99 protein-coding genes, 4 tRNA genes and 1 other annotated feature (1 of these 104 running past the window's edge) are annotated in these 115,343 nt (G+C 35.0%); of the genes, 72 read left to right on the forward strand and 31 right to left on the reverse strand.

Going from position 1 to position 115,343, the window contains the following annotated elements; genetic code table 11:
• The first annotated feature begins 352 nt into the window (after window positions 1-352).
• Complete coding sequence (locus HOY35_RS09575) at window positions 353-1,975, forward strand: ABC-F family ATP-binding cassette domain-containing protein (RefSeq protein ID WP_172213094.1); 1,623 nt, start codon at window positions 353-355, stop codon at window positions 1,973-1,975.
• A 19-nt stretch (window positions 1,976-1,994) separates the two neighbouring features.
• Window positions 1,995-2,552, forward strand: coding sequence for a GNAT family N-acetyltransferase (locus HOY35_RS09580; protein ID WP_172213096.1), 558 nt, complete (start codon window positions 1,995-1,997; stop codon window positions 2,550-2,552).
• Window positions 2,553-2,610: 58 nt separating this feature from the next.
• On the opposite strand, the gene addA is transcribed toward HOY35_RS09580, so the two are convergent.
• Window positions 2,611-6,504 (reverse strand): helicase-exonuclease AddAB subunit AddA, encoded by a 3,894-nt coding sequence (gene addA, locus HOY35_RS09585; RefSeq protein ID WP_172213098.1) that lies wholly within the window; start codon window positions 6,502-6,504, stop codon window positions 2,611-2,613.
• A 46-nt stretch (window positions 6,505-6,550) separates the two neighbouring features.
• A complete protein-coding gene (locus tag HOY35_RS09590) occupies window positions 6,551-9,874 on the reverse strand; it encodes a PD-(D/E)XK nuclease family protein (protein ID WP_172213100.1) in 3,324 nt (1,107 codons plus the stop codon).
• 437 nt (window positions 9,875-10,311) lie between these two features.
• Between HOY35_RS09590 and dnaA the strand changes: the two genes are divergently transcribed.
• The 5 genes from dnaA (at window position 10,312) to HOY35_RS09615 (ending at window position 15,632) form a co-directional block, all read left to right on the forward strand.
• Window positions 10,312-11,685 (forward strand): chromosomal replication initiator protein DnaA, encoded by a 1,374-nt coding sequence (gene dnaA / locus HOY35_RS09595; RefSeq protein WP_172213102.1) that lies wholly within the window; start codon window positions 10,312-10,314, stop codon window positions 11,683-11,685.
• A gap of 249 nt (window positions 11,686-11,934) precedes the next feature.
• Window positions 11,935-12,008: transfer RNA gene (locus HOY35_RS09600), tRNA-Arg, on the forward strand.
• Window positions 12,009-12,131: 123 nt separating this feature from the next.
• Window positions 12,132-13,286 (forward strand): DNA polymerase III subunit beta, encoded by a 1,155-nt coding sequence (gene dnaN / locus HOY35_RS09605; RefSeq protein WP_172213103.1) that lies wholly within the window; start codon window positions 12,132-12,134, stop codon window positions 13,284-13,286.
• 125 nt (window positions 13,287-13,411) lie between these two features.
• Entirely contained in the window at window positions 13,412-14,311 is a 900-nt protein-coding gene (locus tag HOY35_RS09610; RefSeq protein WP_172213105.1) for an ABC transporter ATP-binding protein, read from the forward strand.
• Complete coding sequence (locus tag HOY35_RS09615) at window positions 14,304-15,632, forward strand: ABC transporter permease (protein ID WP_172213107.1); 1,329 nt, start codon at window positions 14,304-14,306, stop codon at window positions 15,630-15,632. Before HOY35_RS09610 ends, HOY35_RS09615 begins: the two co-directional genes overlap by 8 nt.
• 69 nt (window positions 15,633-15,701) lie before the next feature.
• Here HOY35_RS09615 and HOY35_RS09620 read toward each other — a convergent pair whose 3' ends face one another.
• The 4 genes from HOY35_RS09620 to truA all read right to left on the reverse strand — a co-directional run bounded on the left by HOY35_RS09620 (window position 15,702) and on the right by truA (window position 19,179).
• The gene (locus HOY35_RS09620) at window positions 15,702-17,003 is read right to left on the reverse strand and encodes an MATE family efflux transporter (RefSeq protein WP_172213109.1); all 1,302 of its coding nucleotides are present in this window, start codon (window positions 17,001-17,003) and stop codon (window positions 15,702-15,704) included.
• Window positions 17,004-17,041: 38 nt separating this feature from the next.
• Window positions 17,042-17,587 carry a helix-turn-helix domain-containing protein gene (locus HOY35_RS09625; protein WP_172213334.1) on the reverse strand — a complete coding sequence of 182 codons (546 nt, stop codon included), beginning with the start codon at window positions 17,585-17,587 and terminating at the stop codon, window positions 17,042-17,044.
• 96 nt (window positions 17,588-17,683) lie between these two features.
• The gene (locus HOY35_RS09630; protein WP_172213110.1) at window positions 17,684-18,433 is read right to left on the reverse strand and encodes a bifunctional hydroxymethylpyrimidine kinase/phosphomethylpyrimidine kinase; all 750 of its coding nucleotides are present in this window, start codon (window positions 18,431-18,433) and stop codon (window positions 17,684-17,686) included.
• Window positions 18,430-19,179 carry a tRNA pseudouridine(38-40) synthase TruA gene (gene truA / locus HOY35_RS09635; protein ID WP_172213112.1) on the reverse strand — a complete coding sequence of 250 codons (750 nt, stop codon included), beginning with the start codon at window positions 19,177-19,179 and terminating at the stop codon, window positions 18,430-18,432. Before truA ends, HOY35_RS09630 begins: the two co-directional genes overlap by 4 nt.
• A 220-nt stretch (window positions 19,180-19,399) precedes the next feature.
• Here truA and gtfA point away from each other — a divergent pair, with 220 nt between their 5' ends.
• The 14 genes from gtfA (at window position 19,400) to HOY35_RS09705 (ending at window position 35,906) form a co-directional block, all read left to right on the forward strand.
• A complete protein-coding gene (gene gtfA / locus HOY35_RS09640; protein ID WP_172213114.1) occupies window positions 19,400-20,842 on the forward strand; it encodes a sucrose phosphorylase in 1,443 nt (480 codons plus the stop codon).
• 216 nt (window positions 20,843-21,058) lie between these two features.
• Entirely contained in the window at window positions 21,059-23,245 is a 2,187-nt protein-coding gene (locus tag HOY35_RS09645; RefSeq protein WP_172213116.1) for a UvrD-helicase domain-containing protein, read from the forward strand.
• A gap of 152 nt (window positions 23,246-23,397) precedes the next feature.
• On the forward strand, window positions 23,398-23,886 hold the full coding sequence (locus tag HOY35_RS09650) for a QueT transporter family protein (RefSeq protein ID WP_172213118.1): 489 nt from the start codon (window positions 23,398-23,400) through the stop codon (window positions 23,884-23,886).
• An 87-nt stretch (window positions 23,887-23,973) separates the two neighbouring features.
• Window positions 23,974-24,059 (forward strand) — tRNA-Leu (locus HOY35_RS09655).
• Between the two features lie 498 nt (window positions 24,060-24,557).
• Window positions 24,558-25,529 (forward strand): LacI family DNA-binding transcriptional regulator, encoded by a 972-nt coding sequence (locus tag HOY35_RS09660; RefSeq protein ID WP_172213120.1) that lies wholly within the window; start codon window positions 24,558-24,560, stop codon window positions 25,527-25,529.
• 142 nt (window positions 25,530-25,671) lie between these two features.
• Window positions 25,672-26,994 carry a sugar ABC transporter substrate-binding protein gene (locus HOY35_RS09665; RefSeq protein WP_172213122.1) on the forward strand — a complete coding sequence of 441 codons (1,323 nt, stop codon included), beginning with the start codon at window positions 25,672-25,674 and terminating at the stop codon, window positions 26,992-26,994.
• A 241-nt stretch (window positions 26,995-27,235) separates the two neighbouring features.
• Window positions 27,236-28,111, forward strand: a complete 876-nt coding sequence (locus tag HOY35_RS09670; RefSeq protein ID WP_172213124.1) for a carbohydrate ABC transporter permease — start codon at window positions 27,236-27,238, stop codon at window positions 28,109-28,111.
• A 3-nt stretch (window positions 28,112-28,114) separates the two neighbouring features.
• Window positions 28,115-28,963 carry a carbohydrate ABC transporter permease gene (locus HOY35_RS09675; protein WP_172213126.1) on the forward strand — a complete coding sequence of 283 codons (849 nt, stop codon included), beginning with the start codon at window positions 28,115-28,117 and terminating at the stop codon, window positions 28,961-28,963.
• Window positions 28,964-28,999: 36 nt separating this feature from the next.
• Window positions 29,000-30,472 (forward strand): glycoside hydrolase family 32 protein, encoded by a 1,473-nt coding sequence (locus tag HOY35_RS09680; RefSeq protein ID WP_172213127.1) that lies wholly within the window; start codon window positions 29,000-29,002, stop codon window positions 30,470-30,472.
• Between the two features lie 350 nt (window positions 30,473-30,822).
• The gene (locus HOY35_RS09685; protein WP_172213129.1) at window positions 30,823-31,314 is read left to right on the forward strand and encodes a PTS glucose transporter subunit IIA; all 492 of its coding nucleotides are present in this window, start codon (window positions 30,823-30,825) and stop codon (window positions 31,312-31,314) included.
• Window positions 31,315-31,460: 146 nt separating this feature from the next.
• Window positions 31,461-32,525, forward strand: a complete 1,065-nt coding sequence (locus tag HOY35_RS09690) for a DUF871 domain-containing protein (RefSeq protein ID WP_172213336.1) — start codon at window positions 31,461-31,463, stop codon at window positions 32,523-32,525.
• A gap of 1 nt (window position 32,526) precedes the next feature.
• The gene (gene murQ, locus HOY35_RS09695; RefSeq protein WP_172213131.1) at window positions 32,527-33,414 is read left to right on the forward strand and encodes an N-acetylmuramic acid 6-phosphate etherase; all 888 of its coding nucleotides are present in this window, start codon (window positions 32,527-32,529) and stop codon (window positions 33,412-33,414) included.
• A 22-nt stretch (window positions 33,415-33,436) separates the two neighbouring features.
• On the forward strand, window positions 33,437-34,867 hold the full coding sequence (locus HOY35_RS09700) for a PTS transporter subunit EIIC (RefSeq protein WP_172213133.1): 1,431 nt from the start codon (window positions 33,437-33,439) through the stop codon (window positions 34,865-34,867).
• Window positions 34,868-35,045: 178 nt separating this feature from the next.
• Window positions 35,046-35,906 (forward strand): MurR/RpiR family transcriptional regulator, encoded by an 861-nt coding sequence (locus HOY35_RS09705; RefSeq protein ID WP_172213135.1) that lies wholly within the window; start codon window positions 35,046-35,048, stop codon window positions 35,904-35,906.
• 59 nt (window positions 35,907-35,965) lie between these two features.
• Here the strand turns inward: HOY35_RS09705 and HOY35_RS09710 are convergent, their stop codons facing one another.
• Window positions 35,966-37,723 carry a glycerophosphodiester phosphodiesterase gene (locus HOY35_RS09710; RefSeq protein WP_172213137.1) on the reverse strand — a complete coding sequence of 586 codons (1,758 nt, stop codon included), beginning with the start codon at window positions 37,721-37,723 and terminating at the stop codon, window positions 35,966-35,968.
• Between the two features lie 197 nt (window positions 37,724-37,920).
• The gene (nox, locus tag HOY35_RS09715; protein ID WP_172213139.1) at window positions 37,921-39,252 is read right to left on the reverse strand and encodes a H2O-forming NADH oxidase; all 1,332 of its coding nucleotides are present in this window, start codon (window positions 39,250-39,252) and stop codon (window positions 37,921-37,923) included.
• Window positions 39,253-39,576: 324 nt separating this feature from the next.
• Between nox and HOY35_RS09720 the strand changes: the two genes are divergently transcribed.
• Both HOY35_RS09720 and HOY35_RS09725 read left to right on the forward strand, forming a co-directional pair.
• A complete protein-coding gene (locus tag HOY35_RS09720; RefSeq protein ID WP_172213141.1) occupies window positions 39,577-39,855 on the forward strand; it encodes an autorepressor SdpR family transcription factor in 279 nt (92 codons plus the stop codon).
• Entirely contained in the window at window positions 39,842-40,387 is a 546-nt protein-coding gene (locus HOY35_RS09725) for a DUF1648 domain-containing protein (RefSeq protein WP_172213143.1), read from the forward strand. Before HOY35_RS09720 ends, HOY35_RS09725 begins: the two co-directional genes overlap by 14 nt.
• 24 nt (window positions 40,388-40,411) lie before the next feature.
• Here the strand turns inward: HOY35_RS09725 and HOY35_RS09730 are convergent, their stop codons facing one another.
• Entirely contained in the window at window positions 40,412-41,068 is a 657-nt protein-coding gene (locus HOY35_RS09730; protein WP_172213145.1) for a metal-dependent transcriptional regulator, read from the reverse strand.
• A 149-nt stretch (window positions 41,069-41,217) separates the two neighbouring features.
• Window positions 41,218-41,297: a sequence feature (ribosomal protein L21 leader region), on the forward strand.
• A gap of 16 nt (window positions 41,298-41,313) precedes the next feature.
• Here HOY35_RS09730 and rplU point away from each other — a divergent pair.
• The 5 genes from rplU to HOY35_RS09755 all read left to right on the forward strand — a co-directional run bounded on the left by rplU (window position 41,314) and on the right by HOY35_RS09755 (window position 43,450).
• Complete coding sequence (rplU, locus tag HOY35_RS09735) at window positions 41,314-41,628, forward strand: 50S ribosomal protein L21 (RefSeq protein WP_172213147.1); 315 nt, start codon at window positions 41,314-41,316, stop codon at window positions 41,626-41,628.
• A 2-nt stretch (window positions 41,629-41,630) separates the two neighbouring features.
• Window positions 41,631-41,987, forward strand: a complete 357-nt coding sequence (locus HOY35_RS09740; protein WP_172213149.1) for a ribosomal-processing cysteine protease Prp — start codon at window positions 41,631-41,633, stop codon at window positions 41,985-41,987.
• Window positions 41,987-42,271 (forward strand): 50S ribosomal protein L27, encoded by a 285-nt coding sequence (gene rpmA / locus HOY35_RS09745; RefSeq protein WP_172213151.1) that lies wholly within the window; start codon window positions 41,987-41,989, stop codon window positions 42,269-42,271. The genes HOY35_RS09740 and rpmA overlap by 1 nt, the downstream gene beginning before the upstream one ends.
• A gap of 228 nt (window positions 42,272-42,499) precedes the next feature.
• Entirely contained in the window at window positions 42,500-42,973 is a 474-nt protein-coding gene (locus tag HOY35_RS09750; protein WP_172213153.1) for a MarR family winged helix-turn-helix transcriptional regulator, read from the forward strand.
• Window positions 42,974-42,988: 15 nt separating this feature from the next.
• Window positions 42,989-43,450, forward strand: a complete 462-nt coding sequence (locus tag HOY35_RS09755; RefSeq protein WP_172213155.1) for a hypothetical protein — start codon at window positions 42,989-42,991, stop codon at window positions 43,448-43,450.
• A 51-nt stretch (window positions 43,451-43,501) separates the two neighbouring features.
• Here HOY35_RS09755 and HOY35_RS09760 read toward each other — a convergent pair whose 3' ends face one another.
• The 3 genes from HOY35_RS09760 to HOY35_RS09770 form a co-directional block, all read right to left on the reverse strand.
• Window positions 43,502-44,149, reverse strand: coding sequence for a DUF998 domain-containing protein (locus HOY35_RS09760; RefSeq protein WP_172213157.1), 648 nt, complete (start codon window positions 44,147-44,149; stop codon window positions 43,502-43,504).
• 454 nt (window positions 44,150-44,603) lie between these two features.
• Window positions 44,604-46,280 (reverse strand): ribonuclease J, encoded by a 1,677-nt coding sequence (locus tag HOY35_RS09765; RefSeq protein ID WP_172213159.1) that lies wholly within the window; start codon window positions 46,278-46,280, stop codon window positions 44,604-44,606.
• Window positions 46,280-46,492 carry a DNA-directed RNA polymerase subunit epsilon gene (locus tag HOY35_RS09770; protein WP_172213161.1) on the reverse strand — a complete coding sequence of 71 codons (213 nt, stop codon included), beginning with the start codon at window positions 46,490-46,492 and terminating at the stop codon, window positions 46,280-46,282. The genes HOY35_RS09765 and HOY35_RS09770 overlap by 1 nt, the downstream gene beginning before the upstream one ends.
• 125 nt (window positions 46,493-46,617) lie before the next feature.
• On the opposite strand from HOY35_RS09770, the gene tsaB reads away from it, so the two are divergent.
• From tsaB to HOY35_RS09800, 6 genes are all read left to right on the forward strand, one after another.
• Window positions 46,618-47,325, forward strand: coding sequence for a tRNA (adenosine(37)-N6)-threonylcarbamoyltransferase complex dimerization subunit type 1 TsaB (tsaB, locus tag HOY35_RS09775; protein WP_172213162.1), 708 nt, complete (start codon window positions 46,618-46,620; stop codon window positions 47,323-47,325).
• Window positions 47,288-47,830, forward strand: a complete 543-nt coding sequence (gene rimI / locus HOY35_RS09780) for a ribosomal protein S18-alanine N-acetyltransferase (protein ID WP_172213164.1) — start codon at window positions 47,288-47,290, stop codon at window positions 47,828-47,830. The genes tsaB and rimI (HOY35_RS09780) overlap by 38 nt, the downstream gene beginning before the upstream one ends.
• 7 nt (window positions 47,831-47,837) lie before the next feature.
• Window positions 47,838-48,281 (forward strand): ribosomal protein S18-alanine N-acetyltransferase, encoded by a 444-nt coding sequence (gene rimI, locus HOY35_RS09785; RefSeq protein WP_172213166.1) that lies wholly within the window; start codon window positions 47,838-47,840, stop codon window positions 48,279-48,281.
• Entirely contained in the window at window positions 48,262-49,257 is a 996-nt protein-coding gene (tsaD, locus tag HOY35_RS09790; RefSeq protein ID WP_172213168.1) for a tRNA (adenosine(37)-N6)-threonylcarbamoyltransferase complex transferase subunit TsaD, read from the forward strand. The genes rimI (HOY35_RS09785) and tsaD overlap by 20 nt, the downstream gene beginning before the upstream one ends.
• A 1-nt stretch (window position 49,258) precedes the next feature.
• Window positions 49,259-50,320, forward strand: a complete 1,062-nt coding sequence (gene queG, locus HOY35_RS09795; protein WP_172213170.1) for a tRNA epoxyqueuosine(34) reductase QueG — start codon at window positions 49,259-49,261, stop codon at window positions 50,318-50,320.
• Window positions 50,321-50,394: 74 nt separating this feature from the next.
• Window positions 50,395-50,467: transfer RNA gene (locus HOY35_RS09800), tRNA-Thr, on the forward strand.
• A 336-nt stretch (window positions 50,468-50,803) separates the two neighbouring features.
• Here the strand turns inward: HOY35_RS09800 and HOY35_RS09805 are convergent.
• Window positions 50,804-51,259: an Lrp/AsnC family transcriptional regulator gene (locus HOY35_RS09805; RefSeq protein ID WP_172213172.1), complete on the reverse strand. Its 456-nt coding sequence runs from the start codon at window positions 51,257-51,259 to the stop codon at window positions 50,804-50,806.
• Between the two features lie 251 nt (window positions 51,260-51,510).
• On the opposite strand from HOY35_RS09805, the gene HOY35_RS09810 reads away from it, so the two are divergent.
• From HOY35_RS09810 to HOY35_RS09830, 5 genes are all read left to right on the forward strand, one after another.
• Window positions 51,511-52,932, forward strand: a complete 1,422-nt coding sequence (locus HOY35_RS09810) for an aspartate ammonia-lyase (protein WP_172213174.1) — start codon at window positions 51,511-51,513, stop codon at window positions 52,930-52,932.
• A gap of 162 nt (window positions 52,933-53,094) precedes the next feature.
• The gene (locus HOY35_RS09815; RefSeq protein WP_172213175.1) at window positions 53,095-54,612 is read left to right on the forward strand and encodes a zinc ABC transporter substrate-binding protein AdcA; all 1,518 of its coding nucleotides are present in this window, start codon (window positions 53,095-53,097) and stop codon (window positions 54,610-54,612) included.
• 95 nt (window positions 54,613-54,707) lie between these two features.
• Window positions 54,708-55,373 (forward strand): TrkA family potassium uptake protein, encoded by a 666-nt coding sequence (locus HOY35_RS09820; protein WP_172213177.1) that lies wholly within the window; start codon window positions 54,708-54,710, stop codon window positions 55,371-55,373.
• A gap of 194 nt (window positions 55,374-55,567) precedes the next feature.
• A complete protein-coding gene (locus HOY35_RS09825; protein WP_172213338.1) occupies window positions 55,568-56,248 on the forward strand; it encodes a fructose-6-phosphate aldolase in 681 nt (226 codons plus the stop codon).
• 106 nt (window positions 56,249-56,354) lie between these two features.
• The gene (locus HOY35_RS09830; RefSeq protein WP_349627503.1) at window positions 56,355-57,314 is read left to right on the forward strand and encodes a sugar-binding transcriptional regulator; all 960 of its coding nucleotides are present in this window, start codon (window positions 56,355-56,357) and stop codon (window positions 57,312-57,314) included.
• A gap of 78 nt (window positions 57,315-57,392) precedes the next feature.
• Here HOY35_RS09830 and HOY35_RS09835 read toward each other — a convergent pair whose 3' ends face one another.
• Window positions 57,393-58,157 (reverse strand): DeoR/GlpR family DNA-binding transcription regulator, encoded by a 765-nt coding sequence (locus HOY35_RS09835; protein ID WP_172213179.1) that lies wholly within the window; start codon window positions 58,155-58,157, stop codon window positions 57,393-57,395.
• Window positions 58,158-58,369: 212 nt separating this feature from the next.
• Between HOY35_RS09835 and HOY35_RS09840 the strand changes: the two genes are divergently transcribed.
• Window positions 58,370-60,718 (forward strand): formate C-acetyltransferase, encoded by a 2,349-nt coding sequence (locus HOY35_RS09840; protein ID WP_172213181.1) that lies wholly within the window; start codon window positions 58,370-58,372, stop codon window positions 60,716-60,718.
• 161 nt (window positions 60,719-60,879) lie between these two features.
• Complete coding sequence (locus HOY35_RS09845) at window positions 60,880-61,680, forward strand: radical SAM protein (protein WP_349627504.1); 801 nt, start codon at window positions 60,880-60,882, stop codon at window positions 61,678-61,680.
• Window positions 61,681-62,059: 379 nt separating this feature from the next.
• Here HOY35_RS09845 and HOY35_RS09850 read toward each other — a convergent pair whose 3' ends face one another.
• Window positions 62,060-62,836: a glycyl-radical enzyme activating protein gene (locus HOY35_RS09850; RefSeq protein ID WP_172213183.1), complete on the reverse strand. Its 777-nt coding sequence runs from the start codon at window positions 62,834-62,836 to the stop codon at window positions 62,060-62,062.
• Window positions 62,837-63,020: 184 nt separating this feature from the next.
• On the opposite strand from HOY35_RS09850, the gene HOY35_RS09855 reads away from it, so the two are divergent.
• Window positions 63,021-63,764 carry a DeoR/GlpR family DNA-binding transcription regulator gene (locus HOY35_RS09855; protein ID WP_172213185.1) on the forward strand — a complete coding sequence of 248 codons (744 nt, stop codon included), beginning with the start codon at window positions 63,021-63,023 and terminating at the stop codon, window positions 63,762-63,764.
• 169 nt (window positions 63,765-63,933) lie between these two features.
• Window positions 63,934-66,372, forward strand: coding sequence for a glycyl radical protein (locus HOY35_RS09860; RefSeq protein ID WP_172213187.1), 2,439 nt, complete (start codon window positions 63,934-63,936; stop codon window positions 66,370-66,372).
• A gap of 393 nt (window positions 66,373-66,765) precedes the next feature.
• Here HOY35_RS09860 and HOY35_RS09865 read toward each other — a convergent pair whose 3' ends face one another.
• Window positions 66,766-68,673 (reverse strand): fructose-1,6-bisphosphatase, encoded by a 1,908-nt coding sequence (locus tag HOY35_RS09865; protein ID WP_172213189.1) that lies wholly within the window; start codon window positions 68,671-68,673, stop codon window positions 66,766-66,768.
• Window positions 68,674-68,770: 97 nt separating this feature from the next.
• Between HOY35_RS09865 and ppdK the strand changes: the two genes are divergently transcribed.
• The 3 genes from ppdK to HOY35_RS09880 all read left to right on the forward strand — a co-directional run bounded on the left by ppdK (window position 68,771) and on the right by HOY35_RS09880 (window position 72,939).
• Window positions 68,771-71,374 carry a pyruvate, phosphate dikinase gene (gene ppdK, locus HOY35_RS09870; protein WP_172213344.1) on the forward strand — a complete coding sequence of 868 codons (2,604 nt, stop codon included), beginning with the start codon at window positions 68,771-68,773 and terminating at the stop codon, window positions 71,372-71,374.
• Window positions 71,375-71,495: 121 nt separating this feature from the next.
• The gene (locus HOY35_RS09875; protein ID WP_172213191.1) at window positions 71,496-72,134 is read left to right on the forward strand and encodes a helix-turn-helix transcriptional regulator; all 639 of its coding nucleotides are present in this window, start codon (window positions 71,496-71,498) and stop codon (window positions 72,132-72,134) included.
• Window positions 72,124-72,939 carry a pyruvate, water dikinase regulatory protein gene (locus HOY35_RS09880; RefSeq protein WP_172213193.1) on the forward strand — a complete coding sequence of 272 codons (816 nt, stop codon included), beginning with the start codon at window positions 72,124-72,126 and terminating at the stop codon, window positions 72,937-72,939. The genes HOY35_RS09875 and HOY35_RS09880 overlap by 11 nt, the downstream gene beginning before the upstream one ends.
• Window positions 72,940-73,012: 73 nt before the next feature.
• Here HOY35_RS09880 and HOY35_RS09885 read toward each other — a convergent pair whose 3' ends face one another.
• The 5 genes from HOY35_RS09885 to HOY35_RS09905 all read right to left on the reverse strand — a co-directional run bounded on the left by HOY35_RS09885 (window position 73,013) and on the right by HOY35_RS09905 (window position 77,358).
• Window positions 73,013-74,692 carry an alpha-glucosidase gene (locus tag HOY35_RS09885; RefSeq protein ID WP_172213195.1) on the reverse strand — a complete coding sequence of 560 codons (1,680 nt, stop codon included), beginning with the start codon at window positions 74,690-74,692 and terminating at the stop codon, window positions 73,013-73,015.
• A gap of 9 nt (window positions 74,693-74,701) precedes the next feature.
• Complete coding sequence (locus tag HOY35_RS09890; RefSeq protein WP_172213196.1) at window positions 74,702-75,097, reverse strand: VOC family protein; 396 nt, start codon at window positions 75,095-75,097, stop codon at window positions 74,702-74,704.
• The gene (locus HOY35_RS09895) at window positions 75,097-75,927 is read right to left on the reverse strand and encodes an endonuclease/exonuclease/phosphatase family protein (protein ID WP_172213198.1); all 831 of its coding nucleotides are present in this window, start codon (window positions 75,925-75,927) and stop codon (window positions 75,097-75,099) included. The genes HOY35_RS09890 and HOY35_RS09895 overlap by 1 nt, the downstream gene beginning before the upstream one ends.
• 7 nt (window positions 75,928-75,934) lie before the next feature.
• The gene (locus HOY35_RS09900; protein WP_172213200.1) at window positions 75,935-76,438 is read right to left on the reverse strand and encodes a PTS glucose transporter subunit IIA; all 504 of its coding nucleotides are present in this window, start codon (window positions 76,436-76,438) and stop codon (window positions 75,935-75,937) included.
• 83 nt (window positions 76,439-76,521) lie between these two features.
• The gene (locus HOY35_RS09905) at window positions 76,522-77,358 is read right to left on the reverse strand and encodes a helix-turn-helix domain-containing protein (protein WP_172213202.1); all 837 of its coding nucleotides are present in this window, start codon (window positions 77,356-77,358) and stop codon (window positions 76,522-76,524) included.
• 205 nt (window positions 77,359-77,563) lie between these two features.
• Between HOY35_RS09905 and HOY35_RS09910 the strand changes: the two genes are divergently transcribed.
• From HOY35_RS09910 to HOY35_RS09920, 3 genes are all read left to right on the forward strand, one after another.
• Complete coding sequence (locus tag HOY35_RS09910) at window positions 77,564-79,162, forward strand: alpha-glucoside-specific PTS transporter subunit IIBC (RefSeq protein ID WP_172213204.1); 1,599 nt, start codon at window positions 77,564-77,566, stop codon at window positions 79,160-79,162.
• Window positions 79,163-79,238: 76 nt separating this feature from the next.
• Window positions 79,239-79,997 carry a MurR/RpiR family transcriptional regulator gene (locus tag HOY35_RS09915; RefSeq protein ID WP_172213206.1) on the forward strand — a complete coding sequence of 253 codons (759 nt, stop codon included), beginning with the start codon at window positions 79,239-79,241 and terminating at the stop codon, window positions 79,995-79,997.
• A 13-nt stretch (window positions 79,998-80,010) separates the two neighbouring features.
• Window positions 80,011-80,421, forward strand: coding sequence for a hypothetical protein (locus tag HOY35_RS09920; RefSeq protein ID WP_172213207.1), 411 nt, complete (start codon window positions 80,011-80,013; stop codon window positions 80,419-80,421).
• Window positions 80,422-80,466: 45 nt separating this feature from the next.
• Here HOY35_RS09920 and rlmD read toward each other — a convergent pair whose 3' ends face one another.
• Complete coding sequence (gene rlmD / locus HOY35_RS09925) at window positions 80,467-81,837, reverse strand: 23S rRNA (uracil(1939)-C(5))-methyltransferase RlmD (RefSeq protein ID WP_172213209.1); 1,371 nt, start codon at window positions 81,835-81,837, stop codon at window positions 80,467-80,469.
• 107 nt (window positions 81,838-81,944) lie between these two features.
• On the opposite strand from rlmD, the gene HOY35_RS09930 reads away from it, so the two are divergent.
• The 3 genes from HOY35_RS09930 (at window position 81,945) to HOY35_RS09940 (ending at window position 84,475) form a co-directional block, all read left to right on the forward strand.
• Window positions 81,945-82,754, forward strand: a complete 810-nt coding sequence (locus HOY35_RS09930) for a RecX family transcriptional regulator (protein ID WP_172213211.1) — start codon at window positions 81,945-81,947, stop codon at window positions 82,752-82,754.
• Window positions 82,741-83,760, forward strand: a complete 1,020-nt coding sequence (gene mutY, locus HOY35_RS09935; protein ID WP_172213213.1) for an A/G-specific adenine glycosylase — start codon at window positions 82,741-82,743, stop codon at window positions 83,758-83,760. The genes HOY35_RS09930 and mutY overlap by 14 nt, the downstream gene beginning before the upstream one ends.
• Window positions 83,761-83,911: 151 nt before the next feature.
• The gene (locus tag HOY35_RS09940) at window positions 83,912-84,475 is read left to right on the forward strand and encodes a DUF402 domain-containing protein (protein ID WP_172213215.1); all 564 of its coding nucleotides are present in this window, start codon (window positions 83,912-83,914) and stop codon (window positions 84,473-84,475) included.
• A gap of 38 nt (window positions 84,476-84,513) precedes the next feature.
• Here HOY35_RS09940 and HOY35_RS09945 read toward each other — a convergent pair whose 3' ends face one another.
• Window positions 84,514-84,864, reverse strand: a complete 351-nt coding sequence (locus HOY35_RS09945; RefSeq protein WP_172213217.1) for a DUF4828 domain-containing protein — start codon at window positions 84,862-84,864, stop codon at window positions 84,514-84,516.
• A 916-nt stretch (window positions 84,865-85,780) separates the two neighbouring features.
• On the opposite strand from HOY35_RS09945, the gene HOY35_RS09950 reads away from it, so the two are divergent.
• The 5 genes from HOY35_RS09950 (at window position 85,781) to HOY35_RS09970 (ending at window position 89,452) form a co-directional block, all read left to right on the forward strand.
• Window positions 85,781-85,936 carry a hypothetical protein gene (locus tag HOY35_RS09950; RefSeq protein ID WP_172213219.1) on the forward strand — a complete coding sequence of 52 codons (156 nt, stop codon included), beginning with the start codon at window positions 85,781-85,783 and terminating at the stop codon, window positions 85,934-85,936.
• Between the two features lie 271 nt (window positions 85,937-86,207).
• On the forward strand, window positions 86,208-87,206 hold the full coding sequence (locus HOY35_RS09955) for a Gfo/Idh/MocA family protein (RefSeq protein WP_172213221.1): 999 nt from the start codon (window positions 86,208-86,210) through the stop codon (window positions 87,204-87,206).
• A gap of 17 nt (window positions 87,207-87,223) precedes the next feature.
• Window positions 87,224-88,318 carry a DEAD/DEAH box helicase gene (locus HOY35_RS09960; RefSeq protein ID WP_349627505.1) on the forward strand — a complete coding sequence of 365 codons (1,095 nt, stop codon included), beginning with the start codon at window positions 87,224-87,226 and terminating at the stop codon, window positions 88,316-88,318.
• A gap of 160 nt (window positions 88,319-88,478) precedes the next feature.
• Window positions 88,479-88,552: transfer RNA gene (locus HOY35_RS09965), tRNA-Arg, on the forward strand.
• Window positions 88,553-88,582: 30 nt separating this feature from the next.
• Window positions 88,583-89,452 (forward strand): DegV family protein, encoded by an 870-nt coding sequence (locus HOY35_RS09970; RefSeq protein WP_172213225.1) that lies wholly within the window; start codon window positions 88,583-88,585, stop codon window positions 89,450-89,452.
• A gap of 113 nt (window positions 89,453-89,565) precedes the next feature.
• On the opposite strand, the gene guaB is transcribed toward HOY35_RS09970, so the two are convergent.
• Window positions 89,566-91,047 carry an IMP dehydrogenase gene (gene guaB, locus HOY35_RS09975; RefSeq protein WP_172213227.1) on the reverse strand — a complete coding sequence of 494 codons (1,482 nt, stop codon included), beginning with the start codon at window positions 91,045-91,047 and terminating at the stop codon, window positions 89,566-89,568.
• Between the two features lie 343 nt (window positions 91,048-91,390).
• On the opposite strand from guaB, the gene proC reads away from it, so the two are divergent.
• The 14 genes from proC (at window position 91,391) to HOY35_RS10045 (ending at window position 107,451) form a co-directional block, all read left to right on the forward strand.
• Window positions 91,391-92,215, forward strand: a complete 825-nt coding sequence (gene proC / locus HOY35_RS09980) for a pyrroline-5-carboxylate reductase (protein ID WP_172213228.1) — start codon at window positions 91,391-91,393, stop codon at window positions 92,213-92,215.
• Window positions 92,216-92,217: 2 nt separating this feature from the next.
• The gene (locus tag HOY35_RS09985) at window positions 92,218-93,789 is read left to right on the forward strand and encodes an ABC transporter permease subunit (protein ID WP_172213229.1); all 1,572 of its coding nucleotides are present in this window, start codon (window positions 92,218-92,220) and stop codon (window positions 93,787-93,789) included.
• On the forward strand, window positions 93,789-94,529 hold the full coding sequence (locus HOY35_RS09990) for an amino acid ABC transporter ATP-binding protein (protein WP_172213231.1): 741 nt from the start codon (window positions 93,789-93,791) through the stop codon (window positions 94,527-94,529). The genes HOY35_RS09985 and HOY35_RS09990 overlap by 1 nt, the downstream gene beginning before the upstream one ends.
• 272 nt (window positions 94,530-94,801) lie before the next feature.
• Window positions 94,802-95,836, forward strand: coding sequence for a sugar-binding transcriptional regulator (locus HOY35_RS09995; RefSeq protein WP_172213233.1), 1,035 nt, complete (start codon window positions 94,802-94,804; stop codon window positions 95,834-95,836).
• Between the two features lie 63 nt (window positions 95,837-95,899).
• On the forward strand, window positions 95,900-96,907 hold the full coding sequence (gene gap, locus HOY35_RS10000; RefSeq protein ID WP_172213235.1) for a type I glyceraldehyde-3-phosphate dehydrogenase: 1,008 nt from the start codon (window positions 95,900-95,902) through the stop codon (window positions 96,905-96,907).
• Between the two features lie 106 nt (window positions 96,908-97,013).
• Entirely contained in the window at window positions 97,014-98,210 is a 1,197-nt protein-coding gene (pgk, locus tag HOY35_RS10005; RefSeq protein WP_172213237.1) for a phosphoglycerate kinase, read from the forward strand.
• Window positions 98,211-98,463: 253 nt separating this feature from the next.
• Window positions 98,464-99,222: a triose-phosphate isomerase gene (gene tpiA / locus HOY35_RS10010; protein WP_172213239.1), complete on the forward strand. Its 759-nt coding sequence runs from the start codon at window positions 98,464-98,466 to the stop codon at window positions 99,220-99,222.
• Between the two features lie 648 nt (window positions 99,223-99,870).
• Entirely contained in the window at window positions 99,871-101,178 is a 1,308-nt protein-coding gene (gene eno / locus HOY35_RS10015) for a phosphopyruvate hydratase (protein ID WP_172213241.1), read from the forward strand.
• A gap of 142 nt (window positions 101,179-101,320) precedes the next feature.
• The gene (locus tag HOY35_RS10020; RefSeq protein WP_172213243.1) at window positions 101,321-101,764 is read left to right on the forward strand and encodes a DUF3290 domain-containing protein; all 444 of its coding nucleotides are present in this window, start codon (window positions 101,321-101,323) and stop codon (window positions 101,762-101,764) included.
• 15 nt (window positions 101,765-101,779) lie between these two features.
• Window positions 101,780-102,415: a DUF421 domain-containing protein gene (locus HOY35_RS10025; RefSeq protein WP_172213245.1), complete on the forward strand. Its 636-nt coding sequence runs from the start codon at window positions 101,780-101,782 to the stop codon at window positions 102,413-102,415.
• A gap of 138 nt (window positions 102,416-102,553) precedes the next feature.
• Window positions 102,554-102,814, forward strand: a complete 261-nt coding sequence (locus tag HOY35_RS10030; protein ID WP_172213247.1) for a hypothetical protein — start codon at window positions 102,554-102,556, stop codon at window positions 102,812-102,814.
• A 6-nt stretch (window positions 102,815-102,820) separates the two neighbouring features.
• Window positions 102,821-103,498 carry an Rpn family recombination-promoting nuclease/putative transposase gene (locus HOY35_RS10035; protein ID WP_283770056.1) on the forward strand — a complete coding sequence of 226 codons (678 nt, stop codon included), beginning with the start codon at window positions 102,821-102,823 and terminating at the stop codon, window positions 103,496-103,498.
• Window positions 103,499-104,085: 587 nt separating this feature from the next.
• Complete coding sequence (locus tag HOY35_RS10040) at window positions 104,086-104,661, forward strand: hypothetical protein (protein ID WP_172213251.1); 576 nt, start codon at window positions 104,086-104,088, stop codon at window positions 104,659-104,661.
• Window positions 104,662-104,946: 285 nt separating this feature from the next.
• Window positions 104,947-107,451, forward strand: a complete 2,505-nt coding sequence (locus tag HOY35_RS10045; protein ID WP_172213253.1) for an S-layer homology domain-containing protein — start codon at window positions 104,947-104,949, stop codon at window positions 107,449-107,451.
• Between the two features lie 247 nt (window positions 107,452-107,698).
• On the opposite strand, the gene HOY35_RS10050 is transcribed toward HOY35_RS10045, so the two are convergent.
• On the reverse strand, window positions 107,699-108,460 hold the full coding sequence (locus HOY35_RS10050; RefSeq protein WP_172213255.1) for a carbonic anhydrase: 762 nt from the start codon (window positions 108,458-108,460) through the stop codon (window positions 107,699-107,701).
• A 194-nt stretch (window positions 108,461-108,654) separates the two neighbouring features.
• A complete protein-coding gene (locus tag HOY35_RS10055; protein WP_172213264.1) occupies window positions 108,655-109,290 on the reverse strand; it encodes a hemolysin III family protein in 636 nt (211 codons plus the stop codon).
• Between the two features lie 554 nt (window positions 109,291-109,844).
• On the opposite strand from HOY35_RS10055, the gene HOY35_RS10060 reads away from it, so the two are divergent.
• Window positions 109,845-110,627, forward strand: coding sequence for a DUF559 domain-containing protein (locus HOY35_RS10060; RefSeq protein ID WP_172213266.1), 783 nt, complete (start codon window positions 109,845-109,847; stop codon window positions 110,625-110,627).
• A gap of 320 nt (window positions 110,628-110,947) precedes the next feature.
• Here the strand turns inward: HOY35_RS10060 and HOY35_RS10065 are convergent, their stop codons facing one another.
• From HOY35_RS10065 to HOY35_RS10085, 5 genes are all read right to left on the reverse strand, one after another.
• Window positions 110,948-111,553: a YpmS family protein gene (locus HOY35_RS10065; protein WP_172213268.1), complete on the reverse strand. Its 606-nt coding sequence runs from the start codon at window positions 111,551-111,553 to the stop codon at window positions 110,948-110,950.
• 1 nt (window position 111,554) lies between these two features.
• Window positions 111,555-112,400, reverse strand: coding sequence for an SGNH/GDSL hydrolase family protein (locus HOY35_RS10070; RefSeq protein ID WP_172213270.1), 846 nt, complete (start codon window positions 112,398-112,400; stop codon window positions 111,555-111,557).
• A 15-nt stretch (window positions 112,401-112,415) separates the two neighbouring features.
• Window positions 112,416-113,246: a DegV family protein gene (locus tag HOY35_RS10075; RefSeq protein WP_172213272.1), complete on the reverse strand. Its 831-nt coding sequence runs from the start codon at window positions 113,244-113,246 to the stop codon at window positions 112,416-112,418.
• An 892-nt stretch (window positions 113,247-114,138) separates the two neighbouring features.
• On the reverse strand, window positions 114,139-114,801 hold the full coding sequence (locus HOY35_RS10080) for an amino acid ABC transporter permease (protein ID WP_172213274.1): 663 nt from the start codon (window positions 114,799-114,801) through the stop codon (window positions 114,139-114,141).
• A gap of 12 nt (window positions 114,802-114,813) precedes the next feature.
• Window positions 114,814-115,343, reverse strand: partial view of an amino acid ABC transporter permease gene (locus HOY35_RS10085; protein ID WP_172213276.1) — the 3' portion only. The gene runs 121 nt beyond the window's last position; the window shows 530 of its 651 coding nt (coding positions 122-651); the start codon falls outside the window, past its right edge — the gene reads right to left on this strand; its stop codon occupies window positions 114,814-114,816.

The raw sequence follows: 115,343 nt of genomic DNA on the forward strand, positions 1-115,343 counted from the left end.
CTTTTAATTGTCAATCTTTTTTTAAATCTTTTTTTAAAAGTTTTTTTTGCTTTCGCCTTTTCCTGCGACAGCTTTCTTATAATAGCAAATCTTATTTTTACAGTCAACTCATTTTTTAACTTTTTTTTGTAAAATGTATTAAAGTCTTAAATATGAACCACTTACAATTTAATTGAGTTAAAATGATGAAACTGATTGTGGCTTTCGTTTATTAGAAAATTTATATTAATTATAATTGCATTATTTATTAGCTATTATATAGAAAGAATATTTAATATAATATATACAGAATCTTGTTATTTGTTCTTTGGGTTATGATATAATTAAATGATAAAATTTTTAAGGAGGCATCATGCTACAAGCTACAGATATAAGTTTACATTTTAGTGATCGCAAATTATTCGATGAAGTAAATATTAAGTTCACTCCAGGTAATTGTTACGGTTTAATCGGGGCAAATGGCGCTGGAAAATCGACATTTTTAAAAATTCTTGCTGGTGATATTGAACCTTCAACTGGACATATCTCAATTGGATCAGAGGAAAGACTCTCTGTTTTGAGACAAAATCATTTTGATTACGAAAATCAGAGAGTAATTGATGTTGTTATGATGGGGCATAGCGAGCTTTATGAGGTTATGAAGGAAAAAGATGCTATCTATATGAAAGCAGATTTTTCAGATGAAGATGGTTTAAAGGCTGCAGAGCTTGAAGGTCGTTTTGCTGAATTAAATGGTTGGGAGGCTGAATCTGAGGCTGCTCAATTACTACAAAGTCTATATATTTCTGAAGAGCTTCACTATGTAAATATGAGTGAATTAACCTCAGGTCAAAAGGTTAAGGTGCTACTTGCTCAAGCACTTTTTGGAAAACCTGATGTATTACTCCTAGACGAACCGACTAATGGATTAGACATTCTATCAATTAATTGGCTTGAAGAATTTTTAATCAATTTTGAGAATACGGTAATTGTTGTTTCACATGACCGACATTTTTTAAACAAGGTTTGTACACATATGGCCGATTTAGATTTTGGAAAAATTAAACTTTTTGTCGGAAATTATGATTTTTGGAAAGAATCTAGCGAACTTGCTCAAAAATTAATGCAGGATCAAAACGCAAAATCTGAAGAAAAAATTAAAGAGTTGCAAAATTTTATTGCTCGTTTCTCTGCTAATGCTTCAAAGTCTAAACAAGCTACCTCGAGAAAAAAAATGCTTGATAAAATTACATTGGAGGATATTCAACCTTCAAGTAGACGTTACCCATATATTAAATTTGTCACTGAACGTGAAATTGGAAATGATTTGCTCCAGGTCGAAAATCTTTCTGTTACAATTGATGGTAAAAAAGTATTGGATAAAATCAATTTCACTTTAAATAAAGAAGATAAGGTTGCTTTTATAGGAAGAAATGATATAGCAACAACCACTCTTCTCAGAGTAATCATGGGCGAATTAGAACCTGATTCCGGTAGTGTGAAATGGGGTATAACGACTTCACAGTCTTATCTGCCGAAGGACTCATCAAAAGAATTTGATAATGAGCTAACTATTTTAGATTGGCTTAGACAGTTCGCAAGCAAGGAAGAAGATGATAATACTTTTTTACGTGGCTTTTTAGGTCGAATGCTCTTTACAGGTGAAGAAGTTAATAAGCAGGTTAAAGTATTATCTGGTGGTGAAAAGGTACGCGTTTTGCTTTCTAAATTAATGTTAGCTAAAGCAAACGTTTTAGTATTGGATGACCCTACTAATCATTTAGATTTGGAAAGCATCTCTGCACTAAATGATGGATTGAAGAATTTCCAAGGTAGTTTACTGTTTACTTCACATGACCATGAATTTATTCAAACACTTGCAAATCGCATTGTCATTATTTCTGAAAACGGAATGATTGATCGCTCTGAAATCACTTATGATGAATTCTTAGAAAATAAAGAATTAGTATCTCAAATGAATGAATTATTAAGTTGATAATAATAGGAGGTTTATTTTGAAATCTGAAGTCAAAATCCGTGTTGGTAGTGAAGAAGACATCGAACAATTAATAAATTTGGTCATGCTTGTGATTGAGGATATGGATTTACCATTACTAAAAGAAATTGGAGAAGCAAAAACAAGAGCCATGTTAATAGAAAGCTCCAAAAATTCGGGTGATAGATATTCCTTCCGACGTGCAATTGTTGCAACAGTAAATGAAAAGATTGCAGGTGTCCTATTTGGTTACCCAAGTGAAGAAGAAGCCACAATAGATAAAACATTTAATGAAATTAGTCCAATGCCTTTGTTCAACTCTAAAGAAACATATGGTAATGAATGGTATATTGACACGCTAGTAACTTCTCCAAACTATCGAGGTCAAGGTGTTGCAAGGCGATTAATTCAAAGTGTACCAAATTTCGCTAGTATCGAACAGAAAGATGTTGTTGGTTTAAATGTGGATATTAATAATATCGCTGCCAAAAACCTTTACAAATCTTGCGGTTTTGTAAAGGTTTCGGAAACTGTTATTGGAAGTCACCATTACGATCATATGTATTGGAAATATTAAATTAAAGCACCTCTCAGCCATTGTTGAGAGGTGCTTTAATTTATTAATTTTTAACTTTTTATATTTCAATCACTTCAACTGGTTCCATACTGAGCGCAATGAGATAAGTTTTGATGCTCTTTGCTTGATTTAGGCTTTCGCTTAAGGCCTTGGCATAAACCTCAATTTGTTTTCTGTAGCGTTGAATCAGTGTTTCACGTGAAACATTATGATCTGTCTTATAGTCAAAGAGAATTATTTTATCATCTAGCTCAAAATAACCGTCAATTACCCCTTTAATCAAAACATGGTCCCTTTTTTCTGTGAATATTTCAAAATCAAAATCAAAATTGCTAATCACATTTGTATCCACTAACATTGAAAAAGGCTGTTCTCGGCATAGGATTCCATTTTTAGCAGCATTTACAATATCTTTCCCTAGTAAATTTTCTGTAAAGAAAATGACAATTTTTTGGAAAAAAAATGTAATTCTTTCTATTTCTGCTGGAATAAGCTGATCCATATTATTAGCTACTGTATCATAAATTTCTTTTTCTAAATCTTCAGAAGTAAAATCTATTTTCTGTAAAAGCTCATGGATTAAGCTACCAAACTCTGCCCCAGACAATCTTTTTGTATCTGGCTTAAAAATTGGAAAATCAAAGGTTGGATTTAATAAGGAAGCCGGTTGAATACAATCATCCAATAAGGTCTCGTATCTTTTCTTAATTGCTGATGGAGTCTGAATAGTTGGCATTTGAATAGCTACCAAATTTTTTTGATTGTACTCATCTGCCGAATCTAAAATTCGTTTAGCTAAACGTGCGTCCTCAATCCATGATTGTTCTGACTCAAACGGTTGAGTTAGCGCATTAAATACATTAAATGAAACCTCATTTTGTTGAGGGATAGTTGCCTGCTCAATATCAAAATCGGTATAAATAGTGACTTTAGCACCGATTGCTTCAGAAATGAATGTTTTTTTTATCGGTTTTTCAATGCTCCAAAGTATACCGCCAATCCAATTTAAATAATTATCCGATATTCTTAAAGAATTTGAGAGAATGCCCGTTTTTTCATCAATCTTATTTTTCCAATTATCAAAAAAAGTACTTTCTGCCGTTCCAAATCCTGGATCGCTAGATTTAACTGTTTGACTTGCACTTGCAACGGTCCCAGTTAGATAAAGTTTTTTTTCAGCTCTAGTCAGTGCAACATATAACAATCGCATTTCTTCAGCAATCAAATTTTTTTCTTTAATCATTTTATTAACTGTATATGGAATAGTTTCCATTTCAATTAACGAACGAGAATATGGAACCAGTGCTTTAATTGAAACACCGTTCTCTCTGGTGATAATCGTATTTTTATTTAAATCACCCTTATTGAATTTTCCTGCTAAATTAACAATAAAAACATAAGGAAATTCTAGACCTTTACTCTTGTGAATCGTCATAACTCGTACAGCATCAACCTTTTTTTCAATTGGTGCTTCCTCAAGATCATTTGAGCGTTGTAAATAGCTATCGATAAAATGAATAAATTGAAATAATCCTTTATATCCATTCATTTCAAAAGACTTGGCTCTAGTTAATAGAGCCTGTAAATTTGCCTGTCGCTGTAATCCTCTGGTCAGACCACCAACATAATCTAAATAATATTTTTCCTGATATATTTTTAATATTAATTCATAAATACTATGTGTCACCCGAAAATCGCGCCACGAATTTAAAGCTAACAAAAAATCCGATATTTTTTGTTTTAGTTCATTTGAAATTAAATTCGAATCATCCCCTATTAATTCACAGGCAACATTTAACGCATCATAATATTTTGAAAACCGATTTTGAAGTCTAATTTTCATTAACTCATCTTCATTAAAATTGAACATTGGCGATCGCATTAAAGCAACTAAATCAATATCACTATATGGATTATTAATTGCTCTTAAGGTTGCCAGCATTACCTTAATTTCTATCGACTGTAAATAATTTGCTTTTCCATCCATTAAAACAACCGGAATATCATGGTTAGCTAAGATTGATTCAATTACGGCATTTTGATTTCTATTTCTAACTAAAACAGCAATATCTTTAGCTGGAACGCCTGATTTAATTAATTCATTAATTTTTTGAGCAACAATTTCAATTTCCCCCGCCTCAACATCTGAGCTTTCAGATTCAATCAATTGCTTTGTTTTATCCTTTTGATAAATCAATAATTCTGGATAATTTGTTGAGTCAACCGCCATAGGAAATGTTAAATTTCCAAATTTCAAATGCTCTGCTTCATCGTAATTCATATTTGTTAATTGATAATCAAATAGCCGTTCAAAAATTGAATTAGTAAAATGTAAGACTTCCTGATGAGAACGAAAATTTTCTTTTAGCCTAATCACCTGGCCACCATTTGTATTTAAATACTGTGATTGCTTTTCTAAAAATAAGTTAGGATCTGCTAAGCGAAAACCATAAATTGATTGTTTAACATCTCCAACCATAAATCGATTTTTCCCATTGCTTAACAAGTTTAAAAGTGTATCCTGCATATGATTCGTATCTTGATATTCATCAACCATAATTTCAACATATTTATCTTTATAATAATTCAGTATATCTGAATTATTACTCAAGAGCTTAATTGCCAAATGATTTATATCAGCATACTCCAATAAATTTTTGTCCAATTTTGCTTCAAAATATTTACGATAGAATAAAATTGAAAACTTTTGTAAATAAATCGTCAATTTTATGAAATAATCTTTGTAGGATTCAATAACAGATTTATTTCTGAATACAAGTAAAACCTTCTGATAAATATTATCAAATTCTGATTTAATTACTGGATAATTAATTCGTTCATCATCATCCTTAATTTGACGGAGCGTTAAAAGCTGTTTTCCATCGTCTGTTTTCCCGACTATAATAAAGGAATCGATAATCTCGCTAATATCACAGCCGTTCTTTAGAGAAGTAATGTATGCTTCATATTGTTCAATTCGTTTAGCTAATAATTCGATTTTTCTTTGATGATCTTTTTTTCCCCATAAAATAACATCATTATCTATTAATCTCTTAATATATAGGGTGAATTTTTGTAAAACATTTGTAAAACTTTCAGTTAAATCCTGTGGAAAATCGTTAAAATTTTGATATTTTTGATAACCACTTAGCATTTCAGTTTCAAGCCATTTCATTGGATCAGGTGTACTCTCGGCAAATCGATGAATTTGTAAAATGGCACTAAAGAAACCCTTATCGCTTCTATCATTAGAAAAATTACGTATCAACCTCGAAAAATCAATTTTATTGAAGTCCACATACTTTTCCATCAAGAAGTCATTTTCGAGTGAAATAAATACTTCTTCTTTTAAATTTTCTATTTCTGTTTGATCATTTAATAATCGAAAATTTGGATCAATATTTAACAAATAATAATAATTTCTAATTAACTTCCCAGAAAAACTATCCATGGTTAGAATATCAGAATTTGGTAAATCTTTTAGTGCCTGCCTATACCTTTGCTTTTCCTCCGTATCAGCTGTATTAGCAAGTTTTGATCTTAATATTTTTTCGAGGCGTTCCTTTAACTCATTGGTAGCCATATTTGTAAAGGTAGAAACAAATAAATCTGTTAACCTAATACCTCTAGATATCCGATCAATAATACGCTCAATCATTACAAATGTTTTTCCGCTACCTGCTGAAGCAGCAAGCAATAAATTATTGCCATTACTATAAATTGCTTCGATTTGTTGATCTGTTTTTTCTTTTAACGAATTCATTGACATTTTATTTTTTAATATTTCTTGCTTAAGTTTTTCTTGCTCCTCCTTTTGATTGGAATGTTTGATTAATCTTTCTAATTCTACACATTGCTTTTTTAATTCTTCACGAATTTTTTGATTCAATTTTCTAGTTTTTGCTTCGTTCACAATAAACTCTTTTATTTCCTGATTATTTGCTAATGCCATTTGAACTCCTTTTTATCAAGCAACACTATCTATTTCAGCAATAAAATTAACGATTATCATTTACTGCCGGGTCTATAGAACTCAAATTTTTATTTCCAACTAAGCGCCCGTTGTGAATATCGGGCTCATAGCGACAAATCGATTTAAATTGACAATATTGACAACCAATTGAAACCTTTTTTGAATTAACTGCTGGATTAATTTTAACCCTTCCTGATAATAATTCATTACCTGCGTTTACAAATAATTTACGATTGTTGTCTATTAAATGGTTAACTTGAGCCTCACTAAAAGTGTTTACTTTATTAAAATTATAAACGGACTTCAATTCATCATTAAAACTATCAAAGGTCTCTTTAACATATATTCCGTTATATATCAGACTTTTTAACTTTTCACTTGCCACAGTTTCATCAGTCAGACCTGTCAACTCATTTAGCTTGATGATTGGTTCATTAAAGTGAAGATACGCAGCGCCCCATAGGCTACTTTTATCCTTTTTGTAAACATTTTGTAAAAAATCTAAATAGGTAATCAGCTGAAGCTGCATACCATCAAGCGCCTTTTTCAAATCAAATGATTGATTACCTGATTTATAATCAACTGCGCCAATTGTATGATTTATTTCATCAATTCGATCAATAAATCCTCTTACTTTGAGCTCTTTTTGACTTACTAAATCAAAATTCAAGCCAGAAATACCATCCCTGCCAAAGCCAAATTCTGTTGCCTTAATTTGAATAGGCAGCCCAATTTGTTTTTTTAATATTAGCGCCATATTATTTATTATCTGATCAAATTGCTGTTTATAATATTGGTTAATCGCATTAAAATCAAAATATATTTGGAATTCAGTAGTTGCTAGTTTAATTGCATTTTCTAATTGACTATCAAATGATGATTTATCAGGAAAATCATCTGCGAGCAATATTTCAAAGACACGGTGTAAATAATTACCTTGTATTCGATTATCTAATGTCATTGTGTCAACTTCTTGTAAATTTAAACTATTTGCCAAATAATACTTATATTCACAATGATAAAAATTTTCAAAGCTTGATACCGAAGCATTAATCTGTTTTGGATAAAGTACATTCAAGGTTTCCTTAACAATTGGTGTCGGTGTAATTGATTGATCTAAGCTTTGAAAAATTGCTTGATACTTAAAGTTTTTCTTTAATAGGATGCGATACATGATTTTCCAAAAGGTAACATTGGGTTGTCCGTCAATTTCAGGCTTACTAAGTAATTCACGAGATATCACACCTAAATCTTCCAATAGACCATCATAAGAACCTATCATTCTTGGATTTACTTGTTCTAAGCTATTTGGTTGATTTACTTTTTTTCTAACCAAAAGTTCGGATTGTAATCTTTGAATATAAATTGATTGACTAACTGCAGTATCCAAATAAACTACTGAGCTACTTAATATTAATTTATTATTTGCAGATGCTAAAAGTTGACTAGCAGTAAATATGGATTTACTAGAGCTTTCCTGTCTCTTTACTTCTAATTTACCATCTTTTGACAAATTATTAATCTCTATTCTTTCATCATCAGTCAGCAAAGAGTGGTTCTGAGCAATCTTGGGAAAATTTGTTGCATTCAAACCAATTGCGTAGACATAATCAGCAGCATCCGGTCTAATTAGCTCATATGACTTTATCTGAACCAAATCGATTGCTGCCGGAATTTTTTTGAAAACAGCCTGTTTTATCCCCGCTGAAAGCATTTCAACAAAATATTCATCACTAGACTGATAGATGCTATTATACTCTTTTAAAATTGACATTAACGTATCCCAAGCTTCCCTATCTTGGTTTATCTCATCTTGTGTTGTTGCCAACTTAGCTAATTTGATGTAATTAGGACGAATATAATCAAGAACTCCTAAGAAAGCGTTAAAGGTCGGTTTTTTTATAAAATTTGCAATGACTGAACTTGCCGATATTAAACATTCCTGAATTAGCTTAAAATTTTTAAATTCAATTTTCGCAAAATTCTCCATTTCCTTTGGCCCATTATTCATCTGCCACTTTTGACTAAAAAAATTGTGACCAGAAATACCATTTTTTAATATATATACCTCAAACCGATCAATTATCTGCCGATATTCATTGTCTTGGCTATCATTTAATGCGACAAAATCAAAAGGCAATAATTCTGTTCTAAGCACTCTCATAACATCAGTATACTGATAATTATATTGAGATAAGGCAATTAAACTCTCAATAAATTCAACTAATGGATGATTAGCCTGCTTTACCTCTCCATCAAAATAATAATGAATTTGATATTTATTAAAAATTGGTTGAATAATACCGTCATAATCCGCTAAATTACCACATAAAACCTGAATTTGTTGATATTTTACACCTGTACTTACCAAATATCTAATATCTTTAGCAACTGATTTTATTTCTTCTATCATGTTGATATTTTCCCAGGTTTCAATATACTGATTGTTCGACAAATCAAATTGATTATTATTTCCATCCCATTCGTTGATTTTTTCCCATGCATTAACTAATACTTCTTTTTCAGAAAAGGGATCTTTGTCAATTAATTGTAATTCTTTTGACACTTTTTTATTTACAAAAGAGATGCTTTTTCCAAAAAAATCTATTTCTGATTTGATTTTTTTTGTAAAATCAAGAGTTGCTTCGTAAATATTTCCGTCAACTATTTGACAATTAATAGCTGGCTCTGATATATGAAGCGCAACCAACACTTCAATTCCAGCAGATTCTAAACACTTGATCAAGTTTAACTCGATTGGGCTTAATCTTGAAAAGCCTTCTAAAATAATTAAGCTGTTCTCCTTAAGATTAACCTGTTTTTTTTCAAGCTGCTCAATCAGCACTTCAATTGTATTTTCCTGTCTAAATTTTCCAGCTAAGCTTTGGTAGTAATGTTTTAAAATCAAAGCTAATTCTTGATATTTTAACGTTTCTGGTAACGTCTCAAGCTCAATACAGGACTCCTCCAATTCTTTACTTAAATCAACCAGCTGAGTCAAAAAACCAATTTGATTGATTTCTCCTTTGAAAACTGTTAAGGCATCCTCTTGCTTTAATTTTGCTAATACTTTACGAAAAACCATTAATTTACCCGTATCTGTTAATTGAACCTGATTAAATATGGGATTATCCTTCAATAAATACCAAGCAAATCTTTTAAAGCTAAGCACTTGAAGTTTGATTTGCGCATGTATTGTCATTTTTTCCAAAATTTCGCGCTCTAAATCAAAGCTCATCGAAGTCGGGACAAGATAAAACACTTCTCTCTTGTTTTCAATCGCTTTCTCAGCAATTTTAATGACTTCGTCAGTTAAATTTTCGGTAAAGCTTCTATAAATTATTTTCATTTGACACCTCACTCATCATCCTTTCCTCCATTTTATCATGTTTTATCTAAAACTTCTTTTCCGCATTTTCCACAGGTTTTATCCACAGGACTGTGGAGTTTTCTTCACAGGTTTTAGTTTTTCTGACAGAGTTTTCCACATTTTTTTCAAAGTTAACAGCCTGTGAATTAGTAATTCACATATCCACTTTTTACTGTGGAAAAACTTTTAAAAGACTAATCTAATAGGCTTTTAATTTATTTTTTATCTGTGGACTTTTAAAAGTTTTTTAAGTTATTCACATAATTTAATGGGGTGTGGATAAGTTTTTTCTGACAATTGTGGATTTTTTTTCCACATTTTATATTTCTGTGGATAAATCTCTTCCCGCATGTTAAAATTTTCTTTGTGATTAATAAAATAATTTAAATAATAAATAGCAGTGAGTTGGAGCAAAAATGGATAATTTATTACAAAACAAGCTTTGGGAAAAAATTGAAGAATTGGCACTAAGAGAGCTCAGTAATCAAACCTATAATTTCTTTGTTAAAAATGCAAAAATAGGTTTAGTCACTGCCTCTCAAGTTGTTATTATTGTTGAACAACCAATGCAGGTTGATTTTTGGAAAAATGAAAAAATGCAAATGATTATCATGGCCGCTTGCTTTGATATTCTAGAAAATGGCTCAAATATTATGCCCATTGTCTTAACAGAAGCAGATGCTGTTAAGCAGGGATTGACAAATAGCTCGCAAAAAAATTCAAAATTAGAGCATGAGATTGAAATTGATTTACCGCCTGTCAAAAGTAATTTGAATCCTAAATTTACATTTGAAAATTATGTTATTGGTAAAGGAAACATGATGGCACATGCAGCAGCAGCGGCGGTTGCTGAAACTCCCGGAATTATTTATAACCCTTTATTTATATGGGGTGGCTCAGGACTTGGTAAAACACATTTAATGCATGCTGTAGGAAATGAAATACTAAAGCATAACCCAAAGGCGAGAATTAAATATATTTCTAGTGAAAATTTTGTAAATGAATATGTTAATTCCATGGCTAAAAAAACACAGCGCCAGTTTAAACGTGATTTTCGCAATTTAGACGTTTTACTCCTCGATGACATTCAATTTTTTTCAAATAAGGATGGAACTCAAGAAGAATTCTTTAATACATTTGAAGCACTCCATAATAACGAAAAACAAATTGTATTAACAAGTGACCGGATGGCTAAAGATATTGAAAATATGGAAATGCGTTTAGTTACAAGATTTGAGAGTGGGTTATCAACTGATATCACACCACCAGATTTAGATACGCGTGTTGCAATTTTAAGAGAAAAAGCGGAAGCACAAAGAATTAATTTTCCAAATGAGGTCTATGAGTATATCGCAGGAGTTGTAGATACAAATGTTAGGGAGCTGGAAGCTTCTTTGCGTGAGGTGGATCTTTATGCTAAAACATATCACAATGGAGAAGTAACGACAGCAATTGCTGCTGAGGCGCTAAAAATGAAGCGTAAGGAAGTCATTGCTGTTGGTGGCATAACAATTGATAAAATTCAAACAGTTGTCGCAAAATACTATAAAATCCCTAAAAATGAGCTTGTTGGAAAAAAAAGAAATAAAGAATATGCCGTTCCACGTCAAATTGCCATGTATCTCACGAGAGAACTAACCGATGCTAGTTTGCCACAAATCGGACAAGAATTTGGCGGAAAAGATCATACAACAGTAATGTATGCACACCGAAAATTGAAAAAAGATGTGAAATTTGATTTAAAACTTCAAAGTGAAATTAATGAAATCCAAGATAAGCTGATTAACTAATGATAAGTTATTTTTATATTTGTGGATAACTAGGGAAATATGACACAAGTTTATCCCCAAGTTATCCACATGTTAAAAACCCATGAAGCTTACTTTATTTGGAGTTATCCACATAATTCACAGCACTTATTATTATTATTATATCTATTTATTCTATTAATAAAAAAAATGCTTTATCGCAATATTTGTGATTGACAGCAGTTTTCACTTTGATATAATTTAAAATGTTGCTTGAGAATTTTAGTTTGAGGTTCAGTAGCTCAGTTGGATAGAGCAATCGCCTTCTAAGCGATCGGTCGGGGGTTCGAATCCCTCCTGAATCATTTAATAGAACCTGATTATCCTAATCAGGTTTTTTTATTCAGAAAAGTAAGTGACTTATAGAAGAATATCCATATAATTATATGTTATAATCATGTTATTGAAGCAGAAAATAAGGAGTCTCTATGTTAAAATTTAGAATTAATAAAAATGCATTTTTAGCTAATTTACGTCTGGCTCAAAAAGCAATTACAGGAAAAATTGTAATTCCGGTTTTAAATTTTGTTAAAATTGATGTTAGTAGTGAAGGAATGACATTAATTGGCTCAAATGGTAAAATTACAATTGAAACTTTTTTAGCTGTGGACAACGAAGATGCAGGCATGGTTATTGAAGAAACAGGCGGTATTTTATTAGAGGTAGGTTTTTTCTCAAGAGTAATATCTAGTTTACCAGACTATGAGTTCACTTTACAGGTGCTTGACAATAATGTAGTCAATATCATCAGTGGGCAAACAGATTTACATTTAAACGGAATGAATGTTGAGGATTATCCGCAAATCAAGACCTTTGATCAAGAAAAGCCTTTAAAAATGCCTGTCAAGCTTTTTAAAAATCTGATAATGGAAACCAATTTTGCAGCGAGCACTCAAGAAAGTAGACCAATTTTAACAGGTGTCTGCTTTAAGCTAGAGGACAATCAAAATTTAATTGCAACAGCAACGGATGCCCATCGTATGACAAGAAGGGTTATTCAGCTACCTAACCCTTCAGAAAATTTTCAGTCTGTAATTCCAAGTAAAAGCTTAAAAGAATTTACTAATGTTTTTAGCAATGATGAACAGGAATTTGAAATGCTGTTCTCTGATACACAGGTTCAATTTAGAACAGATACAATTTCTCTTTACACGCGTTTACTAGATGGAAATTATCCTGATACGGAGCGCATTATCCCTAAAGATTTTAATACTACGGTTGTTTTTGATAGCTTTGAATTACGTCAAGTAATGAATCGTGCAGCCCTATTAACCTCTAATGACAGAAGTCGATCGATTCAATTTGATATACAACAAGATAAGATTACACTATATGGTAATTCTCCAGAAATCGGTAATATTAAAGAAGACGTTGCTTTCGAAACATTTTCAGGCAATGACTTATTAATTAGCTTTAATCCTGTTTTTATGTCTGAAGCCTTGACTGCCTTTGGTGAAGGAAAGATTATTATTAAATTTACAGAATCTATTCGGCCTTTTATTTTAAGTCCAGAATCGATTGGAGATAAATTTATTCAATTAATTACACCAATAAGAACCAACGCCTCAATTCCTAATAAATAATATCTAGATTGACAATTTATTTTACTGAAGTAAGGTAAGTTGTCAATTTTTTGTCAATTCAATTTTTAGATAAGAATCTTTTCAACCGCTAGGATTAAAAATTATTAAAAGAAATGGGAGAAAAAATGCTTAAGGTAGAAAATTTGGTAAAATCTTTTGGAGATTACAAGGCTGTCAACGATATTAGTTTTGAAATTCCGAAAGGAAAAATTTTGGGCTTGATTGGGCAAAATGGTGCTGGTAAAACAACAACCTTTCGTTTAATTTTAGATTTTTTAAAAGCAGATAAGGGCTTAATATTGTGGGATAATCAGCCTGTAACTAAAGAAATTTACAATCTAATTGGTTATATGCCAGAAGAAAGAGGTCTTTATCCTAAAGAAACCGTTGAAAATCAATTGATTTACTTTGCATCACTTAGAGGAATGAAAAGGAAGGATGCTAGCGATCGGATTGATCGGTGGATGGAAAATTTTCAAGTAAAAGGCAAAAGAACAGATAAATTAAAAAAATTATCAAAGGGAAATCAGCAAAAGGTGCAGCTGATTGCTACATTGCTTCATGAGCCAAAATTGGTGATTTTAGATGAACCATTTTCGGGTCTTGATCCTGTTAATGCAGGCATCTTAAAAGATGCAATTATTAACTTAAAATCACAAGGCGCATCAGTTATTTTTAGCTCACATAATATGGATAATGTAGAGCAAATTAGTGATCACTTAGTAATGCTCAAATCAGGTAAAATGGTCTTAAATGGTGAAATTCATCAGATTCGTGAAAGCTTTGGTAGGACAAAGCTGTTACTTGAGGCACCTATTTCAAAAGCAGCACTTTTAGCAATAGATGGTGTTTTAGAAGTAAAAGAAAATGAAAGTCAGTTATATGAAATCAAATTAAGAGACGAGTCCATAGGGCATGAAATTTTTAAATTAGTTAATGTTAATAATTACATTCCTGTCTTCAGCCAACAGCCACCCACTTTGGAAGAAATTTTTAAAATGAAAGCAGGGGCACCAAATGAATAATAAATTTTGGATTATTGTTAGAGAAGTATATCGTAAAAATGTTAAATCCTGGTCTTTTTTAGTGGCGATTTTAGCGCCTATTTTAATGGTTGGTATCATTTTTCTAATTAGCTTTTTATCAGTTAAATCCACTGGAGTAATGGATAAGCAAAAAATTGCAATTGTTTCTGATGTAGATGCAGTTAATCAAGTATTCAAGGTTGCTAATAAAAATACTAATGAGTCGAGTGATTTAATAGCATACACCCAAACCTCAAATAAAGACGTTGAATACACTTTTATATCAAGTGAGGATAAAGCTAAGGAAGAGTTAAAAAAACAAAAAATAGCAGCTTATATTGTGATTAAGGATGTTTCTAATCAACTGGTTGCTAATATATACAGTACAGACGCCACCATTCAAGACCAAATTTCGCCAATTACTCAAATGATCAACGGCGTTCAAAGTAATATTAATGTTCAAAAAACCCAAATATCCCAAGCTGATTTAGCAATTTTAGGTCAACAAGCCTCAGTCAAGCAAAAAACAATTTCCTTTGAAGATTCCGGAAAAATTATTGAGGGCGAAGATTATTCCGCGATTAAATCGGTAGTTTCATATCTGATTGTTATTTTAATATTCTTCTTTATCATGTTTTTTGCGACTAGTATTACACAAGAAATTGCCTCGGAAAAAGGAACACGAATTATGGAGATACTGCTTTCAAGTGTGCCGGCTAAAACTCATTTTTATGGCAAAATTGTTGGTATTATTTTGGTTGTATTAACGCAACTGATTTCATATGTATTAGTATTTGGACTAGGTTTTTTACAAATTAAAAATAGTTTTGGTGGGTTAATTGATCAAGCCTTAAAAAATATTGATTTAAATAAAATATTTGGTGATGGTTTTTATATGGTTATTCCAATTATTTTAGTTAGCTTTGCCTTATATATTGTAGTTGCTGCACTATGTGGTTCCTTAGTTTCTAAGATGGAGGATGTACCAAAGGCAACACAGCCAATTGTATATATTGCCCTAGTCGGTTATATGGGAACATTAGCGCTTGGAAATGGTAAGGATACCATCATTTTAAAAGTATTAAGCTATCTACCATTTACTTCAACTTTTGCGATGCCTACCCGCTTAGCTAAGGGTGTTGCAACGACTTTTGATGCATGGATTTCGGTGCTTGTTTTGATAATAGCAACCTTGGTTATATTAAGATTTTCAGCAAAAATGTACCAAAGTAATGTTTTGATTTATAATGATAATGGTTTATTCACAAGTTTCAAAGAAGGCTTAGGTTATATGAAACAAAACCGAAAGAATAATGGGTAATTAATCAGAGAGATTAACCAGATTACAAATTATTGACACTTAAGTTAATTTGTAATCTGGTTAATTTCTTTATTTTTTTACAATAATTTGCTTTTTTAAATAATAATTTAATAGAATTGCTCGCCACAGGTTATCAATGCCTTGTGCAAGCCATAAGCCAATTATTGCCAATTCTAGATGTATGCCAAGTATATAAGTCAGTAAAACACGTACAAGCCACATACCGATAGTTGTTGCAATAAAAGGTGTCTTGGTATCTCCAAGCGCCTGTAAAGCCGCAGTTTGATTTATTGTTAGGGCTACGACTGGAGAAGCGATTAGCATGATGATGACTGCTTTTATAATATTATTATAAATTGCTGGTTCAGTGCTAAATAAAGTTACAATTGGTTGACAAAAAATTAATAAAAGTAAATTAGCTGTAATCATTGAGTAAATAGCATAGCGATTACTTGAATTGATGATTTGCTTAATTTTGCTAATACTACCAGCGCCTTTCGCTTGTCCAATTAAGGTCGCTGTTGCCGTTGCTAGACCAAATAAAGGCATATATGTAAAGCTGGATATTGTTTCTAAAATTGTATTTGCAGCAAAAATTATATTTCCCATTTGAATGACTAAGAAATTTACAAAGACATCCCCACCGCGCATCATTAAACGTTCACCCATTGCAGGTAAGGTTAGATAATAAACTGATTTTAAATCAGAAAATTTTGTTTTAATATTAAATTTAAAAGCTAGCTCGGTTTTTTTGAGCGCATGGAAAAGTAAGATACAACCAATTATTCTAGCAATTGTTGTTCCTATACCTGAACCAGCAATCCCCATTTTTAAAATGAATATAAAATAGATATCTAGACAAATATTAAAAAGATTAACATAGATGCTGACTAGCATCGGTGTTCTTGTATCACCTGTACTTCTTAGAATAGCACCTAAAACAGTTAGTACGCTCCAAAAAACAGATAAGCCACCTACCCAGAATAAAAATATACTTGCGGAGCTTAGAACTTGATTGCTTGCACCAATTAAAGTCAGAATGGAGCGATTAAATATAATTGTAATAAGTCCGATAATTATACCGATGATAATCGCAAGATTAATAATTAATTTTACGATTTCTTGAGCCTGTCTTATTTTTTTGGCGCCAATATACCTTGAAATTAAGCTACTAGCAGCAATACCAACTGCTAAAAAAATAGCCTGGTAAACAGCCATCAAGCTATTTACCAAACCCACCGCAGTTACAGCCGTTAAACTAATCTTGGCGATAATTAAGCCATCCACAAAACCGACTGCAGTTTGTAGAAGGTTTTCAATGGTCGTAGGAATTGCTAACTGCAATAATTCTTTTCTTATTTTTTTCACCATTTAAATTCCTTTTAATGAAATGATATGTAATGCATTTGTTACTCTAGGGGTTGACTCGGTTCATGGTTCTTTTTCTTTTTTGAAAAAAGTCGAGCTAGGAAGCCTTTTGCCTGCTCTTCTTTTAGTTCAAGCGATAAAACTTCTGAATCCTGCATTGCCCGAGCTGTTAGCTGTTGCTGCTGATCAATTTGTTTATCCTTCTCAGAAATTTGCAAATCTTTAACGGATATTTGACGATCTTTTTCATTTAATTGCTGATCTTTTTTCTCAATTTGTAAGTCCTTAGCCTGCAATTGAGCATAAAGACGATTAATTTCTGCTTCTTTACTTTCAATTACAAGCTTAAGTGGATTTATTTGCTCATCGTCAATCTTTTTATTGCTGTCACTTTTTGTTAAATTGATTTTTGCGTCTAATTTATAGATTTCAGCTAATTTTTCAATGCCTTCTAAGGTTACTACATTTTTACCAAGTTCATTTTTAGAGAAATATTGTTCTTCTAATTTTTTAACTCGATTGTTCATTGCTTGGCGTGTCACCCCAAAAATATCTGCTAACTCTGTAATTGTTTGTGGTGTATTGATTTCGATCATGATGCCTCCCAAAAAAGTTTATGTAATTTATTGTAAACAAAAAAAAACAGATTGTAAATGATAAGTAAAAATAACTACTAAGGTAATTTATGGTGCAACACCATATAAAGTACTAGCTTTGATGGCATTAAAGACTCTATTTTTGGCTAGCTTGACTGCTTCGTTTAAATCAATATTAATTGCTAGGCTTGATGCGATATCCGCAGCTAACATACAGCCTGAACCATTAGCATTTTTGGGAATTTTTTCAAGCTGGAGCACATTAAAATTCTGACCATCATAGAATAGGTCAAGAGCATTTGTTGTTTTTAAGCGATTGCCACCTTTAAGTAAAACATTTGGTACACCTAGATTAACTATTTTTTTACAAAAGTTTTCCATATCCTTGACATTATTGATGCTTCCTTGACAAATAATTTCTGCTTCTTTAAGATTTGGTGTAATAATGCTTGCTCTTGGTAGTAAATACTGGACTATTGCTTGACTCATAATTGAAACTTCCTGATCTAAAGCTTCTTTAAAAACCAGAACAGGATCTAAAATGATTGGCGTAGTAGGAAAATAATTTAAAAATTTTGCAACAGCTTGAATCATTTCAATATTAGGTAGCAATCCAATTTTGATTGCAGCGAATGGAATCGATTTTAAGGTTTCTAGCTCTTCTTTGAATATTTCAATATCGATTGGATGAATTTGATATTCTGATTGCTTCATGGTTACAATCGAAGTAATAGCAACAAACCCAAACAGCTTATTTTTCTTAAAGGTTGCTAAATCAGTTTGAAGACCGCCACCTGATAAGGTATCACTTCCAGCAATTGTTAATATATATTTCATGATAAATATTTCACCTCTTTTAGATACAAGCCCTCAGGATGAGCAGTTGGACCAGCTAAATTACGATTTTTAGTGATTAAAATTTGATTGATTTGTTCTTTTGGCATTCTTTGATTTCCTATTTTAATCAATGTACCTACCATATTTCTAACTTGCTTGTAAAGAAAGCCGTTGCCTTCAAATAAAAAATGTATTTGATTTGAGTGTTCATAGATCTCAGCCCGATAAATTGTTCTTACTTTGTCTTCAACAGAGCCACCAGTTGCTGTAAAACCTGTAAAATCATGTGTCCCGATGAGATATTGAATTGCTTCTTGCATTAATTTTATATCTAATGAATATGGAAAGTAGCTTGAATAATGACGTTTAAAGGGATTACGGGGTTTTCCAATATCTAATTTAAATAAATAGGTTTTTTGGTGAGGATTGTAACGTGCATGCCAATCGTTAGGAACTTTTTCAACTGAAATGACAGCAATGTCTTCATCAGTTTGTGTATCAAATGCATATCTTAATTTTTCGCAATCGCGATTAGTCCTTAAATCAAAATGAATAACCTGTCCTAAAGCGTGAACAAATGCATCTGTCCTACCAGAGCCTTGGACATTTACTTGGAAACCACTATTAAGCTTTGTTAATGTTTTTTCTAAGCATTCTTGCACGCTTCGGACATTATTTTGCTTTTGAAAACCGTGAAATAGTGAGCCATCATAGGCAATTATTGCTTTGTACCTTGTTTGTGTCATTTTTTAAGTCACCCTTAAATTTATTTTCATTTATTATACCATTAATCATTTAACAAATATTTAGTAAATATCTATTTGGATGTTTCACGTGAAACATTGGGCTAATAAAAAAATTAATAAACGATAATAGCTCTTGTTAATTTTTTAATAATTAGGTAAAATCAATTATGGAAGCGGTTGCTTTTTTGTGATAAACGTTTGACATAAATAGGAGGGTAATATGGGAATTAAAAATAAAGTAATGCTGATTACTTATGCTGACAGCTTGGGGGAAAATTTAAAGGACCTCGAAACCGTGCTTGTGGAAGAATTAAAGGGAGCCATTGGTGGTGTTCATCTTTTACCATTTTTTCCATCTACTGGTGATCGTGGATTTGCACCTACAGATTATCGAATTGTTGATTCTAAATTTGGTACATGGGATGATATCGAATCACTAGGTGAAAAGTACTATTTGATGTTTGATTTCATGGTAAATCATATTTCTAAGCAGAGTCCTGAGTTTAAGGATTTTAAGCTTAATCATAATCAATCTGAATATGCTCATTTATTTATTAGATACGATGATTATTGGCCAGTTGGCAGACCTACAAAAGCAGATATTGATTTAATTTATAAACGCAAGGATAAAGCACCATTTCAAGAAGTTCATTTTGCGGATGGTTCAAAGGAAGAGGTTTGGAATACCTTTGGTGAGGAACAAATTGATTTGAATGTTAGTGCTGAGATTACCAAGCAATTTATCAAAAACACCTTAGAGCAGTTGATTAATCATGGCTGTGATATTGTTCGATTAGATGCATTTGCATATGCAGTCAAAAAATTAGATACAAATTGTTTCTTTGTGGAACCAGAAATTTGGGATTTATTAAATGAAATTCGAGAAATAACGATTGCTAAGGGTGCTGAAATTCTACCAGAAATTCATGAGCACTTTAGTATCCAGCATAAAATTGCGGACCATGATTTTTATATTTATGATTTTGCTCTACCAATGGTGACTCTTTATACATTGTATTCTGGCAAGACAAATCGTTTATCAGATTGGCTAAAAAAATCGCCAATGAAACAGTTTACAACTTTGGATACACATGATGGTATTGGGGTAGTTGATGCTAAGGATATTTTAAGCGATGAGGAAACTTTGTATACTTCTGAAGAGCTTTACAAAGTTGGTGCGAATGTAAAGAAAATATTTTCATCAGAGGCCTATAATAATTTAGATATTTATCAGATAAATTCAACTTATTATTCTGCATTAGGTGATAATGATGACGCTTATCTTGCTGCAAGAGCCATCCAAATTTTTGCGCCAGGAATTCCACAAATTTACTATGTTGGCTTACTTGCTGGAAAAAATGATTTGGAATTACTTGAAGCTACTAAGGAAGGGCGAAATATTAATCGACATTATTATCAAATGGATGAGATAAAAGTGGAATTAGAACGACCAGTTGTAAGAAAACTTCTAGATTTGCTTACATTTAGAAACGAATCTTCTGCTTTCGATTTACATGGGACAATTGAAATAAGTACACCAAGTGAGCATGAAATTTTAATTCTTCGGTCAAATAAACAAAAAAATCAAAATGCATCACTATTATTGAATGCCCAAAGCTATGCATTTACAATTAAGTCAAATGGAAAAGAATTGAAAATTTAATTTATCCAAAAAATAGTTTTCGCAAGATTAGTCAATCTTGTGTTGACTATTTTTTTACATAATTTTTACAGAATACTTTAGGAGGGCATTCATTTTCAATTAGAAAAGCTTTCTAATTAGTTTAAATTAGTGTAAAATAGTATGATATTTTAAAAGTAAATTGAAAAGAATAATAAAAAGCAATATACGGCTTTTTGGGCTTATGAAGGGGTAGCAATGTCAACTGAAAGATATGAAGAAGAGAATCATTTAAATTTTGTTTATCAAAAGTTGAAAAAAAAGGAAAGAGAAGTTGTTAAAGCATTAGCAGAGCATTCTGATTCTGGAAAACGTTACATGAATGAAATTACAGATGGCGTTTCGTTAGATATGACTGATTACAGTAATACTTTAGAAACCATGGCACAAGTTGAAATGAAAAATAGGGAGATTGACCAATTAAATTTAAAATATGATCAATTAATTCGCTTAGAAGGCATTATTCAGCGTTTGCTTAAGACGGCCTATTTTGCCAGAATTGATGTTCAATTTGATGGTGAGGAGACAATTGAGAAATTTTATATTGGTAGTGATTCCTTCAAAGATGATGATGAAGATAATTTAGTTATTGACTGGCGAGCACCGATTGCTGAGCTATATTACAATCAGGATATGGGTGAAACCTCGTTTATCGCAAATCAAAGAGAAATTTCAGTTGATTTGCAGCTGCGTCGTCAATTTCAAATTGAATCGGACCGATTGATTGCCTATTTTGATAGTGCTGTTGCCATTCAAGATGAATTGTTATTAGAGGTGCTGTCTCAAAATAAGAGTGAATATATGCAGGATATTACTGCAACAATTCAGAAAGAACAAAATCAAATTATTAGAGATGTAACAAGTCGAGTACTGTTAGTTAATGGTATTGCTGGTAGCGGTAAAACGTCTGCTGTTTTACAGAGAATTGCCTATCTATTATATCAATATCGGAATGAAGTTCGTAGTGAAGATATGTTACTGTTGGCGCCAAATCCCATTTTTTTAAAATATATTTCTCAAGTGCTGCCTGGTCTGGGAGAAAAGAATCCTCTTAATATGACGATGTACGGATTAATTCGTCAAAAATTATCTAGAGACTTTACTATGGCACCAGAGCAAAGGCAATTAGAAGTTGACAATATGTTGACAGAAACTAATAAAATTTTGAATTCAAAGGCCTTTTTTGATTTTATGACTCAGCAATCTCAAAATTTTGAAATTGATGTTGATTTTTTATTTGATATTAAAAGAAATGAAAAGATATTATTTACCAAAGCAGATATTTTAAATGTCTATTGTGAAACGCCACAGCAAGCAAATTTTTCTGAAAAAACACAGATAGTTGCTGAGAAATTATCAAATCTACTTCTCATGCGTCTAAGAGGTCAAGCAAAATCAGATAAAATGTATAATCGTATTCTTTCAATGAGTGAGGTTGAGCAAGAAAAATATTTTGGTCGATTAATTGAAAATAGCACTCGTCAAGAAGTAGAAAAATTAGCTTTTCAATATTTAACAAAACGTTATCGCAAGGTCAGAACTCGTATCAAACAGTGTAAATGGTTGAATATAGAGGCACTGTTTAAAAAACTTTATCAGCAATATACAAACACGAATATTGACGTTAATTTTACAGAACTTGACATTGAGGTTGCAACAGTATTTGTAGTAATTGAACATTTATTTATGAAACCTTTAGTGCAAAATAATATTAAATTTGTTTTGGTGGATGAGGCTCAAGATTATTCTGAAATGCAAGTTGCTCTGCTAATTTCTCTTTTTAATCGCGCCAAATTTACTTTGCTTGGCGATGAGAACCAAGCAATCTTTGCAAGAAGTATTGATTTTGAACAATTAAGTTCTCTTTTTCAAAAATTCGATTTACCAGTAGTTAGAAAGGATTTGTTAATTAGTTATCGCTCAAATGGTCCGATTACAGAGATTTTTAATCACCTAGCAAAGACTAAAAACATTGAGGTTGAGGCTGTTCAGGTTGATGGTGAGCCAGTTGTTTTTAGGCAATTTAATGATGGCGATGATTACTTATTATACTTGACTGATATTTTACGAAAAATTGACAAAAATTCAAGTACTGTTGTTATAACTAAGTCAGTTAGTCAGGCACGCAAGCTTGAAAAAGTTTGTCAAGGAAAAATAATGTTTACACCACTAGATGAAATTAAAAAGCATGTACCAACCTCAGGGATCAGCTTCTTGCCGATTGGCTTAGCGAAAGGCTTGGAGTTTGATAATGTCATTATTCATAACGCCAATCAGATAAATTATCAAAATAATCGGGATCGTTTATTGCTTTATACGGCCGCTTCTCGTGCGATGAAACGTTTATTTATTATATCAATTGGTCAACAGAGCGCCTTATTTTAATTGTAATAATCAATTTACAATTCATTGACGAACTTAGTTAGACTTTTAACTTATTTTATCGTATAATTACATTTGCTGTTTAGCCAGCCTCTTATCACTTCACTTCTTTGGATAAGAGAATAAACTACATTAAGGTAGTAAAGGAGATTTAAATGAATAATCAAAATTTGCAGCAGCTATTAAAAATGGCTATTGTAACTGCACTATATGTTGTAATTACAATTGTTTTAGCACCAATTAGTTATGGAATGATACAAATTAGACTATCCGAGTCTTTTAATCATTTAGTTTTATATAATAAAAAATATCTTTATGCTATTACGCTTGGTGTGTGTTTGGCTAACTTTTATCAGTATGGATTAATTGATGTATTAGTTGGTGGTAGTGCGACCTTTATATTTTTATCAATTGCTTTGATTGTAACAAAGAATGTTAAGGATATGTGGCGAAAGCAGCTAATTACTTCTTTTTTAATGGCTATGTCAATGTTTACAATTGCGCTTGAATTAAAAATAATGGGGATGGAAACACACGGCTTTTGGCTGGTCTTTTTAGCTATGGCTTTAGGTGAATTCATTGCGATGATTGTTGGTTCATTTATTATTCGAGCTGTAGCAAGAGTGATAGATTTTAAGGAATAATTTTTCAAATTTTATTAGACACTGAAAATTTAAAATGATAAGATATCAGTTGGAGTAACATTGTTTATTTCCAGCTGTATATATTTAGCGGAGATGGCGGAATTGGCAGACGCGCAAGACTAAGGATCTTGTGACCTACTTTGGTCGTGAGGGTTCAAGTCCCTTTCTCCGCATGGCTTGAGACGACTTTTTAAGTCGTCTTTTTTGTTTGGAGTAATTAAAAGTTATTAATTATTTTTTTATAAATACAATCTAATTTATCTGCTAAATCTTTTTGAATATTTGAATAGAGAGGTGAATAAATATCAATTATTGCTTTTATTGAAGTATAATCCAAGTGTATTTTGATTACATGATTGTCTTCTTTTGGTTAGTTAGTAAATTAGCAAAATGCTTTAAAAGTTCATTATTGATGGCGATAATTGGTAGGAAACTGCTATGGTTATATCGTCTTTAGTTCTTTAATTTATTGTAATAGCCGTTTATCATTTACAAATAACTGTATGCGTTATCATTTGAAACTTTAATTCTTAAAAACTATAATGAATATATGTATAAAGTTTAACGATTGCCTGTACCCTTATTAAGTTGAAAAGACGTTTGTTATGCGATCGAAATAGAATTATGTGAGATAGTCAGAAAATTTAAAGAGTCATTAACTAGGAGAAAAAATGAAAATAACAATGAAAGATGTCGCCAAAAAAGCAGGAGTGGGAGTTGGAACTGTTTCCCGTGTTGTTAATGGTGTAAAAGTTAAGGCTAGCACTTATGAAAAAGTTCATGCAGCAATTGAATCTTTAAACTATGAACCTGATGAATATGCAAGAGGCCTAAAGACAAATCGCAGTAATACAATTGCTTTAATTATACCAACAATTTGGCATCCCTTTTTCTCAAAGTTTGCCTATTATGTTGAAGAGGCACTGAGCGAGAAAAAGTATAAATTATATCTATGCAACGCTGATGGTAGACCAGAAAAAGAGGCAGAATATATACAGATGAATAAACAGAATAAAGTCGATGGTATTATTGCGATTACTTATTCTGATATCGATCAATTTATTTCTTCAAACTTACCTTTAGTTAGCATTGACCGACATTTTTCAGACGAAGTTGCTTATGTCGTTGCTGATAATTATCGAGGAGGACAGATTGCTGCAAATAAATTAATTGAGTTTGGCTGTCATAATTTAGCATATATCGGTGGCACTTCACCCTATCCAAATGAAACAAATGACCGAAAGGCAGCATTTTATGAAGTTTGTAAAAAGAATCATTTTCCAGTTAAAATATTAGATATGCCGGAGCCAATTAGTGATTTACATGAGCAATTAAATCATTTTTTATCAATTAATTCGGAAATTGATGGCATTTTTACGATTAATGATTTTATGGCCTTAAATGTGATTAAGGTGATGAAGCAATTTGGAAAAACAGCACCTAAGGATTATCAAATTATTGGTTTTGATGGGGTTAAGATGGCTTGCGAAACTGATTATGTTGTTTCAACTATTGTTCAGCCGCTTAAAGAAATGGCAGAGGCGTCAGTTGAAATCTTACTGAAAAAAATATTTAATGAACCTACTGAGCAAAGAGTGGTATTCCCAGTTCATTTTCATTCTGGTGGGACAACTATTTTATGATTTTAATAATTTTTTTAAAAAAAGGGATTGACAGCTTTTTTTTGAAATGATATATTTATCCTATCAAAGAAAACGCTTTCAATACCGATTTAATTTTTTTTGCTTAGTTTTGGAAACGTTTCAATAAAGTAGGGGGAAATAAATGTTCAAAAAAATGTTAAAGCTTTCATCAGTTATGGTACTAAGTGTTGCTCTATTGGCTGGCTGCGGAAATGGGAGTAAAAAAACGGATTCTGCAGACGATAAAGATCCAGGAAGCGTAAAGGTTTGGGTACAATTTTCTGATGAAACGGCAGAAGGAAAAGCTTGGCAAGAAGTTGTTGATAATTTTAATAAAGAGTTTAAAGGTAAATACAAGGTTTCAACAGAGTATATTCCAAGGAGTGGCAGTGGGGGCGGCTATGAAGATAAGGTTAATGCTGCTGTTACAACCAATACATTACCAGATATAATTACTTTAGACGGGCCAAATGTTGCTGCCTATGCTGATTCTGGAGTGATTGCACCATTAGATGAATATTTGGAAGATGCTGATATGGATGATGTTTTAGATAGTATTAAGCAACAGGGTACCTATGATGGTAAATTTTATGCATTCGGCTATTCAGAATCAAGTGTTGGTGTTTACTATAATAAGAAAATGTTTGCTGACGCTGGTATTTCAGAATCTGAATTACCAACTTTAGACCAGCCGTGGACTTGGACTGAATTTCAAGCCGTTTGTAAAAAAGTGACGGATAAGTATAAAACACCAGCGATTGATATTTGTTTAAATTCCAAGGATGAAATGTTAACTTATGCTTATACACCATTTGTTTGGTCTAATGGTGGAGATGTCGTAAATGCTGATGGCACCAAAGCAGAAGGCTACTTCAATGAAGCTAAAAGTGTTGAAGCTTTACAATTTATTCAGGACTTAGTTAAGAAAGGGTATACCACTAATTCACCAATTGAAAAAGGGTTCCAAAGTGGTGAATATTCAATGTATTTAAGTGGTTCATGGACAATTGCTGAGATGGCCGAAAGCTATCCAGATGTAGAATATGGCATTTTACCTTATCCAGTTTCAGATACAACTAAAGAATTAGTTTCACCATCTGGTTCATGGGCACTAGGGATGACTCAAAAGACTAAGAAAACAGAAGCAGCTTCTGAATTTATTAAATATGCTACAAATACTGAATCAAGCAAAATTTTAAGCTTAGGAAATAGTGTTTTGCCAATCCGTAATTCAACTATTGAATTAATCAAAGATGAAGTATCAGCTGAAATGCGTTTCTTAATGGAGCAAAATCAAAAATCGGCACATGCTCGGCCAGTGGTTGTGGCCTATCCACAAGTAACTCGTGCTTTCCAGCAAGCAGCACAGGATGTTAGCTATTATGAAGAAAACAAGGATGTTCAAAAAGTAGCGGATACTCGAGCAGCAGAAATGCAAAAAGCAATTGATGAATCATTAAAATAATAGTTATTTTACAATCAGAGGCGGAGTTAAATAATGCTCAGGCCTCTGAATTTATCTAAAGCAATTTAGCCCATGATTGCTAAGCAGTCATTAGAGTTTTTTAGTCAATCTAGCTTATCACCCGCTACGCTTAGGAAAAAAATAGATTTCATTTTTGCAAAGACCACAAAATTGAAATTTCCTATTCTCTTATGGCGCTGAATGCGGTTGAACGGTTTTTAGTAAGTAAAAGGAGGAGCAGATGAACACAAAACCAACATTAAAAGAAAATATGGTCGGATATAGTTTTTTAGCACCAGCACTTATTTTATTAATTACCTTTTTAATTGTTCCCGTTGGAAAAGTAATTTATTATGCATTTACTGATTATTATTTATTAACCCCCGAGGCGACTAATTTTATTGGTTTTGAAAATTTCAAGAAATTGTTTAATGACCCGTTGTTCATAAAAAGTATTTGGAATACTGCTAAATTTGTCGTTTGGATTATTCCAGTTCAGCTTGGGGCAGCACTTGGGATGGCTTTAATTATTAATAAGCAGCGGAAAGGTAATCTATTTTTTAAAGTAGCTTTCTTCGCACCTGTAGTTATGAGTTTAGTTGTTATTTCAATTTTATGGCTCTATTTGTTAAATCCAAATCAAGGCTTGATTAATGCCTTGCTTGGTAAAGTTGGTATAGCTGCTCAACCCTTCTTAACCAGTCCAAAGCAAGCGATGTACACGATTGTCTTTGTCTCAGCTTGGCAGGGTGCTGGATATCAAATGTTGTTATTATTAGCAGGGATGCAAAATATTCCACAAGATGTCTATGAAGCAGCTGAAATTGACGGTTTTTCAAAATTTCAACAATTTTTATATATTACTATGCCTTTATTAAAACCGACTGCAATTTTCGTTTTATTAACGACCTTGATTTCAGCATTTAAGCTCTTAATTCAGCCAATGGTTATGACACAAGGCGGACCGATGGATTCGACAATGACGATGGTTTATTATATTTACCAAAAAGGTTTTACCGACAGAATGGTGGGTTACTCAAGCTCAATTGCGCTAATTTTCACAACTTTAATTGGCTTAATTACAGTTGCGCAGCGCAAGTTAGTTAAGGAGGACTAGAAAATGAAACAAAAATTTGGACCATTAATGGTATTTGAATATATTTTGTTATTTCTATTAGCCGCATTATTTATTTTTCCAATGCTTTGGATGGTTGTTTCGGCTATGAAGCCTGCCAGCGATGTTTATGGTAATTTAACTTCAATTAAAGCCTTTTTACCTAGTGCACATCCAGCTCAATGGTTTGATACTTTTAAGGAGGTATTCGGACGCTTTACGATTGTGACTTATCTAGGCAATAGTATTTTTTATGGGCTAACCTTTGCTTTTGGTTCAGTGATTATTAATTCTTTAGCAGGTTTTGCCTTTGCTAAAATCAATTTTTCAGGAAAAAAAATTATTTTTGGCATCCTACTTGCTTTGCTAATTATTCCGATGGAAACAGTCTTGATTCCACAGTTTACAATTGTCAATTCATTAGGCTTAGTTAATACACGTTTAGCAGTTGTTTTACCAGCGATGGCAAGTGTTTTCAATATTTATCTATTTCGAAATTTCTTTATTGCGGTACCAGAAGAATTGATTGAGTCCGCTAAACTAGACGGGGCAAGTATATTAAAAATATTTATTAAGATCATGTTGCCAATGTCAAAACCAGCAATTGCCACAGTCGGTGTCTTATCATTTATTGGTAGCTGGAATGACTATATCTGGCCGTTGATGGTTTTAACTGATCGCAGTAAGTTTTCTATGCAGGTTGCAATTACGACGATTAATACAACTCAGCCTGTCTATATTAATCAGGTAATGGCAGTCTTAACAATTTCAACAATTCCATTAATCATTGTTTATATTGCTGCTCAAAAGTATATTTTACAAGGCTTAGGCGGATCTGGAACTGGGATTAAGTAATGTTTAATAATTAATAGAAAGGTTCAAGGAAAAAATATGTTTAATGAATTACAAAAAGCGGATGAATACATCCGAAAAAAGGCTTCAAGTGTAGATTCAACCTATCGACATCATTATCATTTAATGGCACCAATTGGTTGGATTAATGATCCAAATGGATTCGTCTTTTTTAAAGGCGAATATCATCTATTTTATCAATATAATCCTTATGACAGTGCATGGGGACCGATGTATTGGGGGCATGCTAAATCAAAGGATTTAGTTCATTGGGAGCACTTGCCAGTTGCATTGGCGCCAAGTGAGAAATATGATATTGATGGTTGTTTTTCAGGAAGCGCAATTGAAAAAGATGGTAAGCTGTATTTGATTTATACCGGCCATGTTGAAAATGAGAACTTTAAACGTGAAGTACAGTGCTTAGCTGTTTCAGAAGATGGTATTCATTTTGAAAAATATGCTGGAAATCCAATTATTGATGAGCGTCAAATTGAAGGAGTTGCCGCAATAGATGATTTCAGAGATCCAAAAGTATTCAAAAGAAATGATAGTTATTTTACAGTTGTAGCAAGTAAAACACCAGACGAACGTGGCGAAATTTTACTATTTAAGTCGGACGATTTGTTAGAATGGTCATTTGTATCTATTCTTTTACGAGGTGACAAAAATCAAGGTATCATGTGGGAATGTCCAGATTTATTTCATTTGGATGGAAAAGATGTCTTAATTATGTCACCAATTAAGATGACACCAAAAGGGGTTTCTTATCACAATACGAATTCAACAGTTGCATTTATTGGAACAATGAACTGGGAAACGGGTAAATTAGAGGTTGAAAATTATCATGAAATTGACTCTGGCTTGGATTTTTATGCACCACAAACTTGTGAAGCTGCTCAAGGTAGACGGATTATGGTCGCTTGGATGCAAATGTGGAATCGAACAATTCCAACGCACGACATGGGTCATGGTTGGTCAGGTGCGATGACTTTGCCTAGAGTATTGCGGGTCAAGGGCAATCGATTAACTCAAGCACCGATTGATTCAATCTATGAAAATATAATTCAAGAACTAGAGCTCAATCAAATTGAGATTTTTGAGACGCCATTTGTTAAGCAAAAGCTTATTTCAGATACAGCTTATATAAAAATGATATTCGATATTGAAGACGCCCAGTCCTTTAAAATTGATTATGCAAAGTCGGCTAATCAATCATTAATGATTGTTTTTGATAAGGAAACACAGTTATTAACCGTCAGTCGTGAGAATTTTGGTAAAAAGATTGTGGGAATTGAACCAGAGCAGCTTGTTTCAAGGCAATTAAAAGTTGCCTCACCGAGCAAGCAGTTAACGCTTGAAATATTTAGAGATACTAGTTCGCTTGAAATTTTTGTGAATAACAGTCAGACCTTGTCCTTTACTTTTTATGAAGAGGTGAGTGGTAGTGATCTATTAATTTCTTCTAAAGGTCAATTGAGATTGACGCAGCTGATTGCTGGAAAAATAAAATAATAATTAATGTTATTATTTTATTTTTTCTTTTTATTTGATAAATTATCTAGAGAAGCATTTTAATAGCTCAATCAATCTTTTTTTGCTTATTTATATTGAATTGATAAGTTTATTTCTAAATTTTCTAAGAATCTTGTGAGCTACTTTTTTTAAGATTGATGTCTTGTCATATGGATAGAACCTTGATATATAAACGTTTATTTCTTTTTTGTCAACGTAAGGTTGACAAAAAATTGACGGATATTTTATAATGCTTTTTAAAAAATTTTTATTTATTTTAGAAAGAATTTGTATTAATGAATCAAGTTTTCTATACTATTCTTATTTAGAGAAGTGGAGGAAAGTGTTAGATGTTTAAATTTTTAAAGAAAAAAGAAGTAGAGCCTATTAATGAAAATTTTTATGCTGTGGCCTCTGGAAAATTAATTTCAATGAGTGAAGTAAATGATCCGGTATTTTCCCAAAAAATGATGGGGGATGGTTTTGCAGTAATTCCTGAAAATGGTGATATCTATTCACCTATTGTTGGACAAGTCATGAGTATTTTTCAAACCAAGCACGCAGTAGGCTTAAAGATGAAAAATGGTTTAGAAATATTGCTTCATATGGGAATTGACACTGTTGAGCTGAATGGTGTTCCTTTCGATATAAAAATTGGTGAAGGTGATCAGGTAACACCAGAAACTTTAATCGCAAAGGTTAATTTAGATGCTATTACAAGTGCCAACAAAGGAACAGAAATGGTTGTTGTGATTACCAATATGGATCAATTGAAAAGCTTTGAGCTATCTAAAACTGGTCAAGTTCTTGCTGGAGAAGTGATTGGAGCTGCTAAAGCGTAATTTTTTATTTGAGTGAATCATATGATTTACTCTTTTTTTTGTTAGAAAATAAAATATTTTTTCAAAAAATATGTTTTTATATGCATATTTATTGAAATTTAATTTTATATAATTTATAATAACCTTAGCTAAAGGAGGTAGATATGATGTATGGTATTTCGATTTTTTTAGGAGAAAGTTTAACAGAGCAAACAGAAGCGTATATTGATGAAATGAATCGACTAGGCATTAAAGGTATCTTTACTTCTTTACATATTCCAGAGGACGATGCAACTCTTTATGCAGCACGATTGAGACAATTAGGTCAGATAGCTCATCAGAGAAAGATGAAGCTAATGGTAGATATTTCTGGAGAAGCCTTGATGAGAGCTGGCTTTGCCTTTGATGATTTAGATTCAATTTTAGCGATTGGTGTAACTGGCTTACGAATGGATTATGCGATTTCCAATAAAAAAATTGCTGAGGCTTCTCAGAAAATAGATATTGGCTTGAATGCGAGCACAATTACACCCGAGGATGTTGTTGAGCTAAAGAAATATGGTGCAGATTTCAATCGTTTTGAGGCATGGCATAATTATTATCCAAGGCCGGAAACTGGTTTATCAAGTATTTTTTTCGCTACTAAAAATAGTTGGTTAAAAGAGGCTGGCTTTAAAATTTTTGCCTTTGTTCCAGGGAATGGTGTATTACGTGGTCCAATCTATCAAGGATTACCGACGCTTGAAAAACATCGTTATCTCAATCCTCTTGCTTGTATGCTTGATTTAGAGAGTAATTTTGGTGTCGATGGCATCTATATTGGTGATCCAACAATTTCCACAAGAAGCCGGAATCAAATTTCGACATATTTGAAAACGAATACATTTGTATTGGAAGTTAATAATACTGGCAGTAAGTATTTTAACCTCATTTTAGGTGATCACGCCAATCGACAAGATGATGCAAGGGATGTTATCCGGAGTGCAGAGGCGCGATTTAAAAAAATAGATATTATATCGCCAGAAAAAGCTTTGGAACGCCACTTAGGTAGTGTGACGATTGATAATGAAAAGTATGGACGTTATATGGGAGAAATTCAAATACTTAAAAACAATCTACCCTGTGATGATAAGGTAAATATTGCAGCGAAAGTAGTTGCTGAGGATCTCTCTTTAATTGATTATATTAAGCCTGGTGATAAGTTTAAGCTGATAGAGAAAGGAATGTTATGAGATGAATTTAGAAAGTTTAACGACAGAACGCAGAAATAAGGAAACAATGAATCTGGATGAGATGACCATTACAGAGGCATTATATAAAATGAATCAAGAGGATCAAAAAGTCGCACTGGCAATTGAGTCAATTTTACCTGAAATTAAACCAGTTATCGAGGTGATTATTAATTCTTTTAATAACGATGGACGGTTAATTTATATGGGTGCAGGTACTAGCGGTAGGCTTGGTGTGCTAGATGCTGCTGAATGTGTACCAACATTTGGAGTTGACTCAGAGATGGTACAGGGCTTAATTGCTGGTGGTCAGCAGGCTATGACGGTTGCTGTTGAGGGTGCAGAGGATTCTCAAAAGCTTGGAAAAGAGGATTTGGTTGCTCTCAACTTAACCGATAAAGATACTGTTGTTGGAATTGCTGCTAGTGGGCGAACACCTTATGTAATTGGCGGATTAAAATACGCGGCTTCTATTGGTGCATCAACGGCTTCTATCTCTTGTAATATGAATGCTGAAATTAGTAATTACGCAAAATTTCCAATTGAGGTAGATGCTGGGCCAGAATTTTTAACAGGATCGACTCGTTTAAAATCTGGAACAGCACAGAAAATGATTTTAAATATGTTATCTACAATTTCAATGATTGGCATTGGCAAAGTCTATAAGAATTTAATGGTTGATGTTAAGCCAACAAATGAAAAATTAGTAGAGCGCTCCAAGAGAATTATTATGTCAGCAACTGATTGTGATTATGAGACTGCTTCAACATTTTTTATGGCTGCAGATCAAAATGTTAAATTAGCAATCGTGATGCTATTAACAAATTCTTCTAAAGAGGTAGCGACAGAAAAATTAATCCAAGGGAATCAATTTATAAAAAATACAATTTAAACAGTTGAAGGGAGTAATCATTATGGCAGAGGATAATGTAAAGCGTTTGGCTAGGGAGATTTATCAGCAGGTTGGTGGTCAAGAGAACGTTTCAAAGCTACGTCATTGTATGACAAGAGTACGGATGGATATTCTTGATTATGATAAGGTTAATCTGGAGAGTCTAAAACAAATCGATGGTGTCATGGGTGTTGTTGAGGATGATACCTTGCAGGTTGTAATCGGACCTGGGACAGTAAATAAGGTTGCTCAGGAAATGGTAGATTTAGTTGGGGTAAAGCTGGGTGAACCGTTTCCTAGTAAAGTTTCAGGAAAACAGCTTGTTGAAGAAAAGGCTGCTCAAGTCAAAGCTAATCAAAAGGCAAAAAATAATAATAATTCAAAGTTTAAAGTTATTTTAAAATCAATCTCTAATATTTTTGTGCCAATGATTCCGGCTTTTGTTGGTGCAGGAATTATTGGTGGGATTGCTGCAGTAATGAGCAATTTGCTAGTTGCAGGTACAATTGGTGATTCATGGCAGCAATATATCGATGTTTTAAATATTATTAAAAACGGAATTTTTGCTTATTTAGCTTTATATACAGGTATTAATAGTGCAAGTGAATTTGGTGCAACGCCGGCTTTAGGTGGTGTTATCGGGGCTGTAACCTTATTGACAGGTATGAACGCGGAAGCACCATTACCTAATATTTTAAATGGTGGCTCTTTATCTGCAGGTCAAGGCGGTATTATTGGTGTGATTTTCGCTGTGTGGTTGCTATCATTAATTGAAAAACAACTTCACAAGATTATTCCAGACTCAATTGATATTATTGTAACACCAACAATTTCATTATTGGTAATTGGTTTGATTACGATATTCTTAATTATGCCAGTTGCAGGTTTAATTTCTAATAGCTTAGTCGGTATTATTAACTTTGTCCTAGAAAAAGGTGGCATGTTTGCAGGCTTTACTCTAGGTGCAACCTTCTTACCAATGGTTATGTTTGGCTTACATCAAATCTTAACGCCAATTCATATTGAGATGATCAATCAGACAGGGATGACTTTGCTATTACCGATTCTAGCAATGGCCGGTGCTGGTCAGGTTGGGGCAGCATTAGCATTGTGGGTTAAATGTAAAAAGGAACAACAATTAATTGAAATGATTAAAGGTGCCTTACCAGTTGGTATTTTAGGGATTGGTGAACCATTGATTTATGGCGTGACTTTACCTTTAGGCCGTCCATTTATAACTGCCTGTATTGGTGGTGGTATTGGTGGTGCCGTGATTGGTGCTTTTGGTAATGTTGGCGCAATTGCAATTGGACCAAGTGGTGCTGCCTTAATTCCTTTAATTGCTAATAATAGATGGTTTGAATATGTATTAGGCTTATTGGCAGCCTATATTGGTGGATTTATTGCGACATTTTTCTTTGGTATTCCGAAAGATTTAAAGGTAAATGATTAATTATTTATTTTAGATTAATTATAAGCTATCTCGAAGTAACTAGATTTAAATACTAGATACTTCGAGGTAGTTTTTTTATTTGAATTTTAATTAGGTTGATAAGTTCTTTTTTTTGTTATAATACGTTGAGATATTGTTTTATGTGAATATTTAAGAAATTGAAGGAAGGTGAAAAATAATGCAACAAAATATTATTTTAACAATACAGGATTATTATAAAACACTGCCAACCTCTGAAAAAAAAGTGGCTGAATATATTTTAAAGCATACAAATGAAGTAATTAGCTTGAGTGCACAGGAATTAGCAAAAAAATCAGGTTCAAGTCCTGCGGCAATTATTAGATTTTGCCATTCCATTGAAGTGAATGGTTTTACTGATTTAAAATTATTACTTTCTGCTAATATGGGTGCTATTAATACACAAATGTATACAGAAATTGAAGATGGAGAATCTGTTGGTGCGATTAAGGAAAAATTGCAGCATCGTTTGGTTCATGCTTTAGAAAGGACTAACGAGCATTTAAAGATTGATGGTGTGGAAAAGGCGGTTGAAGCAATTGAAACAGCTGAAATTATTTATATTTATGGTCTTGGTGCGTCGTCCTTAGTTGCACAAGATATTCATCAAAAGTTTACGAGATTGGGCTTAAATGTTTTTTATACAATGGATCATCATTTATTTGCTTCGGCAATTGGTACGAGTCAATTAAAAGGGGTCTTTATTGGTATTTCAAATTCGGGTGACACCTTTGAAACAAATTTATTGGCGAACTTAGCCTTACAAAATGGTCTAAAGCTGGTTGGCATTACTGCGGATTCTACTTCTTACTTAGCTCAAAAAAGTCAAATGCTATTATTAACCCCAGAGGGCGAAGAAGCGCCATTAAGAAGTGCTGCGACAGTATCGCTGATTGCACAGCTTTTTGTCGTTGATATACTATTCTTTGCTTATTGTGCTAAAAACTATCAAAGCGCCTTGGAAAAAGTTCAAAATTCTAAAAATGCAGTTAATATATTAACCAATAGTAAATTTGAATAAATCATTATCTTAATATTAAAAGAGATTTAGTAGACTTATTTTTGTCTAAATCTCTTTTTTTAATTAATAAAAAGCTTAACTCGTTCTACAAAAGTTTTTTTATTTTCAAAGGCTTGTCTTGCTTTAAGGGCTTGTGCGGGGTTGTTCGTAATGATGCCATCAACATTCATGCGCAAAGCATTTTGGATTAAATTTTCATGGTTGACAGTCCAAACAAACAGTTTTTTATCTTCATTTTCAGCCTGTCTAACAATTCTCTGATTGACAGAAAATTCTTCTAAACCAATAAAATTGGCTTGTGTGTCTGGCAGGCGACCAATATTGAGTGCGACAAGGATACCAGTTGTTGTTTCTGGACTAGCTTGCTTTACTAATTGAACAGTATTTTCGTTTAAAGTTTGAATTAGATAGTCATTCGCTTGATTTTCTGACTTTATTAATTGCATTAAGCGTTCAATACTTGCCAGAGAATCTGTTCCAGAAGTTTTGATTTCTATTAATAAAGGCATATTGATAGATTTAGCAACACTAATAAATTCTCGTAGAGAGGGAATTTTATCTGTTTTATCACCTTGCTTTAATTCAATATTGTTGATTTCAGCTAAGGTTAAATCCTTAATACGATCATTGTGACTGCTCAGACGGCTTAAGGTTGTATCATGAAAGACAACCCATTGTTCGTCCTTTGTCTCTTGAACGTCAAGCTCAACATAATCCGCCCCAATTTTTGCGGCATCTTTTAGGGAAGCAATTGTATTTTCAATGTGATTAGCGGTATAACCTCGATGGGCGATAATCATTGTTTCAGGCTGATAAATGGTTTGAGATATTGTAAAGATATTGACAATTGAAACAGTAATAAATAAAAAAATACTGCTGGCAAAAATTATTTTTTTAGACTTAAAATTTATCTTTTCTTTAATTTGTCTATTATCTCGCACAGGCGAGATAAAGTTTAAAAGAACAATGGCTATAACTAATTGTAAAATACCAAAAGAAAAGAATAATAACCCTTGAATAGCAGTTATGGTGATACCTGCGATGATTGGAGCAATCAGAGGGCTAATTTTTTCGATAATTGTTAAGGGCAAGTATAGAGTAAATGAAATTAGAGCAATCAACATTGTTTGAATAATTAACAAACCTGCAATAGTGCTAATAATTTTGAGCTGATTTTTTTGAGTGTATTGCCAACTTTTTTTTATTGCACCGAAAATGGTACAGTCTTTTTTGTAAATAAAGAAAGAAATTGTAAACATAAGTCTAAAATTTAGAAAAAGTATTATTAAAAAAAATATGCCATAAATTAATTTACCGTTAGTTGTTTTTAGAAGCTCGTCAATAATAAAATTTGGAATTTTTAGCTGATTAGCAATAATAGTGTTCATTCCAACAGTCACAATTGGTAGCATTAGAAAAAAATATATAACTAAGAAAATAAATTGAAAACTTAAAAAGTATTTGAATTTGCCTTTTATTTTACTGATATTTTCTTTCGGATTGATTGTTTGTTGATTTTTATGTGCAGCTACAAGATTTATAAAATATGCCTGTTCAAAGTATGTAAAACAGCATGTAATTAAAACAATTAATATAATAGAAATTATTGATAGTGGATTTTGAAGGATTTGAAAAACAGTCTGCTCAGTTAAACTACTCAAATTTACAAAATGAATTGCTCTAAGGAATAAATAAACGATTAAAGGTGAGATTATCAATGACCATAGTCCCTGAATAATAATAATATTTTTTAAATAGCTGTAAAGATGGCTTTGAATAATATTCTTTATTGTTTTAAGCTGGTCAATAAAAGACAATAGTCTTCCCCTCCAATCAGTTATCTTATGTTAGAATAGCATATTTTGTTTATAATACCTTGATTTTATACCAATAAGAGTTGCTAGTAAATATCAAATTGTACCTATCCATATTTAAAGATTTATTTTATTATGCGTCAAAAAAGAGCTTCAACAACGACTTCAAACAAGTGCTATTGAACCTCTTTTTACATTTACTATTTTGCAGAAAGGGCAGCCATTGTTATATAGTTATATGGCTGGTTAAAGTGTGGTAGAAAGAGAATGTCTAGTAGTTTTAGCTTATCGATTGTGACACCCTCTGCTATTGCTAGTGAGAACATGTGAATGCCCATTGAAATATCTTCTTTTGAAGCCATTTGCGCTCCTAAAATGCGACGAGACTTGGCATCATAGACAATCCTAATTTTTACCTTTGCATTTTCTTTCATAAAGCCAGGTTTTTGTAAATCTTCAAAATCGCTATATTTGACTTCAAAACCATTTTTTTCTGCAGCTTCCACAGATAAACCTGTTGAAACCATGTTATAGCCAAAAATTGAAATGCCGTTTGAACCTTGAACGCCTGCGCTATCAACAACTGTACCACCAATATTATAGCCTGCAACAATACCAGTCCGCACAGCGTTAGTAGCTAAGGCAATATAGGTTGTTTTTTGTAAAGCATTAGAATAAATAGTTGCACAATCACCGACCGCATAAACATCTGGATTGCTAGTTTGTTGATGTTCGTCAACTAAATAGGCACCATTGTCAAATAACTGTAAAGCATCTTTACCTAATAAATTATTAGGTAAAAATCCAATAGCATTAATTACTAAATCGACTGGATATTCACCTTTATTTGTTACAACAGCTTCAACGGTTTCATGACCTTTATACGCTTTTGCGAGCTCACCTAGATGCAATTCAATACCATTATCAGAAAGGTTTTTATCCATATCTTTTGTAAATTCAGGGTCATAATAGCTTGATAGGGTTCTGGCTTCAGCATCGAATAACAATACATTTTTACCTCGACGTTTTGCAGCTTCAGCAATTTCAACACCAATGTAGCCTGCACCAATTACAGCAACATTTTTTATTTTATCATCTGTCAATGCTTTGTCAACGTTTTGTCCATCTTGAAATAGCTTGAGGAAATGAATGTTTTTCAAGTCATTACCAGGAATTTTTGGTGAAATTGGAATAGAGCCAGTTGCGAGCACAAGCTTATCATAGGTTTCTGCTATTGTTTCACCGTCTTTAGTCCGGCCATAGACCTCTTTTTTATTAAAATCAATGGATTCAACTGTTGTTTCCATTAAGATTTTTGCACCTTTCGCTTCAAAATCAGCTTTATTTGTATAAAATAAACCTTCATAAGAATCAATTTGACGCCCTACCCAGAGTGCAGTACCGCATCCTAAATAGCTGAGGTTTGTATTTCGATCAATGAGTACTACCTCTTGATCTTCGAAATTATCTAATAAAGTATTTGCTGTGGCAATTCCGGCATGGTTTGAACCAATAATCACTGTTTTTGTCATGTTTGAATACCTTCTTTCAAAAAAATTTTATTAATGAACTACACTTGATTGTGAAAGCCCTTACAAACACTTTAACTTTTTTAGCCGTAAATATCTATTTTAATGCTTGTGAATATAACAAATGAAATCATAAAAAAAAACTAGTCTAAAGCTATAAAGCAATTGATACTTCGAGTTTTTGGTGAGATTGTGAATAAAAAAACATTAAAAATAATCATTGTTATAAAATCTATTTTGAATAATTTCTAAATAGATATTGATTTATTTGTTTGAAAGCTGTATATTCTATTTAGAAATTATTCGAAATAGAAAAGGAGTAGTTAAATGGGATTATCAGAGACATTAAAAGCTATTGCTGATCCAGCAAGGCGAGCTATTTTAGAAATGTTAAAGGATGGCAGGAAATCTGCCGGAGAGATTGCCTCGCATTTTAATTTAACGAATGCAACGGTTTCTTATCACCTTGCTCAACTTAAAAAGGCTGATTTAATCACTGAAACTCGACATAAAAATTTTATTTATTATGAGTTGAATGTTTCGGTTTTTGAGGATATCTTAGTCTGGGTTTATCAACTAAAGGAGAATAATAATGAAAAAGAATAAAGTTATTTTAACATTTATCATTTGCTTGCTACCAATGATTATTGGGGGACTATTTTACCAATATTTGCCTGATAAACTACCAGTGCATTTTGGAATCGATAATAATCCAAATCTTTATGCTTCAAGAGGTGTCTTTATTTTTCTAATACCGATAGCTATGGCCTTACTTCAGCTTTTTCTTGTGCTAACTGTTTTTTACACATCAAAAAAGCTTCAAAAATCACCTAAGCTTTTGAAGCTAACATTGTGGATTGTTCCTGTTTTATCCTTATTAACGTCAATTTTGATAGTTGTCTATGTCTATAATCAAAGTATCAATGTAGGTAGGATTGTTTGTCTATTTGTGAGTATTATACTAATTATAATTGGAAACTATTCAACTAAAATGGATTATGAAAGTGGCAAACGATTTTTTAGACCGACACCGAAAAGTGTAGCAGATTTTCGTAAAAAAAATAAGATTACAAGCATGGCTTTAATCCTACTTGGTTTCTTATTTTTCCTTGTTGCTTGGTTTATTCCCTTTGGCTAGTTTAAATTTTGAGAATATTATCAATTAGCCGATAGAGATGCCGTATATTTCTTCAGCGAATTTACTTGGAATGATTAACTCATCACTGATGGTTTTAATTTTAATTTGATTTTCAGAAACTGATTTATCTAATATTTGAATATGATCATTAATCTTTAGCCCTATTTTTTCTATTTCAAAAAGTAATTGATAATTATCTTCAAACCGCTTGATTATAATTTCAGTATGCTCAGGATATTGAATAATTGGGATTATGAAGTCTTCTGATTTTAAGAGATTTTCAGATATGATGCCACCATGCGGGCAATGCTTAGGTTGATCAAGAAATTGATAGAGTCTCGAAAAAAATTCATCATCTTTTAGATGTTCAATTTCTTCAGCTAATTCATGGACCTCGTAAAGGGAATAGTCAAGCTTTTGATAAAGAAAGCATTCAAAAATACGATGATTATAGATTAATTTTGAGGTTACTTGAATGCCAATTTCGTTGAGCTTAACGCCTTTATAGGATACATATTCAACATAGCCCTCTTTTTGAAGCTTACTGACCATTTCTGAGACTGAGGCGGCAGAAACCTGCAATTTTTGGGCAAGCGTTTTATTTGAGACGTAATTTCTAACACCATCATTATTAAAAATTGCTTTGAGATAGTCTTCCTTTTGATCAGTACGTTTTTTCATGATTTGCTCCTTTATTGAAAGCTTGCAGTGCTTCTTAGTACAAATTATTATAGCATAATCGCCAATAAATATTGCTGAATGATTTAAACTAAAATAAATTGACAATTAATCCCTTATCTAGTATTATAGTAATGTTGTATTTACGGGCTTCGTATGTACAACCGCACATACCAAGTATTAAGCACGGTCAATTGATAGTCGCTTGTGTGTGGCGAGTCTAACAAAAAATATAAGGAGGTGCCGTAATGAGCGCATATGCAATTATCAAAACTGGTGGTAAACAGGTTAAAGTTGAAGCTGGTCAAGCAATCTACGTTGAAAAATTAGATGTAGAAGCTGGTGAAAAAATTACTTTTGATGAAGTTGTTTTAGTTGGTGGTGACACTACAAAGGTAGGAACACCGACAGTATCAGGTGCAACTGTTGTTGGAACTGTTGAGAAACATGGCAAACAAAAGAAAGTTGTTACTTTTAAATACAAACCTAAAAAACATTCTCATCGTAAACAAGGTCATCGTCAGCCATATACAAAAGTTGTTATTGATTCAATTAATGCATAATTATGATTGAAGCAACTTTTAGACGTGATGTGGCAGGCTATATTGTTTCATATGAGATTAAAGGACATGCAGGAAGTTCGGAAAAGGGCTTTGATGTTGTCTGTGCAGCTGTTTCGACCTTGGCGATAACAACTGAGAACGGTATCAATCAATTAGTTGGATTTACACCGATTTCGGAGGTTGATTATGAAAACGGTGGCTATCTATATGTCGAAATATTAGCTGATTTAAATCAAGAAAAAATGAATATGACGCAATTATTATTAGAGAACCTATTGCTAGGCTATCAAACAATTGCGACTCAATATCCTGAATTTGTTGCGAAAGCAACACAAATTAATCAAAATGGAGGTGCCTAATGTTAAAATTAGATTTACAATTATTCGCCCATAAAAAAGGTGGCGGTTCAACATCTAATGGACGTGATTCAGAAAGCAAGCGTTTAGGAGCTAAACGTGCTGATGGACAAACAGTTAATGCTGGTACGATTCTTTACCGTCAACGCGGTACTAGAATTTTCCCTGGTACAAACGTTAAACGTGGTGGCGATGATACATTATTCGCTACAGCAACTGGTGTTGTTAAATTTGAACGTCTTGGACGTGACAAGAAACAGGTTTCTGTTTATCCAGCTGCTAAATAATTAATAAATTTTTTCTAAACCATTAATTTCGAGTTTATAGCTTGAAATTAATGGTTTTTATTTGAAAACCCCATCAGAATTCGCAGCTATATTTTATTGAGTAGGCAAACGATAGTGAATATTTTAAAATTGAATGGTAGTATAAAAATCGTTGATTGACAATCGAATTTTTATGTTATATAGTTAGTTTTATATTATTTAAACTAACTATATAAAAAGGAGTTAATGATGGCAAATTTAGAATTATTGGATTTATTGAGCCAACTAACTGAAAATTCCAAAATTAAATATGCTACTGGTAAAGAAAAATGGTTTAATTCTTTGATGGATCGAGCTGCTGTTACGATGCTAAAAACTGTTTTTGACCACGAAGGAGCAACTAATAGTGAGCTCTCAAATATTTTGGACATTCGGCCTAGCTCTGTCAGTAATTCAATTAAGACTCTTGAACGATTGAACTTAATCTGCAGGGTGGTTCAAGATTACGATAAAAGAATTATTAAAATATACACTACGGATAGAGGTAAGAAAGAAATTATTCAGATGGGCTCAATTCCTAGTAATCTAGCGAAAAAAATATTTGATTTTTTGGATAATCAGGAAAAAAAACAATTGGAACGAATTTTATCTAAGCTGTTAACTAATATAGAAAAAGAAGATTTTTCGATGTATGAAAATTATATAGATAAAAATATAAAATAAAGAATGAGGTTAAATATGCCAAGAAATAAAAAAGAAAGCTTATTATTTTCTCTGTTGATGACAACTGGAATGGTTTTGATAATGGTAACCTATCGAATGTACATTGGAGTGGGAGTCCTGTCCTTAAAACCATTATTACTGGTTATGATGCGTTCATTTATAATTGCATTTATAGTAAATAAATTTTTCGTGCATCCATTAGCGATCAAAATAACTGGCTGGTCAAAGGTAACAGAGAACAATCCTAGAAAAAAGAAACAGGTAATGACTGTTATAAAAATTTTATTTATGGCAACCATTATGTCCCTTCAAGGTATGTTTTTTGTTGGTGCATCAATTACACCTGCAGCTTATGCAACATCATGGTTGCTTAGTATTGTGGTATCAGCGCCAGCTAGTATTTTGATTGTTGGTCCGCTTGCAACAAAAATTTTGAATAATTATCAACTCAGAGTGTCGGCTGAGGAGGAAGGTTAAATAGATATTTTTGTAGAAGGCTTGCTAATAAACTATATTTACGCTAGTTGATTACTTTCTATGATTAAAATTTACTATTTTTAATCTATCCAGTGCTACTAATAAAAACGGTAAAAATAGTGAGTATAGACAGAGCTTTTGAGTAAGTCCACGTAATGGAAAACGAAATTCTTTAAGTATTGGAATCTTATGTTTTGAATAAATAATTAAAATGGCAGTGGCGAAAGCAAGGATTACTTTTAAGAGGTTGGCGAACCAATCATTATTTTCTTTTTTATAAAGCAAGATTAGTATAATTATACCAAGCCAAATGGCTAAGAGACTGAGTGCGGAAGCATCACTATGAATCCTTCCAACAATACTAGCATGATTTTTGACACGATCGGCTATTCCAGTGATAATACAATCTCCTAGAGCATACAGGATAATCGAAGCAGTGAGTAGCTTAGCTAGGCCTTTAGAAGTGTTTTTAAAGGATTGATAAAAGGCAAAAGCAGAAATAATATAAATCGAGCCATCAATGATTTGCCAAATTTTAAATGCGCTTCGAGTTGGCTTACCAGCTTCTCCAAAGTCACTCATTAACATATTTAGCTGGTTGAAATGAGGGTAAAAATGTCCCAATATAAATGGTGAAACTGTTTCACTGATAATGACTAGTATCATTAAATAAAAACCGAATTGTTTTTTTGTTTTCAATTTTGCACCTTCTGAATTAAGAATGTTTATATCATACCAAATTTTTTAAAAATAAGTAATTTAAGTAATTAAATATTGTATTATTTTAAATTTTACTTTGAGTTTTAATATTTAGGATTGGTTTTTTCAGTAGGGAGAGGATGAATTTATACATTTTAATATGTTTACATCTCTGGTAATTTGTGAGTAATTATTTTGTCAACACATGAAAATATAAGGAATGTTATGACGATACTAGATTTTATTTTATTTAACGAGAAGATAAAGAAGAAAAAATAAGACGTGAGTAAAAATGAGTGGCTAGAAATCCAATATTCAACAAATAGGTATGTCAAAAAAACGTCAATAACTTGTCAAACTAAATTGACATTTTTTTAACGAATGATTGACTAGCTGCTTGCATTGTGTAAACAAAAAGGAAGCCATTTTTGGCTTCCTTTTTGTTTGCGTAATTTTATTTTTCAGGAAAAAGAATCATTGGAATGATGATTGGCTCTCTCTCAGTTTGCTCGTATAAGAAAGGAGTCAAGGCGTTAATCATTGCGTCTTTTAGCTTTTGCTCACTAAAGTTTTTCGAGCGCATAGCTTCACGTAAGGTATGGAAAAGAATTCTTTGTCCTTCTTGAATTAATTCTGCTGATTCACGCATATAAACGAAACCACGGCTTAAGATATCTGGACCTGCTAAAATCATTTTTGTTTCAGGGTCAATGGTAGCGACTGCTAAAACTAAGCCCTCTTCAGATAATAAATGTCGATCGCGCAATACAGCTGTACCAATATCACCAATCCCTGAACCATCAACATAGACATCTTGTGCGTTGAAATGACCAGCTAATCTAGCAGTATCCTTAGTTAAAGCTAATACATCACCGTTGACAAGGATAAAGCAATTTTCTTTTTTAACACCGGTATCAACCGCAAGCCCTGCATGGATTTTTTGCATTCTGTATTCGCCATGTACAGGCATAAAGTATTTAGGCTTAATTAAACGAAGCATTAGCTTTTGCTCTTCTTGTCCACCATGTCCAGAAGTATGGATATTATTAATTTTACCATGAACGACGTCAGCACCAGCTTCTGATAGTAAATTAATTAACTGGTTAACGCTCATCGTATTACCTGGAATTGGGGAGCTTGAGAAAACGACTGTGTCGCCCGGTTGGATTGTGACGTGCCGATGTGTACCATTTGCAATTCGTGATAGAGCTGCCATTGGCTCACCTTGGGAACCAGTACACATAATCATAATTTCATCGGCAGGATATTTATTAAGCTCGCTTGGGTCAATGATAGTCCCATCGGGTACATTGATATAGCCTAATTCTCGACCGTTGACAATCGCATTTTCCATTGAACGACCAAATACGACAATTTTCCGCCCAGTTTTTACTGCTGCGTCACAGGCCTGTTGCAGACGAAAGATATTAGAGGCGAAGGAGGCAAAGATAATGCGCCCTTCGATTTTCTCAAAAATTCGCATAATTGAAGTCCCAATGACCTTTTCAGATTTCGTAAAGGTTGGAATTTCTGCATTTGTTGAGTCAGATAACAGGCAAAGTACACCTTCATCACCTAGTTGAGCCATTCTATGTAAATCTGCCGGCTCACCTACTGGTGTAAAGTCAAATTTGAAATCACCCGTGCAGACGATTTTACCTTGAGGTGTTTGAACGACAATACCTAAAGGCTCTGGAATACTATGTGTTGTTCTGAAAAATGAAACAGAAGTCTTTCTGAATTTAAGTACACTGTCTTCATTAATTTCATGTAATTCAGCATCACGAAGCAATCCGCGCTCATCAAGCTTGTTTTTGATTAAGGCTAAGGCTAATGGGCCTGCATAAACTGGAATATTCGCAACTTGTAATAAGAATGGAATGCCACCAATATGATCCTCGTGACCATGCGTGATGACTAATGCTTTAACTTTCTGGATATTTTGTACGATGTAAGAATAGTCTGGTATGACATAGTCAATGCCTAATAGTTCATCTTCTGGAAACTTAATGCCAGCGTCTACTAGAATAATTTCATCTTGAAATTGGATTCCATAGGTATTTTTACCAATTTCTCCTAAACCACCAACAGCAAATACGCCAACTTCGTTATTTTGTAATTTTACTGCCATTAGTAATTCACCAAACTATATTCAGAGTTTTCCTTTTCGTATTCAAGATGGTTTCCAGTTAGCTCTTGTAGATATTCAATATTAAATGCTGTATTAGCCTCAATACGTTCTCTTGCTAAAATTTCATTTTCTGCCTCAATGTATAGTGACTGTGTTTGCTCACGCTTAGGGTTTCGCCCTTTGATTTCTTGATAATAAGCTTTATAAATCATTTTGTTTTCTCCTTTAAATATTCAACGTTCGTTTTTTGCAATTAATCCTATTTTATCATAAGATAGGTAAAAAGAAAATAAACTGAAACAGACAGTTGTTGTCTTAAATCACTGAGGAGCAATAAATGAAAATATTAGCAATGGATACTTCTTCTAAGGCTTTAAGTGTAGCAATTACAGATGATGAGACGTTGCTTGCTGAAGAAACCCTTAACATCAAAAAGAATCATAGTATTGAGTTAATGCCGACTATAAGTCGTTTAATGGATCAGGTATCACTGAAACCAGCTGATTTGAATCGCATTGCAGTGGCGAGTGGACCAGGCTCATATACTGGACTGCGAATTGCGGTAACAACTGCTAAAACACTAGCTTATACTTTAGGTATTGATTTAGTTGGTGTTTCTAGTCTTGCTGCGATTGCACGTAATGCAAAAAATTATCAAGGCTTAATTGTTCCAATATTGGATGCTCGACGGAGGAATGTCTATGCGGGTGGTTATCAATGGCAATCCAATGAGCTAAATTTAGTTTTTAAGGAAGCACATATGAGTTTTTTTGATTTATTAGCTAAAGTTGGAGATGAACCAGCTTATTTTACGGGTGAAATTGAAGTATTTAGGCAAGAATTGGATTTATTACCAAATGTTACTTTGGAAAAAAATCTAAAGGATTGTCTACCCAGTGCTTATCAAATTGCTCTGCTAGGAATGGGGTATCAGCCCCAAGATATTTTTTCATTTGTTCCAGAATATTTAAAGAAAGTAGAAGCTGAAGAAAATTGGTTGAAAACGCATGAAGAAATTGATGGTTTGGTGGAGAAATTTAATTAATATTCAGTTGGATAGTGTGATCAAAACTGAAAATGATTATTATAATACTGAATTAAATTGTATGTTTCGACGGGCGAATGCTCAGGATATCAGGGGTATTTTAATGGTGGAGCGAGACGTTTATTTTGGAGAATTGCCTTGGACCTACACTGATTTTTTTGCTGAAATATCGATTAATAGACAAGCAGCTTTCTTTGTTGTCGCTAATCAAGAAGAGATTGTTGCTTTCATTGGTCTACGCGTTCAAAAAAATGAATTACATATTTCAAATTTGGCTGTCAAGGTACAATATCAACGCCAAGGTATTGGTCAAGCTTTGATTGAGCTAGGCAAAGATATTGCTACCAGACTAGCGCTTAAGCAGCTTAGTTTAGAAGTTAGGTTTTCAAATAAAGATGCGCAGGCCTTTTATCGTAAGTTAGGTTTTCATTCGGATAAAATATTAAAAGGTTATTATACCGAGTTGAAAGAGGATGGAATTGAGATGATTTACCAGATTGATTAGATATCAGATGAAAAATTATTATAAGTCGGCCACGGTGTTTGCACCTCAAGTATTTGAATTATTTGAAGCGAGTTATGGTGTCAGCCCGTGGACGATCAATACCATTATTTTAGATTTAGCACAAGAAAATCGTTTGTTTATTTCAGCATTTGCGGATGGGAAATTAGTTGGCTTTTTGAGTGCAATCAAAGTCCTACCAGAATTAGAAATTAGCAATATAGCTGTGCTACCAAGCTATCAAAATCAAGGTATTGCAGGTCAATTAATTGGTCAATTAAAAGCTTGTGGTTCAGTAATTTTTTTAGAGGTTCGGGAAAGTAATCAAAAAGCAAAACAGCTATATCTGAAGGCTGGATTTTACCAAACTGGTTTACGAAAGAAGTATTATCAAGAGCCAGAGGAAAATGCAATTTTAATGGAATGGAGAAAAAATGTATATCCTAGCGATTGAAACAAGCTGTGATGAAACAAGTGTTGCAGTTTTAGAGAATGAAGCAGCTTTAAAAAGTAATGTGATTGCCTCACAGATCAAAAGTCATCAGAGGTTTGGCGGAATCGTACCGGAAGTAGCTAGCCGACATCATGTGGAGCAAATTACAATTTGTATTGATGAAGCACTTAATGAAGCCGGGATTCAAGCTGCGGCGCTTTCAGCCGTGGCAGTTACCTATGGACCTGGTTTAGTAGGTGCGCTATTAGTAGGTGTTGCAGCTGCCAAGGCATTCGCTTGGGCCAATCAATTACCCTTAATCCCTGTTAATCATATGGCAGGTCATATTTATGCTGCACGCTTGGTTGAGCCGTTGACCTTCCCCTTGATCGCTCTATTGGTTAGTGGGGGACATACAGAGCTGGTTTATATGGCCGGCGATGGTGAATATCAGTTAATTGGCGAAACTCGAGATGATGCCGCTGGTGAGGCCTATGATAAGGTTGGACGCGTTATGGGCTTACCTTATCCCTCTGGAAAAGCGATTGATGAGTTAAGTAAAAGCGGTCAGGATATTTTTAATTTTCCGCGAGCGATGCTCAAAGAACCAAATCTTGATTTTAGCTTTAGTGGGCTAAAAAGTGCCTTTATTAACACAGTTCATAATGCAGAACAACGGCAGGAGCTATTAAACAAGGCTGATTTAGCTGCCAGTTTTCAGGCTGCAGTTGTGGATGTATTAGCTGCGAAAACACTAAAGGCGATTGAAAAATATCCAGTTAACACATTAATTGTGTCTGGTGGCGTGGCGGCCAATCAGGGATTACGTAATCGTTTAATTACTGATTTAGCAAAAACAGATACACATGTGATTTTTCCACCAATTCGCTTATGCGGTGATAATGCTGGTATGATAGCGGCTGCTTCATTTATTGGTTATCAAAAAGGCGATTTAGCAGATTTATCTCTAAATGCTATACCGAGTTTGGAGTTATGATATGGAATTAAAATCAGCAATTATTCAGCTTAGTCGTGAGATAGGGATTGATAAAATTGGTTTTGCAGTGGCCGATAATTTTGAGTATTTGCGAGAAGGCATTGAAGCACAGGCAGTGGCTGGGAATCAGGCAGGTTTTGAACATCAGAATTTAGATGAACGCTTGAATCCAGATCTTATTTTTAAAGCGCCTAAGACAATTATTGCGGTTGCCTTAGCTTATCCATCTAAATTAACAAGTCGTCCTAAGAGAACGAATTATCGAAGAGGACAATTTGCATCGGTTAGCTGGGGTATTGATTATCATGATATTTTACAGACCAAGATTGATCAGTTAATCGAAGGAATAAAAGCATTAACCAGTGATTTTGACTATAAAGCGATGGTGGATACAGGTGAATTAATTGATGTCGCAGTTGCGCAAAGAGCAGGTCTTGGATTTATTGGTAAAAATGGTTTGCTAATTACGCCTGAGTTCGGGAGCTATGTTTATTTAGGAGAGATTATCACCAGTATAGAGCTTGAGCCCGATCAGCCTATCTCACTAAATTGTGGTGAATGTAAGCGTTGTGTTAATCTTTGTCCAACAGATGCGTTGATTGGTAACGGTAAAATGGTTGCTAAGCGCTGTCTTTCCTTTCAAACACAAAATAAAGGTGAGATGCCCTTAGAATTTCGTTCTAAAATTAGAACAACAATCTATGGTTGTGATATCTGTCAACAGGTTTGTCCTTATAATAAAGGGATTAATTCGACGCAGCATCAAGATGAGCTGGCGATTGATTTAGAGCTTGCTTATCCCGAACTTATTCCATTGATTAAGCTGACCAATCGAGAATTTAAAGCGAAATTTGGTCATATTTCAGGCAGCTGGCGTGGCAAGAATGTTTTACAGCGTAATGCAATTTATGCCTTGGGTAATGCTAGAGATCAAACAGCAGTTGATTTTTTGGTTGAGCTTTATCATACTTCGACGCGTGAGGATTTTAAAGAAGCTTGCTTTTGGTCATTAAGCTTGATTTTGAATTCAGAAGCATCAGCACAACAATTATTGAAAAAATAATAAAAAAACTTAGAAATTTGCCTAATTGTCTTTACGATTGAGCAAAAATTCGGTAGAATGTATTAGGTAATCAAGCCGGGTTAGCTCAGTCGGTAGAGCAACGCACTCGTAACGCGTAGGTCGTAGGTTCAATTCCTGCACCCGGCATTTATAATAGCAGCACTGATTTATCAGTGCTTTTTGGTTTCTTGTTCTAAATTATTTTAACTATATATGATATGCTCATAAATTGTTATAGGCTATTAATTTTGAAAAATATTCTATTTTAAATTTCAGTTTATGATTGGCTGCCACAATTCAAATTCTTGAATATTCAGACACAGCTAGAACCGATGTTTGAATCTATAATAATTTTTTTATCATTTTAATTTAGAGTTTAAGCTTTATTTAAGCTTCCGGCTATACTATTAGCTCATCCCAAATAATTAATCTTTTTCATAAACTCCTTGACCTTCAGTTATCTGAAGGTCTTTTTGTTATTAATTAATTATTTTTCATATTTAAATTTTTTTGAATCAATCCTCTTGGCCCAACAGGTGTTGAGAAAACAATTTGTGTATTGGTATTGCCGAAGCGTTGTAGTAAGCCAATAAATTGATCTAGTTCATCAGTGCCGGGAAAGACGACTTTTAAGAGCATTGAAAAAGGTCCTGTAACACAGTCGCATTCAAGGACATTTGGAATGGATTCAATGAAAGGATAAAACTCTGGCTTATCTTTAGGAGAAACTTCTAAACTAACATACGCTTTGATATGAAACCCCATTTTTTTATAGTTAAGTATGGCTTGGTATTCTTTGATGTAATTCTTTTTTTCTAAATTTTGGATGCGTGCAGATGTGGCTGGTGAAGAAACAAAGCATTGCTCAGCTAATTTTTTTATTGAGCTTCGACCATCTAATTGCAGTGAATTTAGTAGCTTTAAATCGATATCGTCCATTTTACACCTTTTTCCTTTGTCAAGTTTTATAACATTTACAGCTATAGTCTAATGCAAAATTTCAAAAAAATCTATATGATTTTAAATAGAGCTTAATTAAAATGCTAAAAAAACGTTTTCAACTTTAAATTAATAAGAAAAATAAATGAATAATATCATTAGATTTTTTCTTTTCCTTTTGCTGTTGTAGGCTTCTGGTATATGTGATATTTTTTGACATATCAAAAACAAATAAAAGGAGCATATATTAAATGATAACTAGAATTGAAACGGACAGTCTGGGTAGTAAGGCGATTCCAGAAGCAGCATATTATGGCATTCATACTAAACGTGCATTTGAAAATTTTCAAATTAGTGGTCAAAGAATGAATCCGCTTTTGATTAAAAATATGGCTCGTATTAAAAAGGCAGCCGCAATTGTTCATCTCAATCATAATGAATTATCTGAGACACGAGCTGAGGCAATTATACAAGCCTGTGATGAAATTATTGAAGGTAAGCTATCGGATCAGTTCATATTAGATGCTTTTCAAGGTGGTGCAGGCACTTCAGCCAATATGAATGTTAATGAGGTTATCGCAAATCGTGCTTTAGAAATTATTGGCGAATTACGTGGCAATTATAAAATTATTCATCCAAATGATCATATCAACAAGTCGCAATCAACGAATGACGTCTATCCAACGGCGGGTAAAATGGCTGTCTTAGAAGAAATATTGTACTTGGAGCAAGCCTTGAGGGAATTAGAGCTGGCTTTAGGTGCAAAGGCAAAGGAATTTAAAAATGTGATCAAGGTTGGTCGGACGCAATTACAGGATGCGTTACCGACTGACTTGGGGGATAGCTTTAAAGCTTATCAGAGTGTGATTTTGCGAGAGTTAAAACGAATTAAGGCAGTGAAAAAAGAAATTCAAATTGTTAATTTAGGCGGCACTGCAATCGGAACGTCAGTGAATGCTTCAAAAAATTATCTGAAGCAAATTATTCCAGCGATTAATCAGGAATTTCCAATACCGCTTATTCAGTCCGGTGATTTAATTGATGCGACGCAAAATTTAGATGGTCTTGTCCAAGTTTCAGCGCATTTGAAGAGTTTGGCTGTTACGCTTACTAAAATTTCGAATGATTTGCGGCTCATGTCTAGTGGGCCTCAAGCAGGGCTTGGTGAAATTCGCTTACCACAAAAACAAGTTGGCTCATCAATTATGCCCGGTAAAGTTAATCCAGTGATTCCAGAAGTCGTTTCACAAATTGCTTTTCAAGTGATTGGTAATGATTTAAGTATTACCTTGGCAGCTGAAAATGGTCAATTGGAACTAAATGCTTTTGAACCCGTATTATTTCAAAATTTGCTGTCTTCTGTCAATCTTCTGACCAATGGTATCAAAACCTTAACAGAAAATGCAATTTTAGAGCTGAAGGCTAATGAGGCATTCTGTTATGAGTCTGTGATGACTAGCGATATTATGATTACTGCTCTGGCGCCTTTTATTGGCTATGAAAAATCAGCCAGTTTATTAAAGGAAGCTCGTATTCGCCAAATTTCTGTGAGAGAAGTAGCCTATGAGTCTAAGGTTTTACCTGTAAAACAGCTTAATCAATTATTAAATCCAGCATATTTTATTGCGAATCAAGCTGAAGTAGATTCTGTTGAAAGCTTAGTTTATGTTTAGTAAAAAATTTATCGTTACAAACACCTTGAATCAGCCGTTTTGATTCAAGGTATTTTTATTATTTTTAAAATGGGTATTGTAAAATCTTTTTGATATGCTATACTAAAAAATGCAAATCGTAATGATTACATTTTACCTGTGGTATTGAGAAAGGAATTATTGATGAAGAAAATCGTATTATTAATGGGATTGCTAGTTCTATTTTTGACTGGCTGTAATAGTAAGACGAGCGATAAGAGTGAAGCAAATGACGAGAAATTAAGTATTGTTACGACTTTTTATCCAATGTACGACTTTACTAGAAATATTGTCGGTGATGAAGGTGATGTCTCTTTATTAATTGGTTCAGGGGTTGAACCACATGACTATGAGCCTTCAGCAAAGGACATTGCTAAAATTACTGACGCGGATGCATTTATTTATAATAATGAAAATATGGAGACTTGGGTACCTGATTTAACTAAGACCTTGAAAAAGGATAGTGTCAATGTGATTAAAGCATCGCAAGACATTTTATTATTACCCGGCTTGGAAGAAGAAGGTCATGATCACAGCGGTGAAGAAGGTCATTCGCATGAGATGGATCCACACGTCTGGTTAGCGCCATCGTTGGCGATTAAGGAAGTGGAAACGATTCGTGATCAGTTGATAAAGGCTTATCCGAAAAAGAAGGCAGCATTTACAAAAAATGCAGCGGCTTATATTGAAAAATTAACTGCTTTGGATAATAAATATGCAACAAGCTTAAAAAATGCGACACAGAAAAATTTTGTAACACAGCATGCAGCCTTCCAATATTTAGCGATGGAATATGGCTTAAATCAAGTTTCAATTGCTGGTCTTTCACCAGATCAAGAACCGAGTGCATCACGCTTAGCTGAGCTAAAGGATTATATTTCTGAAAACAATATTAAATATATTTACTTTGAAGAGAACGCTTCTAGTAAGGTTGCTGAAACGTTAGCAAATGAGGCTAAGGTAGAGTTGCTTGTTTTAAATCCGCTTGAAGGCTTGACAAAAGAGCAACAAAAAAATGAAGAAGATTACATTTCTGTAATGACAGAAAATCTCACTGCTTTAGAAAAGACGACTACCCAAACGGACGGGAAGGAAATAATTGAACCAGAAGAAACTGCTGAAAAAACGGTTTATGATGGCTACTTTAAAGACTCTCAGGTAGAGGATCGGAGTCTAGCAAATTATAAAGGCGATTGGCAATCAGTTTATCCTTATCTTGAAGATGGTACCTTAGACCAAGTCTTTGATTATAAAGCAAAGCTTAAGAAAAAAATGACCGCTGAAGAATATAAAGCATATTATACAACTGGTTATCAAACAGATGTTGATGAAATTAAGATTACAGATAAAACAATTGATTTTATTGTAGCTGGTAAAAGTCATAAGGCAACATACAAATATGTTGGCAAGAAAATTTTGGATTATGAAGCTGGCAATCGAGGTGTTCGCTATTTATTTGAAGCAACTGAAGCTGTTGACGGTGCATATAAGTATGTTCAATTTAGTGATCATAATATTACCGATGTTAAAACAGAACATTTCCATATTTTCTTTGGAAATGATAGTCAAGATGCCTTGCTTAAGGAAATGGATCACTGGCCAACCTATTACCCAAGTACAATGACAGGTAAAGAAATTGCTCAAGAAATGATCTTACATTAAAAAATTGTCTGATAAATTGTAAGCTTGGCAATTAGGAGACTAAGGCATGACGCCTTGGTCTCTTTTTGCTATAATCGGTTTGAGGATGTGAAATCATGAAAAAAAACTTTGTGGTAATCGGTTTAGGGAGATTTGGTAGCAGTATTGTTAGAACATTAGTAGAGTCTGGTCACGAGGTTCTAGCAATTGACTCCAACGAAGATCGCGTGAATGAATATATGAATATCGCAACACATGCTGTTGTTGCGAATGCGCAGGATGAAGCGGTTCTTAAATCTTTAGGGATTCGTAATTTTGATGCTGTAGTTGTTGCCATTGGTGAGGATTTACAAGCGAGTATTTTGGTAACGTTGATGGTCAAAGAAATGAATGTGAAAAATGTCTGGGTTAAGGCCTTGGATGATTATCACGCTAGAGTGCTTGAAAAAATCGGTGCTGATAGAGTAGTTCATCCAGAGCGTGATATGGGTGTTAGAATAGCTCATAGCTTGACAGCGAATAATTTAGTCGATTACTTTGAAATTAGCAAGGATTTTTCAATGGCAGAGATAAAGGTCTACAATAAAAAATTCATAAACCGTACTTTACAGGAATTGAGTTTTCCTAAAAAATATAATGTCCAAATTTCAGCGATTAAAAAGACCTCTGGTGAGGTTGAGCTGGCAACAGCGGATTCAATTATTCATGAGAAGGATTCAATTTTAGTGGTTGGCAGGACAGAGGATGTTGAATATTTAGACGAAATTTTATATCGGACATAAATGATAATGCATTTCATCTTGGATGGAATGTATTTTATTTTAAAAATAATTGCACTTTTGTGCTATTTTTTAAAAAATGTTACAAATAATTCCCTAGAAATCAACGTTTTAAATTAAATAATATTTTTGAGACTAGATTGGAGATTCGGTCTGTTAAACTAATAGTATCAAATAAAGGAAATGAGGAATAGATGATGGAATTTATGTTAGATACTGCCAATTTATCAGAGATTGAGCAATACGTGAGGATTGCTCCGATTTCAGGAGTTACTTCTAATCCATCGATTGTAAAAAAAGAAGGGAAAATTGCTTTTTTTGAGCATATGAAGCAAATTAGAACAATCATTGGAATGGATAAAAGCTTGCATATTCAGGTTGTTGCTCAAGATGCTAAGGGAATGCTAGCAGATGCAGAAGCAATCTTGAACAAGGTTGATCAGCAGGTTTTTATCAAGGTACCAGTCAATTCAGTTGGTTTGGAGGTTATCAAGGCTTTAAAGGCGCAAAATGTTAATGTAACTGCAACTGCTGTTTATAGCAAATTCCAAGCTTATTTAGCAATCGCTGCGGGCGCAGATTATATCGCACCTTATTTTAATCGGATGGAAAATTTAAATATTAATGCACAGGCAACGATTATAGAAATTGCACGAGAAATTGAGCGCACCAATAGTTCATCAAAAATATTGGCGGCAAGCTTTAAAAATGTTGGTCAAATCAATGCGGCATTAGAAGGCGGTGCGCAGGCTGCAACAATGGGTGTTGATATTATTTCAGCGGCGCTTGGTATGCCCTCTATCGAAAAAGCTGTTGTTGACTTTACAGCAGATTGGGAACAATCATTCGGCAAAGGAACGACAATTTCTAGTCTGTAAATTAAGCTAATCAAATATTAAATGAACTTGGCTGGGATGTTTTTTCATTCCAGTCATTTTCAGTCTTAAAATAGGCTATAATTTAAAGATAGAGGAGGTGTAGCAGGTGGATGATAAAAAACGATTATTAGCAAGGGTTGCTTATATGTACTATCAGGAGGATATGAGTCAAGCAGAGATAGCTAAAACGCTTGGCATTTATCGTACGACTATTAGTCGAATGCTGACTAAGGCCAAGCAGCAGGGAATTGTTGAGATAAAGGTACACCATTTTGATTCAGCAATTTTTGAATTAGAAACATTTTTTAAGCAAAAATTTGATTTAACTCAAATTGAAATTGTGCCAACATCTCATCGTTTGACTGAAAAGGAAAAAGCTGATAATCTATCTGTCGCTGCAGCAGAATTTATTCGTAAAAATATTAGTGATGATAGTGTTGTTGGCTTATCGTGGGGGGCAACCATTGGTCGAACGATTAGCCGAATTAGTCCAAAGCAGACTGTAGATACGGTATTTTTACCAATTGTCGGTGGTCCTAGTCATGTTAATTCAAAGTATCATGTTAATACACTGGTCTATGAAATGGCGAAAAAATTTCATGGTCAGAGTATTTTTATTAATGCAACTGTCATTCAAGAATCTCAGCCTTTGGCAGCCGGTATTATTAAATCAAAGTATTTTGCTGAAATTCATGATTACTGGTCAAAAATGGATACTGTGATATTAGGGATTGGTGGTCCTTTAAATTACCAAAATAGTCAATGGCGAGATTTATTGACAATGAAAGATATTAAGGCACTAAAATTGCGTGAAGCAGTAGGTGATTTTGCTTGTAGCTTTTTTGACGCTGATGGGAAAGTTTTAAAGGGCGATTTATACCAACGGCGTATTGGGATACCGGTAGAGCTGATTGCTAAGGTACCAGCTTCAATTGGTATTGCAAATGGTTTGAATAAGGCGCCAGCTATTCTTGGATTAATAAGAAGAGGATACATCAATAGTTTAATTACCGATCAGGAAACGGCACTAGAAATGCAGAGGATATTTAATGAGAATAATGCGTGAATTTTTTGTGATGTAATTGCACCTATAGATTTAGAGATGTAAAAAGCAAATCCTTTTGTGATTTGCTTTTTTAGTGATTTAGACTAATATTAAGCGCGTTTTTGCTTCAATTAAGCGTCTGGCATCTGCTGGAATATCTTGATTGGTAATGACAATATCAGCAGCTTGCCATTTTGCGACCTGAACTAGAGATGAGTAATTAAATTTTTGACTATCTAATAGAATGATGGTTCGAGTGCTTTTTGCAATCAGCTGCCTTTTAATTTCCGCATCAACGAGTGATGAGGTACAAAAGCCGTCTCTGCCCAAAACACCGCTTGAGCCCAGAAAGCATAAATCATATTTGACATCATCATATAATTGATTCGCCGTATCATTTTGAAAGGACATATCTGCTTCAGAATATCTGCCGCCCACGCAATAAACTGTATTTTTTGAATGGATGAGCTCTAAAATAGCGGCTAGAGAGCCTGTGAAAATATGTTTATTATCATGCGTTTTAAGGTGGTTTGCTAGCAGGGCAGCTGTACTGCCTTGATCTAACCCGATGCTGCAGCGCCCCTTAGGAATTAGTTTAGCGGCCGCTTGGACGAGCTTGCTTTTATTTGCATAGTTAATTGGGGTTCGATTAACAACTGGCTCTAGCGGTTTGGCTTGGATAAGCTTGGCGACACCGTAGCGTTTTTCAAGGATACCTTCTGAGGCGAGATATTTTAGGTCTTTGCGAATTGTTTCATCAGAAACTTGGAATTGATTGACCAATTCATTAATCCGTACCTCATTTTTCTGATATAAAAGCTTGGTGATTGCTTGACGTCTAGCTTGAATTTCTTCGGCTTTCATCACATATTCTCCAATCGTTTTAATTTTAACGTTAGAAATAGTATAGTAAATTTCAAGTTAAAAACCAAGTTTTATAGTTTTTAAACTTGGGATTTATCGAAAAAACCAAATTATATGTTTAAAAACCAAGTTTTTAATTGAATTCAAAAATAGAGATTATATAATTATTATAAAGGTGAACGTAAAAGGATTTTGAAAGAAAGGAAAAAATAATGGCATTAGGTGTAATCGAAAAAGGCAAAAATACTAGTAACGTTGTATTAAAGGGCAATCGTAGGCTTCAGCAGATGAAGGCGAATTTATTTAAAGAAAAACGTCAAATCTCTATAGAGCGTGCTTTGCTTTATACAGAAAGCTATCAGCAAACAGAAGGGCAATCTGTTATTATTCGTCGTGCTAAAGCAGTAGCACATATTTTAGAAAACGTTAAAATTAGTATTCGTGAGGGCGAGCTTTTAGTGGGAAATCGAACGGTACGCCCGAGATCAGGCATTTTATCTCCAGAAATGGATCCATATTGGATTTTGGAGGAGATTGATACAATCGATGCTCGACCTCAGGATCAGTTTAAATTTATGGCGGCAGACAAAAAAATTTATCTTGAAGCACTATACCCGTATTGGAAAAATCGTTCGATGAAGGATTTTATTAAGACGCAAATTACGCCAGATATCCAGCAAGCCCTTGATGACGAGATTTTCAAATTAAATCAAACAGATAAAGGTCAGGGTCATATTATCATGGATTTTCCAGCCATTTTAGAACATGGCATTCAATATTATATTGATTTATTAAAAGTGAAAATTAATACTAGGCCTGAAAATGATTTCTTTAAAGCAGGATTGCTTATTTTTGAGGCAATGCATAATCATTTTTTAAGATATTCCGCGCTAGCGAAAGAATTGGCCGATGCGGCAGTGTCAGATAAACGAAAAAAGGAATTAGAAGCTATTGCTGAAATGTGTCACAAGCTAAGTACCCAAAAGCCGGATACATTTTACGAAGCGTTGCAGCTACTTTGGATGACCAGTGTCGTTGGACAGTATGAATCTAATGCTTCGTCACTTTCTTTAGGCAGAATGGATCAATATCTCTATCCATTTTATCAACAATCATTGAAAAACAATACTAGTGCCGATTTTCTTTATGAGGTATTGGGTGATTTTTATGTTAAAACAAATGATGTGGTTTTATTAAGAAGTGAAAGTAGTGCTAAGTGCTTTGCTGGGTTTCCGACTGGTTATACAGTTGTACTTGGTGGATTAGATGAATTTGGGCGTTCGTCAGTTAATGAATTATCATATATGATGCTGGATTTATATCACGAAATTCTTTTACCTCAACCAAATTTATCAGTTAGGATGAATGAACTGATTCCTAGAAAATTTTTATTAAAAACTTGTGAAACGATTCGCTTAGGGACGGGGATTCCACAATTGTTTAATGATGAGGTTTGTGTACCTGCTTTTTTAAGTAAGGGCGTAGCCTTGAAGGATGCTCGTGATTATGCAACTGTTGGTTGTGTTGAAATCAGTATTCCGGGGAAAACCTATGGCCTGCATGATATCGCATTGTTTAATTTATTAAGAATTATGGAGCTCTCGATGTATGAGCTTAAAGATAAAGCTGATTTAACTTATGAGGCGCTGTTCGGAGCTATTGAAGCAAGTATTACCCGTTATGTTAAATTAGTGGTTAAGGGCTCAGATATTGTTGATTTAGGACATCGTCACTATGCACCAACTCCATTTCTGTCAGTTCTAATTGCGGATTGTCTGGAAAACGGATGTGATGTCACAGAAGGCGGAGCCCGCTATAATTTTTCTGGCGTGCAGGGTATCGGTGAAGCAAACTTGAGTGACTCACTTTTTGTAATTAAGAAATTAGTTTTTGAAAAGCATGAGATGACTTTTTCAGAGTTAGTGGACGCGATGGCAGTCAACTATCAAGGTGAATATGCAAAATTGCAGGAGCATCTCATCCAAGATTTTGATAAATATGGTAATGACAATGATGAAATTGACGAGATTGCCATGAAAATTTTTCATCACTTTGCGATGGAGCTAGATCGATACCATAATATCCGTGGTGGGCGCTTTATTCCAGGTGCATATACGGTTTCTGCCCATATTCCGTTAGGAGAAGCCGTTGGTGCAACCCCTGATGGTCGTAAAGCGCATGAACAGCTTGCTGACGGTGGCCTTTCCCCGATGGTCGGACGCGATCGCTTAGGGCCAACGGCCGTTTTAAAATCAGTTAGTAAGCTTGATAATTATTTGACGGTAAATGGTAGTCTTTTGAATTTAAAATTTCAACCAAATACTCTTAAAGGTGTGACAGGGTTAAATAAATTTGCTGATTTTTTAATGGCTTATACGAAGTTAAAAATTCAACACGTACAATTTAATGTTCAGTCTAAGCAAACCTTACTGGATGCTCAAAAAAATCCCGAGAAATATACTGGCTTATTAGTTCGTGTTGCGGGCTATAGTGCATTTTTTGTTGATTTGAATAAGCAAATTCAGGATGATATTATCGCACGTGTCGAGCATGAATTATAATTAAGGTGAGCATATCATTTTGAAAAAAATCCTAATTCTGCGTGTATCTACTCAGATGGCCTGTGTCCAGGCGCAAAATGTAGATTTTTGAAAAATGATAGTCAGTCTTTCCTGTAAAATAAGTCGTTTCAGTTTTTTAGGTGAGTGAGGAGGAGGTTTGAATGGATGCGATGAATAACGAGCTAAAAGGCTTAGTGTTTAATATTCAGCGATATTCAATTCATGATGGTACTGGTATTAGAACCGTGATTTTTTTAAAAGGCTGTCCATTAAAATGTCCTTGGTGTGCCAATCCAGAGTCACAAAAGGCGGTTACTCCAACCCAATGGTTAAAAAATGGCAAAATAGAAATTATTGGTGAATGGCTCACTGTTTCAGAGGTTGTTGAAGAAGTATTGAAAGACGAGATTTTTTTTAGAACTTCTGGTGGCGGTGTCACTCTATCTGGTGGGGAGGTCCTGACGCAAAGCGTTTTTGCGCAGGCATTACTGCGGGAATTTTATGAATTGGGTATTCATACAGCGATTGAAACAACAGGCTGCTATTCTAAAGAACGTTTAGCATCTCTTTGTCCGTACTTGAATGAGATTTTATTTGATTTAAAGCTAATGGACTCAGAGCAGTCTAAAAGAGTGATTGGTGCAGATATTAATCTGGTTAAAGCAAACTTTGAATTGGCAATTGGCCAATCAGAAATAGCAGTCATTCCTAGGATTCCCTTGATCCCAAGCTATACAGTGAAACCAGATAACCTAATAGCTATAATTGATTACCTGAAATCGCTTGATGTTAAGAGGGTCCATCTATTGCCGTTTCATCAATATGGTAGCAGCAAATATGATTATCTCGGTTGGGACTATCAGCTAAAGGAGCTGCCAACTCTTTTAGCAGACAGCTTGAAAGCGATACAGCAGATGTTTGAGGCTGCTAAATTGACCACGGTTATGGAAGGTTTAGCATAAATTTAAGAGGGCGGACTTACTGTCCTGAGGGTGGGACAAAAGTCCTATCCCTTTTCTCTAATTTCCTAGACGCTGGTTATTGAAGCTAGATTGTCTAAAAAGCGTAAACGGCTTGTTTTGAAAGTTGAGCATAAGACTGAAAAATAGTAAGGAGGCACTTAGCCTATCTATTTTTTCAGCTTATGCCGATACTTTCAAGCCATTGAAGTTAGATTGTCTAAAAAGCGTAAACAGTTTGTTTTGACGGGTTTTCTCTCTCAAAACTGTTCAAATAGATACGTCATCCGGTCAGACAGAAAGCGTCTGACTGAATAAACGAATGACTCGTCTATTTTTCACAGTTTTAATCAGAGATAGAAAACACCTTGCTATTGTTAGCCTATCTGATAAGACAATTAATGCCCGCTTGCTTGAAAATGGCTTGATGCTCCAGTAAATCCTCGCTATGTAATTGAGGGACGTTGGCCATTTGATAATTCCGTTTTAGTGATTGATATTTCTTTTCGCCAAATTGGTGGAAGGGTAGTAGCTCTATTTTATCAATACCTAGCTGTAGAAATAATTCAGCAAAATAGCTTGCATCCTTTAGACTATCATTGAAATCGGGAATAACCGGTACTCTAACAATGAGATTGTGGTGATGGGCAAGTGCGTACTGCAGGTTTGCCAATATCTGTTTGTTGTCTACACCGATTCCCTTTTTATGCTTATCGGGATTATAGTGTTTTACATCAAAGTATAACAAATCGATATTTGAAATGAATTCTTCAAAAGCAGCGTGTTCGGCGAAGCCTGTTGTCTCACAGGTGATGTGAATTCCTTTATGATGTAAGACCTTTGCAAGCTTCGTCGCAAAGTCGACCTGAAATAATACTTCTCCGCCAGAAAAGGTTACACCGCCGTCAGATTCGAGGTAAAACGGTTCATCCTGCATGACCTCATTAACAATTTCGTCAATTGTTTTATAGTTACCGACTATTGTTTCTTGATTTTTTTGTGAGTGCCACATTTTTTCAGGCTTGCCTGACTGAGATTCTGGATTAGAGCACCAATAACAACGAAGCGGACAGCCCTTGAAAAAGATAACAGTTCTGATACCGGGACCGTCGTGAATACTAAATTTTTGAATATTAAAAATACAGGCTTGCTCGTGCATAATGTCCTCCTTTTGACAGATTATTTCTAATTAATTATAGCACGATTTATTTCTTACGAAAACATATTTTTTTCTTTAGAAATAAAAATGGTTTTTTTATAGGAGAAATTTATTTCAAAGATAATTCAAAAATTGTTTTTTAATTTGCGCTATGATAGACTAAGCAACATATGGAGGTGTTACTTTGGCTAGATTAGACGAAATTATTTCAATTGTTAATCAAAGAAAAAAAGTAGAAGTTAACGAGCTTGCGGAACTTCTGAATGTTTCAAAGGTAACAATAAGAAAAGATTTAGATCGTTTAGAGAAGCGAGGAATGATTCATCGCCAACACGGTTTTGCTGAAATTAATAATCAGGATGATTTAAATTATCGCTTAGCTACTAATTACGATTTAAAGAAGAAAATTGCGACGAAAGCAAGGGAGCTAGTAAATGATGGTGAAACAATTATTATTGAATCAGGCTCAACCTGTGTCCTATTAGCTGAAGAGATTGCAATGCATTGTAAAGATGTTACTATTATTACAAATTCATGCTTTTTAGCTGCTTATGTTCGTAAATATGAGAATATTGAAATTATTCTATTAGGTGGCGAATACCAAAAGGATTCTCAGGTGAATGTAGGACCATTGATTAAAACTGTTGTTGATTATTTTTATGTTGACAAATTATTTGTTGGAATTGATGGCTATAATCCAAAGGGGATTTTCACCGGTAGTGATTTGGCGAGAGCAGATGCTTCCAAGCTGATGGCACAGTCTGCCGATAAGGTGATTATTTTAACAGATTCGAGTAAATTTGTGCAAAGAGGCTTGGTGACAGAGTTTAATATTTCTGAGGTTGACACAATCTTTACAGATATCGGTATTGAACCTCAGCTATGTAAGCAGCTAGAGCAACAAGGGGTAAATATAATCACAGTATAATCATAATTTATAATTATTTATTGATAGATTAAAGTAATACGAGCTAAAGCTGCGTCATAGCTTTAGTTCTTTTTTTTGTTTTTAATTGACTTTGTTTTTTAATCGTGCTAGGATTTAGTTGCGAATGAAACTTATTTTTATTTCAAACGAAAAAAGAAAGGTGATTTAGATGGTAACAGTTATTCAAGAAAAGGTAGCATTAAAAACCAATCATTTTGGTGAATTAACTCAGCGTATGAGTGAATATCGAGAAAGTGTCCTTACCAAGCAACCCTATATTTGTGCCGAACGGGCATTATTAGCGACAGAGGCCTATCAATTACATCAAAACCAGCCCAGTGTTGTGAAGCGTGCGTTGATGCTGCAAAATATTTTAGAAAAAATGTCTATTTATATTGAGGATGAAACGCAAATTGTTGGTAATCAGGCTGCTTCAAATCGGGATGCACCAATTTTTCCAGAATACACGATGGCTTTTGTGATCGATGAGCTTGATTTATTTGAAAAGCGTGATGGCGATGTTTTTCATATTACTGAGCAAACAAAGGCTGATTTACGTCGAATTGCCCCATTTTGGGAGAATAATAACTTAAGAGCAAAGGCGGGGGCATTATTACCAGATGAGGTTTCAGTCTATATGGAAACAGGTTTTTTTGGTATGGAAGGCAAGATGAATTCTGGGGATGCTCATTTAGCGGTAGACTATCAGTCAATGCTAAAGCTTGGGATAAAAGGTTATCAGGAGCGTGCACGTCAAGCAAAGGCAAATTTAGACTTAACGCAACCTGAAAATATTGACAAGTATCAATTTTATAAGGCAGTTGATATTGTCATGAATGCCGTTTATACATTTGCAAAGCGTTATGCTAGGCTGGCACGAGAATTGGCTGAAACGGCTGAGCCAAAAAGGGGCTTGGAGCTGCTTGAGCTAAGCCGAATTTGTGAGAAGGTACCTTATGAGCCAGCTGCTACCTTCCACGAGGCAATTCAGGCTGTTTGGTTTATTCAGCTGATATTACAAATTGAATCTAATGGGCATTCATTATCCTATGGTCGTTTTGATCAATATATGTATCCTTATTTAAAAGCTGACTTAGCTAAGCAACAGATTACTGAGGCGAAAGCAATCGAGCTATTAACGAATCTTTGGATTAAAACCTTAACAATTAATAAGGTTCGCAGCCAAGCGCATACCTTCAGCAGCGCAGGAAGCCCGCTTTACCAAAACGTGACAATCGGTGGACAAACGAAAGCTAAGCAAGATGCTGTCAATAAATTGTCATATCTTGTTTTGAAAAGTGTTGCGCAAACTAAATTGCCACAGCCTAATCTCACGGTTCGTTATCATTCAGGCTTGGATAAAGCATTTATGAATGAATGTATTGAGGTAATGAAGCTTGGTTTTGGGATGCCAGCCTTTAATAATGACGAAATAATTATTCCCTCGTTTATTAAGATTGGCGTTACTGAAGAGGATGCCTATGATTATAGTGCAATTGGCTGTGTTGAGACAGCTGTTCCAGGAAAATGGGGTTATCGCTGCACAGGGATGAGTTATATGAATTTTCCAAAAATTTTACTGATTGCAATGAATGATGGGATAGATCCTGTATCTGGCAAAAGATTTACAAAGGGTTACGGTCACTTTACAAAGATGACATCTTTTGCAAATTTAGAAACGGCATGGGATAGTGTTGTACGTGAGCTGACAAGAAAAAGTGTCATTGTTGAAAATGCAATTGACATTGGCTTGGAGCGTGATGTACCTGACATTCTTTGCTCAGCGTTAACTGCAGACTGTATTGGTCGAGGGAAGACTCTAAAAGAGGGTGGCGCAATTTATGACTTCATTTCTGGTTTACAGGTAGGGATTGCTAATTTGGCCGATTCACTTGCTGCGATTAAACAGCTAGTGTTTGAACAAAAGAAATTTACACCTGCTGAATTATGGGAAGCTTTAATGACGGATTATGCGACTGAGCAAGGTCAGGAAATACAACAAATGATTATTAATGAGGTGCCAAAGTATGGTAATGACGATGACTATGTCGATCAATTAGTCGTCAAGGCCTATGATAGCTACATTGAGGAGGTCAAAAAATATCCAAATACGCGCTATGGGCGTGGATCGATTGGGGGGACACGCTACTCTGGTACTTCTTCAATTTCAGCAAATGTTGGTCAAGGCAAGGGGACAATGGCAACACCAGATGGTCGAAATGCATGGACTCCACTAGCCGAGGGGTGTTCGCCATCTCATAATATGGATAAGCATGGGCCTACCTCAGTTTTGAAGTCAGTCTCGAAGCTAAGGACAGAAGAAATTATTGGCGGTGTCTTGCTTAATCAGAAGGTAAATCCACAGATGATTGCTAAAGAGGCGGATAAACAGAAACTGATTATGCTAATTCGTGCCTTCTTTAATCAATTGCATGGCTATCACATTCAATATAACGTTGTTTCGCGTGAAACATTAATTGATGCACAAAAGTATCCAGATAAGCATCGGGATTTAATTGTACGTGTCGCAGGCTATTCAGCCTTCTTCAATGTTCTTTCTAAAGCTACCCAAGATGATATTATTGCGCGAACAGAACAGGTTCTTTAGAGATACGCCAATTTATAAATTAGTATAAAATCAGTTGTTTTCTCTCTCTGAATAAAACTGCGAGCAATAGACTAGTCATTCGTTTATCTAATCAGATGTTTTCTGTCTGACCGAATGATGTTTCTATTTGAGCAGTTTTGAGAGAGATAAAGCCTGTCAAATATGCTGGCAATGCTAAAGCGTTTTTTGAAGGAACATCATTTGCTGTAACAAATGATTTAGATTTCACAATAAAACTATAATATTCAAAGCAGTCTTGAGCAACGTAAAAAAGCAGGACAAAATAATATAGACAAACGCTCAATTATGTTTCTGGCATTTGTCTAAATTCTGAGAGGTAAGGACATTTTGTCCTTGCCTCTTTTGATAAATGAGTATTTAGCCTACGATGATTTAATCATTAAAATTTTCTTGAATCAAATCTTCTAAATCAGCGATTTGTCGTTGTAGCTCTTCACCAATTGAGGTGTCCTTTATTAAAATACGAAATTCATCATGATTAATGATTCGCTTGGTTGAAACAGTCTTGCCTGCTTTCTGGTGAATAAATAAATCAGCTACGGAATTAAAGGGCTGATGAGTGACAATTTGAAAACCAGTTGAGGTATAAAGTAATGTGTAGCCACCGATACCAGTTGTTTGTTGATAGGCTTTGGACAGACCACCATCAATTACAAATAGCTTGCCATCAGCCTTGATTGGACTTTCGCCTTGAGTTACTTTAATTGGTGTATGCCCATTGATAATGTGTGCATTATTACCAGATAAGCCGAATTCTGCAAGGATTTGCTCACAATAGTCGCTTTGATTACGAAAGCTAAAATAAGGATTACGTTTTTCATGATGACTTTCCTTGTCATTAATGAAATAACGCTCGAAAGTCGCCATTTTTTCTTTGCCAAAAAGTGGCGAATATTTACCACACCAAGCATACCAAAACAAGTCCGTATCGAAGTCAATGTGATTGCAAGGATTAGCGTAGCTTAGTCGAAGGTGATTATCAAAGAAATCAAGTAATTTTTTGCCAGTTAAATTTTGTTGACCGAAGTTAACATTCTTAAAATTGCCATTTTCATCTAGAGGGATACAACCATGAAATAGAAGCTGTCCATTATATACAAGATACATGCCACCGTGAGTCATTAGGAAATCCAAGTGTCTCTTTAAACGTTGTGAGTTTTGGAAGCTTTGTAGTAAGGCGCTTATGACTAATTCTTCGTCTAGTGTTAAATGATCGGGCTGCTTTTTATCAACTAGCTGAAAGCAACCATTGATTAATTGATAGCTGTGATTTTTAATTTGAATTTTTTTTTGATCGCTAGACAAATTATGAAGCAATTTGCCACCAGCCAATTTAAATTCTGGTCGACGAATACTCAATTGGCTTTCAAGCTTGTATTGAATGATAGTTAAGGCCTGATGAACCTTAGACAGACTTTCTTTTTGACCTTCATTAGAACAATTTTTAGGGTGAAATTGTTCATTATTAGCATAATTTTTCTCGGCGAATATGAATAGGTGTCTTAAATTAAAGCCATAGGCAGCCTCAATATCATCAAGGTAATTGTATCGAGCAGCAATTCTCAATAAAGCTGCTAAACAAATTTTTGAGCCTGCCATTGCTCCGAGCCATAGGATATCGTGATTGCCCCATTGAATATCGACATTATGGTGAGCAATTAATTCATCCATGACCTTTTCAACTTGCCTTCCTCGATCAAAAATATCGCCAACGACGTGTAGATGGTCAACCACAAGCCGTTGGATTGTCTGACAAATGGCAATTAAGAAATCAGTCATTTGATTTAATTGAATCAGTTTATTAATAATTGTTAAATAATAACTTTCTTTTAAGTCTTGGATTTCAAAGCGGAAGATTAGCTCTTCTGCCAAATAAGCAAAATTTTTGGGAAGTGCTTTTCTTAGCTTTGAACGTGAATATTTACCAGCGACGTCCTTTAAAAGAATAATTATTTGATCAAGCTTAATTGCATACCAATCATCTGGCATTTTTTCTTGGGTAGTCAAGCTTCTTTCTGGATAATAGACAAATAAAGCCAATGCCTCTTTTTCAGGTGTCGCTAATTCAGGAAATAGAAAATAAATTTTTTCACGTATTATTCCAGCACCATTACGTAATGTGTGAGCAAAGGCTTCATATTCGCCATGAATATCACTAATATAATGCTCAGTACCCTTGGGTAATTGCAATATTGCTTCTAAATTAATGCGCTCTGTAAGGAGAGCTTCTTTGGTTTTAAATTGTTCAAATAGTAGATTATTGTACTTGTCTGCAATCATTAATTAACTCCTTAAAAAATATAATACATCATATTGACTTTATTTAAGACGTATTATATCATCTAATCAGACATATTAATAGATGGTTTAGGAGGATATTATGAAAAATGTTTACCGTTTTACCGAGGGGAATGCTTCAATGAAGTCGTTACTTGGAGGTAAAGGCGCAAATTTAGCTGAAATGACACGTCTAGGCTTACCAGTACCTCCCGGTTTCACTGTTACAACTGAGGCTTGTATGTCATTTTTAGAAACTGGTAGCTATCAAAAAACACTTCAAACCGAGATCGAACAGGCAATTAGAGATTTAGAGTTGGCAACTGGTAAGGCTTTTAATTCATCCACCCATTTATTATTAGTATCCGTTCGCAGCGGTGCTCAGTTTTCAATGCCGGGAATGATGGATACTATTTTAAATCTTGGCTTGAATGATCAAAACGTGAAAGCACTAGCTAAGCTGACAAATAATGATACATTTGCTTATGATTGTTATCGTCGACTACTACAGATGTTTGGTGATGTTGTTTTTTCGATTCCGAAGTCACAATTTGATAGCCAAATCGCAAAGCATGAGCTGAATTTCGATAAAAATGTAAGCGATTTCTCTAAAAGAGAGTTTGAGATTCTAATTCAATCATTTCATCAAGTTTATCAAATCAATCAGTATACCTTCCCGCAAAATCCGTATCTGCAATTAGAATATGCGATTCAAGCTGTTTTTAATTCGTGGAATAATCATCGAGCAAAGGTCTACCGCAGTCTTAATCAAATTGATGATGCCTTGGGAACGGCGGTTAATATTCAAAGTATGGTCTTTGGGAATAGCGGTCAAACGAGTGGTACTGGTGTTGCCTTTACCCGCAATCCGAGTACAGGAGAAAATAAATTATTCGGTGAATTTTTAATTAATGCTCAAGGTGAGGATGTTGTTGCAGGCTTAAGAACCCCACAACCGCTTGAAAGCATTCGGACTATTTTACCTGAAGCTTTTGATGAATTCCAAAAAATAGCGCATTTACTTGAAGGTCATTATCGAGACATGCAGGATTTAGAATTTACAATTGAGCAGGGTAAGCTATATATTCTACAGACTCGAAATGGCAAGCGTTCAGCCAAGGCTGCATTGAAAATTGCGGTTGACTTAGTCACTGAAAAAATTTCTACTAAAGAAGCGGCGATTTTAAAAATGAGGGCCGAGGATATTAATCAACTTTTGCATCCTATTTTTGTTGAATCAGAATTAAAAAAAGCGACTCTTTTGGCTAGTGGCTTACCAGCTAGTCCTGGGGCTGCTGTTGGGAAAATTGTCTTTACTGCAGAACGTGCAAAGGAGCTAGTCGCTTTTGGTGAAAAGGTGGTTTTGGTAAGGCGAGAAACTTCACCAGAGGATATTGAGGGTCTGCTTGCAGCAGAAGCAATCGTGACAACGTATGGCGGGATGACCTCACATGCTGCTGTTGTGGCACGTGGTATGGGAACCTGCTGTGTCACTGGTTGTGAAGCAGCAAAAATAGAAGAAGCTCAAAAAATTGTAAGAATCAATAATCAACTATTGACTGAGGGCGATATTATTTCGGTTGATGGCACGACGGGGCGGATTTATATTGGTGAAATTGAAACTGAGCTATCAAAGCTTGATGAAAATTTTCAAAGCTTGATGCAGTGGTGTGATGCGATTGCCAAGGTTAAGGTCTATGCGAATGCTGAAACAATTTTGGATTTGCGAACTGCACTTGATTTTGGTGCGCAGGGTGTGGGATTAGCTAGAACTGAGCATATGTTTTTTGGGGTAGAACGATTGCGGGCAATGCGGCAATGGATTTTAACAGAACAAAAATCAGAAGCCTTGGCGCAGTTAATTTCATTTCAAACGGTTGATTTTTATCAAATGTTTAAGCTGACTAAAGATAAACCGATGATTATTCGACTGTTAGATCCCCCAATGCATGAGTTTTTACCACATGGTAATCGAGAGATACAAAAGGTAGCAAAAGAGCTGTCGTTGACAGTAGTAGAGGTTGAACAAAGTCTGGCAGCATTAGCTGAGGTCAATCCAATGCTTGGGCATCGTGGTGTTCGGATTGGCGTGACAGCACCTGATATTTATCAGATGCAGGTGACGGCAATTATTAAAAGTGCAATTAAGCATTGGCGTGAAGGGCTTAGAATAACGCCTAAAATTATGATTCCCTTAATTGCGGAAGCCTCTGAATTAATATTGGTGAAGCAACAGCTGATTGAGCAAATTCAAACAATATTTCAAGCTGAGTCGATTGAAATTCCATATGAGATTGGCACAATGATTGAGCTACCGCGGGCTTGTCTAGTTGCTAATGACTTAGCGGAAAATGCCGATTTTTTCAGCTTTGGCACGAATGATTTAACGCAGATGACCTATGGCTTTTCTCGCGATGATATTGGTAAATTTATTGGAGATTATCAGGAAAAAGGGTTGCTTGTGAATGACCCATTTCAAGTTTTAGATATTGATGGGGTTGGTCAGCTAGTTGAGATGGCAGTGCAAAAGGGGCGTTCAGTTAAGCCAAATCTTTCAATCGGTGTTTGTGGGGAGGTTGGCGGTAATCCACCATCAATTGCTTTTTTCCAAAAAATCGGTGTGAATTATGTTTCCTGTTCGCCATATCGTGTACCAATCGCTAGATTGACTGTTGCCAAAGAGGCAATTCATCGACTTTCTTAATATTCATTCTTTATAAAAAATTCTTTTAGAGATATAATATGTATTATAATTATAATAGAATAGATTATTGATGATTTAAGACATATTATTTAAAGATATAGTATTAAAGAAGGAGTGACCTATGGATTTTTCTGATCGTCAGAAGCGAATTATTGAAATCGTTAAGGAAAGCGAGCCAATTAGTGGCGATAATATTGCGGCAAAGCTTGGCTTAACCAAACCAACCTTAAGAAATGATTTATCGATTTTGACCATGACCGGTGTTTTAGCTGCGCGTCCCAAAGTTGGTTATATTTATTCGGGACAAAGAGTTGAACCACTTTTATTTGAAAAATTATTCTTAAAAAAAGTCAGTGATTTAATGATTCCGCCTGTTTTGATTCACTCGAATACCATTATCCGTGATGCAATCACAGATTTATTTGTCTATGATGTTGGCTCTTTGTTTGTAGTGGATGAGGAGGGCGATAATTTAGTGGGCGTTTTGTCTCGAAAGGATTTACTGAGAAGTGCCTTAACGAGTGGTCAGCAGGATTATCCGGTAGCTGTGGTAATGACAAGAAAGCCGAATATTTATACGATTACTCCTGATGAATCCATTTTATCAGCTGGTACAATGTTGATGCTACATCAAGTTGACTCGTTACCAGTAGTTAAAACGGGTACGACAGATGAAATTGTTGGCAAAATAACTAAGACAAGGATTATGAATTTCTTAATTCAAGAAGGTAATAAAGTGAGGGAAGATAATGAGTATTAAGCGTGATGATAGCAAATCGCTAACTATTTTTATAATTTCTGATTCAGTCGGTGATACAGCTCAAAAGGTCATAACTGCAGTGTTGGCTCAGTTTCCTAATGTTGAAAATATTGAAATTAAAAAATTTCCATTTATTGACAGTGAGGAAGAATTAACCAAAATTATTCGAGATGCAATTGCTGAAAAGGCTGTCGTCGTGACCACATTAGTAGAGCCTACTTTAACACAGCAGCTGGAGGCATTCTCAAAAAAATATGGTTTCAAATATATCGATTTTATGACACCTTTGATTGAGGCGATTGTAGAAACGACTCATGTTGAGCCTAAACATGAGCCACGAGCACAATATAAATTAAATCAGGGCTATTTTAATCGTGTTGAGGCGATTGAATTTGCAGTTGCTTATGATGATGGTCGTAATCCAAAAGGCTTCATTAAATCAGATTATGTGATACTCGGAACTTCCAGAACCTCGAAAACACCATTAAGTATGTATTTGGCCAATAAATCAATTAAAGTTTCCAATTTACCTTTGATTCCAGAAGTGCCTTTGCCTGCTGAAATTTATGAAGTACCTAAGGAAAAGCTGATTGGCTTGTTATTAAATCCCGAAAAAATCTTAGCGATACGGAAGGCAAGATTAAAATCATTGGGCTTATATGCGGATTCAAACTATTCTAGTATTGAAAGAATTAAGGCTGAAATTGCTTATTCAAAGCAGGTTTATGAGGAATTAGGTGCGAGAGTGATTCAAATTGATGGCATGGCGATTGAAGAAATTGCCCAGCTGATTGAAAATGGCTGATCGCTTATTTTATTAAATAATATAGGTTTGTATTAATATCTATTTACTTGGATACTAATACAAACCCTTTTTATTAATCATTAATTAGATAGACCTTGCTTTCATAAGGTCGTAATGTTTTTCCTAAATCATCTGAATAGTTTGAGATTAAACGTTTTGATGATTCAAAATCAAAATTACAGTAGTCCGTTTCTAGCGTTTCTTCTGTAAAGTTACTGATAACTAATAATTGTTGATTATTAAATTTTCGACGATAAACAAATGTCTTGGAATTGTCAGGATCAATTAATTCGTAGTCGCCATAAACGATGATTGGATATTCTTTTCGTAGTTGGTTAATTTTTTGGTAGTAATAATAAATGGACGTTGGGTTGAACAGTGCTTTTTCGACGTTTATTTTATCGTAGTTTGGATTTACCTCTAGCCATGGTCTGCCGTTAGTAAAACCAGCATTCTGTTGATTATTCCATTGCATCGGTGTTCTGGCGTTATCTCGAGAGGAATGATGGATATATTCTAACATTTCATCGTGAGTTAAGCGTTTTTGTTCAACTACTAAATCTTGATAAGCATTTAATGTATCTAAGTCCTGATAATCCTCTATATTATCAAAAGCAACGTTAGTCATACCTATTTCTTCACCCTGAAAAATATAGGGTGTCCCTTGCATGAAATGAAGTGTGCTTGCTAGCATTTTAGCAGAGCGATTATGATATTCCTCATTATCATTACCAAAACGAGAAACAACTCTTGGGCGATCATGATTATTCCAGTATAAACTATTCCATGCTTCATTATGTAAACCAATTTGCCATTTTGATAAAATCTGTTTTAATTCAACCAAATCGGCACGACGATTGCTCCATTTTCCTAAACCTTCTGTACTGTCATCAATGACAGCATGCTCAAATTGAAAAATCATTTGCAATTCATTAGATTCAAAGCCAGCATATAATTTAGCCTCCTCAATTGTGACACCGGGCGTTTCACCAACGGTTATAATATCAAATTTAGACAATACCTTTTCATTCATCTCTTTTAAATAGTGATGCACTTTTGGACCATTAGCAGCCATTTCCATTGATGAACTGTGATTTTGATAGTTGACATTTGGGTCATTAGGAAATTTTTGATCTTTGGATATAAGATTAATGACATCCATTCTAAAGCCATCTACGCCTTTTTCTAACCACCATGTCATCATTTGATAAATTTCCGCTCTAACTTTTGGATTGTCCCAGTTCAAATCAGGTTGTTTTTTTGAGAAGAGATGTAAATAATATTGCTGAGTTACCGCATCCCATGCCCACGCTGATCCCCCAAAATCAGAAGCCCAGTTGTTTGGTACTTCTCCATTCTTTGCATCTTTCCAAATATAATAATCACGATAGGGATTATCTTTTGCTTTTCTGCTCTCTTTAAACCAAAAATGTTCATCAGAGGTATGGTTGACTACTAAATCCATCATTAATTTTAAGCCTAATCGATGTGCTTCTTTGAGTAGTGTATTAAAATCAGCCATTGTGCCATATTCTGGTTGGATTGCTTGGTAGTCACTAATATCATAACCATTGTCATCATTAGGTGATTGATAAATAGGGCTTAACCAAATCACATCAATGCCTAATGTTTTTAAGTAAGGTAGTCTTTGAATGATTCCTCGGATATCACCAATACCGTCATCGTTACTATCTTGAAAACTTCTGGGATAAACTTGATAAACGATTGCTTCCTGCCACCATTTTTTTTCCATAATTACTCCTTATAAATTGATTTGACAAAATTCTATTTTTTCTTGATTAGGACCCTCAATAATAAAAAATTTAATGCCCTTCTTCCAATAATGTAGCGTTTCAATCCCTTTTGAGACGATAATAAGGTCATTATCAATTGCTTCTTGATAAAGTACTTCAATATCTGTTACGTCTAGTGCAATATGATCGATGGCGCCATTTTTTTCGCTTTTAAACTGAACTTCCCATAGTTCAATTACTAACTGATTTGCTTCAACAAATACGACATTATCACCGTTAAGTTGTTTTTCTTCGTTAATGATTTGAAACCCAATTTGCTCATAAAACGCTATGGATTCTTGAAGTTTTGTTGTTGGGATTCCAAGATGTTGCAATCCTCTGATGTGATTAAGATATTTCATCATTACACCTCCAAATCTATCGAAACACCATAATGATCCGAAATTGTATTCTGTACTTGTCCATTGAATAAAATTTTATAAGTTTTAATTTTTAATGGTTGTGTTGTAAAAATATAATCAATTCTTAATTCTTTATTATTATTTTCCCAGCCATCAATTTTTTTAGAAATGGTATGTTCACCATATTTAGTCTGGGCTTGATGGAAGCTATCATAGAGGGAACTATGTTTGTGAATTAGACTGTACCCTTCATCTAAAATGGAGGCATCATTGTTGAAGTCTCCCATAATAATACTGTTATCATTTTTGGAAATATGACCGTACTTTTGAAAATTAAGCCATTCACTGGTAAATAGTTCCTCGTTTTCAAATTGCCACCAAGAAAAATGAACGGAATAAAACCAAATTTTTTCTTCATGATAGTAAATTGCACCACCAATCTGGCTTCGCCGTCTGACATTAGTGAAGTCTAATTGATTTCGGCAAGTGATGACTTGGGTATCGACGAATGGTTTTTTAGAGATTAAAGCAACACCCTCCTCATAGATTTCAAAACCTGTATGTGAATCAACCCAGATACCATAATAATCGCTGCCAAGTTGTTCTAAAATATTAATCAATAAGTAAGCGAAATTGTCCGATCGTATTGGTATTTTTGAAAGAGACTGGATATTGGATTGATTGGTAATAATTGGTGCTTCAATGAGCTGATTGACCTCTTGTAAGGCAATAATTTCAATATTGGAAGCAATAATTTCTTTTGCAAGCTGGTAAAGTTTTGCAATTTGATTGATTTCTAGCCAGCTATGTGTATTTAGGGTGAGTATTTTCAAAATCTGCTCACTTTCTAGCTAAGTTAAGCACTTGACTACCAAGTTCAACATTTCCAGTATTCACTTCATTTGGTTTCAGTAGATATTGATCGCTATTAGTAATAATAAAGAGGACATCTGTCACTTTTTGAGCTTGTTTGATTTGTTCAAAATTTACTTCGGCAAGCGGTGTTTGACGAGATACTGAATCACCAGCGTTCACTAGAATTGTAAATGGTTCACCTTCTAGCTCAACGGTGTCAATGCCGATATGAATTAATATTTCAGCACCATTGCTAAGCTTGAGCGTAATTGCGTGCTTCGTTGGAAAAATACTGATAATTTCACCATCGCTAGGAGCGTAAATGACATTATCTGAGGGTTCAATTGCAAACCCATCTCCCATCATCTTGGCAGAAAATACGTCGTCAGCCACCTGAGTAATCGGTTTTAGATACCCAGAAATCATTGCATAGATGACTTGTGATTCATTTTGATTGTTTGTTTTTGATTTTTTAAAAACGTTAAACATTGAAAGCCTCCTTTTTCGTAATAAAAAACATCTCGTAATTGACTATACGAAATGTTTTTAAAATATTCATCCTAAAAAAGTGGTTAATTTTTCTCAATAATTATCTTTTGATATTTGAGTGGCGAAATACCTTCATATTTCTTAAAAACACGGTGGAAAGTTTTGCTACTTGAAAAGCCTGATTTTTCAGCAATTGCGGTCATTGGTAATATTTCTTCGGATAAAAGAAACTTCGCTTTGTTGATTCGATATTCGTTTAAAAATTGATGAAAACTGATGCCAATCTGTTTTTTGAAAAATCTTGAGAAATAATGTGGGCTTAAATTTAATATCTTAGCAGCATCTTCAATACGAATATCTTCATGATAATAATTATCTACATAGCCATAAATTTGTTCAATTTTTCCAATCATTTCTTTATTTATTAATGTTGACTTATTTATCTTTTGTGAGGTATGTTTTGCTTTAGGTAATTGACGAGTGACTATTAAAATTAATACAGAGATTGATTGAAGCATTTCTAAATTTTTTAGGGCAATGTTGTTTTCTTCTATTTCATATAAATCTAACATTTGCTGACGACAGTCGTTTTGTAGTGCTTTAGGCCAATGAATACTATGCTTTTCAACATTTTCGAAGGCATTAACGACCTGTATTTTTTCTTGATCTGACAAAAAATGATTAAAAATTGATAAATCAAATTTTAAAGCAATATATTCTGTATGATCAGAATTCATAAAAAAATGAGATAAGCCACGATCAATAATGTAAATTTCTTCTTCGCAGACTTGAATTAAATTCGTTTCAATTCCTAATCGGAGTGTCCCTTCGACAACATATACAATCTCAATTTCGGATGTCCAATAGGGTTGACTCGTCTGTTCTCCAGTTCTATATTGTATTTGTATTTTTTCGTACATGATGAGATCACCTCTTTTATACTTATTATAAGAAGAATTGCTTTGTTTTTCTACATTGCTTTTGTTCTTTGGTATTTTGTTTCATTCGTTGATACTAAAATACTACTTGGGCTAACTTGTTCCAAAAACGACTTAACAAGTTGTAAGCGCTATCTAGGCATGTTATAAATAGATTGTCAAAAAAATTGAAAGAAGGTGTTCTCTGATGATGGAGAAAATACAACGTTTCGGTGGTGCAATGTACACCCCAGTGTTACTATTTTCCTTTGCCGGTGTTGCTGTTGCTTTATCGGTTGTTTTGAATAATGAGTCGCTAGTTGGCAGTATTGCTGCAGAAGGGACTTTGTGGCATAATATCTGGACAATCATTGAAAATGGTGCTTGGACTGTATTTAACCAGATTGAATTACTTTTTGTAATTGGTTTGCCACTTGGACTGGCTAAAAAAGCGAATGGTCGTGCAGCGCTAGAATCATTTGTTATTTATTTAACAGGCACTTATTTTATTAGCAGCATTTTAGAGTTTTATGGCGCTAACTTTGGTGTAGATTTTAATCAAGCAGTCGGTGGCGAATCTGGTCTTAAGCTGATTGGTGGGATTAAAACCCTTGATACAGGTGTTTTAGGGGCAATCGTCTTTGCCTCAATTGCAGTTTGGATTCATAATCAATATTTTGAGAAAAAATTACCCGATTGGCTTGGCGTTTTTCAAGGATCAACCTTTGTTTACATTATTGGTTTTTTGATAATGTTGCCAGTCGCTTTATTAACTTGTCTAATCTGGCCAAAGGTTCAACTAGGAATTAGCTCAACGCAAGGCTTTTTAGTATCATCTGGTGTCTTTGGCGTCGGTTTATATGCATTCTTAGAACGTGTTTTAATTCCTACTGGCTTGCATCACTTTGTCTATACGCCATTTTTATATGGTCCTGCTGTTGTGGAAAATGGGATTGCAAAGTATTGGATGGAACACCTGAGTGAATATGCAAATAGCACTAAACCACTAAAAGAATTATTCCCAGAAGGCGGCTTTTCACTTAATGGTAATTCTAAAATTTTCGCCTCAATTGGTATTTCGCTATCGTTTATTGCGACAGCTAAACCAGAACGTCGAAAAAAAGTGATGACAATTATTATACCAGTTGCGCTTACGGCAATGTTAATTGGTGTGACCGAACCGCTTGATTTTACCTTTTTATTTATCGCACCACCATTATTTATTGTGCACGCCATTTTAACAGGATTAATGGCGGCAACAATGTATATTTTTGGTGTCGTTGGTGATATGAATAGTGGTTTGATTGATATGCTGACTAGAAATTGGTTACCTTTAGGTGCAAATCATTGGCAAACTTATTTGATCCAAATTTTAATTGGTTTGATTTTCGTAGGTATATACTTTGTTATATTTAGATTTTTGATTATCAAATTTGATTTTGAAACACCGGGTCGTGAAAAAGACACAGCTGAAGAAATTAAATTATATTCTAAGAAGGATTACAAGGCTAAAAACAGTAAAACGCAGACAGATAACAAAGGTCAGGCCGAGGAAGATCCATATTCAAAAAGAGCAAAAATCTTTTTAGATGCCTTTGGGGGTGCTGAAAATATTGATAAAGTAAATAATTGTGCGACTCGCTTAAGAATCACGGTGGTGAATGAAAGCAAGGTGGCGCCAGATAAGGAGTTTTTATCAGGTGGTGCACATGGCGTAGTCAGAAAAGGCAATGCTTTTCAAGTAATTGTTGGTATGGATGTGCCTCAGGTTAGAGAACACTTTGAACAATTAATTGATGAGAAATGAAGTATTCTTAGCATAGATTTTATTGATATAATAGAAACATAAGTAAAAAAATAAAATTTATAGCTAGGAGTTTTGAATGGATTTACTAGATATTGTTAATAGCAGTCAAAATGAGTTTAGCGAAACAGAGACAGATATTATTACTTTTATGATTGAAAATCAGGCAGCTGTTGAAGGTATGACGATTAGTGATGTTGCTCTAGCTACTCATGTATCAAAATCTTCAGTAATTCGTTTAACAAAAAAATTAGGTTTTTCTGGCTATTCTGAATTGAAATTTTTTATCAAATCTTCTAAAGTGAGGCCCGAAGAGAATCTCTATGATGTATTGGAAAATCAAAATCGAGATTTAGAGAATACAATGAAATATTTAAGGCAACTAGATTTCATGCCGATATTAAAGTTAATTGGCGATGCAAATATTGTTTATTGTTATGGTACAGGTTATGCACAAAAGAATGCTGCCAATGAATTTTCAAAAAGTTTGCTTGGATGTAATGTTAAATCGATGGTCTTACCCGCAAAAACAGAATTTGATGTTAGTATGTCGGCTTTTAGTCGAGATGATTTAGTAATTTTCTTATCTTTAAGTGGTGAAACGGCAGAGATAAAAGAAGATTTGAAGATTTTAAAATTACGACAAATTCCATTTATTGCAATTACGGAATTTTCACAAAACTATATGTCAACATTGGCTAATTATAGTCTGCATTATCATGTTACACCGATGAATATCAAAGGTAGAAATCGCCAGTTACATTCATTTATTACATTAAATTTATTATTAGACACCTTAGTCAGACAATTTATTATTAACATGGATTCAATAATCTAAGAGGAGGTTAATTTTGACGCAATTAATGCATAAAATTGGTATTAAACGGTTATTAATTGGCTACTGGATTATTAGCGCTTTATTAATTTTTTTCTATAGTTATTTGACAACTGTTTTAACGCAGACTGATTTTCAGGTTCTTTTAGGTCAACCGATGTTCGCGCTAAGCTTTTTTACGGGTTGCTTTTCTATGCTGCAAAGCTATTTTATAGAGCATTTGAAAGGGAGACAGCAACGTATCTATCTAAAAGTAGCGCTGATACAACAGGCAATTTCTTTTAATTTGTTCGGTTTTATTTTGATTATTTTAGTACTAAAAAGAGCGCAATTTAAAGATAATGATTTAATAAATAATTTATTGCTGTATAGTGGATTATTAATGTTATTCATATCAATTTTAATAGCCATATTATTAATTTTTTAGTTAAATTACTAACCCTCACATAACTAATATGCGAGGGTTAGTGTTTTATTTCAAGGTCAATTTAACCACGGCTTCTGTTCTAGCGGTGTGAGGGAACATATCAACGGATTGGATATACTCAACTTGATAGACTTTTACTAATTCAACTAGGTCTCTAGCGAGTGTTGAAATATTGCAAGAAATGTAAACCATTTTTTTCGGTGGTTGTTTGATAATGGTTGCCAATAGCTTACGATCAATACCTGTTCTTGGTGGATCAACAATCAGACCTGTCGCCTTAAAACCAGCCTCTTCCCATTTAGGAATGATAGCTTCTGCTGTCCCTGTTTCGTAATGCGCATTATTGATTCCTAAATTTTTGGCATTAATTTTAGCATCATCAATTGCTTGAGGTATTGTGTCCATTCCTCTAACTTCTTTAACCTTTTTAGCTAATGAGAGACCAATTGTCCCGACACCACAATAGGCATCGATAATTTTATCTTCTAAATTTAAGGTCATTGCATCCAATGCTTCTTGATAAAGTCGATTCATCTGCTCAGGATTGAGCTGCAAAAAAGCTTGTGGTGATAGCTCAAAGCGTTGCTTGAGAACGCCTTCTTGGATTGTCCGCTTGCCCCAAAGATGATGGTTTGTTTCACCGTAAACCTTAGAGGTTTGCTTTTTTTGGATATTTTGGTCAATGGTTACAATTTCAGGATGAGCTTGTACTAAAGCGGCTTTTAAAGCATTAAATTTTGGAAATTCCTTTCGGGTTGTCACGAAAATAAGTTGAATTTCTTTTGTAAGTGCACTTTCTCGAACCATAACAGTCTTAAGCAAGCCAGTTCTTTTTCGTTCATCGTAAGCTGAAATTTTAAATTGATTTAATAGCTTGACACAGGTATTGATGATTGCCTGTGTTGGTTTGCTTTGAACATAGCAGCTTTTGATATTGATGAGATGATGTGAATTAATTGCGTATAGGCCGGCTTCAATTTTTCCAGTTTTGATATTTTGTCGGATTTGAAATTGTAGCTTGTTCCGATAGTGCATTGGCTCCTTTTGCCCGATTGTTGCCCTAACCGGAAATTTTTCAAAGCCCTTAGGTTTGAATTTTCGTAAGGCCTGAAAAACGAGGTCGGTTTTATATTTAAGCTGTTGGTCGTAATCGAGATGCATCAGTTGACAGCCACCACACATCTCATAGATATGACATGGTGGTGTTACCCTATGAGGACTCTTTTTAGTTAGCTTTACTAATTGCCCGATAGAAAAATTTCGTTCATTGCGAATAATTTTAATGGTCGCTTCTTCCAGTGGTAAGACATCCTCAACAAAGATGAGTCTTCCCTTATAGTTGGCAATTCCTTCACCGTTAATACCAAGCCGCTTGATTTTAATTTTTAGTTTTTGATTGATTGATAATTGAATCATATTATGCTCCACTATTTTCGACGTTCATCTATAATCATATCAAAATATTGACGCTCGTGATAGAATAATAAAAGCTTTTTAAATCTGGTGAATGGAGTGAAATAACAATGTTACGTAAGGTTACTGAAATTAAGCGTTTGAAAAAGAATTATCGTATCAGCTTTGATAATAATGAAACTTTACTTATCTCGGAGAATACCTTAACTGAGTTTTTGATTACTAAAGACAAATTGATTTCAGATGATTTATTCAACGAAATCATAGCCTATCAAAGCTTGGATGAGGGCAAAAGAGTAGCGCTAACAGCTTTAAACTACCGCGCTTATTCTATACATGAGATGAAGGAAAAACTAAGGCTGAAGGAAATTGATGAATCAAAAATACCATTAGTTATTGATTTTCTAAAAAAGAATCATTTATTAAATGATACTGATTATGCACAAAACATTGTTGAAAGTATGGTCGCGGCTAAGAAAAAAGGTAGACAGGCTGTTATTTTTAAATTAAAGCAAAAGGGCATTCATCCTGATGTTATTGAATTGGCGATTGAAGCCTATTCAGATGAGCAAGAGCTCTTGGCGGCTATGAATGTTGCTGAAAGGCTTGAAAGTCGGTATTATCGTGAATCAAAACGTGCTCAAGAGCAAAAGATTACGGAAAATTTGCTACGTAATGGCTTCAGCTACGATTTGGCAGCTAAGGCAGTTTCGTTGTTGGAAATAGAAAGCTCTGAGGATGAAGAATATGAAAACTTAATTGCCAAAGGGACACCTGTTTGGCGTCGAGTATCAAGGCAGTATGAGGGCTGGGAGCGTAAAAATCGTGTTTTTCGTAACTTAGCAGGTAAAGGCTTTGATTTTGATTTGGTAAATCATTTTATTGAAGAAATGGAAAAAGAAGAAAATGAGTCAATTTAGTCAATTATTATTAAGCTGGTATCAAAGCAACCAACGCAATTTACCTTGGCGTGTTGATAAGAATCCCTATTATATCTGGATATCCGAGATTATGCTACAGCAAACACAGGTTGTAACTGTTATTCCGTACTTTTTAAATTTTATTCAATCCTTTCCGACGATTGCTGATTTAGCACATTCTGATGAAAATAAATTAATGAAGGCATGGGAAGGTTTAGGCTATTATTCTCGTGCACGTAATTTAAGAGTTGCAGCGAACCAAATTGAGTCGGATTTTGATGGAAAAATGCCGACAACCAAGGAAGAATTACTATCTTTAAAAGGAATTGGACCTTATACGGCGAGTGCGATTGCAAGTATTGCCTTTAATGAGGTGACACCAGCAATTGACGGCAATGCTTTTCGTGTTTTTTCGAGAGTGAGAACTGAAGCTAGTGATATTGGAGAAAGCAAATCAAGAGTAATTTTTGAAGAAATAGGTCGTCAGCTCATTTCAGAGAAGCATCCGGGAGATTTTAATCAAGCAATCATGGATTTGGGTTCTCAAATTTGTACGCCCAAGGCACCGGAATGCGAAGCTTGCCCAGTCAATACCATTTGTCTGGCCTTTAAATCAAAGACCCAGCTTGATTTTCCTAAAAAAGCTAAGAAGATAAAGAAAAAGGATATTTATTTAATAGCTGATTTACTGATTAATGATGAAAATCAACTACTATTTGAACAGCGAGCTGACGCTGGTGTTTTAAAAAATATGTGGCTTTTTCCAATGCGTGAGGTTGATCAAGCAGAATATTTAGAGCTAGAAAAACGCGCAATTGCTAAGGTTAAGCATGTTTTTACTCATTTAAACTGGCATATTTTGCTGATTCCTGAGCTTTCGTTTAGAATTGCTGAAGCAACAAAATTAACAAGAAAATGGCTCTCTTTGAAAGAATTAGACAATTACCCAATACCAACAGTTCAGTATAAATTAATTGATAAGATTCCAAAAACATTTTTACGATAGTGAATAATCTGTGGGAAAGTCAAATAGTAGTCTTGAAATCAGAAAATTAGCATGAAAGAATTACAATTCGTAGGCTGGCATTAATTTTTATGTTACAATAGCAGAGGATTTACTATTATGTGTTGAGTTGTTAAGAGAAAGCTGGTCCTTTATGAATAATATTCCAAAAGAGGGAGAGGCTGTCACAATTCAAAGCTATAAACATGACGGACATTTACATAGAATTTGGCGCGATACTCTAGTTTTAAAGACGAGTGAACACTCAATTGTTGGGGTAAACGACCATACTTTGGTTACAGAAGCAGACGGTAGAAGGTGGGTAACCAGAGAGCCAGCGATTGTTTTTTTTCACAAGAAATTCTGGTTTAATATTATTGCGATGATTAGAGATAACGGTGTTTCATATTATTGTAATCTGGCTTCACCTTTTTTGATTGACTCTGAAGCTTTAAAATATATTGATTACGATTTAGACATCAAGGTTTTTCCAGATGGAGAGAAGAAATTGTTAGATGTTGAAGAGTATGAATTCCACAAACGAAAGATGCACTATTCGCCTGAAATTGATTATATTTTAAAGGAGAATGTCAAAATTTTAGTGGAATGGATTAATCAAAAAAAAGGGCCGTTTTCCCCGGAATATGTCAAAATATGGATAAAGCGCTACGATGAATTAACAGGAAAAAATGTCAGTGACAGCTTAAAAATCGACTAATCAATTTGATAGTCGATTTTTTTGATTATTAATTATTATTAGATTTCAATCATTGGTATCTGTACCTGATCCATTTCATCAATAAAGCTTTCAGGTCGGTTATTTTTGGTAGTGATTTCAATTTGAAAGCCTAATTTATCTTGAAATAGTAGGTGCTGCTTATTGATTTCTATAATTTCACCATCAACATGCTTATGATTAATTATGAAATCTAAATTCTGCGTAATATGAATACGATTTGTTTTATGTGTAAGTGGATGAGTGATTTCAAATTTGCCGTTATAAATGGTTTGAAATTTCTTTAAGGGCTGTTTCTTTTTTTGAATGAGATGTGTTGCGACACTTGTTGCAACGGTTGTACCAAATAATAGCTTTAAAAATTTAATCATTATGCCCTCCTGTATCTTTCATAGGCATATTTTAGCATGAAAAGGCTTGTTAAAGGGAGGGAATAAGAAAATGTTAAGGATTTGATATGAAAAATTCATGATTGTAATAGTACTTGCGACGATTTTAAACATCATTTTTCTTATTTTACGCAGTTATAAAGATTTGATAAAATTAGCAAATGTTTCGCCTGCTTCTTTTAAGCTATTTTTATTGATATAAATATATGACAAAATATCAGTATTGACAGATTAACACCCACACCTCGTTTAATTACGAGTTTTTTTCGTTAAGCCCCGTTTAAGCTTTCCGCTATATTATTAACTCATCCCAAATAATTAATCTTTTTCATAAACTCCTACCACTGTCAGAGATGATGGTGGTTTTTTTTATTGTATTAAAAAATAATATATTACATTATTTATAAATAAGTGATAAAATAATTAATAATAATTAAAAGAATAGATTTTTTTGATTTTTGAAAAATATTCATTTTTAGCGACAAATCAACGCAATGGAGTTAGATGAAAACCTCGACAAATAAGAAAATGTTAAGGGGTTGATATGAAAAGTTCCCGATGGTAATAGTATCTGATGATGAGTTAAAATGTTGAAAATTTAAATTTGTCTTATTGTTATTTTTTTTGTGTTAATTTTTGTATTGATATAATCTAATTTACTTTTTATCTTTATAAAATAGACAAAATTAGAGGAGTCATCGCTATGACACATTGAAAGACATCTTTTGATATTTTTTAACCAAAGATTTTACTAGTAAAAAAAGAAAAACAAATTGAATTTTTAAAAGAACATGAAAATGAAATAACAGAATTCATTATAAAAAGCGAAAAAGGATATGATTCCTCGGAGATTGATAATATCAAATATGATTGGAATGGTCTAACATCGGGAGCAGGAATGGCATTTCAAGAGCAATTATTATCTGTTAAAGTTAAAATCTATGATAAAAAAGGAGAGATAACAAGTTATCCCAAAGCTGGTACTAACCTCCTCGATGGGCTTGAGGTTAATGGCAATGCGAAAGCGGGTGCTGTTTATCTTCAAACGGATTAAACATTACATGATGAACCTGTCATGTCAACATATAATCAGCCTCAAATCAATGGTTTTTTTTTGATAAACACCCTTCTATTTAGAAGCGGTGTTTTTATTTGATTTTATAGCTAGGAAGATATGTGCCTGATGTTTAGACTTTTGAGTGTAATTAATTTTAGGAAATAACGATTCTTTTTGTTGAATTACTGCCTTTATAAGATATAGCATGGTAAAATGAATAAAGGCTTATTTGCTGTATAGAGGATAAAAATATAATGAGGTGACGGTTATGATAAAGCTTGGCATCATTGGTACAGGATGGATTACGCAACAATTTATTAACGCTTGCATTGAAAGTGGTGATTATCAGCTTCATAGTGTTTTTTCACGTAAACTAGCAACCGCAAAGCAGTTTGCTGAAAATAATAATGGGAAAATAAAGATATTCGATGATTTAAAACAATTTCTAGCAGACTCAAATTTGGAGGTGATTTATATTGCATCTCCTAATAGCCTGCATTTTTCACAAGCTATGCAGGCGTTGCGTGCAGGTAAGCACGTAATTGTGGAAAAATCGGCCTTTTCTACGCCAGAAGAAATGGCAGAAATTATTGAATTAGCTGAAAAAAACCAACTATTATATTTTGAAGCAGCACGCAATCTACATGAAACGAGCTTTGAACAGGTCAAGCGCTTTATCGAAGGGCGAACGATTATTGGTGCTAATTTTACCTATGCGAAATATTCATCAAAAATGCCTCAATATTTGGCGGGTGAGGTGCCTAATATCTTTAATCCAAAGTTTTCAACCGGTGCACTAGCGGATTTGGGAGTCTATTTATTGTATGCAGCAATTGGTTGGTTTGGCAAGCCTCAATCAAGTAAATATTTTCCGACCATGATATCGACGGGTGTTGATATTTCGGGTACTGGTCTTCTTTTTTATGAAGGCTTTAATGTAATAGTTAACACAGGTAAGAACATAAATAGTCATTTAAAATCTGAAATTTATTTCACTGATGGTACTTTAGAATTGGATGGTGTCAACGCTATTTCAAGTGCTGTTTTTAAGGATCTGAATGGTTTGGAAACAGTTTTACCTGTTGAGGTTAAGCTAAATCCGATGATAGAAGAGGCAAGTCATTTTGCCGAAGTAATTAAAAATCAAAGCAGTAATAACATTGAAAAGTATCTTGAATGGCAGGAATTATCAAGAGATGTCAATCAAATTTTAACGGATATGAGACATTTTGCTGGTGTTATTTTTGCCGCAGATCACCAAGAATAGATTGGAAAATAATGACAATTAGAGAAAAATTACCTAAAAAGTGGCAAGCTAAAGTAGAACAGCTTGATATGAATGAGTTTACGGCAATTCAAACTCGAAGCTTTGACACCTTGCTTAAAAATTTTAATTTGCTGATGGTTTCTCCGACTGGAACAGGGAAAACGCTAGCTTATTTACTGCCGTTGCTGCTTAAAGTTCAAAAGGCTCAAGGCAATCAATTATTGATTTTGGCGCCTACTGCTGAGTTAGCAGTTCAGATTCATGAGGTTGTGAAAGAGTGGTCAGCGGATTTAGATTTAAAAAGTAATGTAATTATTGGCGGTGCGAGCTTAAAGCGTCAGATGGAACGGCTGAAGAAGGCGCCTGAGGTGATCGTTGGTACACCGGGGCGATTATTGGAGTTGATTAAGGCTAAAAAGATTAAGCTTGCAAAGATTGAAACGATTGTTTTAGATGAGGTTGATCAGCTGTTTGAGCCTGAGCAATTTAAATTAGTTAATCGATTGATTAGATATGCACCAAAAAAATATCAATTAGTTGCAGTCAGCGCTACTGCAGAAAGGATTGAGGCTCAGTTTTCAGAACTAACAGAGGGGCATTTTGAACGATTGATTGTTGACGCTCAGCCCTCTGTTGTTGATTATCTTAAAATTTCGGTTGAGAAAAGAAAAAAGGTTGAATTGCTAGGTAAAATTGCTAATGTACCCGAAATGCAGGCTTTAGTTTTCTTTAATCAGCTAAATGATTTAGGGGCGGTTGAAGAAAAATTGATTTATCAAGGTGTACCCGTTGCGAGCTTAGCAAGCGATGTCAATAAAAACTATCGAAAGGTCATCCTAGACAAATTTAAGAATGGTGAGCTAACTTATCTTTTGGTGACAGATATTCTTGCTCGTGGCATCGATATTAACCAACTACCCTTTGTGATTAATTTTGATTTACCGATGAATCAAGAAAGCTTTATTCATCGAAGTGGGCGTGTTGGTAGAATGGGTAATCATGGTACCGTTTTGACTTTGGTGCAACAAGCTGATGAAAAGTGGCTTAAAAAATTTAAAGTTGATTTTACAGAGGTTACTTTAAAAGGGTTACAATTTATAGAAAAGAGTTAAAGCAATGCTAAATTAACTGGATCACTGGTGGTGGCTATTTATTGGTTGCCACCATTTTTACGTATTGTTATTTTATTACATTATTTATTTTTGATAAAGTGATTTCATTCTCATTAGCCATTTAATATTAAATAATGTTATAATGTTAACGTTATGTGTTGACCTCGTAGCTCATCAGGATAGAGCGACCGCCTCCTAAGCGGTAGGTAGCTAGTTCGAGTCTAGTCGGGGTCATAATATTTTAATTAATGGGAGGTGACTGCTATGACATTTCAGATATTGACAGATACGACAAGTGATTTACCGTTTTCATATTTACGAGATAAGGATGTTGAAGTGCTCGGAATGATTGTTACGATTGATGAGCAACAGTATGATACGGCAAAAGAAGGGGCGCTGACGCCAGAATTGCTGCTGTCCTTTTTAGATCAAGGTAAAATGCCAACCACTTCTCAAATTAATGTTGCTGAGTTTGAAAAGGCTTTTAGGCGATATGCTGAAAAAGGCGATGAACTTTTGTATCTGTGCTTTTCTTCGGGATTATCAGGTACATACCAAAGCGCGATCATTGCTAAAGAAATGATTTTAGAAGAATTTCCAGAGGCTCAAATTAATATTATTGATACGCTTGCTGCTGCTGCTGGTGAGGGCTTATTAGTTGATTTGGCAGTTCAAATGCGAGATCAGGGCATGGAAATTTATGATGTAATTGAGAAATTAGAGTATTTTATCCCGCGTTTACGTTCCTGGGTTTTAGCGGATGATTTGTACCATTTAATGCGTGGCGGTCGTGTTTCAAAAACTTCTGCGATTTTTGGCACACTTGCTAATATTAAACCAATTATCTATGTGACTGAAGCGGGTAAATTAGAAGCTGTGGCTAAGGTTAGAGGGCAAAAGAAAGGCTTAACCTATCTTTATGAAGAAACTGTGAAAGATTTATATCATCCCGAAGCCCAAACCATCTGGATTGGACACTCTGGCATTAAGGCTGTCGCTGAAGAAATGAAGGCGAGAATTTTGAAGTCGACTGATGTGCAAGCGGTCAATATTGTACCACTTGGTCCAACGATCGCCTCTCATACTGGAAAAGGTACTCTAGCCGTTTTTTCACTGGGTCAAACAGCTAGATAAAAGAACCATTGATGAGCAGGAAATAAAATATGTTGAACGTTATTATTAAATTTTTTAATTTAAAAGCAAAAAGGCATTAAGGTTTACGACCCTAGTGCCTTTTTAAAACTGTTTTATTGAACTGAATAGTTTGGTGCTTCTTTAGTGATTTGTACATCATGTGGATGACTTTCCTTTAGTCCTGCACCGCTCATTTCAATGAATTGTGCATTCTCAACAAGGTCTATCAGATTAGCAGCGCCAACATAGCCCATTCCGGCTCTTAAGCCACCAATTAATTGGAAAACAATGTCTCCAACTGAACCTTTGTAAGCAACCCGACCTTCAATGCCTTCAGGCACAAGCTTATTGGCTTCATTCACGGCACCTTGGAAGTAACGGTCAGAAGAGCCTTGCTTCATTGCACCAAGGGACCCCATGCCACGATAGGTTTTAAAGCGACGACCCTGATAAATTTCAAATTCACCGGGTGATTCATCGGTACCTGCAAGCATTGAACCAAGCATTACGGCATTACCACCTGCTGCTAACGCCTTAACGATATCGCCTGAATATTGGATACCACCGTCAGCAATAATTTTCTTGCCATATTCACGGGCCACACTTGCGGCATCATAAATCGCAGTTATTTGTGGCACACCAACTCCGGCAACAACACGTGTTGTGCAAATTGAACCAGGGCCAATACCAACCTTAACTACATCCACGCCAGCATCGTAAAGTGCGCGAGCGCCATCAGCTGTGGCGATATTGCCTGCAATTAAAGTCTGTTCAGGGAATTTTTCGCGAATTTCTTCGATTTTGCGTAAAACACCGGCGGAATGTCCATGAGCTGTATCAATAACAATTGCATCAGCACCTGCTTCAAACAACGCTGCAGCTCTTTCGAAGGTATCGCTAGTTACGCCAACTGCAGCAGCAACTAAAAGTCGTCCGTGTGCATCTTTTGCGGCATGTGGAAATTCAATTACTTTTTCGATATCTTTAATTGTAATCAGACCTGAAAGCCGACCATTTTCATCAACAAGTGGCAGCTTTTCGATTTTATGCTGCTGTAAAATACTTTCCGCATCCTTTAAAGAGGTGCCAACTGGTGCAGTCACTAAATTGTCGCTTGTCATAACATCTTTAATGTCAATTGAGTAATCTGTTACAAAGCGCAAATCACGGTTGGTCAAAATGCCTACTAATGTCCGATTTTCCATTGTTTCAACGATTGGCACACCGCTAATACGATATTTTGCCATTAAATTTTCTGCATCACTAACCTTGTGAGTTGGTGTTAGGAAAAATGGATCTAGGATAACGCCTGATTCACTACGCTTCACTTTTCTAACTTCATCAGCTTGAGCGACGATGCTCATATTTTTATGAATTACGCCAAGTCCGCCTTGACGCGCCATTGCAATTGCCATTTTATGATCAGTGACAGTATCCATTGAAGCAGAAATCATTGGAATATTTAAAGTGATATTGGGAGCTAGTTCCACTTTCATATCGACATCGTTTGGTAAGACGGCGCTCGCTGCGGGAATCAGTAAGACATCATCGAAGGTATAACCCTTTTTTAAAAATTTTGTTTCAAAGTTTGACATAGATTTTTCCTTTCCATAGCTGAGCTTCGGTAGTTTTTTATTATCATAAAAGCTGTTGTGCTAAATGTCAATACTCAAATGCTGATAAACCGCCATTTAATTAGGTTTATGATTTTCATAAAATATATATTTAATGTATAAAAAAAACTTCTTTTAGTCGCTGTGATTGCATTTTTAAAGTGACAGATATTTTTCGTAAAATATATATTATAAAAACAAGAAATGAATTTGAGATTAATTTATCTATTTCATACCTAATTTAGCAGGGCTTTGCTATAATAAGACTAGTTTTTAAATACGAACATAAAAAACGGTTTATTCTTAAAGTAGAAAAGGAGATTAAATGAAAATCGGTTTTATTGGACACGGGAATATGGGCGCAGCGATTATTAAGGGTTTAATTGATAATAATGTATTGCCGAAAGAAAATATTTTCGTTTCAGGGCATACCTTGGAGGGGACAGAAGCTTTTGCCTCCCAAAATCAGATTACGGCGATTTTTCCAAATGAGGATTTGGTTAAGGCTGTAGACGTGATTATCTTAGCTGTTAAGCCTCATGTTGTACATGATATTATACGTGAAATAAGAGATGAGCTTACGGAAAGTGAAACGCTATTAGTTTCGATTGCTGCTGGTAAAACAATTTCTGAACTTGAGCGGGCAGTTAAAACCTCACAGCAAGCGATTATCCGAGTAATGCCAAATGTAAATGCCATTGTCGGCGCCTCTGTTACTGGTATTACCACTAACCAATCGACGACTCCTGCACAGCTAGAGATGGCGACTAAGATTTTTGAGAGTATCGGTAGTGTGTATAATTTAAGCGAAGAAAGCTTTTCAATCTTTACTGCATTGGCTGGTAGTGCGCCAGCATTTGCCTATTTGTTTATAGACGGTTTGGCTAGAAGTGCGGTTAAACACGGCCTACCTAAACCATTAGCTACTCAGATTGCGACTGAAATGGTATTAGGTAGTGCCAAGCTAGTTGCTCAGTCGGATGATAATCCTTGGGGATTGATTGACAAGGTATCTTCACCGGGTGGTACAACGATTGAGGGTGTATTATCTTTAGAAGCTGATGGTTTTGTTGGCGTAATCAGTCGAGCGATAGATGCAACCTATGAAAAAGATCAAAAATTTGCAAGGTTCAAGGAGAATCAAGAATAAAGATGAAGAAAAATCTGGGAATACTAGGATTAATAACATTAATTGCGATTGTTTTATCGTTATTTATAATGCCTAAGGTATCAGAGGCTGAAACAAATGGCGATTTCCGTGTTGGGATGGAAGCGGGCTATCCGCCTTTCAATTGGACTCAAGAAAATAATAGCAATGGTGCAGTAAAGATTGAAGGCAGTAATCAATATGCTAATGGCTATGATGTTCAGGTCGCTAAGAATATTGCCAAAAAATTAAACAAAAATCTAATTATCGTTAAAACCAAATGGGATGGACTTGTGCCAGCTCTGACCTCGGGCAAGATTGATGCGATTATTGCTGGAATGAGCCCAACCGAAGAACGTAAGCAGACGATTGATTTTTCGGATAATTATTATACTTCGCATTTAGTGATTGTTACTAATAAGGAGGGTAAATATGCGGATGCAAAGAGCTTAGAGGATTTTAAAAATGCTAAAATTACCGCACAGCAGGGGACCTTCCATTACACTGTAATTGATCAAATTCCAGATGTGGATAAGCAAATGGCAAGTACTGATTTCTCAGCAATGCGTGTTGCTTTGCAGTCAGGTGTGATTGACGGTTATATTGCAGAACGACCTGAAGGCGTAACTGCTGAACGAGCTAATCCTAGCTTTAAAATGATTGAATTTGCGGATGGTAAAGGTTTCAAGACGTCAAGTGATGACACGGCTGTCGCAATTGGTATGCGAAAAGGTAATGAAGATATTAATGTTGTCAATGAATATTTAGCAACCTTTTCTGAGGCAGATCAGACGGCTTTAATGAATAAAGCAATTGATTGGCAGCCATCAGAAGAGAAATCAAGTGGCTTTTGGGCGCAGACAATTTCAATCGCCAAGAGTAACGGTGGTCAGTTTTTAAAGGCTGCTGGCATGACGCTATTTATTTCAATGATTGGTACGGTTGTCGGTACGTGTATCGGTCTATTAATTGGTGTGTTTAGAACAACACCTAAAGCAAGTAATGCTATTTTATATGGCTTGCAACGATTGCTAGGCTGGGTTTTAAATATTTACATTGAAGTCTTTCGTGGCACACCAATGATTGTGCAAGCGATGGTTTTATACTATGGCGCAGCGCAGGCATTTGGAATTAATATGGATCGGACGTTTGCTGCGCTACTCATTGTTTCAATTAATACGGGTGCATATATGTCTGAAATTGTACGCGGTGGTATTTTTGCGGTGGATAAGGGGCAATTTGAGGCTGCGCAAGCGATTGGAATGAATCATGGGCAAACGATGCGTAAAATTATTTTGCCACAGGTCTTGAGAAATATCCTGCCAGCAACAGGTAATGAATTTGTAATTAATATTAAAGATACCTCCGTATTAAATGTTATTTCTGTCGCCGAGCTTTACTTCCAAGGGAACACAGTTGCTCAACAAAATTACTTATATTTCCAAACATTTACAATTATTTGCGTTATTTATTTTGTTTTAACCTTTACGGTTACACGAATTCTTCGCTTGGTGGAACGTAAAATGGATGGTCCAAGTAGCTATGATATTGAAAAAGTGAGTGAGGTGGCTAAATAATGACTGAAAATATTATTTTAGAAATCAATCACCTAAAAAAGACCTTTGGTCAAAATGAAGTCTTAAAAGACATTCAAATGACAATTAATAAAGGTGAAGTTATCTCAATCATTGGCTCATCAGGCTCTGGAAAATCGACTTTACTGCGATCAATTAATCTTTTAGAGATTCCTACAGCAGGTGAAATCATCTTTAAGGGTGAGACAGTTTTAGAAAAAGGGTATAATTTACCTAAATATCGTACTCATCTTGGTATGGTGTTTCAAAGCTTCAATTTGTTCAATAATTTAAATGTACTGGATAATGTAACGACAGGGCAGGTTACGGTTTTAAAACGTAGTAAAGCTGAAGCCGAAAAAATTGCGAAAGCAAACCTTGAAAAAGTTGGTATGGCTGAGTTTATTAAGGCGAAACCAAGTCAATTGTCAGGTGGTCAGAAGCAGCGGGTGGCAATTGCTCGTGCCTTATCAATGGACCCAGATGTTTTACTTTTTGATGAGCCGACCTCGGCCCTTGATCCGGAAATGGTTGGTGAAGTTCTAAAAACGATGAATGATTTAGCCAAATCAGGTCTAACGATGGTAATTGTGACTCACGAAATGGATTTTGCTAAAGAAGTCTCTGATAGAGTGATATTTATGGATAATGGTGTGATTGCAGAACAAGGCACACCAGAAGCTCTGTTTGAAAACCCAAAAGAAGAACGAACAAAAGCATTTCTAAAAAGATTTATTAAATAAGCATTCCAAGCATCAGCTAAAGTTAAAAGCTGGTGCTTTTTGCTGTAATTTTCCGCGAATTAGGTATTGTTTTTGCATATAGTTAGAAAAGTAGACTAGCATTATTTGTATCCGTTTTCCTTATTTTTTGCCTGTTTTTTCAAAAGTTTTGTCCGATTTGCTTGCAATAATTTGTGATACACGTTATCATTTAATAGTAAAAGGTTTATTTTTTTTACTTAGTGTGGGGCGTTTTTTGAACAGCGGGGCATAAAACGACAGAGGCGAATTTAATGAAAAATGAAGAGCTATTTGAAACGCTAGTGCCAGATATGATGGATACCTTAGAAAGACGCTTTAGAATTTTAAGGCAAATCTATTGGATGCAACCAGTCGGTCGAAGAAGCTTGATTGAATCGATGGGTTTAACCGAGCGCTTGCTTCGTTCTGAAACAGAAATGCTTCGAGAATTAGAGTTAATTAATATTTCAAGAAGTGGTATGACTCTGACAGAACAGGCGATAGAGTTTTTTCCAGCAATGGAACGGACGATGAACCAGCTTTATTCCACTCGTGAAATTGAGAAGGAGCTGAAAAAGCTATTTGGTAATCGTCGTGTTATTGTTTTAGCTGGAAATATAGATAGTCAGCCTAAAATCATCAATGAGCTTGGTCGAACGGTCACGAAGTCTTTAAACGAATGTCTACCAAAGGGCGAAAATATTATCGCTGTTATGGGTGGCTCAACGATGTCAGGTGTTGCAGAAAATATGCAGTCTCTTGAGACAAACACTAGACACAATATCTTTGTGCCAGCACGAGGTGGTATAGGTGAAACAATCAGTTTACAAGCAAACAGTGTTGCCGCGATGATGGCAAAAAACACAGGTGGTACGCATCGTGTGCTTTATGTACCAGAGCAAGTAAGCAAATCAACTTATGATTTGCTGATTGAAGAGCCTGCAATCCTTGATACTCTAAGACTGATTGAAAAGTCAAATTGTGTCGTGCACGGTATTGGACGTGCAATTTACATGGCAAAACGCCGAAATATGACAGAAGAAGAGATTTTGAATTTAAGAAATCTTGGCGCTGTCGCTGAAAGCTTTGGATATTTTTTCAATGAAACGGGGGAAATAGTTTACAAAGTTCCCCGGATTGGTATACAATTGAACCAGTTGGAAAAGATTCCGACCATCATGGCAATTGCGAGTGGTAAGCGTAAGGGCAAGGCCGTGAAAGCTTATATGCAAAATGCACCAAAGCAGACTTGGTTAATTACCGATGAAGCATGTGCAAAAGAAATTTTAAGCAACACCCAAATCTGATTTAAAAGGGGTCTTCCCTTTTATATAAAAAATTTTTGATTTTCATAAGGAGGAAATCTACAAATGACAGTTAAAGTTGGTATTAATGGTTTTGGACGTATTGGACGTTTAGCACTTCGCCGTATTGAAGAAGTTGAAGGTGTTGAAGTTGTTGCTATCAATGACTTAACAGATGCTAAAATGTTAGCTCATTTATTAAAATATGATACAACTCAAGGACGTTTCAACGGTACTGTTGAACTTGCTGAAAATGCTTTCGTTGTAAATGGTAAAACAATTGCTGTATCTAGCGAACGAAATCCTGAAAACATCGGTTGGGACAAATACGATGTAGACGTTGTATTAGAAGCTACTGGTTTCTTTGCTTCAAAAGAAAAAGCTGAATTACACATTAAAGGCGGCGCTAAAAAAGTTGTTATCACTGCTCCTGGTGGAAACGACGTTAAAACTGTTGTTTACAACACAAACCATGAAATCTTAGACGGAACTGAAACAGTTATCTCAGGTGCTTCATGTACGACTAACTGTTTAGCACCAATGGCTGACTTCTTAAACAAAGATTTCGGTATCGTTGGCGGAACAATGACTACAATTCATGCTTACACAGGTGACCAAATGACTCTTGACGGACCACACCCTGGTGGAGATTTACGTCGTGCCCGTGCTGCTGCTGCAAACATCGTACCTAACTCTACTGGTGCTGCAAAAGCAATTGGTTTAGTAATTCCAGAATTAAACGGTAAATTGGATGGTGGTGCTCAACGTGTGCCAGTTCCAACAGGTTCATTAACTGAATTAGTTTCAGTGCTTGAAAAAGAAGTAACAGTTGAAGAAGTTAATGCTGCTGCAAAAGCTGCATCTAACGAAAGCTTTGGTTACAACGAAGATCAAATCGTTTCTAGCGATATCGTAGGTATGAGCTTTGGTTCATTATTTGATGCAACTCAAACTAAAATCGTTAAAGCTGGTGACAAACAATTAGTTAAAACTGTTGCTTGGTACGATAACGAAATGAGCTACACTTCACAACTTATCCGTACTTTAGCTTACTTTGCTAAATTAATTAAATAATTAGATTATTAATTAATAGGTCTACAAAGGAAGGCGGGGGAGCTTATCGCTTCCTCGCCTCTTTTTGATAACAACAAGCATTATACTTGAGGAGGAAAACTAAGAAATGGCAAAATTAACTGTTAAAGACGTTGATTTAAAAGGCAAAAAGGTTTTAGTTCGTGTTGACTTTAACGTGCCTTTGAAAGATGGCGTAATTACTAACGATAACCGTATTACAGCTGCATTACCAACAATTAAATATATCATCGAGCAAGGTGGTAAAGCGGTACTTTTCTCACATTTAGGTCGTGTTAAAGAGGAAGCAGATAAGGCTGGTAAATCATTGGCACCAGTTGCCAAAGCTTTAAGCGAAAAATTAGGTCAAGAGGTAATCTTTGTCCCTGAAACTCGTGGTGCTAAGCTTGAAGCTGCAATCAACGATTTAAAAGACGGTCAAGTATTATTAGTTGAAAACACTCGTTTTGAAGACATTGATGGTAAAAAGGAATCTAAAAATGATCCTGAGTTAGGTAAATACTGGGCTTCACTTGGTGATGATATCTTTGTTAATGATGCGTTTGGTACAGCTCACCGTGCGCACGCTTCAAACGTTGGTATTTCATCAAACGTTTCAAAAGCAGTTGCTGGCTTCTTATTAGAAAATGAAATTAAATTCATTAAAGACGCCGTTGATACACCAGTTCGTCCTTTTGTGGCAATCTTAGGTGGTTCAAAAGTTTCTGATAAAATCGGTGTCATTGAAAACTTATTAGCGAAAGCTGACAAAGTTATTATCGGTGGCGGTATGACTTATACTTTCTACAAAGCACAAGGTATTGAAATCGGTAATTCATTAGTTGAAGAAGATAAAGTTGAGCTAGCTAAAGAAATTATTGCTAAGGGTGGCGATAAATTAATCTTACCAGTTGACTCAAAGGAAGCGAATGCTTTCGCTGATTACACAGATGTTAAGGATACTGCTGGTGAAGCGGTAGATGCAGGCTACCTTGGTCTTGACATCGGTCCTAAATCAATCGAAAAATTTGCTAAAGAAATTGAAGGCGCTAAAACAGTTGTTTGGAACGGACCAATGGGCGTTTTTGAAAATCCTGATTTCCAAGCTGGAACAATTGGTGTAATGGATGCTATTGCTGCCCAAGCTGGTGCAACTTCAATCATCGGTGGTGGTGATTCAGCAGCAGCAGCAATCAATTTAGGTCGTGCGGATAAATTCTCATGGATCTCAACTGGTGGCGGTGCTTCTATGGAATTGTTAGAAGGCAAAGATTTACCGGGCTTAACTGCATTAACAGAAAAGTAAGGCTTAACTCAGCCACCGGAATGAAAGCTTTTGCATTAGGTGCTAAAGAACATTTTTGCGAGAAGAGAAACAAACCCGAAACGAATGTTACACAGCGATAAATCGCTGTGTAGTGAAGTGTAGGGCTTTGTGACGAGGTGGCGGTGCTTCTATGGAATTGTTAGAAGGTAAAGACTTACCAGGCCTAACAGCTTTAACAGAAAAATAACAATTAATAATTAATAATTAATAATTGAAAATTAAAGGAGAAATCATGTCACGCAAACCAATCATTGCAGGTAACTGGAAAATGAACAAAACCTTAGCAGAAGCAAAAGCCTTTGCTGAGGCTGTAAAAACAAAAGTACCTTCTAAATCAGTCGTTGATTCTGTAATCGGCTCACCAGCTTTATTTTTAGCACCCTTAGCTGAAATCTTAAAAGGTTCAGATGTTCAATTAGCTGCTCAAAATAGCTACTTTGAAAATGCTGGTGCCTTCACTGGTGAAAACTCACCGGCTGCAATCGCTGACCTTGGTGTTGAATACATCATCATTGGTCATAGTGAACGCCGTGAGTACCAACATGAAACTGATGAAGAAATCAACAAAAAAGCGAAAGCAATCATTGCAAATGGTGTTACACCAATCATTTGTTGTGGTGAAACGCTTGAAACCTATGAAGCTGGTAAAACTGGCGAATGGGTTGAAGGTCAGATTACTGCAGCTTTAAAGGATTTAACACCTGAACAAGTTTCTAACTTAGTAATTGCTTATGAACCAATCTGGGCAATCGGAACTGGTAAATCAGCAACAGCTGATACAGCAGATGAAACCTGTGGCGTTGTGCGTCAAACTGTTGAAAAATTATACGGTAAAGCTGTTTCTGAAGCTGTTCGTATTCAATACGGTGGTTCTGTTAAACCAGAAAACATTGCGGAATATATGGCTAAAGAAAATGTTGACGGCGCCCTAGTCGGCGGCGCATCATTAGAAGCAGAATCATTCTTAGCATTACTAGCTGCAGTGAAATAATCTATTATTCAAATGATTTTAAAGCGCCGCCGACTCAGTGCCTCACAAAAATGAAAAATTATCTAAAAAGCTGAGATGGCCGCTTGGCGACGTCGCAAAATAGGAAATTTTAAGATTCTATGTTCACACAGGTTTTAAAATTTATCTTTTTGCCAGTCGCTGGTCATCGAAACTAGATTTTACATTCATTAAGTAATGATGATTTTCTCAGCGACTACTAATCAATTTTATCTTCCTTTGGTCGCTTAAATTGAAAGTAGTGCTGAGTACCATTTTTGTGAGAAAAGGAGAGATTGCGAAACGATAGACAAGAAAATAGTTTTTGATTTTCTTGTCGCAAGTGTAGCCTGTCTCGACGCGTGGCGCATCATTAGAAGCAGAATCATTCTTAGCATTACTAGCTGCAGTAAAATAATAGGTTTATTGTGACATCGGTATTGTTTCTCAGAAAGAAACCCAAAATCACCTGAAACTTATTGCTTTACTCAGGTTAAGAATCCAATCTAAATCTTATAGGTTTAAATTTGCTAAATATTAGTGCTTTTAAGCTGAGTAACATTTGAATTTTACTGTAAAAAGTTATAAAATTAAATTGTCGTTAGGGGAAGGTCCCTTAATATAAAAAACTCAAAGGAGAGAATTTACAATATGTCAATTATTACTGATATTTACGCTCGCGAAGTCCTAGATTCACGTGGTAACCCAACAATCGAAGTGGAAGTTTACACTGAATCAGGTGCATTTGGACGTGGTATGGTTCCTTCAGGTGCTTCAACTGGTGAATACGAAGCTGTTGAATTACGTGATGGCGACAAATCTCGTTATGGCGGAAAAGGTGTTGAAAAGGCAGTTGCAAATGTGAATGACATTATTGCTGAAGCAATTATTGGCTATGATGTTCGTGATCAACAAGCGATCGACCGCGCAATGATCGCTTTAGATGGTACTCCTAACAAAGGTAAATTAGGTGCGAATGCGATTTTAGGTGTTTCAATCGCCGTAGCTCGCGCTGCTGCAGACTACTTAGAAGTGCCTTTATATCACTACTTAGGTGGTTTCAACACTAAAGTGTTACCAACTCCAATGATGAACATCATTAATGGTGGTTCTCACGCAGATAACTCAATTGACTTCCAAGAATTTATGATTATGCCTGTTGGCGCACCAACATTCAAAGAAGCATTACGTTATGGTGCTGAAGTATTCCACGCATTAGCTGCAATCTTAAAAGCTCGTGGTTTAGCAACTTCAGTTGGTGATGAAGGTGGATTCGCTCCTAACTTAGGTTCAAACGAAGAAGGCTTTGAAGTAATCGTTGAAGCAATTGAAAAAGCTGGCTATGTTCCAGGTAAAGATATCGTTCTTGCTATGGATGCTGCTTCTTCAGAATTCTTTGATAAAGAAAAAGGTGTTTACGTATTAGCTGACTCAGGCGAAGGCGAAAAAACAACTGAAGAAATGATTGCTTACTATGAACATTTAGTTAACACTTACCCTATTATTTCAATCGAAGATGGTTTAGATGAAAACGACTGGGATGGTACTAAGAAATTAACTGAAGCGCTTGGTGAAAAAGTTCAATTAGTTGGTGACGATTTATTTGTTACAAACACTGAAAAATTATCAAAAGGTATCGAGCTTGGTGTAGCTAACTCAATCCTTATTAAAGTTAACCAAATCGGTACTTTAACTGAAACTTTTGAAGCAATTGAAATGGCTAAGGAAGCTGGCTATACTGCTGTTGTTTCTCACCGTTCAGGTGAAACTGAAGATTCAACAATTGCTGATATTGCGGTTGCAACTAACGCTGGTCAAATCAAAACTGGTTCTCTTTCACGTACTGACCGTATTGCTAAATACAATCAATTATTACGTATTGAAGACCAATTAGGTGACGTTGCAGAATACAAAGGCTTGAAATCATTCTACAACATCAAAGACACTTCTCGTTTCTAAAAAGTCCTTTAGACTGATAGAATCTAAGATTGAGTGAAGCAGTCGAGATTAATTTCTCGGCTGTTTTTTGCTTTAATTAATTGATTCATTGTTTATGTTATTATTAATATATTATATTATTAATAAATACTTGGAGGCTATTATGAATTTTTATGGGATTCAATATTTAAAATCACAATCGAATATTAATGATTATTTAAAATACTTTTTTATCTTCGGCTCGCTGATTGTTTTGGTAGTCGTTTTTAGCTTATATCTTCGGCATAGATTAGAAACAAAATATCGAGATTTAAGTATCATTTTTTTCTTATTTTTATTATTTTCACTTGGTGTCCAGTATTCTGATTATCAAAATAATGAAACCAAGCACTCGCAATCCTCTCAAATGGTTAATTTTGTCGAGCGATTATCTGATACGAAAAAGATTGGTGCCAACGAGATTTATGTTAATTCAACAGAGCTCGTAGATGGTATTATTGTCAAAATAAATCAAAGCTATTATACAGTTAAGCTAAGTCCAGATCAAAGTTCCTATACACTAAACGAAACGTATTTGATTGGTGAAGCGCAAATAATTAATAAATAGTCAGGAGAGCTCAAAATGCAATTATACAGCCCAATTATTATCAAGCTTGCACTTGGTATTATTTGTTTAGTCATTCAAATTAATTTAATGGGTAAGGGTAACCTCGCCCCAACCTCAGCGATGGATCAGGTGCAAAACTATGTTCTCGGTGGTATTATCGGTGGTGTTATTTATAATGATTCAATCACCGTCCTGCAGTTTGTTATGGTTTTGATTATCTGGACTTTACTTGTTCTCATTTTAAAATATGCTAAAGAGCATAATAGATATATTAAAATGATGGTTGATGGCAAGCCGATTCCCTTAATTGAAAATGGACGTTTGAAGGTTAAGGATTGTCTTAGGAGTGGTATTTCGGCAAATGAATTGATGTTTAAGCTACGCTCTAATGGTGTTTATGAGATTGAACAAGTCAAGCGAGCCGTACTTGAGCAAAATGGTCAGCTGACAATTATGGAGTTTGGTGATGAAAATATTCGCTATCCAATTATTGTTGATGGTCAGGCAAATTTGGATGTCTTAGAGTTAATTAGTAAAGATGAGTCATGGTTGTTAGAGCAGGCAAATACAAGAGGCTTTGACAAAATAGGCGATGTCTATCTTGGAGAATATGTTTCTGGAAAGCTTAATCTCTACGGTTATTTTGAATGACTCAACGTTGGCACCGCTCGTTGAGTTGTTAATTTGGGATTACTGCTGTGAATATTGTGATATTCGCTTTTAAAACTTTTTCCGTAATAAACAGCAGGGGGTGAATGGACACCTGCCAAATCTATTTAAGAGGTGCTTATGGAAAATAGTTTTTATATTATCGATAATCATTTACGTATCAAAAGTGATATTGGTGCGAAGCGGACGTTTGCCAATCCGCGGTATAAGGAAAACACTGTTCATTTAATTGAGGATTTTTTTCATTTCACGCCAAAGGATATTTACTTTATTCAGCCATACCATCCAGAAACCATGCTGACAGACAGTGGTAATTTAGCCTCTGAAACAGAAGTTGATATCTTGGTCGACATGGCTGACGATCAGCAGATCATTATCTAGATTCAGTTGCGCAGCCACCCTTATTTTATGGAACGGATTTTACACTATGAGGCAAGCCGCTATGCCGATAACTATGGTGACAAAAAACGGCATGCACCAAAAGGCTTTGCCAAATACTACAGCTCACTAATACCAGTCTATACGCTATGTATAATTGATTTTATTGCCTTTCAAAAAGATGACAGTTATTTTCATAAGTTTGAGCTATACGACCGAAAAAATGACATTTTTTATCTCGGTGAAAAAAACGAACAATTATTGCAAATCGCCATTCTAGAGCTTGCAAAAGTCGGGAAAACCAGTGATAATGTAGTTAGAAATTGGGCGAGCTTATTCCGTTTTAATCAAGTAGACGAGGCCGCTCCTGACTATCTCAAGAAGATTGTGACGGAAACCGAAGTGTTATCACTCAAAAAGGAGGAGATTGCCATGATTAGCGAAAGGGAACGTAATAAATTGCACAGTCAGCTGTATCTGGAAGAATCATTTCTCGAAGGTGAAAGACGAGGTAAGGCAGAAGGTATAGAACAGGGTATAGAACAAGGGCGACTGACAGAAAGAATTCATCTTGCGCGAAAGCTTTTTCAGCAGGGTGTTGATTTATTGTTGGTTCAATCCGTGACAGGTCTTGACGAGGTGCAATTGCAGGAAATACAGGGCGTGTCTAGTCAGGATAATAAATAATTAAACCATCGTTCGTGGTCATCAGTACTTCGAGCGATGGTTTTTAGCTGTTTTCGTGACCCTTTCTCGGAAACAATTCCAAATTCACTGTCAGACGGTGTTTTTTTTGTGAACTCGGTATTGTTTCTCGGAAACAATTCCAAATTCGCGTTTCAGATGGTGTTTTTTTGTGAACTCGGTATTGTTTCTCGGAAACAATTCCAAATTCGCGTGTCAAATGGTGTTTTTTTGCGAATCCGGTATTGTTTCTCGGAAACAATTCCAAATTCGCGTTTCAGACGGTGTTTTTTTGTGAACTCGGTATTGTTTCTCGGAAACAATTCCAAATTCGCGTTTCAGACGGTGTTTTTTTGTGAACTCGGTATTGTTTCTCGGAAGCAATACCAAATTCGCGTTTCAGACGGTGTTTTTTTGTGAACTCGGTATTGTTTCCGGGAAACAATGCCAGATTCACCGACAGCTCGTTGATTTTTCCATCGGCAATCAACAAAACTCATTTTTTTATCATTTATTCTTGCGTTATCGGCTTGAAAAGATTAAAATTTAATGTGATAATAGTTTTTTTATAGTGAATGAGGGGAGGTTATATGGAATTTAAGCTGATGCGTGTGCTTGAACGGATTAATCATGATGATAAGCTTGCTCAGTCGGTTTCAAAAGCTTATTTGAGGGGGATTATTGATGATTGCCCCAATCTTGAGGCGACGGCAGACGAGCTTTTTAAGCTATCGAGGCAGGTTGATTTAGGGGTGGATTTGACACAAGCAGAGATTAAAGGCTGGTTAGCTAATGCTGCCTCATTACCAGCGCTTGAGCTGCAGGGAGAAGGCTATGGTGATGAAGTAATTTATTTAAATGAGCTTGCCAATCGAGGTTGGTTTGTTTGCCGATTGCAAATCCTCGATGCGACTCGTGAGGTGATTTGGAGTGGTAAATGGCTGAGTGCTGGCTATAGTGAGTCCATCGATATGGATTGGTTTGGCGCAGGGGATAAGCTCAGAGACGGTGATTTGTATTTTATTCATGTCGAAGTGTCAGCTGGCAAAAACATTTTAGGCCCAGGATTTACCTATCGGATTGGTTGGCATGGTGCTGAAAGAGGTGAAGCAAGCTTTGAGGCTACAAATACAACCTGTGATCCGATTTTAACGAGAATTAAATAAAATGAAAAAAGCCTTGATTTTTATAATTATTTATAATAAACTACTAATCGTAAGCTAATTTTATCTAACGATATGATGAAAATATTATTAGATGACGATTTGTATATCGAGTGCTAGTTTATAGAGGTACCTTGACAACTGAATGGGTTAAGATTACAAGGCATTGTTCAAGCGAAGGGGCGTTTGGGCAAGATTAGCTACAGTGGCAAATCAAGGTTTTAATTAATGGGGATTTCCCGAAATTAAATAAAAAATAATCTAAAGGGTATTATTGGAGGAGAAAAAATGAATTTAAACAAGCATAGTTTATCTCGAGGGGAAAGCAAGCAATCTTTTAAAATGTATAAGCGCAAAAAACAGTGGGTCGTTGCACCGTTATTGTTTGCCGTTGGCATACAGCTAGCAGCGGCACCGATTACCTCAATCAGCATTTTAGGTGCGCAAAGGGTGGCGGCAGACAATGTTGTCGACACTGATATCACAGCGTTCAATGCTTATAAAAAAGCAGCAATTGATGAGGTGAATGGCATTACTAAATTATCTGCCGAGGCTAAAAAAATTGCGGTTGACACGATTAAAGCATTAGCTTTAACAACATCTGAAGACAATGGAAATATTGCTACTAAACAAGCTAGTGTTGATGCTGCTGTTTTGACTGCCTACAAATCTGTCGGAGCATCTGTCTCAGCCGATTTTGTGAAAATCTATACTGACCAAGTGACTGCTTTGGTCACTGCTGGTTTAACTGAAGCCCATGGGGAAGACTTAGCTACTGACCTTGGAGATGAAACTGACGGAACTGACTCACTTGCTGCTTTGGTTTCAGTGATTTCAGATTTTGCAAGCAGAGCTGTTGCTAAATCTGGTTTAGCCCTTGCGCTGAGCAAGTTAGAAAATCAAATCACAGCAATTACACCGTATCTTGATGAAACGATTGCGACCTATACTGAGCTTGCCAAGGAAGATAAATATCTTGCAGATCAGGTTGGCTTAGAGGCTAAAAAACAAGCTGCTCTTGCACTGATTGATACTTTTGTTAAAAAAGGCTTAGGAGCTATTGGTGCTGCGACAGCAAGAGAAAGTATTGCCGGTGCACAGGGTGAATCTGGTATTGCAACCGCTCTTGATACTGCAAGAGAGACTCTTGCAACTGACTTAGAGGCTGCTGCCGAAGCGGCTGAGGCCCTTGCTTTAGCCAAAACGAAAGCTAAGGACGGCTTGAGTCAATTGACCAACCTGTCAGCTGAACAGGTTGCTGACTATAAAGTGCAAATCGACGCAGCGAAAAGTACAGCTGAGGTTGCAGCAATTGTAGCCTTTGATGACGCTACCGTTAATGGTGGTACTGCTTTTACTGAAAATAGCCGTCTCGTAGCATTAACTAGCGAAAAAACAACTGCTAATGAAGCTGTTGATGACCTAGGAGGCTTGTCGACTGCTCAAAAGACTAGCTTTAAAGCCCAAATTACTGCGGCCAAAAATGCGGCTGAAATTGCTGTGATTAAGAAAAAAGCGATTCAGGCGGATACCCTAGCGAAAGCCGCTGCGGCAAATAATCTCGGTAAGGTTGATGATTTGCTAAAAGTATTCTTTGGTGAGGGGAAAACTTCTGCATGGACGGTTACAGACGATGGCTTAGAAACTCCAGCAGCCGATTCAGATTTTGCTAAAGCTGCTTTAGCTGCAACGACTTCTGCTGAATTGGTTAAGGTCATCACTGATGCCTATACTGCTGCCAATACAGCCGCGGATCAGCTATTAATCGAAGGCACAGGTGGCGCTGGTGTTGACGCTGCCGGGATTGAAACCTTAATCCAAACCGGCGGACAGGCTAACCTTGACGCCGCTCAAGGAAAGATTAATCAATTGATCGATACCGCTAAAAAGGCTGAATTACAAGCTAAATTAGATGCGGCTCAAGCATTGCTAACAGCTAAAACAAATGCGAAAGCAGCGATTAATGAGTTAGCTTATACATCACCTGCTGATAAGGCAACAGCCTTCACCTCAGTTGATAAAGCGACAACAGTTGAAGAGATTGAAGCTGTGGTGACGGCAATCCAAAAAGCTGACTGGTTAATCTCTGATACACCAGTTAAAGCCTTGATTTTATTAGATTTGGAAAATGAAAACTTTGCTGCAGCTAAAAATAAGCTTGAAAATATCAAGGATCCTGAAACCAAGGCAGCGCTTGAAAAGCTAATTGCTGCAGCTGAAAGAGGACTGATCTTAGATGACGTGGTTAATTTGCCTGATGCAGAAGCAAAAGCAGCAATCGAGTGGCTATTAGATAATAAAGTCACCACAGGCTATGCCGATACTGATAACGACGGTCATACTAACTTTGGCGTTAACGATAGCTTGACACGTCTTCAAACCGTGCTTTTCCTATATCGTTTGGCAGGTAGTCCAAAAGCAGCAACAACAACTGCTTTCCCAGACCTTGCCGATCAAAATGATGAAGCTAAAAAGGCGGTCAATTGGGCGAAGGCAGCAGGTATTACAACTGGCTATGGTAACGGCTACTTTGGTCCAAATGATAAGGTAACTCGTGAACAATTTGCCGCCTTCTTATATCGTGAGGCGGGAGAACCAGAAGTTGTAGCTGATCAAGTCTTTGCAGATGTCCCAGCGAGCAATCAATTTGCTAAGGCAATTACATGGCTAGCGGCCAATAATATTGCTAAGGGCTATGGCAACATTTTTGGTGCAAAAGATAACGTGATTAGACAGCATGCAGCATTATTCTTGAAACGTTTTAGTGACGTGACCAAACAATCAGCTGAATAGCTAGCAGCTTCCCTGCAATACTAAAAACTAGAGTCATCAGTGACATTCAAATGAATGGTCGCTTGTGGCTCTAGTTTTTTTACGTATAGCAGGCTGTATATGTTTTTTTTCTAAGAAAACGTATCGGTACCGCCTTTTTTTGAAATCGGTCTTGTTTCTCAGATAGAAAACTAAATTTACTTGCTAGTTGTTATATTTCTGCGAAATCGGTCTTGTTTCCGGGAAAGCTAGGACTAGTTCGCAATTTTTACTCAGCATGCTCTAGGATGACGCGTTTGTTTAATGGCTGCACCTTTCGATTATTGTGTGAGTAGAGCTTTTTGAAATCATCGATTTGAGAAGCTGAAACCTCAACAGGCTCTTTCATTACGTACCATTCTACATTTTCATTTAATGGTGGTGTTGTTAATGAGCCTAAGTAGTGGTAGTAGCTCTTGTTTGCTGGAATCATATCATCTAGGTCAGTGATTGGATTTGTTTCTTCATTATTGACATCATCTAAGACCTCCTGAAAACCTTTGTTTTCAGCACCCGCTTTAAAGAAAACACCGATAACGGCAATTCGCCCGTCCTGAGCAGTGTTCACGAAATGTGCTTCCATTGGATAGTGCTCGCCATTAATAGTGTGCTCACTTTCACTGTGGAAATGGAATTGGCTTAGTACGAAATTTCTGCCATTAATTACAGCGGTTCCGCCATCAGTAATTTGAATGCTGTGACCGTTATTTTCTGCCTTGGTGATGTCTTTGCCGTAGTCCAAGCTGATTTGTCCTGTGTCAGGGCTCATAGCTATTGTATCCTTAGTTGTGATATCAATCGGTGATTGCATTTCGCCTGAGGTAAACTCCCAATCTTCTTGGTCATCATAGTCAATATGCTCAGCCTTTTGTGAATGCTCAGCTGTTTCTTTAGTTGAGCTATTTTCGCTCTGATTTTTATTAGTACCGCAAGATATTAGCAGTAAGCTTGCGCTGGCTAACATGATGATTGAAAATAGATTTTTTTTCATTTTTTGACATCTCCCAAATAGTTATTTTAAATAAAACACTTAAATATTATATCTCATTATATTGATGAAAGGAACAGTCGTTTTTTATATTTGTTATTTTAAAAAGCTGAAACATAATAGAATATAAAAAAATTGCCTAGCACTGAGAGTGTAAGCAATTCTTTTTATGATTTAAATTTTCAATAGCAGTTCTCTTAAGTCGTAAGATAAATTGAGAAGTACATAAAGGTTGCCCCAGCCATTACAAATAAATGCCAGACAACGTGCATAAATGGTACCTTATTCAAGCTATAAAAGACAGCACCCAACGTGTAGCATAGACCACCAATTAAAAGTAGTAGAAATCCATTCCAGCCAAGCGCGTCTAGTAAGGGTTTAACTGTTAAAATACATAGCCATCCCATAATAATATAGATAATTGTTGATATTTTGGGGATTTTAGATAGCTTGGGTAAAAACACTGACTTGTATACAACACCAAGAATGGCTAATGCCCAAATTGTAACTAGCAGGGCAATACCAACCCAGCCCTTGAGGCTTATCAAGCAATAAGGCGTATAGGTGCCGGCAATCAGTAAGTAGATTGAGCTATGATCGAAAATCTGAAAAACAGTTTTTGCTTTTGTAAAAATTAAGCTATGGAATAAGGTAGAGCATAGAAAGAGTAATATTAATGTACTGCCATATAACGCATAGGCTGTTGTGGAAACAACATTGTGTGATTTAATTAATAAAAAAATCAGTCCAACGATTGCTAAAATCATCCCAATCCCATGTGTGACGGCGTTAAATACCTCGTTGACAATTTTATATGCTTTACTTTCTAACATTTCTACCTCCGTTCTGATTAGATAATTGTATTAGCTAACACATCTATATCATAGCACAAAATAATTATAAAGCTTATTAAAATAGTGAATCAAATTATAAAGATTTGTTAGAAAATCTGACAATCTTGCTTGAATGTGAAATTGGTATTGTTTCTCGGAAACAATACCAGATTCACGTGTTAGGTGGTATTTTTTTGCGAAATTGGAATTGTTTCACGGAAACAATACCAAATTCACGTGTTAGGTGGTGCTTTTTTGCGAAATTGGAATTGTTTCACGGAAACAATACCAGATTCACGTGTTAGGTGGTATTTTTTTGCGAAATTGGAATTGTTTCACGGAAACAATACCAGATTCACGTGTTAGGTGGTATTTTTTTGCGAAATTGGAATTGTTTCACGGAAACAATACCAGATTCACGTGTTAGGTGGTGCTTTTTTGCGAAATTGGAATTGTTTCATGGAAATATATTAAAATTTTTATAAGAAGCGATTTAAACCTTTCAAAAATACGAAGTATTAATTAGACATAAATAATTAGGAGGTGCTGGAAGAATGAATGATAAGCAGCATTTATTATTAATGTTAATGAAAGGTTATTTGAGAAAAAATCCATATGCTGTATTTAGTTATACTAATGCAGCGCTTTTGTATGGAACGCCGAGATGGGATGGTGAGGGTCAAAGTGAAATTCATACAGTTCAGTTAAGCAAAAAATTTGTTAATCGAAAAGTTATTACTCATATTCATCCACATTTTTCGCAAATGGAGATAAGAGGTTTTAAGGTTGTTTCACTTATTGATTTGCTTACAGAAATTTGCCTTTATGATACAGCAATTTCAGCTATTTCGTCAATCAGTCATCATTTACATAATAATGATTTTACAATTGAAGAAATTTTGAGTTATTGTGAACAGAACAAGTGGAAGGGTGGTATTGCAAGACTGAGACATTATTTGAGATTTGCTAGTGTAAATGATGAATCCCCGTTGGAAACTAAAGTTCGATTGAAATTGTATGAAATGGGAATGGTTATTCCAAAACAACAAATAGTAATTTTTTGTCGTAATGGTAAGAATTATCGTGTAGATTTTTTATTTTTATTTCGTGGTAGGAAGGTAATTCTGGAGGCAGATGGTCTTATAAAATACAGTGAAGATGTTAATGCGAGATCTGCTGAACGTCAAAGAGAATCTGATTTACTTAATGAGGGCTATGAGATTATGCGTGTGATGAATTCTGATTTAGATAATAACCGTTTTTTTCAGCAACTAGATCATTATGAAATTCCCCATCGTAGATATTTTGGTCGGAAAATAGAAAAAGTTCACTATTAATTAGCCAAATTTCCCTGTTAAGAGCATTTTTTGCGAATACGGCATTGTTTTTCGGAAACAATACCAAATTCACGTGTTAGTCGGCTTTTTTTTGCGAATACGGCATTGTTTCCCGGAAACAATACCAAATTCACGTGTTAGTTGGCTTTTTTGTGCGAATACGGCATTGTTTCTCGGAAACAATACCAAATTCACGTGTTAGTTGGCTTTTTTTTGCGAAAACGGTATTGTTTCCCGGAAATAAATCCAATATCATCAACCAAGCGTTTGATTTTAGCGAAAAAGCTGTCACGGTTCGTGTGACAGCTTTTTATAATATTTTAACCACCTTGATAAAGGTCGAAGCTAAACTCATCATTCATGGTATCAATTTGCTTGGCCTTAATATATAAATCCTTGCCGAGATTAAGCTGGTTGAGCTGTAGCTCGATATAATTTTTCTTGGCATCAATTTTAACAAATTGTGGTACAGCATATTCCTTGGCGACAAAGGATAGAACAGCCGACGTTGGTAGGCTTAGGGTACCCGCGGAAACGCTTTTGACCTTGAGCTGAATATTGCCGTTTTCTAATTTATAAGGTTCAAAATAAATAAAGAGTGGCACTTCAATACCCAAAAACTGATAGCTACCTTCTAAAACGACTTGATCATCGAGATAAAACTGATAGCTCAATTTTTTGGTTTGATAGTCTGCTAAGAAAGTATTAATAATTTTATTAATTTTTGCTTTATTGGTTGTAAAGGTTGCTAATGTATCACCTTTTTTGGCGATTGTTGCGGTATTATTTATGACGGGTTCTCTGTTTTCTGTAATTCTGAAGCCAACAAATAGCAAAGCGCCGATAATTAAGCCTAAGAGTACCAAAAAAGCAATTTTCCATTCGTTAAAACGAACAATCTTTTTTCTAATGTCATGTGATTTCACGTTACCACTCATCCTTTGTCTGTTTAATTTTACTCATAATCGCATTCGCCATAATCTGATAGCCTGTATTATTTGGATGGAAGTGGTCTTCTTCAAACAAGGCATCATTTGTAATTGAGGCGTTATTGTCGCTTTCGCCCTGACTGGTCACACCCTCATCACCATTAATGCCTTTATAAAGGACATCGTTAATTGGTACAAAATAAGCTTTGTTTTCGGTGACGGTTGTTTCGGTTTCTTGATTCCAGTTATCAATGACGTCCTGCATGGTGGTAATTTCAGGAAAATTTAGATAGAAAGGATTATAGATACCTAAAACATAAATTGGCGCATTTTTATTGTATTTGCGAATGAGCTCGATTAATGTAACCAATCTTTTTTGATAGGCTTTAAGTGGTTTTTTGAATGAATTTTCAGATAGATCATCAAAATTTTCGCGAATAACCTTCATCACATCATTGCCACCAACGGTTAGCGTAATGATTTCTGCGTTTTTTATCGAATTTTGAATTTTTTTCTGTTCTTCGATTCGCTTAATAATTTGACTACTGGTGTTACCGCTGACCCCATAATTAGCGCTTTCAACACGATAGCCATAGGTAGCATCTAATTGGTCAGCAAGAATCGGTACAAAGCCACCCTGATTGGTTGAGTCACCAACACCTTGAGTAAGTGAGTCGCCAATTGCTACAAAATCAAATACTTCAACTCTTTTTTCAATTAAAAAATTTTTATTATTAAATTCTGTACCTGCCTTTGGTATCGATAAACTGAGTAGGATAAAACAGAGCATCGCAACGATTGCACATAGGCCCCACTCGGTTAATATTCTTTGTTTTTTATTCATAATATATAAAATTTATTAATAGTACATAATGGCCCATGCACCAGGACCGGTATGCGTTGCGATAATTGAGCCAGTATCTAGTACAGGGATTGAAATTTGTGGTAAGTGACTGCTAAGCTCAGCCTTAAATTTTTCAGAAAGCTCAAGTCCATTAGCATGAGAAATGCCTAATGCCGTAATTTGTGAAAAATCAACTTCATTTTTCCAGTCCTCAAACCATTTCATAAATGTTTTTGTGCCGCGCCCTTTGACGATTGGTCGAAGCTCACCATTAATAAATTCCATAACAATTTTAACATTTAGAAAGTTAGACATAACGCCAGTCAGACGACTAATTCTTCCGCCTTTAACTAGGTTATCGAGATTAGTGATGCCAATATAGAGCTTGGTTTTATCTTTGACTTCGGCAATTTTATTTAAAATTGCTGCTTTAGCTTCACCGTTTTGAGCTAATTTAGCTGCTTCAATGACCTGAAAAGCCAGTCCCTGATCAGTAAAACCAGAATCAATAACGGTGACATCTCCTTCAACTAGCTTACTAGCTTGTCGCGCAGCCTCTACTGTTCCGCTAAGGGATTGCGACATGTGGATAGAGATGATTTGACTGCCATCAGCCATTAATTTTTTATAAATTTCTACAAATTCACCAATTGGTGGTTGACTTGTTTTTGGCAATGTCTTACCCTGTGCCATCATTCGCATAAATTCACTACCGGATACTTCGCTATCCTGATAGACAACACCATCAATCATAAAAGACAAGGAAACAATGGTAATTCCTAATTTTTCGGCAAGACCCTCTTCAATTGTAATTGAAGAATCAGTCACGATTTTTATGCTACTCATAAAATGAATACTCCTTTTTTAATCCACGGACCTGCACCCTAGTCGACTTGACCTTGCTGGTTCGTTTTCGGTTTGAATTGGAAAATAATAAAAAACTGGTTATCTAACGCTAATTTATAAAGGGTTATAACGATTCTACCAGTATTATGTCTATTTCGATTATATCAAAGTATATATTTTTTTTCATAAATAAATATTTAAAATTAGTGAAAATGCTATAGTGGCGGAAGACAATAAATTTTAGTTGTGAAAATCAGATAAAAAAGAGGCTGGGACATAAAGTCCTAACCCCTTTCGTATTGTTCGTAATTTACAAGCTTTCTCTCTCAAAACTGTTCAAATAGATAAGTCATTTAATCAGACAGGGAACGTCTGACTAGATAAACGAATGATTCGTCTATTTTTCACAGTTTTAATCGGAGATAGAAAGCAGTTTGTTTATCTAGCACATTGATTTACCGAAACACTCCTTAAACAATAAAATTTTTCAACAGCTCAACTAGAACGCTAAAGCGTTAAGCTTCAGATGTCTTAAGCTTATTGTTTACTGTTCATCATGGCTCTAAAAGAATTCGATTAGAAAGTGAAACATAAGAGGTACTATGCGTATATCTATGTGTAACTTTCTTTTTTTAGACGGATTAGAGTTTGATAAGCAATCACATTTTGCTTTTATACTTAAGGGACAAGGCGACAACTGCAATGCCATAGGATGATAGATGCCTAAAAAGCTGAAACGGCTTGCTTTGAAAGTTGAGCATAAGACTGGAAAATAGTAAAGGCGTTCTTTGCCTATCTATTTTTTCAGCTTATGCCGATACTTTCAAGCCGTTGAAGCTAGATTATCTAAAAAGCGTAAACGGCTTTTGTCCCACCTTCGATTGCTTAAATATTAAGCATAGCTGAGTCTTTTTTCCAATATTTTTGAGATGATACTTAAGAAGTAGCAGATAATGAAATAGATTACTGCTAAGAGTAAGAACATTGGTATTACGTAATTAGAATTTTGACCATAGATAATCTGTGCCTGATGGGTTAATTCTGGTAATGAAATAATGATGGCAAGTGATGTATCTTTAACTAGCGAAATAAATTGAGAAACCAATGCGGGAATCATCATTCTAAAGGCCTGCGGAAAAATGATATAAAACATTGTTTCTTTTTTGCTTAGCCCGGTTGATAGACCTGCTTCCATTTGCCCTCTAGGTATGGCAACTAATCCTGCTCGAATAATCTCAGAAACCATTGCAGACTCAAAGATGGTCAAAGCAGTAACGGCTGCCCAGAATATATTGAAGCGAATGCCTGTTAGCTGCGGAATCGCAAAGTAGGTAAAGAATATGATGAGTAGCAGTGGTAAATTTCGGATAATATCAATAATTAATCCAACAATTTTTGAAATAATCGGTAGCTTGGCAAAGCGTAACCAGCCGAGCAGCGTACCGATTAAGAAGCTTAATAGAATCGAAGCTGTAGCGACTTGGAAAGTGACGACCAGACCTTTGAAAAGGAAGCGTAAATTAATCCAAGAATAAGCATCTATAAAATTTTCCATTAATTTATCCTCCTATCCTTCTGTAATTGACCAGCGGCGTTCTAAATAATTCATCAGGTAGCTTAATGGTAAAGTCAGAATTAGATAAAAACCAGCGATAACGATGTAAGTGTTAACTGTATCAAAGGTTAAGCTTGCAATCGCATCGCCTTGATACATTAAATCAAGACCAGCAGCAACCGCTAAAATTGAACTATTTTTAACCAAGTTGATAAACTGATTGCCAAGTGGTGGAATGACAATCTTAAAGGCTTGTGGTAAAACAATGTATTGATAAACTTGGAACGAGGTGAAGCCACTGGATAATCCAGCTTCAACCTGTCCGATTGGGACACCAAGAATCCCTGCCCGAATGGTTTCGGCGATAAATGCTGAGGTATATAGAGCAAGTCCGATTGTACCGGCAGTGAAGCCGTCTACAGGTAGCCCGCTCATTGGTAAGACAATGAAGAAAAACATCACAATGACTAAAAGTGGAATGTTTCTAAAAATTTCGACATAGGCTTTGGCTAAAAAGGCGACTATTTTATTTTTAGTAAGTT

Origin of the sequence: Enterococcus sp. MMGLQ5-1, from assembly GCF_013155265.1 — a bacterium.
Taxonomy (GTDB): Bacteria; Bacillota; Bacilli; order Lactobacillales; family Streptococcaceae; genus MMGLQ5-1.

Excerpts from the sequence above, each read along its gene's own strand:
- HOY35_RS09860 (WP_172213187.1), top strand. The coding sequence starts at position 63,934 with ATGGTAACAGTTATTCAAGAAAAGGTAGCATTAAAAACCAATCATTTT.
- HOY35_RS10030 (WP_172213247.1), top strand. The coding sequence starts at position 102,554 with ATGGAAAATAGTTTTTATATTATCGATAATCATTTACGTATCAAAAGT.
- HOY35_RS10020 (WP_172213243.1), top strand. The coding sequence starts at position 101,321 with ATGAATTTTTATGGGATTCAATATTTAAAATCACAATCGAATATTAAT.
- HOY35_RS10075 (WP_172213272.1), bottom strand. The coding sequence starts at position 113,246 with ATGAGTAGCATAAAAATCGTGACTGATTCTTCAATTACAATTGAAGAG.
- HOY35_RS09630 (WP_172213110.1), bottom strand. The coding sequence starts at position 18,433 with ATGAAATATATATTAACAATTGCTGGAAGTGATACCTTATCAGGTGGC.
- HOY35_RS10050 (WP_172213255.1), bottom strand. The coding sequence starts at position 108,460 with ATGAAAAAAAATCTATTTTCAATCATCATGTTAGCCAGCGCAAGCTTA.
- HOY35_RS10070 (WP_172213270.1), bottom strand. The coding sequence starts at position 112,400 with ATGAATAAAAAACAAAGAATATTAACCGAGTGGGGCCTATGTGCAATC.
- HOY35_RS09810 (WP_172213174.1), top strand. The coding sequence starts at position 51,511 with ATGATAACTAGAATTGAAACGGACAGTCTGGGTAGTAAGGCGATTCCA.
- HOY35_RS10025 (WP_172213245.1), top strand. The coding sequence starts at position 101,780 with ATGCAATTATACAGCCCAATTATTATCAAGCTTGCACTTGGTATTATT.
- HOY35_RS09885 (WP_172213195.1), bottom strand. The coding sequence starts at position 74,692 with ATGGAAAAAAAATGGTGGCAGGAAGCAATCGTTTATCAAGTTTATCCC.
- HOY35_RS09910 (WP_172213204.1), top strand. The coding sequence starts at position 77,564 with ATGATGGAGAAAATACAACGTTTCGGTGGTGCAATGTACACCCCAGTG.
- proC (WP_172213228.1), top strand. The coding sequence starts at position 91,391 with ATGAAAATCGGTTTTATTGGACACGGGAATATGGGCGCAGCGATTATT.
- HOY35_RS10060 (WP_172213266.1), top strand. The coding sequence starts at position 109,845 with ATGAATGATAAGCAGCATTTATTATTAATGTTAATGAAAGGTTATTTG.
- HOY35_RS09770 (WP_172213161.1), bottom strand. The coding sequence starts at position 46,492 with ATGATTTATAAAGCTTATTATCAAGAAATCAAAGGGCGAAACCCTAAG.
- dnaA (WP_172213102.1), top strand. The coding sequence starts at position 10,312 with ATGGATAATTTATTACAAAACAAGCTTTGGGAAAAAATTGAAGAATTG.
- HOY35_RS09990 (WP_172213231.1), top strand. The coding sequence starts at position 93,789 with ATGACTGAAAATATTATTTTAGAAATCAATCACCTAAAAAAGACCTTT.
- HOY35_RS09880 (WP_172213193.1), top strand. The coding sequence starts at position 72,124 with ATGAGTATTAAGCGTGATGATAGCAAATCGCTAACTATTTTTATAATT.
- HOY35_RS09875 (WP_172213191.1), top strand. The coding sequence starts at position 71,496 with ATGGATTTTTCTGATCGTCAGAAGCGAATTATTGAAATCGTTAAGGAA.
- HOY35_RS09825 (WP_172213338.1), top strand. The coding sequence starts at position 55,568 with ATGGAATTTATGTTAGATACTGCCAATTTATCAGAGATTGAGCAATAC.
- HOY35_RS09660 (WP_172213120.1), top strand. The coding sequence starts at position 24,558 with ATGAAAATAACAATGAAAGATGTCGCCAAAAAAGCAGGAGTGGGAGTT.
- HOY35_RS10080 (WP_172213274.1), bottom strand. The coding sequence starts at position 114,801 with ATGGAAAATTTTATAGATGCTTATTCTTGGATTAATTTACGCTTCCTT.
- HOY35_RS09905 (WP_172213202.1), bottom strand. The coding sequence starts at position 77,358 with ATGTACGAAAAAATACAAATACAATATAGAACTGGAGAACAGACGAGT.
- HOY35_RS10045 (WP_172213253.1), top strand. The coding sequence starts at position 104,947 with ATGAATTTAAACAAGCATAGTTTATCTCGAGGGGAAAGCAAGCAATCT.
- addA (WP_172213098.1), bottom strand. The coding sequence starts at position 6,504 with ATGGCATTAGCAAATAATCAGGAAATAAAAGAGTTTATTGTGAACGAA.
- tsaB (WP_172213162.1), top strand. The coding sequence starts at position 46,618 with ATGAAAATATTAGCAATGGATACTTCTTCTAAGGCTTTAAGTGTAGCA.
- HOY35_RS09575 (WP_172213094.1), top strand. The coding sequence starts at position 353 with ATGCTACAAGCTACAGATATAAGTTTACATTTTAGTGATCGCAAATTA.
- nox (WP_172213139.1), bottom strand. The coding sequence starts at position 39,252 with ATGACAAAAACAGTGATTATTGGTTCAAACCATGCCGGAATTGCCACA.
- HOY35_RS09900 (WP_172213200.1), bottom strand. The coding sequence starts at position 76,438 with ATGTTTAACGTTTTTAAAAAATCAAAAACAAACAATCAAAATGAATCA.
- mutY (WP_172213213.1), top strand. The coding sequence starts at position 82,741 with ATGAGTCAATTTAGTCAATTATTATTAAGCTGGTATCAAAGCAACCAA.
- HOY35_RS09650 (WP_172213118.1), top strand. The coding sequence starts at position 23,398 with ATGAATAATCAAAATTTGCAGCAGCTATTAAAAATGGCTATTGTAACT.
- HOY35_RS09970 (WP_172213225.1), top strand. The coding sequence starts at position 88,583 with ATGACATTTCAGATATTGACAGATACGACAAGTGATTTACCGTTTTCA.
- tpiA (WP_172213239.1), top strand. The coding sequence starts at position 98,464 with ATGTCACGCAAACCAATCATTGCAGGTAACTGGAAAATGAACAAAACC.
- HOY35_RS09890 (WP_172213196.1), bottom strand. The coding sequence starts at position 75,097 with ATGATGAAATATCTTAATCACATCAGAGGATTGCAACATCTTGGAATC.
- eno (WP_172213241.1), top strand. The coding sequence starts at position 99,871 with ATGTCAATTATTACTGATATTTACGCTCGCGAAGTCCTAGATTCACGT.
- rplU (WP_172213147.1), top strand. The coding sequence starts at position 41,314 with ATGAGCGCATATGCAATTATCAAAACTGGTGGTAAACAGGTTAAAGTT.
- HOY35_RS09985 (WP_172213229.1), top strand. The coding sequence starts at position 92,218 with ATGAAGAAAAATCTGGGAATACTAGGATTAATAACATTAATTGCGATT.
- HOY35_RS09840 (WP_172213181.1), top strand. The coding sequence starts at position 58,370 with ATGGCATTAGGTGTAATCGAAAAAGGCAAAAATACTAGTAACGTTGTA.
- HOY35_RS09815 (WP_172213175.1), top strand. The coding sequence starts at position 53,095 with ATGAAGAAAATCGTATTATTAATGGGATTGCTAGTTCTATTTTTGACT.
- rimI (WP_172213166.1), top strand. The coding sequence starts at position 47,838 with ATGAAAAATTATTATAAGTCGGCCACGGTGTTTGCACCTCAAGTATTT.
- HOY35_RS10040 (WP_172213251.1), top strand. The coding sequence starts at position 104,086 with ATGGAATTTAAGCTGATGCGTGTGCTTGAACGGATTAATCATGATGAT.
- gtfA (WP_172213114.1), top strand. The coding sequence starts at position 19,400 with ATGGGAATTAAAAATAAAGTAATGCTGATTACTTATGCTGACAGCTTG.
- HOY35_RS09820 (WP_172213177.1), top strand. The coding sequence starts at position 54,708 with ATGAAAAAAAACTTTGTGGTAATCGGTTTAGGGAGATTTGGTAGCAGT.
- HOY35_RS09665 (WP_172213122.1), top strand. The coding sequence starts at position 25,672 with ATGTTCAAAAAAATGTTAAAGCTTTCATCAGTTATGGTACTAAGTGTT.
- HOY35_RS09720 (WP_172213141.1), top strand. The coding sequence starts at position 39,577 with ATGGGATTATCAGAGACATTAAAAGCTATTGCTGATCCAGCAAGGCGA.
- HOY35_RS09680 (WP_172213127.1), top strand. The coding sequence starts at position 29,000 with ATGTTTAATGAATTACAAAAAGCGGATGAATACATCCGAAAAAAGGCT.
- pgk (WP_172213237.1), top strand. The coding sequence starts at position 97,014 with ATGGCAAAATTAACTGTTAAAGACGTTGATTTAAAAGGCAAAAAGGTT.
- HOY35_RS09620 (WP_172213109.1), bottom strand. The coding sequence starts at position 17,003 with ATGGTGAAAAAAATAAGAAAAGAATTATTGCAGTTAGCAATTCCTACG.
- HOY35_RS09995 (WP_172213233.1), top strand. The coding sequence starts at position 94,802 with ATGAAAAATGAAGAGCTATTTGAAACGCTAGTGCCAGATATGATGGAT.
- HOY35_RS09725 (WP_172213143.1), top strand. The coding sequence starts at position 39,842 with ATGAAAAAGAATAAAGTTATTTTAACATTTATCATTTGCTTGCTACCA.
- HOY35_RS09645 (WP_172213116.1), top strand. The coding sequence starts at position 21,059 with ATGTCAACTGAAAGATATGAAGAAGAGAATCATTTAAATTTTGTTTAT.
- HOY35_RS10055 (WP_172213264.1), bottom strand. The coding sequence starts at position 109,290 with ATGTTAGAAAGTAAAGCATATAAAATTGTCAACGAGGTATTTAACGCC.
- HOY35_RS09850 (WP_172213183.1), bottom strand. The coding sequence starts at position 62,836 with ATGCACGAGCAAGCCTGTATTTTTAATATTCAAAAATTTAGTATTCAC.
- HOY35_RS09700 (WP_172213133.1), top strand. The coding sequence starts at position 33,437 with ATGGCAGAGGATAATGTAAAGCGTTTGGCTAGGGAGATTTATCAGCAG.
- rpmA (WP_172213151.1), top strand. The coding sequence starts at position 41,987 with ATGTTAAAATTAGATTTACAATTATTCGCCCATAAAAAAGGTGGCGGT.
- HOY35_RS09950 (WP_172213219.1), top strand. The coding sequence starts at position 85,781 with ATGGCATTTCAAGAGCAATTATTATCTGTTAAAGTTAAAATCTATGAT.
- HOY35_RS09930 (WP_172213211.1), top strand. The coding sequence starts at position 81,945 with ATGTTACGTAAGGTTACTGAAATTAAGCGTTTGAAAAAGAATTATCGT.
- HOY35_RS09705 (WP_172213135.1), top strand. The coding sequence starts at position 35,046 with ATGCAACAAAATATTATTTTAACAATACAGGATTATTATAAAACACTG.
- HOY35_RS09690 (WP_172213336.1), top strand. The coding sequence starts at position 31,461 with ATGTATGGTATTTCGATTTTTTTAGGAGAAAGTTTAACAGAGCAAACA.
- HOY35_RS09590 (WP_172213100.1), bottom strand. The coding sequence starts at position 9,874 with ATGAAAATAATTTATAGAAGCTTTACCGAAAATTTAACTGACGAAGTC.
- queG (WP_172213170.1), top strand. The coding sequence starts at position 49,259 with ATGGAATTAAAATCAGCAATTATTCAGCTTAGTCGTGAGATAGGGATT.
- rlmD (WP_172213209.1), bottom strand. The coding sequence starts at position 81,837 with ATGATTCAATTATCAATCAATCAAAAACTAAAAATTAAAATCAAGCGG.
- dnaN (WP_172213103.1), top strand. The coding sequence starts at position 12,132 with ATGTTAAAATTTAGAATTAATAAAAATGCATTTTTAGCTAATTTACGT.
- murQ (WP_172213131.1), top strand. The coding sequence starts at position 32,527 with ATGAATTTAGAAAGTTTAACGACAGAACGCAGAAATAAGGAAACAATG.
- rimI (WP_172213164.1), top strand. The coding sequence starts at position 47,288 with ATGAAGAAATTGATGGTTTGGTGGAGAAATTTAATTAATATTCAGTTG.
- HOY35_RS09845 (WP_349627504.1), top strand. The coding sequence starts at position 60,880 with ATGGATGCGATGAATAACGAGCTAAAAGGCTTAGTGTTTAATATTCAG.
- HOY35_RS09805 (WP_172213172.1), bottom strand. The coding sequence starts at position 51,259 with ATGGACGATATCGATTTAAAGCTACTAAATTCACTGCAATTAGATGGT.
- HOY35_RS09675 (WP_172213126.1), top strand. The coding sequence starts at position 28,115 with ATGAAACAAAAATTTGGACCATTAATGGTATTTGAATATATTTTGTTA.
- gap (WP_172213235.1), top strand. The coding sequence starts at position 95,900 with ATGACAGTTAAAGTTGGTATTAATGGTTTTGGACGTATTGGACGTTTA.
- HOY35_RS09865 (WP_172213189.1), bottom strand. The coding sequence starts at position 68,673 with ATGATTGCAGACAAGTACAATAATCTACTATTTGAACAATTTAAAACC.
- HOY35_RS09955 (WP_172213221.1), top strand. The coding sequence starts at position 86,208 with ATGATAAAGCTTGGCATCATTGGTACAGGATGGATTACGCAACAATTT.
- HOY35_RS09945 (WP_172213217.1), bottom strand. The coding sequence starts at position 84,864 with ATGATTAAATTTTTAAAGCTATTATTTGGTACAACCGTTGCAACAAGT.
- HOY35_RS09610 (WP_172213105.1), top strand. The coding sequence starts at position 13,412 with ATGCTTAAGGTAGAAAATTTGGTAAAATCTTTTGGAGATTACAAGGCT.
- HOY35_RS09685 (WP_172213129.1), top strand. The coding sequence starts at position 30,823 with ATGTTTAAATTTTTAAAGAAAAAAGAAGTAGAGCCTATTAATGAAAAT.
- HOY35_RS09765 (WP_172213159.1), bottom strand. The coding sequence starts at position 46,280 with ATGGCAGTAAAATTACAAAATAACGAAGTTGGCGTATTTGCTGTTGGT.
- truA (WP_172213112.1), bottom strand. The coding sequence starts at position 19,179 with ATGACACAAACAAGGTACAAAGCAATAATTGCCTATGATGGCTCACTA.
- HOY35_RS09670 (WP_172213124.1), top strand. The coding sequence starts at position 27,236 with ATGAACACAAAACCAACATTAAAAGAAAATATGGTCGGATATAGTTTT.
- HOY35_RS09740 (WP_172213149.1), top strand. The coding sequence starts at position 41,631 with ATGATTGAAGCAACTTTTAGACGTGATGTGGCAGGCTATATTGTTTCA.
- HOY35_RS09730 (WP_172213145.1), bottom strand. The coding sequence starts at position 41,068 with ATGAAAAAACGTACTGATCAAAAGGAAGACTATCTCAAAGCAATTTTT.
- HOY35_RS09915 (WP_172213206.1), top strand. The coding sequence starts at position 79,239 with ATGGATTTACTAGATATTGTTAATAGCAGTCAAAATGAGTTTAGCGAA.
- HOY35_RS09940 (WP_172213215.1), top strand. The coding sequence starts at position 83,912 with ATGAATAATATTCCAAAAGAGGGAGAGGCTGTCACAATTCAAAGCTAT.
- tsaD (WP_172213168.1), top strand. The coding sequence starts at position 48,262 with ATGTATATCCTAGCGATTGAAACAAGCTGTGATGAAACAAGTGTTGCA.
- guaB (WP_172213227.1), bottom strand. The coding sequence starts at position 91,047 with ATGTCAAACTTTGAAACAAAATTTTTAAAAAAGGGTTATACCTTCGAT.
- HOY35_RS09835 (WP_172213179.1), bottom strand. The coding sequence starts at position 58,157 with ATGAAAGCCGAAGAAATTCAAGCTAGACGTCAAGCAATCACCAAGCTT.
- HOY35_RS09615 (WP_172213107.1), top strand. The coding sequence starts at position 14,304 with ATGAATAATAAATTTTGGATTATTGTTAGAGAAGTATATCGTAAAAAT.
- HOY35_RS09750 (WP_172213153.1), top strand. The coding sequence starts at position 42,500 with ATGGCAAATTTAGAATTATTGGATTTATTGAGCCAACTAACTGAAAAT.
- HOY35_RS09755 (WP_172213155.1), top strand. The coding sequence starts at position 42,989 with ATGCCAAGAAATAAAAAAGAAAGCTTATTATTTTCTCTGTTGATGACA.